Annotated in this window: 83 protein-coding genes; 51 read left to right on the top strand and 32 right to left on the bottom strand. The window is 55.2% G+C overall.

The window, feature by feature from the left end; genetic code table 11:
- Window positions 1-477 precede the first annotated feature (477 nt).
- On the top strand, window positions 478-1,167 hold the full coding sequence (locus tag C8D90_RS09380) for a FadR/GntR family transcriptional regulator (protein WP_115458175.1): 690 nt from the start codon (window positions 478-480) through the stop codon (window positions 1,165-1,167).
- 40 nt (window positions 1,168-1,207) lie between these two features.
- Window positions 1,208-2,602, top strand: coding sequence for a multidrug transporter subunit MdtD (gene mdtD, locus C8D90_RS09375; RefSeq protein WP_230472989.1), 1,395 nt, complete (start codon window positions 1,208-1,210; stop codon window positions 2,600-2,602).
- On the opposite strand, the gene rbsR is transcribed toward mdtD, so the two are convergent.
- The 7 genes from rbsR to kup form a co-directional block, all read right to left on the bottom strand.
- Window positions 2,593-3,600 (bottom strand): ribose operon transcriptional repressor RbsR, encoded by a 1,008-nt coding sequence (gene rbsR, locus C8D90_RS09370; RefSeq protein WP_115458173.1) that lies wholly within the window; start codon window positions 3,598-3,600, stop codon window positions 2,593-2,595. The two genes, mdtD and rbsR, sit on opposite strands and share 10 nt — an antisense overlap.
- 6 nt (window positions 3,601-3,606) lie before the next feature.
- Window positions 3,607-4,533, bottom strand: coding sequence for a ribokinase (rbsK, locus tag C8D90_RS09365; protein WP_115458172.1), 927 nt, complete (start codon window positions 4,531-4,533; stop codon window positions 3,607-3,609).
- A 68-nt stretch (window positions 4,534-4,601) separates the two neighbouring features.
- Complete coding sequence (gene rbsB, locus C8D90_RS09360) at window positions 4,602-5,489, bottom strand: ribose ABC transporter substrate-binding protein RbsB (protein WP_115458171.1); 888 nt, start codon at window positions 5,487-5,489, stop codon at window positions 4,602-4,604.
- Window positions 5,490-5,512: 23 nt separating this feature from the next.
- Window positions 5,513-6,481 carry a ribose ABC transporter permease gene (gene rbsC, locus C8D90_RS09355; RefSeq protein WP_115458170.1) on the bottom strand — a complete coding sequence of 323 codons (969 nt, stop codon included), beginning with the start codon at window positions 6,479-6,481 and terminating at the stop codon, window positions 5,513-5,515.
- Window positions 6,478-7,992, bottom strand: a complete 1,515-nt coding sequence (gene rbsA / locus C8D90_RS09350) for a ribose ABC transporter ATP-binding protein RbsA (protein WP_115458169.1) — start codon at window positions 7,990-7,992, stop codon at window positions 6,478-6,480. The genes rbsC and rbsA overlap by 4 nt, the downstream gene beginning before the upstream one ends.
- A 7-nt stretch (window positions 7,993-7,999) precedes the next feature.
- Window positions 8,000-8,419, bottom strand: a complete 420-nt coding sequence (gene rbsD, locus C8D90_RS09345; protein WP_115458168.1) for a D-ribose pyranase — start codon at window positions 8,417-8,419, stop codon at window positions 8,000-8,002.
- A gap of 211 nt (window positions 8,420-8,630) precedes the next feature.
- On the bottom strand, window positions 8,631-10,499 hold the full coding sequence (gene kup, locus C8D90_RS09340) for a low affinity potassium transporter Kup (protein WP_115458167.1): 1,869 nt from the start codon (window positions 10,497-10,499) through the stop codon (window positions 8,631-8,633).
- A gap of 264 nt (window positions 10,500-10,763) precedes the next feature.
- Between kup and ravA the strand changes: the two genes are divergently transcribed.
- Together ravA and viaA are read left to right on the top strand one after the other, a co-directional pair.
- Entirely contained in the window at window positions 10,764-12,281 is a 1,518-nt protein-coding gene (gene ravA / locus C8D90_RS09335) for an ATPase RavA (protein ID WP_115458166.1), read from the top strand.
- Window positions 12,274-13,728: an ATPase RavA stimulator ViaA gene (viaA, locus tag C8D90_RS09330; protein ID WP_115458165.1), complete on the top strand. Its 1,455-nt coding sequence runs from the start codon at window positions 12,274-12,276 to the stop codon at window positions 13,726-13,728. The genes ravA and viaA overlap by 8 nt, the downstream gene beginning before the upstream one ends.
- Here viaA and asnA read toward each other — a convergent pair whose 3' ends face one another.
- Window positions 13,729-14,721 carry an aspartate--ammonia ligase gene (gene asnA / locus C8D90_RS09325; RefSeq protein WP_115458164.1) on the bottom strand — a complete coding sequence of 331 codons (993 nt, stop codon included), beginning with the start codon at window positions 14,719-14,721 and terminating at the stop codon, window positions 13,729-13,731.
- Window positions 14,722-14,875: 154 nt separating this feature from the next.
- Here asnA and asnC point away from each other — a divergent pair, with 154 nt between their 5' ends.
- The 23 genes from asnC to C8D90_RS09210 all read left to right on the top strand — a co-directional run bounded on the left by asnC (window position 14,876) and on the right by C8D90_RS09210 (window position 37,385).
- Entirely contained in the window at window positions 14,876-15,337 is a 462-nt protein-coding gene (gene asnC / locus C8D90_RS09320; protein ID WP_115458163.1) for a transcriptional regulator AsnC, read from the top strand.
- A gap of 106 nt (window positions 15,338-15,443) precedes the next feature.
- On the top strand, window positions 15,444-15,896 hold the full coding sequence (gene mioC, locus C8D90_RS09315; protein WP_115458162.1) for an FMN-binding protein MioC: 453 nt from the start codon (window positions 15,444-15,446) through the stop codon (window positions 15,894-15,896).
- Window positions 15,897-16,274: 378 nt separating this feature from the next.
- Window positions 16,275-18,164, top strand: a complete 1,890-nt coding sequence (gene mnmG / locus C8D90_RS09310) for a tRNA uridine-5-carboxymethylaminomethyl(34) synthesis enzyme MnmG (protein WP_115458161.1) — start codon at window positions 16,275-16,277, stop codon at window positions 18,162-18,164.
- A gap of 111 nt (window positions 18,165-18,275) precedes the next feature.
- A complete protein-coding gene (gene rsmG, locus C8D90_RS09305; RefSeq protein WP_115458160.1) occupies window positions 18,276-18,902 on the top strand; it encodes a 16S rRNA (guanine(527)-N(7))-methyltransferase RsmG in 627 nt (208 codons plus the stop codon).
- 614 nt (window positions 18,903-19,516) lie between these two features.
- Window positions 19,517-19,894, top strand: a complete 378-nt coding sequence (atpI, locus tag C8D90_RS09300) for a F0F1 ATP synthase subunit I (RefSeq protein WP_115458159.1) — start codon at window positions 19,517-19,519, stop codon at window positions 19,892-19,894.
- Between the two features lie 39 nt (window positions 19,895-19,933).
- On the top strand, window positions 19,934-20,713 hold the full coding sequence (gene atpB / locus C8D90_RS09295; RefSeq protein ID WP_115458158.1) for a F0F1 ATP synthase subunit A: 780 nt from the start codon (window positions 19,934-19,936) through the stop codon (window positions 20,711-20,713).
- 45 nt (window positions 20,714-20,758) lie between these two features.
- Window positions 20,759-20,998, top strand: a complete 240-nt coding sequence (gene atpE, locus C8D90_RS09290; protein WP_000429386.1) for a F0F1 ATP synthase subunit C — start codon at window positions 20,759-20,761, stop codon at window positions 20,996-20,998.
- A 63-nt stretch (window positions 20,999-21,061) separates the two neighbouring features.
- Window positions 21,062-21,532: a F0F1 ATP synthase subunit B gene (gene atpF, locus C8D90_RS09285; RefSeq protein WP_115458157.1), complete on the top strand. Its 471-nt coding sequence runs from the start codon at window positions 21,062-21,064 to the stop codon at window positions 21,530-21,532.
- Between the two features lie 14 nt (window positions 21,533-21,546).
- A complete protein-coding gene (gene atpH, locus C8D90_RS09280; RefSeq protein ID WP_115458156.1) occupies window positions 21,547-22,080 on the top strand; it encodes a F0F1 ATP synthase subunit delta in 534 nt (177 codons plus the stop codon).
- 12 nt (window positions 22,081-22,092) lie between these two features.
- The gene (gene atpA / locus C8D90_RS09275) at window positions 22,093-23,634 is read left to right on the top strand and encodes a F0F1 ATP synthase subunit alpha (RefSeq protein ID WP_115458155.1); all 1,542 of its coding nucleotides are present in this window, start codon (window positions 22,093-22,095) and stop codon (window positions 23,632-23,634) included.
- 57 nt (window positions 23,635-23,691) lie between these two features.
- Window positions 23,692-24,555, top strand: a complete 864-nt coding sequence (atpG, locus tag C8D90_RS09270; protein WP_115458154.1) for a F0F1 ATP synthase subunit gamma — start codon at window positions 23,692-23,694, stop codon at window positions 24,553-24,555.
- 33 nt (window positions 24,556-24,588) lie between these two features.
- Entirely contained in the window at window positions 24,589-25,971 is a 1,383-nt protein-coding gene (atpD, locus tag C8D90_RS09265; protein WP_115458153.1) for a F0F1 ATP synthase subunit beta, read from the top strand.
- A gap of 19 nt (window positions 25,972-25,990) precedes the next feature.
- On the top strand, window positions 25,991-26,410 hold the full coding sequence (locus C8D90_RS09260; protein ID WP_115458152.1) for a F0F1 ATP synthase subunit epsilon: 420 nt from the start codon (window positions 25,991-25,993) through the stop codon (window positions 26,408-26,410).
- Between the two features lie 276 nt (window positions 26,411-26,686).
- Window positions 26,687-28,057, top strand: a complete 1,371-nt coding sequence (glmU, locus tag C8D90_RS09255; protein ID WP_115458151.1) for a bifunctional UDP-N-acetylglucosamine diphosphorylase/glucosamine-1-phosphate N-acetyltransferase GlmU — start codon at window positions 26,687-26,689, stop codon at window positions 28,055-28,057.
- 192 nt (window positions 28,058-28,249) lie between these two features.
- Window positions 28,250-30,079, top strand: coding sequence for a glutamine--fructose-6-phosphate transaminase (isomerizing) (glmS, locus tag C8D90_RS09250; RefSeq protein ID WP_115458150.1), 1,830 nt, complete (start codon window positions 28,250-28,252; stop codon window positions 30,077-30,079).
- Window positions 30,080-30,237: 158 nt separating this feature from the next.
- Window positions 30,238-31,278, top strand: a complete 1,041-nt coding sequence (gene pstS, locus C8D90_RS09245) for a phosphate ABC transporter substrate-binding protein PstS (protein WP_115458149.1) — start codon at window positions 30,238-30,240, stop codon at window positions 31,276-31,278.
- Between the two features lie 75 nt (window positions 31,279-31,353).
- Window positions 31,354-32,325, top strand: a complete 972-nt coding sequence (gene pstC, locus C8D90_RS09240; RefSeq protein ID WP_115458148.1) for a phosphate ABC transporter permease PstC — start codon at window positions 31,354-31,356, stop codon at window positions 32,323-32,325.
- A 1-nt stretch (window position 32,326) separates the two neighbouring features.
- Window positions 32,327-33,214 carry a phosphate ABC transporter permease PstA gene (gene pstA / locus C8D90_RS09235; RefSeq protein WP_115458147.1) on the top strand — a complete coding sequence of 296 codons (888 nt, stop codon included), beginning with the start codon at window positions 32,327-32,329 and terminating at the stop codon, window positions 33,212-33,214.
- 54 nt (window positions 33,215-33,268) lie between these two features.
- Window positions 33,269-34,045 carry a phosphate ABC transporter ATP-binding protein PstB gene (gene pstB / locus C8D90_RS09230; protein ID WP_115458146.1) on the top strand — a complete coding sequence of 259 codons (777 nt, stop codon included), beginning with the start codon at window positions 33,269-33,271 and terminating at the stop codon, window positions 34,043-34,045.
- 13 nt (window positions 34,046-34,058) lie between these two features.
- Window positions 34,059-34,787, top strand: a complete 729-nt coding sequence (gene phoU / locus C8D90_RS09225; RefSeq protein ID WP_115458145.1) for a phosphate signaling complex protein PhoU — start codon at window positions 34,059-34,061, stop codon at window positions 34,785-34,787.
- A 211-nt stretch (window positions 34,788-34,998) separates the two neighbouring features.
- Window positions 34,999-35,832, top strand: coding sequence for an ABC transporter substrate-binding protein (locus C8D90_RS09220; protein WP_115458144.1), 834 nt, complete (start codon window positions 34,999-35,001; stop codon window positions 35,830-35,832).
- Window positions 35,833-35,902: 70 nt separating this feature from the next.
- On the top strand, window positions 35,903-36,643 hold the full coding sequence (locus C8D90_RS09215) for an amino acid ABC transporter permease (protein ID WP_115458143.1): 741 nt from the start codon (window positions 35,903-35,905) through the stop codon (window positions 36,641-36,643).
- A gap of 1 nt (window position 36,644) precedes the next feature.
- On the top strand, window positions 36,645-37,385 hold the full coding sequence (locus C8D90_RS09210) for an amino acid ABC transporter permease (protein WP_115458142.1): 741 nt from the start codon (window positions 36,645-36,647) through the stop codon (window positions 37,383-37,385).
- Here C8D90_RS09210 and yieH read toward each other — a convergent pair whose 3' ends face one another.
- Both yieH and adeD read right to left on the bottom strand, forming a co-directional pair.
- A complete protein-coding gene (yieH, locus tag C8D90_RS09205; RefSeq protein WP_115458141.1) occupies window positions 37,386-38,054 on the bottom strand; it encodes a 6-phosphogluconate phosphatase in 669 nt (222 codons plus the stop codon). It lies immediately after the preceding gene.
- A 65-nt stretch (window positions 38,055-38,119) separates the two neighbouring features.
- A complete protein-coding gene (adeD, locus tag C8D90_RS09200) occupies window positions 38,120-39,880 on the bottom strand; it encodes an adenine deaminase (RefSeq protein ID WP_115458140.1) in 1,761 nt (586 codons plus the stop codon).
- Window positions 39,881-40,102: 222 nt separating this feature from the next.
- On the opposite strand from adeD, the gene C8D90_RS09195 reads away from it, so the two are divergent.
- Window positions 40,103-41,440, top strand: coding sequence for an NCS2 family permease (locus C8D90_RS09195; protein ID WP_115458139.1), 1,338 nt, complete (start codon window positions 40,103-40,105; stop codon window positions 41,438-41,440).
- Window positions 41,441-41,489: 49 nt separating this feature from the next.
- Here the strand turns inward: C8D90_RS09195 and C8D90_RS09190 are convergent, their stop codons facing one another.
- The 3 genes from C8D90_RS09190 to C8D90_RS09180 all read right to left on the bottom strand — a co-directional run bounded on the left by C8D90_RS09190 (window position 41,490) and on the right by C8D90_RS09180 (window position 44,141).
- Complete coding sequence (locus C8D90_RS09190) at window positions 41,490-42,467, bottom strand: hypothetical protein (protein WP_147291345.1); 978 nt, start codon at window positions 42,465-42,467, stop codon at window positions 41,490-41,492.
- Between the two features lie 170 nt (window positions 42,468-42,637).
- Window positions 42,638-43,204, bottom strand: coding sequence for an NADPH-dependent FMN reductase (locus tag C8D90_RS09185; protein WP_115458137.1), 567 nt, complete (start codon window positions 43,202-43,204; stop codon window positions 42,638-42,640).
- 196 nt (window positions 43,205-43,400) lie between these two features.
- On the bottom strand, window positions 43,401-44,141 hold the full coding sequence (locus C8D90_RS09180; protein ID WP_115458136.1) for a 4'-phosphopantetheinyl transferase family protein: 741 nt from the start codon (window positions 44,139-44,141) through the stop codon (window positions 43,401-43,403).
- A gap of 234 nt (window positions 44,142-44,375) precedes the next feature.
- On the opposite strand from C8D90_RS09180, the gene C8D90_RS09175 reads away from it, so the two are divergent.
- Window positions 44,376-45,005, top strand: a complete 630-nt coding sequence (locus tag C8D90_RS09175; RefSeq protein ID WP_376744963.1) for a TVP38/TMEM64 family protein — start codon at window positions 44,376-44,378, stop codon at window positions 45,003-45,005.
- 27 nt (window positions 45,006-45,032) lie between these two features.
- On the opposite strand, the gene mnmE is transcribed toward C8D90_RS09175, so the two are convergent.
- From mnmE to rpmH, 5 genes are all read right to left on the bottom strand, one after another.
- Window positions 45,033-46,397 (bottom strand): tRNA uridine-5-carboxymethylaminomethyl(34) synthesis GTPase MnmE, encoded by a 1,365-nt coding sequence (gene mnmE / locus C8D90_RS09170; protein ID WP_115458134.1) that lies wholly within the window; start codon window positions 46,395-46,397, stop codon window positions 45,033-45,035.
- An 88-nt stretch (window positions 46,398-46,485) separates the two neighbouring features.
- Entirely contained in the window at window positions 46,486-48,117 is a 1,632-nt protein-coding gene (gene yidC / locus C8D90_RS09165; RefSeq protein ID WP_115458133.1) for a membrane protein insertase YidC, read from the bottom strand.
- A gap of 14 nt (window positions 48,118-48,131) precedes the next feature.
- Complete coding sequence (yidD, locus tag C8D90_RS09160) at window positions 48,132-48,377, bottom strand: membrane protein insertion efficiency factor YidD (RefSeq protein ID WP_115458132.1); 246 nt, start codon at window positions 48,375-48,377, stop codon at window positions 48,132-48,134.
- On the bottom strand, window positions 48,341-48,700 hold the full coding sequence (gene rnpA, locus C8D90_RS09155) for a ribonuclease P protein component (protein ID WP_115458197.1): 360 nt from the start codon (window positions 48,698-48,700) through the stop codon (window positions 48,341-48,343). The genes yidD and rnpA overlap by 37 nt, the downstream gene beginning before the upstream one ends.
- A 31-nt stretch (window positions 48,701-48,731) precedes the next feature.
- A complete protein-coding gene (gene rpmH, locus C8D90_RS09150; protein ID WP_115458131.1) occupies window positions 48,732-48,872 on the bottom strand; it encodes a 50S ribosomal protein L34 in 141 nt (46 codons plus the stop codon).
- Window positions 48,873-49,608: 736 nt separating this feature from the next.
- Between rpmH and dnaA the strand changes: the two genes are divergently transcribed.
- The 5 genes from dnaA to yidA all read left to right on the top strand — a co-directional run bounded on the left by dnaA (window position 49,609) and on the right by yidA (window position 56,696).
- Window positions 49,609-51,003 carry a chromosomal replication initiator protein DnaA gene (gene dnaA, locus C8D90_RS09145; protein ID WP_115458130.1) on the top strand — a complete coding sequence of 465 codons (1,395 nt, stop codon included), beginning with the start codon at window positions 49,609-49,611 and terminating at the stop codon, window positions 51,001-51,003.
- 4 nt (window positions 51,004-51,007) lie between these two features.
- Window positions 51,008-52,108 carry a DNA polymerase III subunit beta gene (gene dnaN, locus C8D90_RS09140; RefSeq protein ID WP_115458129.1) on the top strand — a complete coding sequence of 367 codons (1,101 nt, stop codon included), beginning with the start codon at window positions 51,008-51,010 and terminating at the stop codon, window positions 52,106-52,108.
- Window positions 52,109-52,127: 19 nt separating this feature from the next.
- A complete protein-coding gene (gene recF / locus C8D90_RS09135; protein WP_115458128.1) occupies window positions 52,128-53,204 on the top strand; it encodes a DNA replication/repair protein RecF in 1,077 nt (358 codons plus the stop codon).
- A 122-nt stretch (window positions 53,205-53,326) separates the two neighbouring features.
- Window positions 53,327-55,741, top strand: a complete 2,415-nt coding sequence (gyrB, locus tag C8D90_RS09130; RefSeq protein ID WP_115458127.1) for a DNA topoisomerase (ATP-hydrolyzing) subunit B — start codon at window positions 53,327-53,329, stop codon at window positions 55,739-55,741.
- 142 nt (window positions 55,742-55,883) lie between these two features.
- A complete protein-coding gene (gene yidA, locus C8D90_RS09125; RefSeq protein WP_115458126.1) occupies window positions 55,884-56,696 on the top strand; it encodes a sugar-phosphatase in 813 nt (270 codons plus the stop codon).
- Between the two features lie 59 nt (window positions 56,697-56,755).
- Here yidA and C8D90_RS09120 read toward each other — a convergent pair whose 3' ends face one another.
- From C8D90_RS09120 to C8D90_RS09105, 4 genes are all read right to left on the bottom strand, one after another.
- A complete protein-coding gene (locus C8D90_RS09120) occupies window positions 56,756-57,412 on the bottom strand; it encodes a DUF799 domain-containing protein (RefSeq protein WP_115458125.1) in 657 nt (218 codons plus the stop codon).
- The gene (locus C8D90_RS09115) at window positions 57,409-57,771 is read right to left on the bottom strand and encodes a DUF4810 domain-containing protein (protein ID WP_115458124.1); all 363 of its coding nucleotides are present in this window, start codon (window positions 57,769-57,771) and stop codon (window positions 57,409-57,411) included. The genes C8D90_RS09120 and C8D90_RS09115 overlap by 4 nt, the downstream gene beginning before the upstream one ends.
- A gap of 113 nt (window positions 57,772-57,884) precedes the next feature.
- Window positions 57,885-58,556, bottom strand: a complete 672-nt coding sequence (locus C8D90_RS09110; RefSeq protein ID WP_115458123.1) for a CsgG/HfaB family protein — start codon at window positions 58,554-58,556, stop codon at window positions 57,885-57,887.
- A gap of 447 nt (window positions 58,557-59,003) precedes the next feature.
- Window positions 59,004-59,963, bottom strand: coding sequence for a threonine/serine dehydratase (locus C8D90_RS09105; RefSeq protein ID WP_115458122.1), 960 nt, complete (start codon window positions 59,961-59,963; stop codon window positions 59,004-59,006).
- Window positions 59,964-60,247: 284 nt separating this feature from the next.
- On the opposite strand from C8D90_RS09105, the gene C8D90_RS09100 reads away from it, so the two are divergent.
- From C8D90_RS09100 to C8D90_RS09075, 6 genes are all read left to right on the top strand, one after another.
- Window positions 60,248-60,946, top strand: coding sequence for a FadR/GntR family transcriptional regulator (locus tag C8D90_RS09100; RefSeq protein WP_115458121.1), 699 nt, complete (start codon window positions 60,248-60,250; stop codon window positions 60,944-60,946).
- Window positions 60,943-61,845, top strand: coding sequence for a 2-dehydro-3-deoxygalactonokinase (locus C8D90_RS09095; RefSeq protein ID WP_115458120.1), 903 nt, complete (start codon window positions 60,943-60,945; stop codon window positions 61,843-61,845). The genes C8D90_RS09100 and C8D90_RS09095 overlap by 4 nt, the downstream gene beginning before the upstream one ends.
- Complete coding sequence (locus C8D90_RS09090) at window positions 61,829-62,446, top strand: 2-dehydro-3-deoxy-6-phosphogalactonate aldolase (protein ID WP_115458119.1); 618 nt, start codon at window positions 61,829-61,831, stop codon at window positions 62,444-62,446. The genes C8D90_RS09095 and C8D90_RS09090 overlap by 17 nt, the downstream gene beginning before the upstream one ends.
- Window positions 62,443-63,591 (top strand): galactonate dehydratase, encoded by a 1,149-nt coding sequence (gene dgoD, locus C8D90_RS09085; protein WP_115458118.1) that lies wholly within the window; start codon window positions 62,443-62,445, stop codon window positions 63,589-63,591. The genes C8D90_RS09090 and dgoD overlap by 4 nt, the downstream gene beginning before the upstream one ends.
- Before the next feature lie 122 nt (window positions 63,592-63,713).
- A complete protein-coding gene (locus C8D90_RS09080; RefSeq protein WP_115458117.1) occupies window positions 63,714-65,006 on the top strand; it encodes an MFS transporter in 1,293 nt (430 codons plus the stop codon).
- A 58-nt stretch (window positions 65,007-65,064) separates the two neighbouring features.
- Window positions 65,065-66,351 (top strand): DUF3748 domain-containing protein, encoded by a 1,287-nt coding sequence (locus C8D90_RS09075; protein WP_115458116.1) that lies wholly within the window; start codon window positions 65,065-65,067, stop codon window positions 66,349-66,351.
- Here the strand turns inward: C8D90_RS09075 and C8D90_RS09070 are convergent.
- Window positions 66,329-66,673 (bottom strand): YceK/YidQ family lipoprotein, encoded by a 345-nt coding sequence (locus C8D90_RS09070; protein WP_115458115.1) that lies wholly within the window; start codon window positions 66,671-66,673, stop codon window positions 66,329-66,331. The two genes, C8D90_RS09075 and C8D90_RS09070, sit on opposite strands and share 23 nt — an antisense overlap.
- A gap of 327 nt (window positions 66,674-67,000) precedes the next feature.
- On the opposite strand from C8D90_RS09070, the gene ibpA reads away from it, so the two are divergent.
- The 3 genes from ibpA to C8D90_RS09055 all read left to right on the top strand — a co-directional run bounded on the left by ibpA (window position 67,001) and on the right by C8D90_RS09055 (window position 69,418).
- On the top strand, window positions 67,001-67,414 hold the full coding sequence (gene ibpA, locus C8D90_RS09065) for a small heat shock chaperone IbpA (protein ID WP_115458114.1): 414 nt from the start codon (window positions 67,001-67,003) through the stop codon (window positions 67,412-67,414).
- A 109-nt stretch (window positions 67,415-67,523) separates the two neighbouring features.
- Window positions 67,524-67,967, top strand: a complete 444-nt coding sequence (gene ibpB, locus C8D90_RS09060) for a small heat shock chaperone IbpB (protein ID WP_115458113.1) — start codon at window positions 67,524-67,526, stop codon at window positions 67,965-67,967.
- Between the two features lie 191 nt (window positions 67,968-68,158).
- Window positions 68,159-69,418 carry a valine--pyruvate transaminase gene (locus tag C8D90_RS09055; RefSeq protein WP_115458112.1) on the top strand — a complete coding sequence of 420 codons (1,260 nt, stop codon included), beginning with the start codon at window positions 68,159-68,161 and terminating at the stop codon, window positions 69,416-69,418.
- A 46-nt stretch (window positions 69,419-69,464) separates the two neighbouring features.
- Here the strand turns inward: C8D90_RS09055 and C8D90_RS09050 are convergent, their stop codons facing one another.
- The 7 genes from C8D90_RS09050 to C8D90_RS09020 all read right to left on the bottom strand — a co-directional run bounded on the left by C8D90_RS09050 (window position 69,465) and on the right by C8D90_RS09020 (window position 79,628).
- Window positions 69,465-70,001, bottom strand: a complete 537-nt coding sequence (locus C8D90_RS09050; RefSeq protein ID WP_115458111.1) for an MltR family transcriptional regulator — start codon at window positions 69,999-70,001, stop codon at window positions 69,465-69,467.
- Between the two features lie 55 nt (window positions 70,002-70,056).
- Complete coding sequence (locus C8D90_RS09045) at window positions 70,057-71,214, bottom strand: mannitol-1-phosphate 5-dehydrogenase (RefSeq protein WP_115458110.1); 1,158 nt, start codon at window positions 71,212-71,214, stop codon at window positions 70,057-70,059.
- Window positions 71,215-71,285: 71 nt separating this feature from the next.
- Window positions 71,286-73,253, bottom strand: coding sequence for a PTS mannitol transporter subunit IICBA (locus tag C8D90_RS09040; protein WP_115458109.1), 1,968 nt, complete (start codon window positions 73,251-73,253; stop codon window positions 71,286-71,288).
- Between the two features lie 431 nt (window positions 73,254-73,684).
- Entirely contained in the window at window positions 73,685-74,404 is a 720-nt protein-coding gene (locus C8D90_RS09035; protein WP_115458108.1) for a DUF3053 domain-containing protein, read from the bottom strand.
- A 150-nt stretch (window positions 74,405-74,554) separates the two neighbouring features.
- Entirely contained in the window at window positions 74,555-76,624 is a 2,070-nt protein-coding gene (glyS, locus tag C8D90_RS09030; protein ID WP_115458107.1) for a glycine--tRNA ligase subunit beta, read from the bottom strand.
- 12 nt (window positions 76,625-76,636) lie between these two features.
- Window positions 76,637-77,548, bottom strand: a complete 912-nt coding sequence (glyQ, locus tag C8D90_RS09025; protein WP_115458106.1) for a glycine--tRNA ligase subunit alpha — start codon at window positions 77,546-77,548, stop codon at window positions 76,637-76,639.
- A gap of 106 nt (window positions 77,549-77,654) precedes the next feature.
- Window positions 77,655-79,628: an autotransporter outer membrane beta-barrel domain-containing protein gene (locus tag C8D90_RS09020; protein ID WP_115458105.1), complete on the bottom strand. Its 1,974-nt coding sequence runs from the start codon at window positions 79,626-79,628 to the stop codon at window positions 77,655-77,657.
- Window positions 79,629-79,796: 168 nt separating this feature from the next.
- Here C8D90_RS09020 and C8D90_RS09015 point away from each other — a divergent pair, with 168 nt between their 5' ends.
- The 4 genes from C8D90_RS09015 (at window position 79,797) to C8D90_RS09000 (ending at window position 82,608) form a co-directional block, all read left to right on the top strand.
- Entirely contained in the window at window positions 79,797-80,366 is a 570-nt protein-coding gene (locus C8D90_RS09015; protein ID WP_115458104.1) for a DNA-3-methyladenine glycosylase I, read from the top strand.
- Window positions 80,363-80,803 (top strand): N-acetyltransferase, encoded by a 441-nt coding sequence (locus C8D90_RS09010; RefSeq protein ID WP_115458103.1) that lies wholly within the window; start codon window positions 80,363-80,365, stop codon window positions 80,801-80,803. Before C8D90_RS09015 ends, C8D90_RS09010 begins: the two co-directional genes overlap by 4 nt.
- A gap of 113 nt (window positions 80,804-80,916) precedes the next feature.
- Window positions 80,917-82,350 (top strand): non-oxidative hydroxyarylic acid decarboxylases subunit C, encoded by a 1,434-nt coding sequence (locus C8D90_RS09005; protein ID WP_115458102.1) that lies wholly within the window; start codon window positions 80,917-80,919, stop codon window positions 82,348-82,350.
- A gap of 9 nt (window positions 82,351-82,359) precedes the next feature.
- The gene (locus C8D90_RS09000) at window positions 82,360-82,608 is read left to right on the top strand and encodes a non-oxidative hydroxyarylic acid decarboxylases subunit D (protein ID WP_115458101.1); all 249 of its coding nucleotides are present in this window, start codon (window positions 82,360-82,362) and stop codon (window positions 82,606-82,608) included.
- On the opposite strand, the gene C8D90_RS08995 is transcribed toward C8D90_RS09000, so the two are convergent.
- A complete protein-coding gene (locus tag C8D90_RS08995) occupies window positions 82,605-83,495 on the bottom strand; it encodes a LysR family transcriptional regulator (RefSeq protein WP_115458100.1) in 891 nt (296 codons plus the stop codon). The genes C8D90_RS09000 and C8D90_RS08995 overlap by 4 nt on opposite strands.
- A gap of 118 nt (window positions 83,496-83,613) precedes the next feature.
- On the opposite strand from C8D90_RS08995, the gene C8D90_RS08990 reads away from it, so the two are divergent.
- Window positions 83,614-84,633: a LacI family DNA-binding transcriptional regulator gene (locus tag C8D90_RS08990; protein WP_115458099.1), complete on the top strand. Its 1,020-nt coding sequence runs from the start codon at window positions 83,614-83,616 to the stop codon at window positions 84,631-84,633.
- Window positions 84,634-84,640: 7 nt separating this feature from the next.
- Here the strand turns inward: C8D90_RS08990 and tusA are convergent, their stop codons facing one another.
- Window positions 84,641-84,886, bottom strand: coding sequence for a sulfurtransferase TusA (tusA, locus tag C8D90_RS08985; RefSeq protein WP_115458098.1), 246 nt, complete (start codon window positions 84,884-84,886; stop codon window positions 84,641-84,643).
- A 222-nt stretch (window positions 84,887-85,108) separates the two neighbouring features.
- Between tusA and C8D90_RS08980 the strand changes: the two genes are divergently transcribed.
- The 3 genes from C8D90_RS08980 (at window position 85,109) to C8D90_RS08970 (ending at window position 86,925) form a co-directional block, all read left to right on the top strand.
- Window positions 85,109-85,774, top strand: coding sequence for a 7-cyano-7-deazaguanine/7-aminomethyl-7-deazaguanine transporter (locus C8D90_RS08980; RefSeq protein WP_115458097.1), 666 nt, complete (start codon window positions 85,109-85,111; stop codon window positions 85,772-85,774).
- A 46-nt stretch (window positions 85,775-85,820) separates the two neighbouring features.
- Window positions 85,821-86,282 carry a GNAT family N-acetyltransferase gene (locus C8D90_RS08975; RefSeq protein ID WP_115458096.1) on the top strand — a complete coding sequence of 154 codons (462 nt, stop codon included), beginning with the start codon at window positions 85,821-85,823 and terminating at the stop codon, window positions 86,280-86,282.
- A 70-nt stretch (window positions 86,283-86,352) separates the two neighbouring features.
- On the top strand, window positions 86,353-86,925 hold the full coding sequence (locus C8D90_RS08970) for a DcrB family lipoprotein (protein ID WP_115458095.1): 573 nt from the start codon (window positions 86,353-86,355) through the stop codon (window positions 86,923-86,925).
- Window position 86,926 lies beyond the last annotated feature (1 nt).

Raw genomic sequence — 86,926 nt, 5'->3', positions numbered from 1 at the left:
AGCCATGATCAAACTCTTCAATTAAAGTTTGATGCTCAAAGAATCTTACTGTTAGTTCGTAATGAATTAACTGTTGTTCACTCTTCAAGACTTTTGATTTGTTTAATGTCCATTGGACATGGATACAATGTCTTGTGAGTGCCCACACAGATTGTCTGATAAATTGTTAAAGAGCGTGGCCGGAATTCCTTCCGGCGCGGGCTGCGTATACTACGCTTTTTGCCCGTGGAGTCAAGCCTTTATTTGGGCTGCCTCGCTGCTGAGCCGTGCTGTTTGCCGGTCAGTGGAGGCGCATTATAGGGACTTCCTGATGGCTGACAAGTGTTAATTTAAAAAAAAACGCTAAGCGCTTTTTTTTTCATCAAGGAGTTTAAAAAACTGCTGTCATAGCGAGCTCTTACTATTAAACCGCTTACTGGCGGAAATAGTAGGATAAAATTATTGGTGCATTAACCCTCCAGATAGGACCTGAAAATTATGCAATTCAATGCTCAGCAACAGGCAGCGCAAAGGAACCTTTCTTATCTATTGGCAGAGAAGATCGGCCAGCGTATTCTTGCCGGTGAATATGAGGCAGGCAGCATCCTTCCCGGAGAACTCGAACTTGGTGAAATTTTCGGCGTCAGCCGTACCGCGGTGAGAGAAGCAATCAAGATGCTGGCGGCAAAGGGGATGGTGCTTCCCCGCCCGCGCATCGGAACCCGCGTTATGCCTCGTACAAATTGGAACTTTCTCGATCAGGAGTTATTATCCTGGTGGCTTACCCGGGAAAATTTTGAGCAGGTCAGCAATTATTTCCTGGTACTGCGCACATCACTGGAGCCTCAGGCCTGCGCACTGGCCGCAGAGCACGGCAGCGAAGAACAACTGAAGTTGCTGGAAAGCCTGATGGGTGAGATGCGTGATTTGAACACCACGTTTGACCGGGAGCGCTGGATCCGCGTCGATACGCAATTCCACCAGCTGATTTATGAAGCCAGCGATAACCCGTTCCTGACTTCATTCTCAAAACTCTTTAGTTCCGTCTACCAGAGTTATTTTCGTGCCATTACCGACAATGAAGTGTTAAGACTAGAACATCATCAGGCTGTCGTTAATGCCATTTTAGCGAGAAACAGCGCCGCCGCGCGCGAAGCTTGCCAAAACTTACTGAAACAAGAAGATTGAGCTATCAAAAAACATGCCTGTAACGAAAACAGCCCGCAGCATGGCCGGACTACCATGGATCGCCGCAATGGCGTTCTTTATGCAGGCGTTGGATGCCACAATCCTGAATACAGCGCTGCCGTCAATCGCGCGCAGCCTGGATCGTTCACCCCTGGCGATGCAATCCGCCATTATCAGCTACACGCTGACCGTTGCCATGCTGATCCCGGTCAGCGGTTGGCTGGCTGACCGTTTCGGTACCCGCCGGATCTTTATTTTTGCCGTTACCCTGTTCTCCGCCGGCTCGCTCTCTTGCGCCTTGTCCGGCTCACTGAGCATGCTGGTTATTTCCCGCATAATTCAGGGAGTGGGGGGAGCCATGATGATGCCGGTCGCCAGACTGGCTCTGTTGCGCGCTTACCCGCGCAGCGAGTTACTGCCGGTACTGAATTTCGTTACCATGCCGGGCCTCGTCGGCCCGGTCGTCGGCCCGCTGCTTGGCGGATGGCTGGTAACGTATGCCACCTGGCACTGGATTTTCCTGATTAACATCCCCATAGGCATCGCAGGTATTATCTACGCCCGCCGTTATATGCCCGATTTCACCGCGCCGACACGGCGTTTTGATATGTTGGGCTTCCTCTTGTTTGGCCTGAGCCTGGTGTGCATGTCATCCGGTATGGAACTGTTCGGCGAGCGCGTCCTGCCCATTATCTATGCCTGGAGCCTGCTGCTGGGCGGCATCATTCTGCTCTTCGTTTACATCGTCCACGCCCGCCGTCATCCGCAACCGCTGATCGACCTGCCGCTGTTTAAAACGCGAACGTTCTCCATCGGTATTGTGGGCAATGTCGCCTCCCGCTTGGGTACCGGCTGCGTTCCTTTTCTGATGCCGTTAATGCTGCAGGTCGGGTTCGGCTACTCCGCAGTGATTGCCGGATGGATGATGGCGCCGACGGCCATAGGCTCCATTATCGCGAAATCGACCGTCACCCGGGTTTTACGTTGGTTCGGCTACCGTAAAACGCTGGTCGGCGTCACGATGATTATCGGTGTGATGATTGCGCAATTCTCCCTGCAAAGTCCGGGAATGTCGTTGTGGATTCTGGTGCTGCCGCTGTTTGTTTTGGGCATGGTGATGTCAACCCAGTTCACGTCGATGAACACGATCACCCTGGGCGATCTGACGGACAAAACCGCCAGCTCAGGCAACAGCGTGCTGGCCGTCACGCAGCAGCTTTCCCTCAGTTTCGGCGTAGCCATCAGCGCGGCGGTGCTGCGTTTTTACGAATCACTTTCTCTTGGCGATATTGTGGATCACTTCCACTACACGTTTATTACGATGGGCGCGATCACCTTTGTCTCCGCCGGTATTTTCCTGCTGCTGCGTAAAAAAGACGGAGACGGTTTAATCAAAGGGCGTAAAGCGCAATTGCGTAAGAAAGGTCAGCTCTGAATTCTGCCCACGGAGTCCCTGACTACCAGCTCCGGGGTAAGAACCAAAACCTGGGGCGCCAGATCGATGTTGACCAGGCGGTGTAACAAGGTGTCCACCGCCAGCTCCCCCAGCTCATCCTTCGGCTGATGAACGGTTGTCAGCGGCGGCGTCATAAAGCGGGCCATGTCGATGTCGTCATAACCGACAACAGCCACATCACGCGATACCTGCAATCCGGCCTGATACAACGCCTGATAAACCCCAACGGCCATCGCATCATTACAGGTGAATACCGCGTGAGGCGGCTCCGGTAACGCCAGTAATTGCTGCATGGCGTGCAATCCACCGGAAAACTCGAAATCACTGTAAATTTCATAACCGGACGGAATGGGTAATCCCGCCTGTTTCATGGCGCTGCGGTAACCTTCAATACGGTTTTGGGCCGTCGTTTTATCTCTGGGGCCGGCAATACAGGCAATCCGGGTATAGCCTCTTTCAATAAGATGGCGGGTTGCCGTTTCTCCGCCTAAGAAAGAGTTATCCTGAATGACGTCGTTCGGCCCCTCAAATGGCGCCCAATCCATCATCACCGTCGGCAGCGCCGGATAGCGGCTGAACAGCTGTTGTGAAGGACGATAATCTTCGGTGCACATCACCAGCAGCCCGTCCACCCGCTTTTGCAGCAGCGTCTCCAGGCTCTGGTTCATCCGGCGGGCATCCCCCTCCGTGTTGCACAGAATCAGGCTGTACCCGCGCTCATAACAGCTGCGCTCAACGCCGCGCACCACTTCAGCATAGAAAGGGTTGTTACTGGTCGTCACCAACATGCCGATGGTATGGGTCTGGTTCAGCTTGAGGCTGCGGGCCAACGCTGACGGCGCATAGTTGAGCTGCTTAACCGCAGTCAGCACTTTCTCCCGCACGCTCTCGCTGACGAAGCGATTGTTATTGATGACGTGAGAAACCGTCGAGGTAGAAACCCCCGCCAGACGCGCGACATCTTTCATCGTGGCCACGACGCGTCACTCCTGCTGAGACAAAAATGCATCAATCTCACCGCGCCAGGGAACGGAAGGCTGAGCGCCCTCACGCGTTACCGCGATGGCCGCCGCCGCATGCGCGAAACGGAGGGCGGATTGAATATCGGCGCCTTCCAGCAATGCCGTACACATCGCGCCGTTAAAGGTGTCGCCGGCGGCAATGGTATCCACTGCTTTCACCCGGAAGGCCGGGATCAATTCGCCGTGGTTGTCATGGCTTAACCATACTCCGCGGCTGCCCAGGGTAATAATGACCGTCTGGATGCCTTTATCATGCAGCACCGCCGCGGCCCGGCGCGCATCATCATCGCTTTTCACGGCGATGCCGGTCAGGTATTCCGCTTCGGTTTCATTGGGCGTAATCACGTCCAGCAACGCCAGCAGGTCATCAGGCAACTTTTGCGCCGGCGCCGGGTTAAGAATGACCTGCGTACCACTTTGCCGGGCGATTCCGGCCGCGGCCATAATCGTCTCCAGCGGAGATTCCAGCTGCATTAACAGGATATCGGCGTTTTCCACCAAACTGCGGTATCGCGCCAGATAGTCCGGCGTGACGCAGGCATTGGCGCCCGCACTGATGCCGATAACGTTCTCACCGTCCTGATTAACGAAAATCAGTGCTACGCCGGTTGTTTGAGCCTCTACGGCCTCCACGGCGGCGGTTTTAATTTTATCTGCGGAAAGCTGCTGCCGGATACGGTCGCCAATATCATCCTCGCCGACACAGGCGATAAACGCGATGTCTGCGCCGCTGCGCCCGGCTGCGACAGCCTGGTTAGCCCCTTTACCGCCGAAGGCGACCTTATACCGCTGCCCCGTTACCGTTTCACCCGGACGGGGGAATTCGGTGACGTTCAGGATGTGATCGGCATTAATACTGCCCAACACCACTAACTTGGCTTTTTGCATGATATGACTTCCTGAAATACCCCCATCACCCGCTCAGGGCGATGGGGTAATACAACCTCAGACGGGGATTACTTCGTTACCAGCTTCAGATCAACGGGAATGTTGGCCGGCACTTTCTCGCCTTTCAGCACTTTGTCCGCAGTCTCAACGCCGATCACGCCGATTTGTTCCGGCTGCTGGGCGATCGTCGCGCCCAATTTTCCGCTTTCCACCGCTTTCACACCATCGGCGGTGCCATCGAAACCAACGACCAGAACGTCAGCCTTACCTGCGGTTTGCAGCGCGCGCATAGCGCCCAGCGCCATTTCGTCGTTCTGGGCAAAGACGGCCTGAACGGTCGGATGAGCCGTCAGCAGGTTTTGCATAACGTTCAACCCCTTGGTGCGGTCGAAATCTGCCGGCTGGCTCGCCAGCATGTTGAACTTATGCTCATCCATCGCTTTCTTGAAGCCTTCACCGCGCTCACGGGCAGCGGACGTTCCGGCAATGCCTTCCAGCTGGATCACTTTGGCGTCATTACCCAACGTCTTGGCAATGAAGTCGCCCGCCGTTTTACCGCCGGCCACGTTGTCGGAGGCGATATGGCTGACGACTTCACCTTTGCTCGCCGCACGGTCCAGGGTGATTACCGGGATCTTCGCCTGGTTAGCCATGATGATGGCGTTGCCTACGGCATCGGAATCGGTGGGGTTAATCAACATCAGCTTAGTGCCGCGTACGGTCAGGTCCTGCACGTTGGCCAGCTCTTTCGCCGGGTTGTTTTGTGAGTCCAGCACCACCAGCTTATAACCCAGCTTGTCAGCTTCTTTCTGCGCTCCATCCTTCATGGACACGAAGAACGGGTTATTCAGGGTAGATACCACCAGAGCAATGGTATCCTGTGCCAGCGCATTGGCGTTCAGGGTTGCGCTTAACGCCGCTGCGGAAACCAGGGTAGCCAGTTTTTTCATGTTCATATCGAATATTCCTGTAGGAAAGGTTATTTGTTGCTCTTGTTGTCTACCAAAACCGCCAGCAAAATAACGACTGCCTTCACGATCATTTGGTAGTAAGACGAAACACCCAATAAGTTCAGGCCGTTATTCAGAAAACCGAGGATCAGCGCACCGATCAGGGTTCCCATAATACGCCCTTTACCCCCGGCCAGACTGGTGCCGCCAAGCACGACCGCCGCGATGGCATCAAGTTCATAGCCGGTACCCGCCGTCGGCTGCGCGGAAGAGAGACGCGCAACTTCAATCACGCCCGCCAGCGCAGACAACAGACCGCACAGCGCATAAACAATAATTTTTACCCGATCAACGCTGATACCGGACAGGCGGGTCGCCGCTTCATTACCGCCCAGCGCGTAGATATAACGTCCCAGACGGGTGTGGTGCAGCATATACCATGCCAAAGCGAACACGATAATCATCAGCCAGATAGGCGTCGGCACCCCGAGAGGACGACCGATACCGAACCAGCCGAACATGTCCGCGGCATCGGAGAAACCGGTGTTAACCGGGCTGCCGTTGGTGTACACCATGGTCACGCCGCGCAGCAGCAGCATCATGACCAGCGTAGCAATAAACGCCTGAACCCGGCCTTTGGCAACGATAACCCCGGTACAGCCGCCGATGACGGCACCCAGCGCCAGAGCACCGGCCACAGCCACCAGCGCATTAATCTCCAGCCCGACGATAGACGCCGCAACCGCGCCGGTCAGCGCCAGCAGCGATCCCACCGACAAATCGATGCCGGAAGTCAGGATAACCAGCGTCATCCCTACCGCCATAATGGCGTTGACTGAGGTTTGCTGCAGAATATTGAACAGGTTGTTCAGGGTAAAAAAGTTCGGACTCATCAGAGAGACGATGACGATCAGCACCAGCAATGCAATCAACGACTTCTGTTCGAGTAACCATGCCTTACTGAACCAGCGTTTGGATGGAATGGTTTGAGTATTCATACGGTTGACTCCTGCTTAGCGCCGTATTGCTTACCGACGGCCGCGGCCATCAGCGCTTCCTGGGTTGCCTGTTCAATCGGGAACTCGCCGCTGATGCGGCCTTCATGCATAACCAAAATGCGATCGCTCATGCCCAACACTTCGGGCATTTCAGACGACACGAGGATGATGCTCAGCCCTTCCTGCTTGAACTGATTGATAAGCTGATAAATTTCTTTTTTCGCGCCGACGTCGACGCCACGCGTCGGCTCATCGAGGATCAGCACTTTCGGACGCGTCATCAGCCCGCGGGCGATGGCCACTTTTTGTTGGTTTCCGCCGGAAAGCAGACCGATCGGCTGTTCCATAGAAGGCGTTTTAATATTGAAAAGGCGGATAAAATCATCAACGGCCTGTTCTTCATCTTTATGCTTAAGGCCACCGCCTGCCCGGCTGAAATAACGCAGCGCGGTCAGCGACATATTCTCTTTTACCGACATGCCGAGCACCAGCCCGTCACGTTTACGGTCTTCGGAAATATAGACGATGCCGTTTGCCAGACCATCCTGCGGGGAATGGGTCACAACCTCATGGCCGTCGAGGGAAACGTAGCCCTGCGTGCGCGGCAATGCGCCGTAAAGAATTTTCATCAGTTCGGTACGGCCGGCGCCCATCAGCCCTGAAACGCCGAGAATTTCCCCCCGGTGCAGGGTAAAATTGACGTCATGTACGCCCGGACCGCTTACGCCTTTGACCTGCAACCGCACGTCGCCGCGCGGAATATTCAGGCGCGGATACTGTTCTTCCAGCTTACGGCCCACCATCATCTCGATCAGATCATCTTCTTTCAGCCCGCTGACCGGACGCTCGGCGATAAACTGGCCGTCACGCAGAATCGTAACATCATCACAAATTTCAAAAATCTCTTTCAGGCGGTGGGAAATATAGACAATCCCGCAGCCCTGCGCTTTCAGTTCATTGATAACCTTGAACAAGGAGGCCGTTTCCGTGTCCGTCAGCGCATCCGTCGGTTCATCCATAATGATGACTTTGGACTCGAAGCTCAGCACTTTGGCGATTTCCACCATCTGCTGATCGCCGATGGAAAGTTCCCCCACCAGCCGGTGGCTGCTGTACGTCAGGTTCAGACGTTGCAACAGTTTATCGGCTTCGGCGTACATACGTTTCCAGTCAATTTTTCCGAAGCCGTTGACGAACTCGCAGCCCAGAAAAATGTTTTCGGCGATCGTCAGTTGCGGAATCAGGTTAAGTTCCTGATGAATAATACCGATACCCGCTTCTTCTGAGGCTTTGGGGCCGTTAAAGACAACCTCTTTGCCCAAAAAATGCAGAGAACCGGCATCCTTTTGATAGATACCGGTCAGCACTTTCATCATGGTGGATTTACCTGCGCCGTTTTCTCCCACCAGCGCCATTACGCGGCCGGGATAAACAGTGAGCGCGGCACCCGATAATGCCTTCACGCCGGGGAAGGATTTATCAATGCCTTTTAACTGCAATAAGGGTTGCATAGGCGCCTCAGAAGGTAACGCCGGCGCACAGTATCACGTTGGCGAACGGTGAACATTCTCCGCTGCGAATCACGGCGCGGCTGGTCTTACTCAGCGTTTTGAATTGTTCATGACTGATGTATTCAATGCTGATGGTATTTCCCTGGTGCTGTTCAAGCTGTTTCAGCAGCTCGATAAGCTGTTGGTGAAGCGGGGCGTTAATTTTCGGCATCTCATGCGCAATAATCGCTTTCTCTACCTGCATCTCCTGCGTCACGACATCCGCAACCTGTAAAAAACCGGGAACGCCGGCGGTTAACGCCAAATCAATACGCTGCGGCCCTTCAGGAATGGGAAGCCCTGCGTCGCCGATAACCACGGTGTCGGTATGCCCCAGGCGGGAAACAAGGTAAGAGAGTTCAGAATTGAGTAATGCGCCTTTTTTCATAATTCACCCCATGAGCGAAACGTTTCGCTAGTGAGAATTTTAGGTTCCGACCCACAGATGGCAATGAAATATGGCGGGAATTGTGATCAGTATCGAAACGTTTCGCTGACACAGGAAAAAAGAAACGATTCAGCCGGCGCAGCGGCATAAAGAGGAAAATAAATGATCGGGAATAGTAACCGGAGGGCGGTAATCCCCCTCCGGTGATAGATCAGATTTCGACCTGCGTACCCAGCTCAACGACCCGGTTGGGCGGAATTTCAAACTGATCGGCAGCCTGCAGCGCATTACGGCTGAGCGCCATGAACAATTTCCCCCGCGCCTTAAGATACCAGGGCCGGTTGCCCAGAATAAGGGACTCGTGGGACATGAAGAATGACGTCTCCATAATCCGGCACGGCAACCCTTCCAGACCACAACGATGGAAAATTTCCTCGACGTTGGGCGTCTCCTTAAAGCCGTAGCTGGCGACGACGCGCCAAAAGGTTGGCGACAACTGTTCAATTGTGACACGCCGGACGTTATGCACATAAGGCGCATCCTCCGTGCGCAGCGTCAGCAGAATCACGCGCTCATGCAACACTTTGTTATGTTTAAGGTTATGCAACAACGCAAAGGGAATGACGTTAACCGCGCGCGACATATAAACCGCCGTCCCCTGCACCCTGACCGGCGGAGATTTTTCCAATGAGGCAATCATCGCCTCCAGGGAGTTACCGTGCTCATGCAGGCGGCGCAGCAGGCGGAAACGCTCGCTTTTCCAGGTCGTCATAATAATGAACATGACCAAGCCCAGCGTCAGCGGTAGCCAGCCACCGGAGAAAATTTTCACCGCGTTGGCCGAAAACAGGGAAATATCCATAACCAACAGCAGTGCCAGCAGGATATACACGACGTAACGGTTCCAGTGCCAGTTCTTCACCGCCACGGTACAGGAAAGAATGCTGGTCAACACCATGGTGCCGGTCACCGCGATCCCGTAAGCCGCCGCCAGGTTGCTGGAGTGCTCGAAGCTGGCGATCACCAGCACCACGGCAATATAAAGCGTCCAGTTAATCGCCGGAATATAGATCTGCCCCATCTCCATATCCGACGTATGAATAATACGCATCGGCGGCAGATACCCCAGACGAACCGCCTGGCGGGTCAGGGAAAATACGCCGGAGATCACCGCCTGCGAGGCGATAACCGTCGCCAGCGTCGCCAAAATAAGCAACGGGATCAATGCCCAGTCTGGCGCCAGCAGGAAGAACGGGTTTTTAATCGCTTCCGGATTTTTCAGCAGCAGAGCACCCTGGCCGAAGTAATTCAGCATCAGGGAGGGGATCACGACGGTAAACCAGGCCAATCGAATAGGGTATTTACCAAAGTGCCCCATATCCGCATACAACGCCTCAACCCCGGTGATCGACAGCACCACCGCGCCCAGCGCAAAGAAGGAGAGCGAACGATACTCAAGGAAAAAATGAACGGCCCACTTCGGATTCAGCGCCGCCAGCACTTCCGGGTTGCCAATAATGCTGCGCGCGCCCAGCACGGCCAGAGTAAGGAACCACAGCAACATAACCGGCGCGAACAATTTCCCTACGCTTCCCGTACCGTGTTTCTGAATAAAAAACAGTAAGGTAAGTACAATGATGGAAAGCGGAACAATATAAGGATCGAGGGAAGGCGCCGCGATCTCCAGTCCTTCAATCGCCGACATCACCGAAATCGCCGGCGTAATAACCACCTCGCCATAAAAAAAGCTGCCGCCGATCAACCCCAGGATCACCAACGCGGCGGTAACCTTCGGCGCGGTATTTCGCCCCGCCAGCGACATCAGCGTTAACACGCCGCCTTCACCCGCGTTATCGGCACGCATGACAAAGCACAGGTATTTCAGCGATACGATGATGATTTGCATCCAGAAGATCAGGGAGAGGAAGCCAAAAACAATGTCAGGTTTTACGCTGAACCCGTAGTGGCTGGAAAAACATTCCCGCAGTGTATAAAGGGGACTGGTGCCAATATCACCATAGACCACCCCAATGGCGGCCAGCGTGACTGCGGCGATCGGACGTTTTTGTTCTGTACTCATAACTCGTTTCTTTTGATGGAACATCCACAAGCGATGCGTGTGCCTAACATCCTGTTCGCCCACAGAAATCGCACAATTATGTACGAAACAGTCGGGTTTCTAACCATTTAAGCAATGGAAAAACTCACTGAACCTTTAACCGCAACCCCGGAATAAACTTAGAAAAAGTCATTAAATCAGCAAAGTAAAATAAAAAAATATCACTGGTCAACGCCACAGGGAGCAGATAAAACTGTGCAATCCCTGTTAGGAACACATCATATTATGACGCAATCCGCCCAACTTGCTGAACGTATTTCCCGCCTGAGCCATGCCCTGGAAGAAGGGCTGTATGAACGCCAGGAAGCCGTCCGTCTTTGCCTGCTGGCAGCCCTGTGCGGAGAGAGCGTATTTCTCCTCGGCCCGCCGGGCATCGCCAAAAGCCTGATTGCCCGCCGCCTGAAATTCGCTTTCCGTCACGCCAACGCATTTGAATACCTGATGACGCGCTTCTCCACGCCAGAAGAAGTCTTCGGCCCGCTTTCCATCCAGGCGCTGAAGGAAGACGGCCGCTACCTGCGCTTAACCAAAGGCTATTTGCCGGAGGCCGAAATAGTCTTCCTTGATGAAATCTGGAAAGCCGGCCCGGCCATCCTCAACACGCTGCTCACCGCGATTAACGAACGGCGCTTTCGCAACGGCGACAGCGAAGATCCCATTCCGCTGCGTTTACTGGTGACGGCATCCAACGAACTCCCGGAAGCCGAAAGCAGCCTTGAGGCACTATATGACCGCATGCTGATTCGCCTGTGGCTGGATAAAGTCCAGGATAAACAAAGCTTTCGTCAGCTGATTACCAGCAACCAGGATGAAAACGCCAACCCGGTTCCCGAATCCATCAGCATCAGCGATGAGGAATTCTACGCCTGGCAACCCCTGATTGGCAAAGTCAGCCTGCCGACCCACTGTTTTGATATGATTTTCCAGCTACGCCAGCGTATCGGCGTACTGGACAATGCGCCCTATATTTCCGACCGCCGCTGGAAAAAAGCGCTGAAGCTATTGCAGGCCTGCGCGTTCTTCAGCGGACGCCAGGAAATTGCGCCGCTCGATATGATCCTGCTCAAAGAGTGCCTGTGGCACGATCTTTCGTCACGCCAGTTACTCAATCAGCAAATAAAGCAAATGCTGACCGATCAGGCTTATCACCAGCAGTCACTTCTGTTGAAGTTGCAGCAGGCCGAAGGTGCCTGGTTGCAGGCGCAGCGCCAACAAAGCCAACAACAGGCCATTACGCTGGAGACTAAATCAGGCCTGTTTAACCGCAAGCCCCAGCATCTTCTGCCGGAAAACTTCCCCGGCGGAAAAGTTACGCTGATGCTGTTTCAGCCGCTTACCCTGCACGACATGCAGGTCACACACCTGGTGCTGGAGTCTTCAGAGCTTGCCCGCTGGCTGCAAAAAGGCGGTGAAATCAAGGCGAAGCTAAACGGTATCGGGTTTGCCCTGCCGGTTGATTTAACCGTGGATGAAAAACACCAGCTCCAGTTACGGGATATCAGCTATCAAAGCACCCCGCTTTCCCTCCCCGGACAGGCAAACTGCCAGGTTCCGCCGGAAATCAGGGAAAAAATTGACGGTATAGAAAAAATGCTGCTGGAACAAAGGCATTTATTCTCCAGCCACCAGCCCAATTTGTTCGCCAGTAAAAGCTGGTTAGCCGACATAGAAGCCAGTTTGTTAGCAATCGAAGAAAAGCTCCGGGCATTCACCGCCTCGCTGAAAGGCATTGAACATGCTTAGCCTGGAAGCGCTGGAAACGTTTCTGATCATGAACGAGCAGGAGCTGCTGCAAGACTTCATCATTGGTCTTATGGCAGCGCCCCAGTTAGCCGTTTTTTTTGAAAAATTTCCGCGCCTGAAACAGGCCCTGCTTAAGGAGCATCCGCAGTGGCGCCTGCGTTTACAGCAGCGCCTGAAAGACACGGCGGTTCCCGAAGCGCTGGCGAGGGAGTTCACCCTTTTCCAGCACCAACAGCGCCTCACCAACGCCGATTTTTTCCAGCAACTGCCGGAAACCCTCTCGGTGATAAAGCAACAGGAATCGCCTTTTTACCCGGAAGCCGAGGCGCTGTGCCCTCCCGATAACACGCCGCGCAGCGACAGCTTCCAGACGCTCTTCATCCAGCGCTGGCGCATCAGCCTGATCGCCAGAACGCTGACGTTGCACCATCAGGTCATGGAACAGGAACGTCAGCAGTTACAGGCTGAGCTTGAACAGCGCCTGCAACTCAGCGGCGCCCTTGAGCCGGTACTGGTGGAAAATGAAAATGCGGCCGGACGGCTATGGGATCTCAGCCGCAGCAGACTGCATCAGGGAGACAGCAAGCTTCTGGTGCAATACGGGGAGTTTTTATCCCACCAGCCGGAGCTGCAAAAACTGGCGCAACAGCTCGGCCGCAGCCGGATAGCCAGTGCGGAAACGCGGCAGAGTACGCATCAGGAAACCCACCACATCATGATCAGGGAGCCGGCAGCCGTTCCCGAGGAAGTCAGCGGTATCTGGCAAAGCGACGACATTCTGCGCCTGCTGCCGACAGAGCTGGTCACGCTGGGCATCAGCGATCTTGAGTTCGAATTTTACCGCCGCTTGCTGGAAAAACGCCTGCTGACTTATCGCCTTCAGGGAGACGTTTGGCGCGAACATCAGTTTCAGCGCCCGGTGGTTTATAACCAGGACGAACAACAGCCGCGCGGCCCCTTTATCGTCTGCGTGGATACTTCCGGTTCAATGGGCGGATTCAACGAACAGTGCGCCAAAGCATTTTGCCTGGCCTTATTGCGCATCGCCCTGGCGGATAACCGCCGTTGCTACGTCACGTTGTTTTCCAGCGATATCGTCAGTTTTGAGTTAACGGCCGATAACGGCATTGAACAGGCCATACGCTTTCTGGCCCAGCGCTTTCGCGGCGGTACAGATCTGGCCCGTTGCCTGGCGGCAACGGCGGCGTTGATGAGACAGTCGGCATGGCGGCAGGCAGATGCGGTCGTGATATCCGATTTTATCGCCCAACGGTTGCCGGACGACGTTATCAGGCAAATAGGCGCATTACAGGAACAAAACGGCCACCGTTTTCATGCGGTGGCCGTTTCTGAGCACGGGAAACCCGGCATTATGCGTATTTTCGATCACATCTGGCGTTTCGATACCGGCATAAAAGGCCGTCTGCTGCGCCGCTGGAAACGCTGATTACAGGATCGCACTCACCTGGCTGCGAATTTCCGGCGACCATACGCCACACTGAACCTGACCAATATGCTGTTGCTGCAGCAGCAGCATTACCAGACGCGACTGACCGATACCGCCGCCGATGGTCTGCGGCATATCGCCGCGCAGCAGGGCCTGATGCCATTCCAGTTTGATGCGCTCTTCGTCTTTGGTCAGCGCCAACTGACGCTTAAGCGCCTCGGCGTCCACGCGGATCCCCATAGAGGAAAGCTCAAACGCATCTTCCAGCACCGGGTTCCACACCAGAATATCGCCGTTCAGGCCGCCAAAACCTTCTTCGCCCGGGGACGTCCAGTCGTCGTAGTCCGGCGCACGTACGTCATGCGCTTTACCGTCAGACAGTTTGCCACCGATGCCAATCAGGAATACCGCGCCCAGCTCTTTGGCAATAGCGCGCTCACGGCCTTTACCATCCAGATCCGGGAAACGGCGGGCCAGCATTTCAGTGTGCACGAAATGAATGTCGTCCGGCAGGAACGGCGTCAAACCGTATCTTTCCGCGACTTCCGCTTCGGTGGCCTTGATTGCTGCATAGATGGTGCGGACCGTCTTTTTCAGGTAATCCGGCGTACGCTGTCCGTCGCCCATCACTTTTTCCCAGTCCCACTGATCGACATATACGGAGTGAATCGGGCTCAGGCGATCTTCATCCGGACGCAGCGCTTTCATATGCGTATAAAGGCCTTCTCCCGGGCCAAAGTCATGCATTCCCAGCGTCTGACGCTTCCACTTCGCCAGTGAGTGCACCACTTCAAACGTCTCTCCCGGCAGGCTCTTCACCTTTACCTGTACTGCCTTTTCCGTACCGGACAGGTTATCCTGCGTTCCGTCACCCAGACGGCTCAGGATTGGCGCCTGAACTTCAATTAAGCCCAGGCGCTCTTCCAGCTGGCGGGAGAAAGAAGATTTTACGAAGCTGATCTGTTGTTGTTTTTGTATAAATTGCTTTTCCATTGCCGTTCTCACAATTACGCTGTCTCTGTTAAGATGATTAAGCAACAAAACGCCCACAGAATTCAATATTCAACAATAAATATTGCTATTTCACTTTTGATCCTTCATTTTTATCCCATCTGCAATGTATTTTGTGCAAAAGAAGAGGGAAAAAATGGCCGATAATTATCAAATCGACAATCTCGATCGGGGCATCCTGGAAGCATTAATGGAAAATGCACGCACGCCCTACGCCGAATTGGCCAAGCAGTTCAACGTCAGCCCCGGAACGATCCACGTCCGCGTGGAAAAAATGAAACAAGCTGGCATCATTACCGGCGCCTGCGTCAGGATCAGCCCGAAAAAGCTGGGTTACGACGTATGCTGTTTTATCGGCATCATCCTCAAAAGCGCCAAAGACTACCCTTCCGCCCTGAGCAAACTGGAAAGCCTGGAAGAGGTGGTGGAGGCGTATTACACCACCGGCCACTACAGCATCTTTATTAAAGTCATGACCCGCTCGATCGATGCGCTGCAAAACGTACTTATCAACAAGATCCAGACAATTGACGAAATACAGTCCACGGAAACCCTGATCTCCCTGCAAAACCCCATCATGCGCGACATTGCACCATAACGATCGCCAGGTTATCCGTAATCATCCCCCTATTACCCACAGGTAGATCCCAGCGGTTTCACAGCATACAATAGCCACCGGATTTTGAACGAGGTTGGGATCATCTATGGCAGACATTACCCTGATTAGCGGCAGCACGCTGGGCAGTGCGGAATATGTGGCGGAACATCTGGCTGAAAAGCTGGAAGAAGCCGGATACAGCACGGAGACCCTGCACGGCCCGGAAATAGAAGAAGTAACGACGGAAGGGTTATGGCTGGTCATCACCTCTACGCATGGCGCCGGCAACCTGCCGGATAACCTCGAACCACTGTTTGAGCAGATCGAAACCCGCCAGCCGGATCTGACAAATCTGCGCTTTGGCGCGGTAGGGCTTGGCAGCAGCGAATACGACACCTTCTGCGGAGGTATTAAAACCGTGGATCGCATCCTGAGCGCATTCGGCGCCCGCCGGATCGGCGATGTACTGGAAATTGATGTAACCCAACACGAGATTCCGGAAGATCCGGCCGGGGAATGGGTGAAAAATTGGATCACTTTACTGAAAAAAGCACGATAAGCTAACGCCGGTTTGTGGATAAGTTTAGTGATAAACCGCAAATAACCAGTAGTTATCCAAAGAACAACCGAAGCTCATTTTTTGTTCTGTGCATAACCATGATAAATGATCCCAGCTTATCCTGCCTGGGATCACTTCTCGTCCACAGCAAATGATCCTCAATATCACATTGATCCTTCTTGCGAATAATCGGTTATCCACAGAGGATCGCGATCCTAATAGAAGATCTAATAAAGAGATCTTTAAATAAAAAAGATCTTTTTAATACTTAACGGTTCTCCCGCCCAGGTTGGCGCATTGGCTAAACTTGAGTAGAATCCTCACCCCGGCGGATCATCAGACGATCCCCGCATTAAGATCATCACGAGGTACAGTTCCATGTTCTATTCAGATCCTTTTGACGTCATCGTTATCGGTGGCGGTCATGCCGGTACCGAAGCGGCAATGGCGGCGGCCCGTATGGGACGTCAGACCCTGCTGCTGACGCACAATATTGATACGCTGGGACAAATGTCCTGTAATCCGGCGATCGGCGGGATCGGGAAAGGACATCTGGTCAGGGAAGTCGATGCACTCGGCGGGCTGATGGCGACCGCGATTGATCATGCCGGGATCCAGTTCCGGACCCTGAATGTCAGCAAAGGCCCGGCGGTACGTGCAACCCGCGCTCAGGCTGACAGGGTGCTGTATAAACAAGCGGTACGTACTGCGCTGGAGAACCAGCCCAACCTGATGATCTTCCAGCAGGCGGTTGAGGATCTTATCGTTGAGAACGATCGCGTCGTTGGTGCCGTTACCCAAATGGGGCTGAAGTTTCGCGCCCGTGCGGTTGTGCTGACTGTCGGTACCTTTCTGGACGGCAAAATCCATATCGGTCTGGAAAATTACAGCGGCGGCCGGGCCGGCGATCCGCCATCGATCGCGCTGTCACGCCGTCTGCGTGAGCTGCCGTTGCGGGTAAACCGGTTGAAAACCGGCACACCGCCGCGTATCGACGCCCGTACGATCGACTTCAGCGTGCTTGCCGCGCAGCATGGTGACGACCCGGCGCCGGTGTTCTCTTTCCTGGGGAATGCTGCGCAGCATCCGCGTCAAATTCCGTGTTACATCACCCATACCAACGAACGCACCCATGAGGCGATCCGTAATAATCTCGATCGCAGCCCGATGTATGCCGGGATCATCGAAGGGATCGGCCCGCGTTACTGCCCGTCGATCGAAGACAAAGTCATGCGGTTTGCCGACCGTAATGCGCATCAGATCTTCCTCGAACCGGAAGGACTGACCAGCAATGAAATCTATCCCAACGGCATCTCAACCAGCCTGCCGTTTGACGTGCAAATGCAAATCGTCCGTTCGATGGAAGGTATGCAAAATGCCCGCATTGTTCGTCCGGGTTATGCCATTGAGTATGATTTCTTCGATCCGCGCGATCTGAAACAAACGCTGGAAAGCAAATATATTCAGGGGTTGTTTTTTGCCGGACAGATTAACGGCACGACAGGGTATGAAGAAGCGGCGGCTCAGGGGCTGCTGGCCGGTATGAACGCCGGCCGTTTCGCTTCGGACGAAGAAGGTTGGTCGCCGCGTCGCGATCAGGCTTATCTTAGCGTGCTGGTGGATGACCTCTGCACTCTCGGAACCAAAGAACCTTACCGGATGTTTACGTCCCGTGCGGAATATCGCCTGATGCTGCGTGAAGATAACGCCGATCTGCGCCTCACTGAAACCGGGCGGGCATTAGGGCTGGTGGATGACGTTCGCTGGGCGCGCTACAACGAGAAGCTGGAAAACATCGAACGTGAACGCCAGCGCCTGCGTGATATCTGGGTTCACCCCCACTCTGATAATGTAAGTGAAATCAATGCGCTGCTGAAAACACCGTTATCCAAAGAGGCGAACGGCGAAGAGTTGCTGCGCCGGCCGGAAATGGATTACCGTCTGCTGAGCGGGCTGAACAGCTTCGCGCCTGCGCTGGAGGATGAACAGGCGGCGGAACAGGTAGAGATTCAGGTCAAATACGAGGGTTATATCGCCCGTCAGCAGGAAGAGATCGAAAAGCAGCTGCGTAATGAGAACGCCCTGTTGCCGGCCGATCTTGATTACCGCCAGGTTTCCGGGCTGTCTAACGAGGTGATCGCCAAGCTTAACGATCACAAGCCGGGATCGATTGGTCAGGCTTCGCGCATTTCCGGTATTACGCCGGCGGCTATCTCTATTCTACTGGTTTGGCTGAAAAAACAGGGTTTGTTGCGCCGCAGTGCCTGAACCTTGTCACAGAAAACCGCCTGAAACGGCGGTTTTCGTGTCTTAGGCTTTCTTCTGCCGCGAATTCCCTGCATCATAGCGCCTGATATTTTTCATAAACCGAGGTTTTTTGTGCAACAACGACTCGACGTGCTTTTGGACCAGGCCGGCATTACGCTGACCGGTAAGCAGAAACAACAATTGCTGGATTACGTCGGGATGCTGCACAAGTGGAACAAGGCCTATAACCTGACGTCTGTGCGCGATCCTGAGCAAATGCTGGTTCGCCATATTCTGGACAGTATCGTTGTGGCGCCGTTCCTGCGCGGAACACGTTTCATCGACGTGGGAACCGGCCCCGGATTACCGGGTATACCGCTTTCCATCATGATGCCTGACGCGCAGTTCACTCTGCTGGACAGCCTGGGAAAACGCATTCGTTTCCTGCGGCAGGTTCAGCATGAACTCAAATTAAGCAATATTGAGCCGGTGCAGAGCCGGGTTGAAGAGTTTCCGGCACAGCCGCCTTTCGACGGCGTGATCAGCAGGGCATTTGCGTCTTTGCAGGATATGGTTTCCTGGTGCCGCCATCTCCCCGAACCGGAGAAAGGGCGTTTTTACGCACTTAAAGGAACACGTCCGGATGATGAGCTTGCGTCTTTGCCGCAGGGCATTGCGCTGGAGTCGGTTGAAAAATTACACGTACCGGCACTGGACGGTGAGCGCCATCTGGTGGTTTTAAAGCTCAATCAAGTTTGAGTTTCATCAAACAAACACGACATTTTTATCCCCTATAGATGGGGAATCATTATTCGTTAACTGAATTTTTGGCGGTTTTCGTGTTTACCTGTTTTTTACATCGGCAGATGTGAAATGAAGGGAATGCATAATAATTCACCATCACTGCGTGTTAAGGCAGTTTTGTTTTTGAATGACAATTTGACAATAAAAAGCTTTCTTAATTAACGGTAATTGTCAATAAATTGTTTCATTTGGGTGTATGGCGTAAACCAAGTGATATAAAAAGAAACATTATGATTTTTCAAATAATTAAAAAGCCTTTTTGGCTAAAGACAGTTTAAAACCACATGCTGTATAAGTTTTTATGAGTTCATTTTTGTGATCGAACGCACGGCCTAAAATGTAATTTCAATAAGTCATTACATTTCAATACGTAGGTGACAGAAACGGGAAATTTCGGGAATATTGCAAAGTGTGACAATATTTAAATTATTATTCACCTTTTCGCTACTTATGCATTGAATTTGCTGGTGTGGCCCGTATAATTTGCACGTTTTTTGTCGCTTGACTCAGGAACGCAAAGGCAGTGTTATACGTCACTCAATCTGTGGGTTACGGAGAGAGCAAACGTCATGTCTGTAAGGCTCTACAGTGGCAAAGTCGCCGGTAAGTTGCTGGCTTTGCAGCTACTGACTTTTGTTCTGTTTGGCGCAGGTTTTGCTTTAAAAGCGCCGGAGTGGGGATTTTCTGCCCTTCTCGGCGGGTTAGCGGCCTGGTTGCCCAACGTGATGTTCATGTTTTTTGCCTGGTGTCATCAGACCCGCACTCCCGCCGAAGGGAAGGTCGCATGGTCTTTTGCCATCGGAGAGGCGCTGAAGGTGTTTTGCACGATCGCGTTATTGATCGTTGCGTTAGGGATCTTTAAAGCGGCGTTTTTCCCGCTTGGCCTGACGTATGTTACGGTGCTGGTGGTCTCTGTGCTGGCGCCGGCAGTAATAAGAAATCAATAAATCGTTACCGTATTAACTACTTAAAGGGTAAGAGGCATCATGTCTGCAGGAGAAATCTCTACGCCGCAAGAGTATATCGGTCACCATCTGACACAGCTTCAGATCGGAACGGGCTTTTGGTCGATCAACATCGATTCGATGTTTTTCTCCGTAGTCCTGGGCCTGCTCTTTCTGGTGATTTTCCGCAAGGTGGCGAAGAACGCCACCAGCGGCGTTCCGGGTAAGTTACAGTGTGCGGTGGAAATGATCGTCGGTTTCGTCGACAACAGCGTACGTGATATGTACCACGGTAAGAGCAAGCTGATCGCCCCGCTGGGTTTGACGGTGTTCGTCTGGGTGTTCCTGATGAACCTGATGGATTTGCTGCCTATTGACCTGCTGCCGTACATCGGCGAGCACTTCCTGGGCCTGCCGGCGCTGCGCGTGGTACCGACTGCTGACGTTAACGTCACCTTGTCCATGGCGCTGGGCGTATTTATCCTGATTCTGTTCTACAGCATCAAAATGAAAGGCGTGGGCGGGTTCGTCAAAGAGCTGACCCTGCAGCCGTTCAATCATCCCGTATTTATTCCCATTAACCTGATTCTGGAAGGCGTCAGCCTGTTGTCCAAGCCGGTCTCTCTTGGTTTGCGACTGTTCGGTAACATGTATGCCGGCGAGCTGATTTTCATCCTGATTGCCGGTCTGTTGCCGTGGTGGTCACAGTGGTTGCTCAACGTTCCGTGGGCGATCTTCCATATTCTGATCATTACGCTACAAGCCTTTATCTTCATGGTTCTGACGATCGTCTATCTGTCGATGGCGTCTGAAGAGCATTAATTTCAACAACACTTGCGTTTAAACTGAAACAAACTGGAGACTGTCATGGAAAACCTGAATATGGATCTGCTGTACATGGCTGCCGCTGTGATGATGGGTTTGGCGGCAATCGGTGCTGCGATCGGTATCGGCATCCTGGGTGGTAAATTCCTCGAAGGTGCGGCTCGTCAGCCGGATCTGATTCCCCTGCTGCGTACACAGTTCTTTATCGTAATGGGTCTGGTGGATGCTATCCCGATGATCGCGGTTGGTCTGGGCTTGTACGTTATGTTTGCCGTGGCGTAGTCGGGTTTTGTCCCCTGCAACCGGAAACTCAAACTTATTAACTAATTTAAGAGGCATTGTGCTGTGAATCTTAATGCAACAATCCTCGGCCAGGCCATCGCGTTCGTCCTGTTTGTCTGGTTCTGCATGAAGTATGTATGGCCGCCGATTATGGCTGCCATTGAGAAGCGTCAGAAAGAAATTGCTGATGGTCTCTCCAGTGCGGAACGGGCTAAAAAAGACTTGGACTTAGCGCAAGCCAATGCGACCGACCAACTGAAAAAAGCGAAAGCGGAAGCCCAGGTGATCATTGAGCAAGCCAACAAGCGCAAAGCTCAGATCGTTGATGAAGCGAAAGCGGAAGCCGAGCTGGAACGCAATAAAATCGTAGCGCAGGCGCAGGCTGAAATCGACGCGGAGCGTAAGCGCGCCCGTGAAGAACTGCGTAAGCAGGTCGCTATGCTGGCGATTGCTGGCGCCGAGAAAATTATCGAACGTTCCGTGGATGAAGCTGCCAACAGCGACATCGTTGATAAACTGGTCGCTGAACTGTAAGGAGGGAGGGGCTGATGTCTGAATTTATCACGGTAGCTCGCCCCTACGCCAAAGCAGCTTTTGACTTTGCCGTTGAGCACAAGGATATAGCGCGCTGGCAGGATATGCTGGCGTTCTCTGCCGAAGTTACACGCAACGAAAGCGTTGCCGATATGCTGTCCGGGGCTCTGGCGCCGGAAACGCTGGCGAATACGTTCATCGAAGTGTGTGGCGATCAGCTCGACGAATCCGGCCGTAACCTGATTCGGGTCATGGCGGAAAACGGACGTTTGCAGGTTCTTCCTGAAGTGTTGCAGCAATTTATTGCGCTGCGTGATTCGCTGGAGGCCACGGTTGACGTGGAAGTCATTTCCTCGAAAACATTAAGTGACGAACAACTGGCAAAAATCAGCACGGCAATGGAAAAACGTCTGTCACGTAAAGTGAAGCTGAATTGCAAAATTGATAAGTCTGTCATTGCTGGTGTGGTGATCCGCGCGGGTGACATGGTGATCGACGGCAGCGTTCGCGGCCGTCTTGAGCGCCTGACAGACGTCTTGCAGTCTTAAGGGGACTGGAGCATGCAACTGAATTCCACCGAAATCAGCGAACTGATCAAGCAGCGCATTGCTCAGTTCAATGTGGTGAGCGAAGCTCACAACGAAGGTACTATCGTTTCCGTGAGTGACGGTATCATCCGTATTCACGGTCTGGCGGACGTCATGCAGGGCGAGATGATCGCATTGCCGGGCAACCGCTACGCTATCGCACTGAACCTGGAGCGCGACTCCGTAGGTGCGGTGGTCATGGGGCCGTACGCGGACCTGGCCGAAGGCATGAAAGTGAAGTGTACCGGCCGTATTCTGGAAGTGCCGGTCGGTCGTGGCCTGATGGGCCGCGTGGTAAACACCCTGGGTGAGCCGATTGACGGTAAAGGCCAGGTTGAGCACGACGGATTTTCTCCTGTAGAAATGATCGCGCCGGGCGTTATCGAACGTCAGTCCGTCGATCAGCCGGTACAGACCGGCTATAAGTCCGTTGACGCCATGATCCCGATCGGTCGTGGTCAGCGTGAGCTGATCATCGGCGACCGTCAGACCGGTAAAACCGCGCTGGCCGTCGACGCCATCATCAACCAGCGTGATTCCGGCATTAAGTGTATCTACGTCGCCATTGGTCAGAAAGCTTCTACCATTGCGAACGTGGTGCGCAAGCTGGAAGAACATGACGCGCTGGCTAACACCATCGTGGTTGTGGCTTCTGCTTCTGAATCCGCCGCGCTGCAATATCTGGCGCCGTACGCCGGTTGCGCGATGGGCGAATATTTCCGCGATCGCGGTGAAGATGCGCTGATTATTTATGATGACCTGTCCAAGCAGGCCGTCGCTTATCGTCAGATCTCCCTGCTGCTGCGTCGTCCGCCGGGACGTGAAGCATTCCCCGGCGACGTATTCTATCTCCACTCCCGCTTGCTGGAGCGTGCAGCGCGTGTTAACGCGGAATACGTTGAAAACTTCACCAAAGGTGAAGTTAAGGGACAGACCGGTTCTCTGACGGCGCTGCCGATCATTGAAACCCAGGCAGGTGACGTATCGGCGTTCGTTCCGACCAACGTTATCTCCATCACTGACGGTCAGATCTTCCTGGAATCCAACCTGTTTAACGCCGGTATCCGTCCTGCGGTAAACCCGGGTATTTCCGTATCCCGTGTGGGTGGCGCCGCTCAGACCAAGATCATGAAGAAACTGTCCGGCGGTATCCGTACCGCGCTGGCGCAGTACCGTGAACTGGCTGCGTTTTCTCAGTTTGCTTCCGATCTGGATGATGCTACCCGTAAACAGCTGAGCCACGGTCAGAAAGTTACCGAACTGCTGAAGCAGAAGCAGTATGCGCCGATGTCGGTCGCCCAGCAGTCGCTGGTGCTGTTCGCCGCCGAGCGTGGGTATCTGGAAGATGTGGAACTGGCTAAGATTGGCAGCTTCGAAGCCGCGCTGAACGCTTTCGTAGAACGCGAGCACGCCGAGCTGATGCAGCAGATCGACCAGACCGGCGCTTACAATGACGAAATCGAAGGCAAGCTGAAAGGCATCCTCGATTCCTTCAAAGCAACCCAGTCCTGGTAATGCCGCTACGGCCTGACGGGAAACCGGAAGGCCGTAAGGTTTTGAGGAGAAGCTGAGATGGCCGGCGCAAAAGAGATACGAAGCAAGATCGCCAGCGTGCAAAACACGCAAAAGATCACAAAAGCGATGGAGATGGTCGCCGCCTCCAAAATGCGTAAATCGCAGGATCGCATGGCGGCCAGCCGTCCGTATGCAGAGACCATGCGCAAGGTGATCGGTCATCTTGCGTTAGGAAATCTGGAGTATAAACACCCGTACCTGGAAGAGCGCGAAATCAAGCGCGTTGGGTATCTGGTGGTTTCTACCGACCGCGGCCTGTGTGGTGGTTTGAACATTAACCTGTTCAAAAAACTGCTGGTGGATATGAAAAGCTGGAGTGAAAAAAGCGTTCAGGTCGATCTGGCGCTGATTGGCTCCAAAGCAGTCTCTTTCTTCAGTTCTGTTGGCGGCAATGTTGTCGCTCAGGTAACTGGTATGGGGGATACCCCCTCCCTGTCCGAGCTGATCGGGCCGGTGAAAGTGATGCTGCAGGCTTATGACGAAGGGCGCCTGGACAAGCTGTATATCGTGAACAACAAGTTCATCAATACCATGTCCCAGGAGCCGCAGATCCTTCAGTTGTTACCGCTGCCACCGGCAGACGACAGCGAGTTGAAGAAGAAATCATGGGATTACCTGTACGAACCCGATCCTAAGGTGCTACTGGATACCCTGTTGCGCCGCTATGTGGAATCACAGGTTTATCAGGGCGTCGTGGAAAACCTGGCCAGTGAGCAGGCCGCACGTATGGTTGCGATGAAGGCAGCAACCGACAACGGCGGCAACCTGATCAAAGAGCTGCAGTTGGTTTACAACAAAGCTCGTCAGGCCAGCATCACTCAGGAGCTCACCGAGATTGTCTCGGGCGCTTCAGCGGTTTAAGGCTAGGTTTACGAATTACGTAGAGGATTCAAGATGGCTACTGGAAAGATTATCCAGGTTATCGGCGCTGTGGTGGACGTGGAGTTCCCGCAGGATGCCGTGCCGAAAGTGTATAACGCGCTTGAGGTGAAAGGCAGTGCCAGTAAGCTGGTACTGGAAGTTCAGCAGCAGCTGGGCGGCGGCGTTGTGCGCTGCATCGCGATGGGTTCTTCTGACGGCCTGCGCCGTGGTCTGGATGTTGAAGACCTGGATCACCCGATTGAAGTACCGGTGGGTAAAGCGACGCTGGGTCGTATCATGAACGTTCTGGGCGACCCGATCGACATGAAAGGCGACATCGGCGAAGAAGAGCGTTGGGCGATTCACCGCGCGGCGCCGAGCTATGAAGAGCTGTCAAACTCTCAGGAACTGCTGGAAACCGGTATCAAGGTAATGGATCTGATTTGCCCGTTCGCGAAGGGCGGTAAAATCGGTCTGTTCGGTGGTGCAGGTGTAGGTAAAACGGTAAACATGATGGAGCTGATCCGTAACATCGCGATCGAGCACTCCGGTTACTCCGTATTTGCCGGTGTTGGTGAACGTACCCGTGAAGGTAACGACTTCTACCACGAAATGACCGACTCCAACGTTCTGGATAAAGTATCCCTGGTATATGGTCAGATGAACGAGCCGCCGGGAAACCGTCTGCGCGTGGCATTGACCGGCCTGACCATGGCGGAGAAATTCCGTGACGAAGGCCGCGACGTTCTGCTGTTCATCGATAACATCTACCGTTATACCCTGGCCGGTACTGAAGTATCCGCACTGCTGGGCCGTATGCCTTCAGCAGTAGGTTATCAGCCGACGCTGGCGGAAGAGATGGGCGTACTGCAGGAACGTATCACCTCGACCAAAACCGGTTCTATCACCTCCGTACAGGCAGTATACGTACCGGCGGATGACTTGACTGACCCGTCTCCGGCAACCACCTTTGCTCACCTGGACGCAACCGTGGTACTGAGCCGTCAGATCGCATCCCTGGGTATCTACCCGGCCGTTGACCCGCTGGACTCCACCAGCCGTCAGCTGGATCCGCTGATTGTTGGTCAGGAACACTATGACGTAGCCCGTGGCGTACAGTCCATCCTGCAACGTTATCAGGAACTGAAAGACATCATCGCGATTCTGGGTATGGACGAATTGTCAGAAGACGACAAACTGGTCGTAGCCCGTGCGCGTAAGATCCAGCGTTTCCTGTCCCAGCCGTTCTTCGTGGCGGAAGTATTTACCGGTTCTCCGGGCAAGTTCGTATCACTGAAAGACACGATCCGCGGCTTTAAAGGGATTATGGACGGTGATTACGACCACCTGCCGGAGCAGGCGTTTTACATGGTTGGCACCATCGAAGAAGCCGTGGAAAAAGCCAAGAAAATGTAACGCCTGATAGGAGGGTGATATGGCTATGACTTACCATCTGGACGTCGTCAGCGCGGAGCAAAGAATGTTCTCCGGGCTGGTGCAAAAAATCCAGGTGACGGGTAGTGAAGGTGAACTGGGTATTTATCCCGGTCACGCCCCGCTGCTTACTGCCATTAAGCCTGGCATGGTGCGTATCGTTAAGCAGCACGGTGAGGAAGAGTATATCTACCTGTCCGGCGGCATCCTTGAGGTGCAGTCGAGCGCCGTTACCGTGCTGGTGGATACCGCCATCCGTGGTCTTGACCTCGACGAAGCGCGTGCGATGGAGTCTAAGCGTAAAGCGGAAGAACACATTCGCAACTCGCATGGCGATGTTGACTATGCTCAGGCATCGGCTGAACTGGCCAAAGCGATCGCGAAACTGCGCGTTATCGAATTGACCAAGAAAGTGATGTAAGCAGAAAATTGAGTAAAAAAGCGGCCGGAATGGCCGCTTTTTTTTATGCCGGAAATAAGCCTCGCATAACAAGAATACTCTTGTTTAACTCTCCTTAAACCGCGTTAAGATCGTCGTTATTCACCGACAGTTTTTCCCATTTTACTCAGAGTTATTTATTATCTGTGTATCCCGCAGCCGGTGCGGCCTGCGGACATTTTGTGTTGAAAAATATGTAGTAATTCTGTTAGCGAACAGGTTTACTTTGCCCATCAATTTGAATGAATCAGGTTGCTTATGTCGAACAATGCGTTGAGCGTGGTTATTCTTGCCGCTGGCAAGGGTACGCGTATGTATTCCGATCTCCCTAAAGTGTTGCATCCGCTGGCAGGAAAGCCGATGGTGCAGCACGTTATCGATACCGCTCTGGGGCTGGGCGCGCAGCATGTGCATCTGGTATACGGCCACGGCGGCGATCTGCTTAAGGAGAAGCTGGCAACGCAGCCGGTGAATTGGGTGTTGCAGGCCCAGCAATTGGGTACGGGGCACGCTATGCAGCAAGCAGCTCCCTATTTTGCCGACGACGAAGACGTATTGATGCTGTACGGCGACGTGCCGCTGATTTCCTCGGCAACGCTGGATCGCCTTCTGGCCGCCAAGCCGCAGGGCGGTATCGGCCTGTTGACCGTTAAGCTTGACGATCCCAGCGGCTATGGCCGTATCGTACGTGAGAACGGCACGGTAACGGGCATCGTAGAACATAAAGATGCCAGCGATGAGCAGCGCAAAATCAACGAGATCAATACCGGTATCCTGGTTGCGGCCGGGCGTGACTTAAAACGCTGGCTGGCCCTTCTGAACAATAACAACGCGCAGGGTGAGTTCTATATTACCGACATCATCGCGTTGGCGCATCAGGAAGGGAACCGCATTGAAGCTGTGCATCCTGACCGCCTGAGCGAGGTTGAAGGCGTGAATAACCGCCTGCAACTGGCGACGCTGGAGCGTGTATATCAGGCTGAACAAGCAGAGAAACTCCTGCTGGCCGGCGTGATGTTGCTGGATCCGGCCCGTTTTGATCTGCGCGGCGAACTGACTCACGGACGTGATATCACCATCGACAGCAACGTTATCATCGAAGGCAAGGTTACGCTGGGGGATCGCGTACGGATTGCCGCCGGTTGCGTGCTGAAGAACTGCGTGATCGGTGATGACTGTGAAATCAGCCCTTACAGCGTGATTGAAGATTCCACTCTGGCAGCGGAATGCACCGTCGGGCCGTTCGCCCGTCTGCGCCCGGGCGCTGAGCTGGCGCAGGGCGCCCATGTCGGCAACTTTGTCGAAATGAAGAAAGCTTACCTGGGCAAAGGTTCTAAAGCCGGACATCTCTCTTACCTGGGAGACGCCGAGATTGGCGATGACGTTAATATCGGGGCCGGTACCATTACCTGTAACTATGATGGTGCCAATAAATACAAAACCATCATCGGCGATGGCGTGTTTGTCGGCTCGGATACCCAACTGATCGCACCGGTCAGCGTGGGTAAAGGTTCTACCATTGCCGCCGGCACGACGGTGACGGACGACGTTGGTGACGACGAACTGATATTGAGCCGGGTGAAACAGGTTCACATTAAAGGCTGGCAGCGTCCGACCAAGAAAAAATAAGCGTTCAGCTTCCGGGGCTTCTGCGCTCCGGAAGGTTTTGCTTTGCGTCTTATCGTTATCAGGGCGTAAAGCAAAACATAATAACCCCAACTCTCTACAAGGCTCGGGGACCCCGGCAAAGCCGGAATCTGTCAGATCTACAGGCATCGTAAGGGTTTGCATCAACAAACCCCGATCAAGGAAATTAACACCATGTGTGGAATTGTTGGCGCAGTCGCGCAACGAGATATTGCTGAAATTCTGTTAGAAGGGTTACGCCGTCTGGAATACCGCGGTTATGACTCCGCAGGGCTGGCGGTTATCGATCAGCCGGGCCATATGCAGCGCATATGCCGGGTTGGTAAGGTTCAGTCCCTGGCGGACGCGGTAGAGAAAGAACCGATGGTCGGCGGCACCGGTATTGCCCATACCCGTTGGGCAACGCACGGCGAACCGACTGAGCAGAATGCGCATCCGCATATTTCTGAACATATTGCCGTGGTACATAACGGCATCATCGAAAACTATGAAGAGCTTCGTACCCAGCTCATCGAGCGTGGTTACCGTTTTGTGTCGGAAACCGACACCGAGGTAATTGCGCACCTGGTGCACTGGGAACAAAAACAGGGTGGCTCCCTGATTGAAGTGGTTCGCCGTTCTATTCTTCAACTGCGCGGGGCTTATGGCACCGTAGTGATGGACAGCCGCGATCCCAGTGTATTGGTTACCGCCCGCTCAGGCAGCCCGCTGGTGATTGGCTGTGGCGTAGGGGAAAACTTTATTGCTTCGGACCAACTGGCGCTGCTGCCGGTGACCCGTCGCTTTATCTTCCTGGAAGAGGGCGATATCGCGGAAGTTACCCGTCGTTCGGTGACGATTATCGATAAACTGGGTAATGAGGTCATTCGTCCGGAGATCGAGTCCAACGTTCAGTACGACGCTGGTGATAAGGGTGTATACCGCCACTACATGCAAAAAGAGATCTACGAGCAGCCGCAGGCGATAAAAAACACCCTGGAAGGGCGTTTCAGCCACGGTAAGATCGACTTCAGCGAGCTGGGTGAAAAAGCCGATGAGCTGCTGTCTAAAGTAGAGCATGTGCAGATCATCGCCTGTGGTACCTCATACCACTCCGGTATGGTGGCGCGTTACTGGTTTGAAGCGTTGGCCGGCGTGCCTTGTGACGTGGAAATCGCGTCGGAGTTCCGCTACCGCAAATCAGCAGTGCGCAAAAACAGCCTGATTATCACGCTGTCCCAGTCCGGTGAAACAGCAGATACCCTGGCGGCGTTGCGTTTATCCAAAGAGATCGGTTACCTGGGATCGCTGGCGATCTGTAACGTAGCCAGTTCCTCGCTGGTGCGTGAGTCCGATCTGGCGCTGATGACCAAAGCCGGCACGGAAATTGGTGTGGCCTCCACCAAGGCATTCACCACTCAGTTAACCGTATTGCTGATGCTGGTGGCGCGTATCGGTCGCCTGCACAGCATGCCGGAAGAGACGGAGCATGAAATTGTTCATGCGCTGCAGGCGTTGCCGAGCCGCATCGAGCAGCTTCTCTACCTGGACAAGGACATTGAAAGGCTGGCGGAATGCTTCCTGGATAAACATCATGCGTTGTTCCTCGGCCGTGGCGATCAGTACCCGATTGCCATGGAAGGGGCGCTCAAGCTGAAAGAGATTTCCTATATCCACGCGGAAGCTTACGCAGCCGGTGAACTGAAACACGGCCCGCTGGCGCTTATCGATTCCGATATGCCGGTGGTAGTGGTGGCGCCGAATAACGAACTGCTGGAAAAACTCAAATCCAACATTGAGGAAGTCCGCGCCCGCGGCGGCCAGCTTTACGTTTTCGCCGCGCAGGATACCGGTTTTACCAGCGGTGAAGGTATGACGATCATTTCGCTGCCGCACGTGGAAGAAATTGCCGCACCGATTTTCTATACCGTGCCGTTGCAGCTGCTCTCCTACCACGTTGCCCTGATTAAGGGAACGGACGTTGACCAGCCGCGTAACCTGGCGAAGTCGGTAACGGTAGAATAAAGCCTTACTTTACAGGCCCCTGACGGGGCCTGTTTTCTATCTATCAATTGTCATAAAACTGTCATATCCCATACATTTTACTGTCATCAAACTGCCTTATTTTCCCTCCTGCATCCTAATTAACCTGAAATACCAATAACGCTTCCCCAGGAGGGAATATGAAACTGATACGTACCACCGTAGCCGGAATCATGGCCGCGACCTGCTCTCTGACTGCTATGTCTGCATTCGCCGCTGCCAGCCTGACCGGTGCCGGTGCCACGTTTCCCGCGCCGGTTTATGCCAAGTGGGCAGATTCTTACCAAAAAGAAACGGGCAACAAGGTTAACTATCAAGGCATCGGCTCTTCCGGCGGCGTGAAGCAAATCACCGCCAAAACCGTAGACTTCGGCGCTTCCGATGCACCTCTGACTGACGACAAACTGGCGGCTGACGGCCTATTCCAGTTTCCTACCGTGATCGGCGGCGTTGTGCTGGCGGTTAACGTTCCGGGCCTGAAGTCCGGCGAACTGGTGCTGGACGGCCAGACCCTGGGTGATATCTATCTGGGTAATATCAAAAAATGGAATGACCCGGCTATCACCAAACTGAACCCAGGAGTAAAACTGCCGGATCAGAACATCGCCGTAGTACGTCGCGCTGACGGTTCCGGCACCTCATACGTTTTCACCAGCTACCTGGCGAAAGTTAACGCACAGTGGAAAGACAAGATCGGCGCGGGCACCACGGTAAACTGGCCGACCGGTTTGGGCGGCAAGGGGAACGATGGCGTGGCAGCGTTTGTACAGCGTTTGCCGGGCTCCATCGGTTACGTGGAGTACGCCTACGCCAAGCAGAATAAGCTGGCTTACACCAAACTGGTTTCTGCTGACGGCCATGCGGTCAGCCCGGATGAAACCAGCTTCAGCAACGCCGCCAAAGGCGCGGACTGGAGCAAAACGTTCGCTCAGGACCTGACTAACCAGAAGGGCGACAACGTATGGCCGATCACCTCAACCACCTTCATTTTGGTTCACAAAGCGCAAAGCAAACCGGAGCAGGGCGTTGAAGTGCTCAAGTTCTTTGACTGGGCTTACAAAAACGGCGGTAAACAGGCTAATGAACTGGATTACGCCACGCTGCCTGAGTCCGTTATTGAGCAGATCCGCGCCGCCTGGAAAACCAGCGTAAAAGACAGCAGCGGTAAAGCACTTTACTGATGATGTTGTCCGGCGCGCTTCCCGGTGGGAAGGCGCCGGAAAAACCACACCTATCCGTTAAAGAAAGAGAAGCTCATGGCTGATTATCCGCTACCAAAAAAACAGCCGACGATAAAAGCGCCGGGAAAGAATGGCGATGTTATTTTTAGCGCGCTGGTAAGGCTGGCTGCGCTGATTACCCTTTTATTATTGGGCGGTATCATCATTTCGCTGATTTTCGCCTCGGTACCCAGTTTTCAAAAATTCGGGCTGGCTTTCCTCTGGACCAAAGAGTGGGACGCCCCCGCCGAACAATTCGGCGCCCTGGTGCCGATTTACGGCACCCTGATGACCTCGCTTATTGCCCTGATTATCGCCGTGCCGGTGAGTTTCGGTATTGCCCTGTTTCTTACCGAACTGGCGCCGGGATGGCTTAAGCGTCCGCTTGGTGTAGCGATTGAGCTGCTGGCGGCGATCCCCAGCATCGTGTACGGCATGTGGGGGCTGTTTGTTTTCGCGCCGTTGTTTGCCGAATATTTCCAGACCCCGCTGGGCAACGTACTTTCCGGCATTCCCATCGTCGGCGAGCTGTTTTCCGGCCCGGCGTTCGGCATCGGCATTCTCGCCGCCGGGGTCATTTTGGCAATCATGATCATTCCCTACATTGCGGCGGTGATGCGCGATGTGTTCGAACAAACGCCGGTGATGATGAAAGAGTCGGCCTATGGCATCGGCTGTACCACCTGGGAAGTCATCTGGCGCATCGTGCTGCCTTACACCAAGAACGGGGTAATCGGCGGCATCATGCTGGGGCTGGGGCGCGCGCTGGGTGAAACCATGGCGGTGACCTTCGTCATCGGCAATACCTACCAGCTCGACAGCGCCTCGTTGTTTATGCCCGGTAACAGCATCACGTCCGCACTGGCGAATGAATTTGCCGAAGCAGAGTCCGGCCTGCACACTTCCGCACTGATGGAGTTGGGGCTGATTCTGTTCGTGATTACTTTCATCGTGTTGGCTTTATCAAAGCTGATGATCCTGCGTCTGGCAAAGAATGAAGGGCGTTAACATGGCGACGATGGATATGCAAAACGCACAAGTAGTGGACGATTCCCGCCGCAAGATGCAGGCATGGCGGCGCAATAAAAACCGCATTGCCCTGATGATGTCGATGGCGACCATGGCCTTCGGTCTGTTCTGGTTAATCTGGATCCTGGTATCCACCGTGACCCGCGGCATGGACGGTATGTCGCTGGCGCTGTTTACCGAAATGACGCCGCCGCCGAACACAGCGGGCGGCGGGCTGGCGAATGCGCTGGCGGGCAGCGGCCTGTTGATCCTGTGGGCGACCGTATTTGGTACGCCGCTTGGCATCATGGCCGGCATTTATCTGGCGGAGTACGGGCGTAAATCCTGGCTGGCTTCCGTCACCCGGTTTATCAACGATATTTTGCTTTCCGCGCCGTCTATCGTCGTCGGGCTGTTCGTTTACACCATCGTGGTGGCGAAAATGCAGCACTTCTCCGGCTGGGCGGGCGTGATTGCCCTGGCGCTGTTGCAGATCCCGATCGTTATCCGTACGACGGAAAACATGCTCAAACTGGTGCCCGATAGTCTGCGTGAAGCGGCCTATGCGTTAGGTACGCCAAAGTGGAAGATGATTTCCGCCATTACGCTGAAGGCGTCCGTGTCGGGCATTCTCACCGGCGTGTTGCTGGCGATTGCCCGCATCGCCGGGGAAACCGCGCCGCTGTTGTTTACGTCCCTGTCCAATCAGTTCTGGAGCACGGACATGATGCAGCCGCTGGCTAACCTGCCGGTAACGATTTTCAAATTCGCGATGAGTCCGTTCTCCGAATGGCAGCAACTGGCCTGGGCCGGCGTACTGTTGATTACGTTGTGCGTGTTGTTGCTGAACATTCTGGCGCGCGTGCTGTTCGCTAAAAAGAAATACTAAATAAATTTGCGGCGTGGCTGCGGCGGCGCCCGGAAAGAAAAGAGAGACGACGATATGAGCATGGCTATTGACATGACTTCCAGCAAAATTCAGGTGCGCGATCTGAATTTCTATTACGGTAAATTCCACGCGCTGAAGAACATTTCCCTGGATATCGCCCGTAACCAGGTTACGGCATTCATCGGCCCTTCCGGCTGTGGGAAATCAACGCTGCTGCGTACCTTCAACAAGATGTTCCAGCTTTACCCCGAACAGCATGCAGAAGGTGAAATCCTGCTGGACGGCAAAAATATCCTGACCGACAGCCAGGATGTCGCCCTGCTGCGCGCGAAAGTGGGCATGGTGTTCCAAAAGCCGACGCCGTTTCCGATGTCAATTTATGACAACATCGCTTTTGGCGTGCGCCTGTTTGAAAAGCTTTCCCGCGCTGACATGGATGAACGCGTACAGTGGGCGCTGACCAAGGCGGCGCTGTGGAACGAGTCAAAGGATAAGCTGCATCAGAGCGGTTACAGCCTTTCCGGGGGCCAGCAACAGCGCCTGTGCATCGCCCGCGGTATCGCCATTCGTCCGGAAGTGTTGCTGCTGGATGAGCCTTGCTCAGCGCTGGACCCGATTTCTACCGGCAAAATTGAAGAGCTGATTACCGAGCTGAAGCAGGATTACACCGTGGTGATCGTCACCCATAACATGCAGCAGGCGGCGCGTTGCTCCGATCACACCGCGTTTATGTACCTCGGGGAGTTGATTGAGTTTAAAGATACTGACACCCTGTTTACGTCGCCTGCGAAGAAGCAAACTGAAGACTACATCACTGGCCGCTATGGTTGATGAGAGAGATAAGATGGATAACCTGAACTTAAACAAGCATATTTCCGGCCAGTTCAATGCGGAACTGGAGCATATCCGTACCCAGGTGATGCGCATGGGCGGATTGGTGGAGCAACAGCTGACCGACGCCATCACTGCGATGCACAATCAGGACGCCGAGCTGGCTAAGCGCGTTATCGAAGGCGACAGTAAGGTCAACATGATGGAGGTCGCTATTGATGAGGCCTGCGTGAAAATTATCGCCAAGCGGCAGCCTACCGCCAGCGATTTGCGCCTGGTGATGGCGATAATCAAAACGATTTCCGAGCTGGAGCGCATCGGCGACGTGGCGGATAAAATTTGCCGTACCGCGCTGGAAAAGTTTTCCCAGCAGCATCAGCCGCTGCTGGTCAGCCTGGAGTCGCTGGGGCGTCATACCGTTCAGATGCTGCATGATGTACTGGACGCCTTTGCGCGTATGGATTTGGACGAGGCGATCCGTATCTACCGTGAAGACAGGAAGGTTGATCAGGAATATGAAGGCATCGTGCGTCAGCTGATGACCTACATGATGGAAGACTCTCGCACCATTCCCAGCGTACTGACCGCGCTGTTCTGCGCCCGCTCCATTGAGCGCATCGGCGATCGCTGCCAAAATATCTGCGAATTTATTTTTTATTTCGTCAAAGGGCAGGATTTCCGTCATCTTGGCGGCGATGCGCTGGACAGACTCCTGGCTAAGGACAACAACCCGTCCACATAACATTCTGTTTTAAGAATAAGATGGGGCATTAATCATATGTAAAAGCCCCCGGACGCCGCTAATTTGCTGGTTTCCGGGGGCTTTTCTTATTGATGAAACCAAAGGTTATATTCATATCATTTTATATTATTTCCGGCTCTATGCATGCTGAGCGTAAGTTACCTGAACTGTCCGCAGATAATTACTGAACATCAGAGAGTTAGGAGCCTTCATGAAAAGATTCGCATTATCCGTCACCCTGCTGGCCGGGTTGATCGGCGTATCCGGCCTGGCGCAGGCCGACAAGCTTGATGACATTCAAAAAGCGGGCGTGGTTAAAATCGCCGTGTTTGACAGCAATCCGCCGTTCGGCTTTGTTGATCCGCAAACGCACAAGCTGGTGGGTTATGACGTAGATGTGGCGAATGAAATCGGCAAAGCGCTGGGCGTGAAGGTTGAGCTGCGCCCGACGAACCCAGCTAACCGGATTCCGCTGCTGGTGTCTAAAAAGGTGGATCTGATTGCCGCTAACTTCACTATTACCGCTGAACGGGCGAAAGAGGTGAACTTTAGCGAACCCTATTTCCGTACCGGACAGAAATTTATTGCCCGCAAAGGCGTGCTGAAGCAACCCGATGATATCGCCAAGCTGCGTATCGGCGCGGATAAAGGCACGGTACAGGAAATTACCCTGCGTAATAAGTACCCCGACGCGAAGGTGATTTCTTATGACGATACGCCGCTGGCTTTCGCCGCGCTGCGTAACGGTAACGTACAGGCCATAACGCAGGACGACGCCAAACTGGTTGGTTTGCTGGCGAACGTGCCGGAAGCGCAGAAGGCGGATTTTGAAATTTCCCCTTTCAGCATCACCAAAGAGTATCAGGGCATCGGTTTGCCGAAGGGCGAGGATCGGTTGACCGGCAAGGTTAATGAGGTATTGAATGGCCTCGAAAGCTCCGGCGAGCTGGTGAAGATTTACGACCGTTGGTTCGGGCCGGATACCAAGTCAGCCCAGCCGCGTGGTGATTTTAAAGTCGCGCCGGTGGATGTCAGTAAGCTGTAACCGACGCGGTTAGCCGGTTTTCCTCTGTTGCGCAGCGTAAGGCTGCGCATTTTACGTTTCAGGCAACGCCATGAATTGGGACTCGTTTTACGCATGGGTGCTCGCTCCGCAGTATCTGGAGTGGTTGTGGTCCGGCTTTCTTATTACGCTGGTCATTTCCGTCTGCGCCATTTTCTTTTCCACCTTGCTGGGGCTGGCGCTTGCCGCCCTGCGTGACAGCAACCACCGCGGTTTAAGCCTGCCCGTGGTGGCTTACAGTTCGGTATTTCGCAATACGCCGCTGTTGGTACAACTGTTCTTCTGGTATTTCGGCGCAGGTCAGCTGCTGCCGTCCGGGTTAATGCAGTGGCTGAATACGCCCCATGAGCAGATCATCGCCGGGTGGACGCTGGCCTGGCCGTCGTTTGAGTTTCTGGCCGGATTGTTCGGGCTGACGCTTTACTCTGCGGCTTTTGTCGCTGAAGAAATCCGAGCCGGCGTGCGCGGTGTGGCGCGCGGGCAGAAATATGCCGCTCAGGCGCTGGGGTTGAGCGCCTGGCAAAGCATGCGTTACGTGGTGTTGCCGCAGGCAGTTAAAATCGCTTTACCGCCGTTGCTCGGGCAGTACATGAATATCATTAAAAACTCATCGCTGACGATGGCGATCGGCGTAGCTGAGCTGTCATATGCCTCACGCCAGGTGGAAACCGAAACGCTGAAAACTTTCCAGGCTTTTGGCGTGGCAACCCTGTTGTATGTACTGATTATCGCGCTGATGGAAGGTTGGGGAATGTGGCATCAGCAGCGTCGCCGGGTGAGGGGGAATTACTGAGATGGACTTTACCGTTATTCATGACAACCTCGGCTATATGCTGTGGGGGCAATACCCTGACGGTCCGCTGGGCGGCGCGGCGCTGACGCTGGTTATCAGCCTGATTGCCGGCGTTGCGTCGGCGCTGTTGGGCACGTTGCTGGGGATTTTGCTGGCGATGTCGCGCGGCTGGGTGAGTGGTCTGCTGGCGATGGTGCTTGGCTTTTTCCGCGCTATCCCGGTTATCATGCTGATTTTCTGGACTTACTTTCTGCTGCCCATCGTATTTGGCGTGGATATTCCCGAAATCACTACCGTTGTGTGCGCGCTGACGCTGATTGCCTCCGCGTATCTGGCCCATGCGGTCAGCGCCGGCATTACGGCGATCGGTGGCGGCCAGTGGCAGGCCGGGCTTTCCCTGGGTTTTAATCGCTGGCAGGTGCTGTGGTTCGTGGTGTTGCCGCAGGCGCTGCGGATGATGGTGCCTTCTTTTATTAATCAGTGGATTGCGTTAATTAAAGACACGTCGCTGGCCTATATCGTCGGCGTGGGCGAGCTGACCTTCCTTGCTACGCAGGTGAATAACCGCAGCATGGTTTATCCCATGGAAGTTTTCCTGTTTGTTGCCGCCGTTTACTTCGTGATGTGTCTGCTGCTGGACGTGGTGGCAAGCGGATTAAACCGGCGTTTTGCTCCCGCCGGCGTAAAAACGGAAAGCCGGCGGCGCTGGTGGCAGAATAAGCCGGCAATGCCGGCGAGCTGATTAGCCGGTGGTAAGCGACCACCCCTTTTCTTTCCACAATGCCGGCAGTTCGCGCAGATCGTGGAAGGTAGTGACCAGCGGGTGATCGATGGGCGGATTATGCTCGTCGGCGCAGAAATAGAACACCGGCATTCCGGCGGCGATGCCGGCATGTGCGCCGTGTGGCGAGTCATCAACCAGAATGCATTCACTGACGTTGACGCCCATGCCTTTTGCCGCGTAGTACATCAGATCCGGCTCAGGCTTCCAGCTCTGAATGTCGTATCCGCTGTAAAGATGATCGCCGAAGTAGTGCAGCATGCCGGTCATTCCCAGCGAGTGTTGCATTTTGCTTACCGGCCCGTTTGAGGTGATGCACATGGGGACATTTACCTGCGCCAACAGCTCGTCGGCATGTGCAATGGCTTCAAGTTCGGTGTCAAACAAGCGGGCGACTTCCTGACGGTACAGCACTTCCAGCTCATCCTGCGTGGCCGTAAACGGATGGCGGGCGCGCACCCGATCGATGATTTCGTACAGCTTGATGCCTTTGAACTCTTTAAACGTTTGCTCCAGCGGTAAATGTACGCCGTAATGTGCAAACATATGGACATATGCCTTGCTGCACAGTAATTCGCTGTCAACCAGGGTGCCGTCACAGTCGAAGAAAATGCAGTTCACTTGTTTCACGGTATTTCCTTGTCAGTCAGGCGGATCGCCAGAGGGACGATCCGCGGGCTAAACCAAGGTCCATTCTAAACCGTTGTTTCAATAAAATGAAACCGTGTCACATCAAATAACCCTAAACTAGTGAGTTTTAATGACGGAATGACCGGCAGCGACAAAAACGCCATTTGGATAAAGGGTTCGTCCAGTGTTACCCCACATGTGCGGCAGGCGGCTTTGAGTGAATCAATGGCATCCGCAATTTCAGCGGCGGAGCGGTCACTCACCAATCCTGCAATCGGCAGGGGTAAATGGCTTTGCACTTCTCCGTCATAGACGACGCATAGCCCGCCGCCGCCGGATATCAGCCGGTTTACCGCTAACGCCATCTCTGCTGCATTTTGGCCGATAACCACCAGGTTGTGACTGTCGTGGCTGACGCTGGCCGCCATGGCGCCTTTGGTCAGCCCGAACCCCTGCAATAGCCCCAGCGCCGGGGGAAGGTTTTTGCCATAGCGCTCCATGACGGCAATCCGGCTTATATCCGGGCTATCAAAACGTTTACCGTCCCATGCGACGTCCAGATTATGGGTAATCAGCTCATTGGCGACGATTTGAATTGCGTGATAATGTTTGCCCGCCTGCAACGGCAGCGTAAGATCCTGCGCACTGAGCGGATGACGATCGATGGTGTTATGCAGGGGAGGATTGCTTGCTGCCTGGCGGGACGCACAGCCGTCACGCAATTGTTCCGGCTCCACCGTGCGTCCACCAGCAATCACCCGGCGGATTTTCACCTGACGAACGTCGTCCAACAAGACGATATCCGCTTTTTTACCGGGAGCAATCAGCCCCAAACGCCGCAGGCCGAAATGCTGCGCCGGCGACCAACTGGCAACACGATAGGCAACGTGCGGCGCAACGTGGTATTGCTGGATCAGGCGACGGATCATCGAATCAATATGGCCTTCATGGGCAATCTCCCACGGGTTACGGTCATCGGTACACAGCATGCATTGCGGGCTGCTGAATTCGGTAACCAGCGGCGCCAGCGCGTTCAGGTTACGTGCGGCAGAGCCTTCGCGAATCATCAGCGCCATGCCCAGTGAGAGCTTCTCCCTGCCTTCCTCGGCCGCCAGCGTCTCATGGCAGTTTTCGATACCGGCGGCGATATAGGCATTCAGGGATTTACCGCTCAGCATCGGGCAATGGCCGTCCAGCGTCAGATCGCGGAAAGCGTCCAGTTTATCCAGCGTCGCGGCATCGCCGGCAATAACGGCGGGGTAGTCCATCATTTCCGCTAAGCCGAGCACGTGGGGATGGTTACGGTAACGCAGCATCCGCTCCAGGGGAAATTCCGCGCCGTTGACGTCGCTGCCCGCTAAAGCCGGTACGCAGGAACTGATTTGAATAAACTGATTCTGCTGCGCCTGCTCTGCGCAACGCAAAAACCACTCCAGCCCCTCCTCCCCCATAACGTTAATAATTTCATGAGGATCACAGACGATACTGGTGACGCCGAGCGGCAACGTAGCGCTCTCAAACGCCATCGGCGTCATCATACTGGACTCAATATGCAGATGCGCGTCAATGAAACCGGGCACCGCCACGGCGCCGCCGGCGTCAATGCGTTCTATAGCCGGCGCGCCTTCGTAATCCGGACCGATACCGGCGACGGACTCTCCGCTGATAACGATCGGGCCGGGAATATCGCCGCCGTTAATCACATCAAGAATACGGACATTCTCGATAATGACATCCGCAGGTCTTTCTCTGCGGGAAACGGCTAAAAGTGCAATCATGTCTTCGCGCGAAAGCGATTGCGTTCGGCGCGATGTTTTATCATTCATCGTGTTTTTCTCTATTTGATAATAAAATTATCAATTTGATATTTAAGGATATTATCGTTGATTTTGAGTTTAGCGCGTGAAATGAAACTGTCAGTGTGAGGCCGCTCAATTAATTTAGAAACAAACAAACGGTAAAAAAAGATTTGTGACGAGCATCAATATTGACAACTTTTGGTATAGGATACCCTCCCAAAGCCAATATCCACTCGGATTTTAAACAGTATGAATAATTCATCCATTACCCCAGCTCAGGGTCAGGGACTGTTCGAGCGCTTGTTTAAACTACAGGAACACGGTACGACCGTACGTACGGAAGTGATCGCTGGCCTGACGACCTTTTTAACGATGGTTTACATTGTGTTCGTCAACCCGCAGATCCTCGGCGTTGCGGGAATGGACACCCAGGCAGTATTCGTTACTACCTGCATTATCGCTGCTTTCGGCAGTATTTTTATGGGGCTGCTGGCTAACCTGCCGGTTGCGCTGGCGCCGGCGATGGGCCTGAACGCATTCTTTGCTTTTGTGGTCGTGAGCGCCATGGGGTTGTCCTGGCAGGTGGGGATGGGCGCGATTTTCTGGGGCGCCGTCGGCCTGTTTTTGCTGACGCTGTTCCGTATCCGTTACTGGATGATCGCGAATATTCCGCTTAGCCTGCGCGTGGGGATAACCAGCGGTATCGGTTTGTTTATCGCCATGATGGGGCTGAAAAACGCCGGTATCATCATCCCTAACAAAGATACGCTGGTGATGATCGGCAACCTGGCTTCCCACGAAGTGCTGCTGGGGGCGCTGGGCTTCTTTATCATCGTAATTTTAGCTTCGCGCAATATTCATGCGGCGGTGCTGATTTCCATCGTCGTTACTACGCTGATTGGCTGGGCGTTGGGCGATGTGCATTACAGCGGTATTTTCTCCATGCCGCCCAGCGTGAGCAACGTGGTGGGTCAGGTGGATCTGATGGGCGCGTTGGATATCGGGCTGGCCGGGGTGATTTTCTCCTTTATGCTGGTTAACCTGTTCGACTCTTCCGGCACCCTGATCGGCGTGACCGATAAAGCGGGCCTGGCGGACAGCGAAGGGAAATTCCCGCGCATGAAGCAGGCGCTGTTTGTAGACAGCATCAGCTCCGTCGTCGGTTCGTTTATCGGCACCTCCTCCGTAACCGCCTATATTGAAAGCACATCGGGTGTTTCCGTGGGCGGACGTACCGGGCTGATGGCTGTCGTAGTCGGTATTTTGTTCCTGCTGGTGATGTTCCTGTCGCCTTTGGCGGGAATGGTGCCGTCTTATGCCGCCGCCGGGGCGTTGATTTACGTCGGCGTGCTGATGACCTCCAGCCTGGCGCGCGTGAAGTGGAGCGACTTAACGGAATCCGTTCCGGCTTTTATCACCGCGGTGATGATGCCGTTCAGCTTCTCGATTACTGAAGGTATTGCCCTGGGCTTTATTGCTTATTGCATTATGAAGCTGGGAACCGGACGCTGGCGTGAAATTAGTCCGTGCGTGGTTGTGGTAGCGCTGTTGTTTATACTGAAGATTGTATTCGTTGACGCACACTGAGTGCTGCGGGCGGGAATGAGAGGGAAAGATCGCGAGGTCTTTCCTTTTTTTATGAGTCGCGGTGAATATTGGGCGCGGCCGGCATATTACCCGTGCCGGTGAGCCACATCAGCGGGTGATAAAAACGCTCGTTCCAAAGCTTCATGTTATCCGCGTCAGCCGTGTAGCGGCCTTCGTAGACATGGTTGTGAGGCGTAAAAATACGCTTGAAGTTGCTGATGTAATCCCGGGACAGCGATTCCTGCTCGTTGAACGTGACAAAAAACAACCTCTTGTCTTTAGCGTCCGTGTGACTTTCTGACTTTATCTTTCCGTAGGGGGAGATGATCATCCCTCCGGCATAATCCTTGGGATACTTAGCCAACAGATTCGCGGCGTGCAGGGCTCCTTGCCCGCGGCCGATCAAATACACCTGCCGGCGGTTCAGCGGTGTTTTCTGCGCTACCTCCGTCAGGCTGTTCTGCACCGCCTGCTGCGTGCTTTCTGCATTGTACGTTGACCAGCGGAAAGAGTTCTCGGACAGCATTTGCGTGCCGTTGATTTCGATGTAAACGTAACCCATTTGCCGGTAAAACGCTTTTTTATCATCGTTGACGCGCGCCGAGTCGCCGAAGTTATGCAGGTAGATGATAACCGGCCAGCCGTTTGGCGGCGCTTTACCGGACGGTACGGTATCAAACGATTTAGCTTCGTAGCGCTGTGCCTGCTGCTGATAACGCTCTTTGGTTTCTGCCAACACCTGCTGGAATATTGCAGAGTCGCGCATATTGTTGAACGCGGGATCTTCCAGCAGATTGTAGTAATACCATAACCCGCGCTGAGAACTCATTTTCAGGTAACGTTCCGCCATTTCACGTTGGCCTTTTGATGCCAGCGCCGACGCTAACTGGTAAGGCGCCCAACTGTTTTTATCATCTTCACGAATGATCGTGAGGTAGAGCGTAATGGCTTCCAGCTGGTTGTCTTCTTGCTGGGAAATGGTCGGCGGCTTCAGCGTTGAGCGGGATGAATGTAAAGATGGAGGCAAAGGCAAGGGTTGTTCCGGCTCGGGTGCGCCGAAAGCATAGTTGTAGGGTAGGAAAATTCCTAGAAGTCCTACTAAAAGAAAAAAGATCAAAAAATTAAATTTCATGATGAAACCGAACTACACAGTCCCTTGCAATAACGAACGCCCCGAACCGGGGCGTTCGTTAGATCTTAACCGACGCGGCGGATGTAGTCTGCAAAAACTGAAAGTTGTTTGCCAAGGAATTCAATAGTTGCAACATCGGTCAGTTTGCCGCGTTGTTCATCCACTTTGCTTTGTATCACTCCGCCCATAAATTCGGGCTTATTCATAACGTAGGCATCCAGGAATACCAGTATCTGGCGCAGATGATACTGGCAGCGCGCTCCGCCTACCGGCCCCATGGAGCATGTCTGGATTGCCACGGGTTTCCCTGCCAGGGGTTGTTCGGGAAGACGGGAAATCCAGTCAATCGCGTTCTTCAACCCACCAGGCACGGAATAGTTGTACTCCGGCGTAACAATAATAACGCCATCTGCTTCGCGGATCTTCTGCGCAATCTCTTCAATGCGTGTAGGAAAACCGCTCTCTTGCTGCAAATCGGCATCATACAGAGGGATGTCACGGATAGAAGGCAATGCTTCAATGATCACTCCCGCTGGTGCCAGTTCCGGCAATGTGTCAGCGACGATACCATTGTATGAGGCTTTGCGCAGACTACCAAGTAAAGTAACAATTTTCAGTGGAGTCGTAGACATGAAATTTCTCCATTTCTGTAAAAGTACGTGCCGGTGATTTGTTGTTAAATATTTTAAATCAATAACAGCAACCTGAATAGGTTTTTTACGTTATATAAACGTGGAAACTAAAAACTAGCCAGTCAATTATTTTGTATAAATGGAATTAAAGACTAAATTTAAACAGGCAATTAAAGGCAGGTATTGTTAACTAATTTTATATGTTTTCCTGATAATGGGATATTGAATTAGAAAAACGCAAACAAGAAGCTGAATGCTTCAGCTCGCGTTCCGTCTGTTTTTTGACGTTCTCCAGCGTGCCGGAATCACGCATTTTCCAAAAATGGATGTCCCCAAGCGCCGGGGACTGGCTGCAGGCCCATGCAATTCCTCCCGTAACGTGACAAATAGACTGAACGGACGGCGTTACCGACGAGCGGATTTTTCCACTGCTCGGCTGTAATTGCAGAGTATGAAACCCGTTTTTGCCCAGGCCGGAAATTTTTAGCACTGACTCACGTATCGTCCATAACTGTGCAATGGCTTCCGACGGATCATATTGCCCGCGAAGCCAGAGATGCTCGGCGGCCGTCAAAAACTGCAGTTGCAGCTGTGCATACTTACTGTTTTGATTTACCCGCACAAATTCGATATCAACACCAACCCGGCCGGTGTGACTCAGCATAATCGCCACCACATTACCGGCGTAGGAAACGTTAAAGTCCGGCAGTGCCGGATCGGCAAAACATGGGCGCCCGTTGGATGCGATAGCGATGGGCGGCAACCGCTCAAAACCATATAGCTGGTACATCATTTCCGCCAGCAGCAGGCGGCTTTGCAGGTAGCGCCGGCGGCGCGGCAAAGGGTGATTAAGCGCCGCCGAACGCAGATCGTCGGGCAGGCGATCCCGGTTTGCTTGAGGGGCGATGATGTTGCTCCAGGCCAAATGACTTTCCATAAACTCTCCCAGGTTTTACGGGGCAGGATTCTCGCCCGGTTTGTTCTCCGGCTTCTTTTGTTAGTACAGGCGTTTATTCAGGGTGATGTATTGATAGAATGGATATCTGCCGTTACGGCGGCTTATTGTGTAGACCACAGAAATATAATATTCGCGAATGTATTTCGGTAAAATTTTTATCCGCTTTGTGAGGTGGTATGCAAAAGAAGGATTAAGCGCGGTATTGTTTTTGTCTTGTTAATTGCAGGCGCATTTATCGTACATAATACGCCGCTGGCTACTATGTACAGCAACATCGACCAACTGCAATTATGGGTCACCCGGCATGGGTGGGCAGGCATTATCGGTTACATCGCGTTGTTTGTCGCCGCTTCGCTTTTTTTATTTCCGGGCAGCGTGCTGGTGATTGCCGGCGGCGTACTGTTTGGCGTTTGGCAGGGGACCCTGATATCACTCCTGGCGGCGACTCTGGCTTCTTCTCTCTCGTTTTTACTGGCACGCTACCTTGGCCGCGACTGGCTATTGGCCCGCTTCGGACATTCACCGCGCTTTCAAAAAATAGATACGGGAATATCTTTTTATGGCGTTGATTTTCTTATCTTTACCCGCCTGGTGCCGATGTTTCCGTACAACCTGCAAAATTATGTCTATGGGCTTACCGCCATTCCTTTCTGGCGCTATTGCTGGATTTCCGCCGTTACCATGTTGCCGGGAACATGGATGTACAGCTATATGGCGCACCAGTTGGCGGTACAGGGGATAACCTGGGATACGGGAGTGCGGTTGCTGGCGTGCGGTATGGGGATATTTGCCCTGACCTGGTGCGTCCGCCGGATTTATCAGAGAAAATTCGGCGGAGGATGATTTTGCTGGAATGTAAGTGTGTGCTTACTATTTTCCAATACAGAAGCTGGAGAAAATGCGCCCCAGTAAGTCGTCTGAGGTAAACTCCCCGGTGATTTCGCTCAGGGCCTGCTGTGCTAGGCGCAGCTCTTCAGCCAGTAATTCCCCAGCGTAAGCATTCACTAGCTGATCTTTGCCTTGTTCAAGGTGCATAGCCGCTGTTTCCAGGGCTTGCAGATGGCGGCGGCGTGCCAGGAAACCGCCTTCCATGTTGAGATCAAACCCCATGCTTTGCTTCAGGTGTTCGCGCAGTGTTTCTACGCCGGCACCGTTGCGGGCGGACAGTCTAATTAGTGAGTAATTACTTACATTTTCGATGCCGATAGGCTCCCCGGTCATGTCCGCTTTATTGCGGATCACCGTGACCGGCAGATTTTTGGGCAGGCGGGCCATAAACTCCGGCCAAATCCTGGACGGCTCCGTTGCGTCAGTGGTGGTGCCATCGACCATGAACAGAACGCGATCGGCCTGTTCGATCTCATTCCAGGCACGTTCGATGCCGATACGCTCTACTTCGTCACCGGCTTCGCGCAGCCCGGCGGTGTCGATAATATGCAGCGGCATACCGTCAATATGGATATGCTCGCGCAAAACGTCGCGCGTGGTGCCGGCGATATCGGTGACGATGGCCGCCTCGCGCCCGGCCAATGCGTTAAGCAGGCTGGATTTCCCGGCATTTGGCCGGCCGGCGATAACCACCTTCATCCCTTCGCGCAGCAGGCTGCCCTGACGGGCTTCCGCACGTACGCTCTGCAGATCGTCCATAACCTCATTGAGCTGAGCTTCAATTTTACCGTCGGACAGAAAATCAATCTCCTCATCCGGGAAGTCGATAGCGGCCTCCACGTAGATGCGCAGATGGGTCAGTGCTTCCACCAGGCGGTGAACCCGGGAGGAAAATGCGCCCTGCAATGAATTTACCGCAGAACGGGCGGCCTGTTCAGAGCTGGCGTCGATCAGGTCGGCGATAGCCTCGGCCTGTGCCAGGTCCAGCTTATCGTTCAGAAATGCGCGTTCGGAGAATTCACCGGGGCGGGCGATACGCAGGCCCGGAAGCTGCAGAATGCGCCTGAGCAGCAGGTCGAGAATGACCGGCCCGCCGTGCCCCTGCAATTCCAGCACGTCTTCGCCGGTGAATGAATTGGGGCCGGGGAAGTAGAGCGCAATGCCCTGATCCAGCGTGCTGCCATCGGCGTCACGAAAAGGCAGGTAATCGGCATAACGGGCTTTGGGCAGTTTGCCCAGCACGGCCTGCGCCACGCTGGCGGCCTGAGGTCCGGACACGCGCAAAATGCCGACGCCGCCGCGTCCCGGCGGGGTTGCCTGGGCGACGATGGTGTCTGAATGGCTCATGGTTGTCTCCTCCGGTGATGCAGGGCATGAAAGATTGCGATAAAAAAGGGCGGTCAGTTGACCGCCCTGATTACATCATAATTCCTGGTTACTTCTTCTTCTCGCGGCTGTGCAGACCACGTTTTTCCAGGCCGCGGTAGATCAGCTGCTGCTGGATAATGGTCACAAGGTTACTGACGATATAATACAGTACCAGGCCAGACGGGAACCACAGGAAGAACACCGTAAAGATAACCGGCATAAAGGTCATGATCTTCTGCTGCATCGGATCGGTGACCGCGGTCGGCGACATCTTCTGGATGATGAACATCGTAACGCCCATCAGCAACGGCAGGATGTAATACGGGTCCTGAGCGGACAAATCATGGATCCACAGGGCGAACGGCGCATGACGCAGCTCAACGGAACCCATCAGCATGTAATACAACGCCAGGAAGATGGGCATCTGAATCAGCAGCGGGAAGCAGCCGCCCAGCGGGTTTACCTTCTCCGCTTTGTACAGCGCCATCATTTCCTGACTCATGCGCTGCTTGTCATCACCGATACGCTCACGCATCGCCTGCAGTTTGGGTTGCAGCATACGCATCTTGGCCATCGAGGTGTACTGCGCTTTGGTCAGCGGGTACATGATGCCGCGCACGATGAAGGTGATGATGATGATGGAGAAGCCCCAGTTGCCGATAAAGCTGTGGATGAACTTCAGCAGTTTGAACAGCGGCTGGGAAATGAACCACAGCCAGCCGTAGTCAACGGTCAGGTCCAGGTGCGGAGCAACGGCGGCCATTTCGCTTTGCAGCTCAGGGCCGACCCACAGCGTGGCGTTCAGGTTCTGTTCCGTTCCCGGCGCAACGGTAACGGACGGCGATTTGAAGCCGACGGCCGCTAAGCCTTTGCCCAGGTCCGTGGTGTAAAATGTATTGGTGGCGTCAGCCTGCGGAATCCACGCGGTAGCGAAGTATTGTTGCAGCATCGCAACCCAGCCGCCTTTGGTTTCTACCTGCAGGGCTTTCTCTTCGATATCGCTGAAGCTGTACTTCTGGTATTTATCTTCGCTGGAAGAATAGGCGCCGCCGCGGTACGTATGCAGGGCAAAGTTGCTGCTGCCGGTATCACGGTGTTTCGGCAGGTTGACCGACTGTTTTAGCTGACCGAACAGCGTCAGCTCCAGCGGTTCCGCACCGTTGTTTTTCACCTGATAGTCCACCTTGATAGCGTAATCTTTACGCTTCAGGATGAACGTTTTGGTATATACCGCGCCATTTTTGTCGGTATAGGTCAGAGGGATGCGCAACTCATCCTGGCCGTCGGCCAACTGGTAACTGGCCTGGTCAGTGGTGTAAACCGGGCGCGCGCCGTTGGACGGATTATCCGGGCCGCTTTTGCCGGTCAGGCCGCTCTGTGCCTGATAAACAAATTCCGGCGTGCTTTCCAGCAGTTGGAACGGTTTGTCTGAACCCAGCTCAGCCGGATAAGCCAACAGGTTGGCCTGTTCAATATCACCCCCCTGGGTATTGATGGTTAAAGACAGCACATCTGTCTTAACCGTGATCAGTTTCCCCTGATCACTGTCGCCGGTACCCTGGCTGACGGTGCTGTTGATGGTCTGTTCACTGGTTGTCTGGGCGACCGGCTGCGGATTGTTGTCCGTCATCCAGGCCTGCCAGATCATGAAAGACACGAACAGCAGAGCTATGAGGAGAATATTGCGTTGCGAATCCATCTTAATGTTCTCTGTTATCGTCGATTTTTTGGCGGCACGGGGTCTTCACCACCCGGGTTTAAAGGGTGGCATTTTAATACGCGTTTCACCGTCAACCAACTGCCTTTTACCACTCCAAACCTGCGCAATGCCTCAATTCCGTACTGTGAGCACGTGGGCGTGAAGCGGCAATGAGGTCCCAGTAGCGGACTGATGAACACCTGATACGCGCGTATCAGCGCGATCAGGATACGTGAGCCTGGCGACAATGGCGACGCCATAATTTATCCAAAATCTCTGTCAGCGTCCGGTTATCAAGCTCCTGGACCCCTTTCTTGGCGATGATCACAAAATCCATGGCAGGCAGCGTGTGCTGATGTAAGCGAAAGCTTTCGCGGGTTAGGCGTTTAATCCGGTTACGTTCATGCGCGCGTTTGACATATTTTTTTGCGACGGTAAGACCGATACGGGGATGCCCCAACGTATTCATACGGCCGAGAATGGTAATTTGAGGAGTACCGGCTCGTTGCGGCTGCTGGAAGACGAAATTGAAGTGACTGGGAGTTAACAAACGTAACTCCCTGGGAAAACTCAGCTTAACCACCACGTCAATAACAACTGCGGGGTCAGCGGAATTAACCGGCAACGGTCAGACGAGCGCGGCCTTTTGCACGGCGGCGGGCAAGAACCTGACGGCCGTTTTTGGTTGCCATACGGGCGCGAAAACCGTGGCTACGGTTACGTTTCAGTACGGACGGTTGAAAAGTGCGTTTCATAGCGATTTCTACCTAAGCTTTAAATAATAACTGGCAAGTCAAACGCGTTTGGCTGCTCGGCAACGCCACAACTTCTCAGAGTCACAATCGCCGGCGCCTTAATCGCAGAGAGATCAAAGAGGCGGGATTGTAATAATTGTACAGTCCGGAGTCAATTGACATCGCAAAGCCATCCACCCAGATTCCACCTGCATGAATCCGTTGATACCACATCCCGGTCGACGAATCGCCGCGGGAGATGCCTTCAATAACGCATTTCTTTATTAAAGGAGGCACCCGCAAATCACGGAGGACAGCGCGTGGGTGGGAAATTATACGGACTCCCTCTCAAAGCGCAAGGATCTCGCGAAGATCCTGACCATTATTGGGGAAAAAATCAGGATCCAGGCGGTGCAGGTAATCTGAAAAAGCGCATTCTGCGATGCGCGGGGAGGCGTCAGGCGGGAGATCCGGCTAAAATATCTTGTCCGGATAAGCCTGTGGATAAAAAGGATCTAATCTGTGAGGTTAGGGAGGATCTTCTGTGCGGTTTGCGCTATGATCCGCCATCCCGGATATGATCCCGTCCCCGGGATCGTTGGGAGATACACCGTGGAAAAGCGGTGCGCATGGTGTGGCGGGAATGTGGGTAACCTGTTCATGCTTTACAGACGATCCCGATCGTCCGTGCGTATTTAAACATTCAAGCAGTAATCTTGCTCATTTCTTTGTTGATTTTGTTCAAGTGGAGTCCGCCGTGTCACTTTCGCTCTGGCAGCAATGTCTTGCCCGATTGCAGGATGAATTACCTGCCACAGAATTCAGTATGTGGATCCGCCCCCTGCAGGCGGAACTGAGTGACAACACCCTGGCGCTCTATGCCCCCAATCGTTTCGTGCTGGACTGGGTACGCGACAAGTACCTGAATAACATCAATGGATTGTTGAACGATTTTTGCGGCACTGACGCCCCTTTGCTGCGTTTCGAGGTCGGCAGTAAACCGGCCTCCGTGGCGCCTGCCGCCAGCCCGGCGATGAGCGCCGGCGCGCCGGCGGAAAGCGTCGGACGGCCCGTCGCTTCGTCGGTTCGTCCCAGTTGGGAAAGCTCGCCGGCGCAGCCCGAGCTTTCCTACCGTTCCAACGTGAACCCGAAACACACCTTCGATAACTTCGTCGAAGGTAAGTCAAACCAGCTGGCCCGCGCCGCGGCGCGCCAGGTGGCGGATAACCCCGGCGGCGCCTATAACCCGCTGTTTCTTTACGGTGGCACCGGCCTGGGTAAAACCCACCTGCTGCACGCGGTGGGGAACGGCATTATGGCGCGCAAGGCCAACGCCAAAGTGGTGTACATGCACTCTGAGCGTTTCGTGCAGGACATGGTTAAAGCGCTGCAAAACAACGCGATTGAAGAGTTTAAACGTTACTATCGCTCCGTGGATGCCCTGTTGATCGATGACATTCAGTTCTTTGCCAACAAAGAGCGATCGCAGGAAGAATTTTTCCATACGTTTAATGCGCTTCTGGAAGGAAACCAACAGATCATTCTGACGTCGGATCGTTACCCCAAAGAGATCAACGGGGTTGAGGATCGTCTGAAATCCCGCTTCGGCTGGGGGCTGACCGTGGCTATTGAGCCGCCGGAGCTGGAAACCCGCGTGGCGATCCTGATGAAAAAGGCGGATGAAAATGACATCCGTCTGCCGGGCGAAGTCGCGTTTTTCATCGCCAAGCGCCTGCGTTCCAACGTGCGTGAGCTGGAAGGCGCATTGAACCGCGTGATCGCCAACGCCAACTTTACCGGACGGGCGATTACCATCGACTTCGTGCGTGAAGCGCTGCGTGACCTGCTCGCGTTGCAGGAAAAACTGGTTACTATCGACAATATTCAGAAGACGGTGGCCGAATACTATAAAATCAAAGTGGCGGATTTGTTGTCCAAACGCCGCTCCCGTTCCGTAGCCCGTCCGCGCCAGATGGCGATGGCGTTGGCGAAGGAACTGACGAACCACAGCCTGCCGGAAATCGGTGATGCCTTCGGTGGTCGCGACCATACCACGGTGCTGCATGCCTGCCGTAAAATAGAGCAGCTTCGTGAGGAAAGTCACGATATCAAAGAAGATTTTTCCAATTTAATCAGGACATTATCATCGTAGCGCTATGAAATTTATCATCGAACGAGAACACTTATTAAAGCCGCTGCAACAGGTGAGCGGCCCGTTGGGCGGTCGTCCGACGCTGCCGATCCTGGGTAACCTGCTGTTGCAGGTGGAAGAGGGTTCCCTGCTGCTGACCGGTACCGATCTGGAAATGGAAATGGTTGCCCGCGTGCCGCTGTCCCAGCCGCACGAGTCCGGGGCGACGACGGTTCCGGCGCGGAAATTCCTTGATATCTGCCGTGGCCTGCCCGACGGAGCGGAAATTGCGGTAACGCTGGAAGGCGATCGCATTCTGGTGCGCTCCGGCCGCAGCCGTTTCTCGCTTTCCACGCTGCCAGCAGCTGATTTCCCCAATCTGGACGACTGGCAGAGCGAAGTTGAGTTCACTTTGCCGCAGGCGACCTTGAAAAAGCTGATTGAGGCCACACAATTCTCTATGGCCCATCAGGATGTGCGTTACTACCTCAACGGCATGCTGTTCGAAACCGAAGGGGAAGAACTGCGTACCGTATCGACCGACGGCCACCGCCTGGCGGTCTGCGCCATGCCGGTCGGGCAGAATCTGCCGAACCACTCGGTTATCGTGCCGCGTAAGGGCGTGATTGAGCTGGTGCGGTTGCTGGATGGCGGCGACACGCCGCTGCGTCTGCAAATCGGCGGCAACAATATCCGCGCCCATGTAGGCGATTTTATCTTTACTTCCAAGCTGGTTGACGGCCGTTTCCCTGACTATCGCCGCGTATTGCCGAAGAACCCCGACAAAACGCTGGAAGCCGGTTGCGATGAACTAAAGCAGGCTTTTGCCCGCGCGGCGATTCTCTCCAATGAGAAATTCCGCGGCGTGCGTCTGTTCGTCAGCCACAATCAGCTCAAAATTACGGCCAACAACCCGGAGCAGGAAGAGGCGGAAGAGATTCTGGACGTCAGCTACGGCGGCTCCGAGCTGGAAATCGGCTTCAACGTCAGCTACATGCTGGACGTGCTGAATGCGCTGAAATGCGAAACGGTGCGCGTGCTGCTGACGGACTCCGTCTCCAGCGTGCAGATCGAAGACGCCGCCAGCCAGAGCGCGGCCTACGTCGTTATGCCGATGCGTCTCTAGCGTCGTTGTTGCAGACCTTATGGCGTTAACGCGTTTACTGATCCGCGATTTCCGGAATATCGAATCGGCGGATCTTTCTCCCGTGGCGGGATTTAATTTCCTGGTCGGCGCCAACGGCAGCGGTAAAACCAGCGTGCTGGAAGCGATCTATACGCTCGGGCATGGCCGGGCTTTCCGCAGCCTGCAGGCCGGCAGGGTTATCCGTCACGACCAGAATGAATTCGTGCTGCACGGCCGGGTTGATACCGGTGCCGAGCGCGAGCTGTCCGTGGGGCTGAGCAAAGGGCGTGACGGCGACAGCCGGGTGCGTATTGACGGCAGCGACGGCCATAAAGTGGCTGAGCTGGCGCAAATGTTACCGATGCAGCTGATTACGCCGGAAGGTTTCACCCTGCTTAACGGCGGGCCGAAATACCGCCGTGCTTTTCTGGACTGGGGATGTTTTCACAGCGACCCTGGTTTCTTCGTTGCCTGGAGCAATCTTAAACGTCTGCTGAAACAGCGTAACGCCGCGTTGCGCCAGGTGAGCCGTTATGCGCAGTTGCGCCCCTGGGATCAGGAGCTGGTGCCGCTGGCGGAGCGAATCAGCGCATTGCGCGCGCAATACAGCGCGGCAATCGCAGAGGATATCCGTGCGACCTGCGCGCAATTCTTGCCGGAATTTGATTTATCGTTCTCTTTTCTGCGTGGCTGGGATAAAGAGAGCGATTACGGTGAATTGCTGGAACGTCAGTTTGAGCGCGACCGGGCGCTGACGTATACGGCATCCGGGCCGCATAAGGCGGATTTCCGCATTCGCGCCGAAGGCACGCCGGTGGAAGATCTGCTGTCGCGCGGGCAGCTTAAGCTGCTGATGTGCGCGCTGCGGCTGGCGCAGGGAGAGTATCTGACCCATCACAGCGGCCGCCGTTGTTTGTATTTAATTGACGACTTTGCCTCTGAGCTGGACGTTAACCGTCGTCGCCTGCTGGCCGATCGCCTCAAAGCGACGGGCGCACAGGTTTTTGTCAGCGCGGTCAGCGCAGAACAGGTTAACGATATGATTGACGAAAAGGGCAAGATGTTCCGGGTAGAACAGGGTAAAATAACCGTTTAACGGTCAGTTTATGGTTATTGGTGTATAACGACTGGTTTATGCCCTGATTTTTCAGTATTGCGGCCTTTGCGCCGCGATCGGAATTCTTGGGTTTACAGTTTTCAGACGAGTGAGAAAGGCTGATGTCAAACAATTACGACTCCTCAAGTATCAAGGTATTAAAAGGGCTGGACGCCGTGCGTAAACGCCCGGGCATGTACATCGGCGACACCGATGACGGCACCGGTCTGCACCATATGGTATTCGAGGTGGTGGACAATGCGATTGACGAAGCGCTTGCCGGTTACTGTAAAGAGATCGTGGTAACTATCCACAGCGATAACTCCGTCTCGGTACAGGATGATGGTCGTGGCATTCCGACCGGCATCCATCCGGAAGAGGGCGTTTCCGCCGCCGAAGTCATCATGACGGTGCTGCACGCAGGCGGTAAGTTCGACGACAACTCCTATAAAGTGTCCGGCGGTCTGCACGGTGTCGGGGTTTCCGTCGTTAACGCGCTTTCCACCAAGCTGGAGCTGATTATCCGCCGCGACGGCCACGTCCATGAGCAGGTTTACAACCACGGCGTGCCGCAGGCACCGCTGAAGATTGTCGGCGAAACTGACATGACCGGCACGAAGGTGCGTTTCTGGCCGAGCCTGGATACTTTTACCAACCATGTAGAATTCCAGTACGACATTCTGGCCAAGCGCCTGCGTGAGCTGTCGTTCCTGAACTCAGGCGTTTCTATCCGCCTGCGTGACAAGCGCGATGACCGTGAAGACCATTTCCACTATGAAGGCGGCATCAAGGCGTTTGTTGAGTACCTGAACAAAAATAAAACGCCGATCCACCCCAACGTGTTCTACTTCTCCACCATGAAAGATGATATCGGCGTGGAAGTGGCCCTGCAGTGGAACGACGGTTTCCAGGAAAACATTTACTGCTTTACCAACAACATTCCGCAGCGTGACGGCGGTACTCACCTGGCCGGTTTCCGTGCAGCGATGACCCGTACCCTGAACAGCTACATGGACAACGAAGGGTACAGCAAGAAAGCGAAAATCAGCGCCACCGGCGACGATGCGCGCGAAGGGTTGATTGCCGTGGTGTCGGTGAAGGTGCCGGACCCGAAATTCTCCTCGCAGACCAAAGATAAGCTGGTGTCTTCCGAAGTGAAGTCCGCGGTGGAATCGCTGATGAACGAACGCCTGGCGGAATACCTGCTGGAGAACCCGGGCGATGCGAAAATCGTCGTGGGTAAAATCATCGACGCGGCCCGCGCCCGTGAAGCCGCGCGTAAAGCGCGTGAAATGACGCGCCGCAAAGGTGCGCTGGATCTGGCTGGCCTGCCGGGCAAGCTGGCGGACTGTCAGGAACGCGACCCGGCCCACTCTGAACTGTACCTGGTGGAAGGGGACTCGGCGGGCGGCTCTGCCAAGCAGGGGCGTAACCGTAAGAATCAGGCGATTTTGCCGCTGAAGGGTAAAATCCTTAACGTGGAAAAAGCGCGCTTTGACAAAATGCTGTCCTCGCAGGAAGTCGCGACGCTGATCACCGCGCTGGGTTGCGGCATCGGCCGCGACGAGTACAGCCCGGACAAACTGCGTTACCACAGCATTATCATCATGACCGACGCCGACGTCGATGGTTCGCACATCCGTACCCTGCTGCTGACGTTCTTCTACCGTCAGATGCCGGAAATTATCGAGCGCGGCCACGTGTATATCGCTCAGCCGCCGCTGTATAAAGTGAAGAAGGGCAAGCAGGAGCAGTACATCAAAGATGATGAAGCGATGGATCAGTACCAAATCTCCATCGCGCTGGACGGCGCTACGCTGCATACCAACGCCCAGGCGCCCGCTCTGGCTGGCGAACCGCTGGAAAAACTGGTGGCCGAGCATAACCAGGTGCAGAAACTGATTAATCGTATGGAGCGCCGTTATCCCAAAGCGCTGCTGAATACCCTGATTTATCAGCCGACGCTGACCGAAGATAACCTGAGCGATCGCGAGCACGTTCAAACGTGGATTGATTCGCTGGTGGCGACCCTGAACGAAAAAGAGCAGCACGGCAGCGTTTACAGCGCCGTGGTCCGTGAAAACCGCGAGCGGCAGATGTTTGAACCTGTGCTGCGCATACGTACGCACGGCGTCGATACTGACTACGTGCTGGACTTCGACTTCGTTCACGGCGGCGAATATCGCCGCATCTGTGCGCTGGGTGAAAAACTGCGCGGCCTGATCGAAGATGATGCCTACATTGAGCGTGGTGAACGCCGTCAGCCGGTAGCCAGCTTTGAGCAGGCGCTTGACTGGCTGGTGAAAGAGTCACGTCGCGGCCTGGCTATTCAGCGTTATAAAGGTCTGGGTGAAATGAACCCGGAACAGCTGTGGGAAACGACTATGGACCCGGAAAGCCGTCGCATGCTGCGTGTGACCGTTAAGGATGCTGTGGCTGCCGACCAGCTGTTTACCACCCTGATGGGCGATGCGGTTGAGCCGCGCCGTGCCTTTATTGAGGAGAACGCCCTGAGGGCGGTGAACCTGGATTTCTGATCCGGATCGAAGAGTGTGAAAGGCGCCTGTACGGCGCCTTTCTTATTTATACATTCAGCCTGAGAATAGATGGTCGAGCGACGAGGTCTTGTTCTGGTATGCTCTGATCTATCGCTCACTTTTAGTCAGCCATGAGGACGACATGACCATACAGCTTATCGCAATCGATCTCGACGGAACCCTTCTCAACCCGGAACGCAAAATAACGCCGGCCGTTAAACAGGCCATCATGGCTGCCAGAGCGCGCGGTGTTCATATTGTTCTTGCCACCGGCCGGCCGTTTATCGGCGCGCAGGAGTATTTGCGTGAACTGGAGCTGGAGCAGGATGGTTGCTATTGCATCAGCAATAACGGCGGTCTGGTTCATTATGCGCATGACGGGGCGATTCTTTTTGAAACGCTGTTGAGTTATGAGGATTACCGCTTTTTCGAAGCGCTTTCCCACCAGATTGGCTCACATTTCCATGCGCTTGATCGCAACAAGCTCTATACCGCTAACCGTGACGTCAGTCCTTATACGGTACGTGAATCCTTCATCACCGGTATTCCGCTGCATTACTGCCCGGCGGAGGAAATGGATGCGGGCTTACGTTTTCCCAAGGTGATGATGATCGATCATCCGGAGATTCTGGACGCCGCCATCAGCCGTATTCCCGCCGATGTATTCGAGCGCTATACCCTGATGAAAAGCAGCGGTTTCTTCCTCGAAATTTTGCATAAAGACGCGGATAAAGGGAAAGGCGTGGCGAAACTGGCGGAGCATCTGGGCATCGGTCGTGAAAACGTCATGTGCATCGGCGATCACGGCAATGATTTGGCGATGATTCAGTATGCGGGGACGGGCGTAGCGATGGGTAACGCTGAACCGGCAATTAAAGAAGCCGCACAGTTTATTACTGCGACCAACCAGGAAGACGGCGTTGCGGTGGCGATTAATAAATTTGTTTTGGCATAACGGCAGAGCAGGAAAGCGCCCGGTCAGGCTGCGAGCTGACCGGGCATAAGTAAAGTTCTTTACTGCGCATCCTTCCCGTATTTCAGAGAACGTGGCCCGTATAAGATCCCGTTCGGCGTTCCGGCAGACAGCAGGCGAATGCTGGTCACTCCCGCAACGTCATGGCTCTTGTCGGTCATGGTGCTGCTGATCTGGTTCACCAGCGCAGAAAGCAACATGCCGAAAATTCCGTTGGAGTTGGAGTCGTCTTCCGTACTGGAAGCCGTTGCGCTGCCGCTCCACAGGACGCTGCCATTACGCAGATCAACCAGTTTTGCACTGGCGCTCACCCGGGTGTCGCTGGAGATGACCTGATAAGAGGTGCCGTATTGGCTCACCGTCAGATACAACACAGCGTCGGCGCCGAAGATTTGACGCAGTTTGGCGATGCTTACTGCGTGCATATCGTTAGGGCTGCTTACGCCGTTCTGTTTAAACGTTTCTTCGACAACCGCAACAGGGAAAACGTAATAACCGGCTTCGGCCAAAGGCAACGTCGCCTGAGATAAGAAACCGTGGCTGGCTTCGACTTCCGGTGAAGTATTTTGCGGCAGCAAAACAAGGATACTGCGCGGTTTGCTTTGCTTAAATGCTGAATAATCGTATTGGGTCGGTTTGGCGCAGCCGGTTAACAATAATGCTGCGACTAAACTTAACAGAGCAAAAATAGGTTTCATTTAAACTTCTCCTTATCTTTGCTGGTCAGGAAATCTATAAATCCGGCGGACTCAGGGAATGCCGTTTTTTCTGCGTTAAATTCAGCCATTGCCAGCTCCGGGCGGCCCGTATTGATATACAGCATGGCGAGATGCGCATGCAGCCCCGGCGGAACCAGCAGGTTTTTGGCGCGCGATTTTTCAATGCTTTCTTTTAGCGCCGTAATTTGCCGCTCAGTATCGGTGTCACCCACTTTATAATATTGATATACCGACTCTTGATAACTATCCCAGTTATACATGGGTTTGGGCGTATTAACGCACCCGCCCAACAGCGCTGCCGCAAGCAGCAAGCTGGCGTTTCGTAAAGATTTCACCATTGGTTATTATTCCCTTTATACCTGTCAATATTCAGGCGTATAGCTGTGTTTATACACCCCAGTCACCGGATTATCCGATGCCTGGGGTATTTGCTTACTACTTTCTTTTATAATTAATTAGCCGGGCGCCATGCGCCGTTTTCAATTCCGGATACCAGATTATTCACTGCTTCGCGAATAGCGAGATCCAATACTTTACCGTTCAGCGTTGAGTCATAGCTGGCCGTACCGCCGAACCCGATAATCTCACGGTTAGACAGCTCATATTCTCCTGCGCCCTGCGTGGAGAACACCACTTCTGAGGTTTGAACGTTAACCACGTTCAGGTTAACTTTGGCGTAGGCAATCTGGGATTTACCGCGCCCCAAAATGCCGAACAACTGACGATCGCCAACTTCTTTCCGGCCAAACTCGGTCACATCGCCGGTAATCACGTAGTTAGCCCCTTTGAGTTGCTGTGCCTGCCCTTTAATCCCTGACTCTGCTTTCAGTTCATCCATGTTGGTGCGGTCCAACACGTTAAAACGTCCGGTTTGCTGCAGGTGGGTCACCAGAATAGTTTTAGATTGATTACCAAGACGATCCAGGCCATCAGAAAAAACGCCGTTCATATAACTTGAGCGGTTATCGAATTTGCCGACGGAGATCGGGCTGCGGGGGCCCTGATATTGCGTACCGTATGAGGCGACTTTGGCAACGTCGAGAGAACGGGAAGACTCCGTTGCGCATCCGCCAAGCAGGGTAGTAATGATTAATGCTGAACCCAAGGTTAATTTTTTCATCATCAGAAGATATCCCTAATCTCAAGAGTGCACGTTAAACGTGCGTATTTAATCATTTATCACGGCACGCCGTAATAAGTGATATCGCGTTATCGTTATTATCTTAATTAATTGGAAGATAAATATTCATACACTATATCTTTTGATACATGTAACTAATCTAAAGAATAGTAATCTGATTTGAACTGCGCAGGCAAGAGAAGTCCGGTGATGAAAATGTCGGATAAGTGATTGTGTCATGAACAAACTATCTTCATATTATTGAAAACACCAAGCTTAAATTCTGGTTTTTAAGTAAATGTCAATATTTATAGTTGGTGTTTTATTGAAATACGGAATATAAAAAAATACTTATTTAGGAGGAAGCTTGGTTTATCTTCTTTATTTCACGACATTTAAATAGTATTTGGTAAGAAGACTCCCATCGCATTGATGGGAGTGATTAATTGATCAGCCCGAAACCGCCTTCAAATATTTTTCCAGCACAATATTCTTCCCGCACAGCACAACGGCTATTTTCTTTCCCTGATATTCCGGCGCCAGTTTCAGCGCCGAGGCCAGCGCAACGCCCGCCGCACCTTCAATCATCCAGCGGTCGGTGCGCGCCAGCACGCGCATGGCATTACGGATCTCTTCTTCGCTGACCAATACTTTCCGGTCAATCAGACGACGGCATAGTTCAAACGTCACAGCACCCGGCTCTACGCCGCCGGCGGTGCCGTCGGACAATGTTTCTTGCTCCGCCACCTCGAATATATATCCGGCCTCGAGATTGCTGTACATGCTGGTAGCGTTTTCCGGCCAGCAGGCAACAATTTGTGTACGCGGAGAAAGCTGCTTCAGGACGGTGGCGATGCCGGAAATCAGCCCGCCGCCGCCAACGGAAACGAACACGGCATCCAGATCGCCGCATTGCTCTGCCAGCTCCGCGCCGCAGGTGCCCTGACCGGCGATCACCTCCACATCGTTATAAGGCGAAATATACACTTTCCCCTCGCGCCGGGCGGCTTCACCGGCGGCCAGTTCGGCATTCAGCGCATCGCCGCCCACTAAAACCACCTCTCCGCCCAGTGCGCGGATGGTATCCAGCTTCACGGCGGCAGCGGATTCTGGGGCATAAATCGTTGCGCCGACGCCGGCTATTTTTGCCGCCAGCGCCACGCCCTGGCCGTGGTTGCCCGTTGAGGCCGTGATCACGCCCCGTTTACGCTGCTGTTCATCAAGCAAACGCAGCTTATTGCTGGCGCCGCGGAATTTGAATGAGCCGGTATGTTGCAGGTGTTCTCCCTTCAGGTAGACGTCACAGCCCGTGCGCGCGGAAAGCAGCACGCTGTAATCCAGCGGAGTCACCCGCACCTGAGGACGCAACGCCCGGTGAGCCTGCATGATGTTATCGAACAGCGTGTCCATTTTTCCTTACCTCGCCTCGGTATCGGTGAAAGCTGATTCTGGTGAACTTTGGCGGCAAATGAAATAGCCGGTTGCTTTTTGCTCCTCTTATTTCTCCGTAAAGAACATTGATTGTATGTTTTGTGATCCAAATTGTAGTACAGAATATAAAATTAGTACTACAATCCATGTGTGATAACGAATAGCGGATGCAGGGGTTGTACTTCATTAGTGCGGTTCTTTTCATCACTAACGGGGTAGAGTATGCGGATAACCATGACGTTGTGAGTAATAAGGATCCCGCTATGCAAAAACACACACTGAGCAAAACCGACTGGATTATCACGGAGATAGGGCAACAAATCGTCGGTGGAAAATACGTCCCCGGCGCGGCGCTGCCAGCGGAAAACGATTTGTGCGAAGAGTTTCAGACCTCGCGCAACATCATCCGGGAAGTGCTGCGTGCGTTGATGGCCAAGCGTCTGGTGGTGGTGAAACGTTATCGCGGGGCATTCGTCGCCGCGCGTAATCAGTGGAACTATCTGGATACCGACGTATTGCAGTGGGTGTTGGCGCATGATTACGACCCGCGCTTAATCAGCGCCCTGAGTGAGGTACGTAATCTGGTTGAGCCCGCCATTGCCCGCTGGGCGGCTGAACGGGCGACTTCCGGCGATCTGGCGGTGATTGAGGCGGCGCTGAACGACATGCATGCCGGTCATCAGGATTTTGACGCATTTAATGAGGCGGATATCCGTTTTCATGAGGCGGTACTGGCTTCGGTACATAACCCGGTGCTGCAACAACTCAACGTAGCGATCAGTTCGCTGCAACGTGCGGTATTTGAACGGACTTACATGCCGGATGAAGACAACATGCCGCGAACATTGCGCGAGCATCAGGCGCTGTATGACGCAATTCGTCATCAGGACGCGGATGCCGCGGAACATGCCGCGCTGGAGATGATTGCCAGTGCGACCAGGCGGCTAAAGGATGAGACATGAATGAAAGCTTTATTGCCATAGACTGGGGTTCGACAAATCTGCGCGCCTGGCTGTATCAACAAGGCCAATGTATTGATTCTCTTATCTCGGAGTCCGGCGTTACCCGCTTACAGGGCCGGACTCCGCAGCAATGCTTCTCCGATCTGATTTCTCCCTGGTTCAGCCGCTGCGGCACTGTGCCGGTCATTATGGCCGGCATGGTCGGCAGCAACGCCGGCTGGCAAAGCGTGCCTTATCTTCCCTGCCCGGTGGCACTGACCGCTATTCCCCACCACCTGACGCAGGTTGCGTCTCCGCTGCCCGGCGATGTGCGCATTATTCCCGGCCTGTCGGTTAACCGGGCGGATAACGCTAACGTTATGCGCGGCGAGGAAACCCAGCTTATCGGCGCGCAACGGCTGCATGCCGCTTCACTGTGCCTGATGCCGGGCACGCACAGCAAGTGGGTGCGCATGGAAGGCGACACAGTCATGGATTTTCGTACCGTTATCACCGGAGAACTGCACCATTTGTTGCTGAAACACGGCCTGATCGGCGTTGGTATCGGTGAGCAAAAGGCGGATGAAAACGCATTTCGACAGGGAATGGAAACCGGCTTCAATGACGCCGGCGTTGTGAGCCGTTTGTTTGAGGTCCGTGCGGCTCACCTGCTGGGGCAACGGGATAAAAGCAGCGTCAGCGAATGGCTGTCGGGCTTGCTGATCGGCAACGAAGTGGCGCAGATGCGCTATCAGTACCCGCTGAAATCCGGAGAAACGCTGGCGATCATCGGCGGCAGCGGCCTGGCTGAACGTTATTCACGGGCGCTGGCGTATGCGGGAATTAACGGCCATGTAATCGACGGCGACCTGGCTTTTCAAACCGGAATAAGGAGCATCGCGAATGCATTGGATTACTGAGTTACCCCTGATCGCCATCCTGCGCGGTATTCACCCGCATGAAGTTGAAGCGCATATCAACGCGCTGTTGCAGGAGGGTTTTGATGCGGTTGAAATTCCGCTGAATTCACCAGAGTGGGAAAAAAGCATTGATTTAGCGGTAAAAAAATTTGGCGATAAGGCGCTGATCGGTGCCGGTACGGTACTGAAGACCGGGCAGGTGGCGACGCTGCACGCCATGAACAGCAAGCTGGTGGTGACGCCGAATACCGATCCCCGAATCATCAGCGCCGCCGTGAACTGCGGTATGCAGGTGTGCTGCGGTTGCGCCACGGCCTCCGAGGCCTTTACGGCGCTGGAGGCCGGTGCGCAGGCGCTCAAGATATTCCCCTCGTCCGCTTTTGGCCCGGACTACGTGAAAGCGCTGAAAGCCGTGTTGCCGGCTGACGTTCCGTTGTTCGCCGTGGGCGGCATTACGCCGGAAAACCTGCATCAGTACCTGCGGGCCGGCTGTGTCGGCGCCGGATTGGGCGGCGATCTCTATCGTGCCGGTCAGGATGTCGCGCGGACCGCGCATCAGGCCAGAGCATTTGTTCAAGCTTATAAGGATGCTGTGAAATGAAAATTACCAAGCTAACGACTTATCGTTTGCCGCCGCGCTGGATGTTTTTGAAAATCGAAACCGATGAAGGCGTGGTTGGCTGGGGTGAGCCGGTGATCGAAGGGCGCGCGCGCAGCGTAGAGGCCGCGGTGCATGAACTGGGCGAATACCTTATCGGCCAGGACCCGGCGCGGATTAATGACATCTGGCAAACCCTGTATCGCGGCGGATTTTATCGCGGCGGCCCGATCCTGATGAGCGCGATCGCCGGTATCGATCAGGCGTTGTGGGACATCAAAGGCAAGGTGCTGGGCGTACCGGTGTATCAGCTGCTGGGCGGCCTGGTGCGCGATAAAATCAAGGCCTATAGCTGGGTGGGCGGCGATCGGCCCGCTGACGTGATCGACGGCATTCGCAACCTGATGGCGATTGGCTTCGATACCTTCAAGCTCAACGGCTGCGAAGAGATGGGCATCATCGACAATGCGCGCAAGGTAGACGCTGCCGTTGGCGTGGTGGCTGAAATCCGTGAGGCGCTCGGCAACCAGATCGAGTTCGGCCTTGATTTCCACGGCCGCGTTGATGCGCCGATGGCGAAAATCCTGATTAAAGAGCTGGAGCCTTACCGCCCGTTGTTCATTGAAGAACCGGTGCTGGCGGAACAGGCGGAATATTATCCGCGCCTGGCGGCACAAACCCATCTGCCGATTGCCGCCGGCGAGCGTATGTTCTCGCGCTTTGAGTTTAAACGCGTGCTGGCTGATGGCGGGCTGGCGATCGTTCAGCCGGACCTCTCCCACGCCGGTGGCCTGACGGAGTGCTTCAAGATCGCCGCCATGGCGGAGTCTTATGACGTGGCGCTGGCGCCGCACTGCCCGCTCGGCCCGATCGCCCTGGCTTCCTGCCTGCATCTGGATTTCGTGGCGCGCAACGCCGTGCTTCAGGAACAGAGCATGGGGATTCATTACAACAAGGGCGCGGAGTTACTGGACTTTGTGATCAATAAAGACGACTTCAGCATGTCTGACGGCCATTTCTATCCGCTGAATAAGCCGGGCCTGGGCGTGGAAATAAATGAAGAACTGGTGATTGAACGCAGTAAAAATGCGCCGGACTGGCGTAACCCGGTATGGCGTTATCCGGATGGCGCCGTTGCCGAATGGTAATACGATAAAAAATAACTAACTGATCAACTTGGATAAATTTTAATTGGCGAATTTCTCGTCGGGGCACCCCTGTGCCTGAAACGAGGCTCAGCCTATTATCCGATAATAAGTGAGAATAACTCATGGACATGACTCTGCAATCCGCAGCACCAACCAAACGGCGCTATGTGACATTATTAATGATATTTGTCACCGTCGTTATTTGTTATGTCGACCGCGCGAACCTGGCGGTGGCGTCGGCGCATATTCAGGAAGAGTTCGGCATCACCAAGGCCCAGATGGGATACATCTTTTCGGCCTTTGCCTGGACGTATACCCTGTGCCAGATCCCCGGCGGCCGTTTCCTGGACCGCATGGGCTCGAAAGTCACTTACTTTATCGCCATCATGGGATGGTCCGTGGCAACCTTCCTGCAAGGCTTTGCCAACGGCCTGGTTTCATTGATGACCCTGCGTGCGGTAACGGGCCTGTTCGAAGCGCCGGCGTTCCCCACCAACAACCGCATCGTGACCAGCTGGTTCCCGGAGCAGGAGCGTGCATCTGCGGTCGGTTTTTATACTTCCGGCCAGTTCGTCGGCCTGGCTTTTCTGACGCCGTTGCTGATTTGGCTGCAGGAACTGACCAGCTGGCACTGGGTGTTCCTGGCGACCGGCAGCGTCGGCATCGTTTGGGCGCTGGTGTGGCATTTCGTTTATCAGCCGCCGCGTAAGAGCAAGGGCGTTAACGAAGCCGAACTGGCGCATATCGCCAGCGGCGGCGGGATGATCGACGGCGACGCCGTGGCGGAAGCAAAGAAGAACGAGCCGCTGACCAAAGCTGACTGGAAGATGGTTTTTCATCGCAAGCTGATCGGTGTCTACATCGGCCAGTTTGCCATCGCCTCAACGCTGTGGTTCTTCCTGACCTGGTTCCCCAACTACCTGACGCAGGAAAAGCAGATTACCGCGCTGACCGCGGGCTTTATGACCACGGTGCCGTTCCTGGCGGCGTTTTTTGGCGTGATCCTGTCCGGTATTGTGGCGGATCGCCTGCTGCGCAGCGGTAAGTCTATCGGCTTTGCCCGTAAAACGCCGATCATCTGCGGCCTGCTGCTTTCCACCTGCATCATGGGTGCCAACTACACCAATGACCCGATGTGGATCATGATCCTGATGGCGCTGGCGTTTTTCGGCAACGGTTTTGCGTCCATCACCTGGTCGCTGGTTTCTTCACTGGCGCCGCTGCGCCTGATCGGCCTGACCGGCGGGGTATTCAACTTTATCGGTGGTCTGGGCGGCATTACCGTACCGCTGGTGGTGGGATATCTGGCGCAGGATTACGGCTTTGCGCCGTCACTGACTTATATCGCCGTCGTGGCGCTGATTGGCGCGCTGTCTTACATCTTCCTGGTCGGGGAAGTGAAACGCGTAGGATGATGAGTCATCCCCCGGGTTGGTTTATGCTAATAGCATGACCAACCCGCAGGATTGCCTCATGACTCAAAGGGAAAAACAGCTGACGTCCGGCCCGCACGGACATCAGCTGACCAACATCAACGTCTGGACGCCGGACAGCCGCTGGATTACGTACGATGTCCGCCCCGACGGCGCCTCGTTTACCGGTTTAACCATTGAACGGGTTAATGCGGACAACGGGTGGACGGAGGTGATTTATCAGGCCCGCGACGGAGCGCACGTCGGCGTTGTGACCGTCAGCCCGCAGCTTCCCGTACGCTATGTGTTTATTCACGGACCTGAGCATCCCGACGGCGTTTGGCACTATGACTTCCACCACCGGCGCGGCGTGATCGTCAGCGAACCGGATCGCGGGGCGGCGGAAACGCTGGACGCGATGGACATCACCGAACCCTACACGCCCGGCGCCCTGCGCGGCGGCAGCCATGTTCATGTCTTCAGCCCCGAAGGCGATTTCATCAGTTTTACCTACAACGACCATGTGATGCATGCGCTGGATGCGAAGTACGATCAGCGTAACGTCGGCGTCGCCATTCCCCTGAGGGCGGTAGAGGTGCCTGCACGGCACCCGCGCGAGTACGGCGGCAGCCACTTTTGCGTGCTGGTCACACAAACCACGCCGGATCCCTTCCCCGGCAGCGACGACATCACGCGCGCATATGAAGAGGGATGGATCGGCACTCAGGGCTATATCAGGGCTGACGGTTCGCGCCAGCGCCGGGCGCTGGCGTTTATCGGCGATACCCTGTCGGCGGAAGGTCAAAAGGTGGCGGAAATTTTCATCGCTGATTTGCCTGAGCGGGAGGAAGATTACGATCGCGCCGGTGCGTTTCCTTTACAGGGAACGGCAACGCGGCTGCCTGCGCCGCCGGCCGGCGTAACGCAGCGGCGGTTAACCTTCACTCATCAGCGCCGCTATCCGGGGCTGGCATTGTCGCCGCGCCACTGGCTGCGCAGTTCGCCCGACGGCGCGCAAATCGCGTTTCTGATGGCGGACGATGCGGGCGTGATTCAGCTGTGGTGCCTGTCTCCCAATGGCGGAGAACCGCGCCAGGTGACGCACGGAGCGCATGATGTGCAATCGGCGTTCAGTTGGCATCCGGACGGCAAACGTCTGGCTTTCGTGATGGATAACAGCGTGATGTTGTGTGATGTGCATGACGGCCGGTTAACCCGGCTGACGTCGCGAACGGAACAGCCGCCCCGCGCGGAAGCCGTGGTGATTTCACCGGACGGTGCGCGGGTGGCCTACATGCGTGACGTTGACGGCTGGACGCAGATTTTTACTGCGTCGCTTCCGGCTTAGGCCCTTCCGGCTCCCCCTCCACGGGGGCGCCGTGCAGAATGCGTTCACGCGGCGAATCCCGGGTGGTGTCCTTGCCTGAACGATAATAATCGTAAGGAAGCAGCAGGGTATCCACCACGGCTGAGAACGGTAAATCCAGCGCTACCAGGGGGGTCATGGCCCATCCCGTCTCTTCATCTTTCAGCATGCGTACGTCGTTGCGTGCGCCGGGGTAATACCCCTGATGCGGACCGGAGTGCGTCATAATACTGGAACAACCGCTCAGAAGCGCGACCATGCCGGCGAGCCCCGGTACCACGATGCGGCGTATTGCGTATTTCATAATTCCATCCTAAATCCGGCGCAGTACGGCACCCGAGTTAGTGAGTTATAGCACCTGACGGTGAGAGATGAAAAGCGCGCCTGTCAGGCTGTGGCTGCGCTCTCATTTATTTATGAAAATCTATCTTTATTCGCTGGGGGTATTATGACCGGAGCGGAAGGTATTGTAGAGCACATAGTTTCTTATTTTACTCTTGAAAAGCGATTTACCGACCCCATCTTATCATCAGAGCAATGAGGAATATGCCTACGGGGTGTTCAGCTCATTCTTATCCGGCCGCAAGGCGGATTTTATAAACCTCGCTTATTATATTTGGAGGCATTATTTATGCGTAATTTCGATTTAGCACCGTTATACCGTTCCGCCATCGGTTTCGATCGTCTGTTCAATCTGCTTGAATCCGGGCAATCCCAGGGCAACGGAGGATACCCTCCCTACAATGTTGAACTGGTTGATGAGAATCACTATCGGATCGCCATTGCCGTCGCCGGCTTCTCCGAGCCTGAAATTGAGATCACCTCTCACGCCAACGTATTGATTGTTAAAGGCGCACATCAGGCTGCGGATAAAGAACGCACCTATTTATATCAGGGGATCGCCGAACGTAATTTTGAGCGCAAGTTCCAGCTCGCCGAGCATATTCAGGTTCAGGGCGCCAAACTGGAAAACGGGCTGTTATATATCGAACTTGAGCGCGTGGTGCCGGAAACCCTGAAGCCGCGCAAGATTGAAATTAAGTAAGCGCCGGAAATCTCATTTATTGCCTGCCTGCGGGGGGCAAAACTGCGGAGCGGAAATACGCTGTCGGCTCCGTTAATTATCACTCTCGCTTCTCAGAAGGAGTTTTATTATGCGTAACTACGATCTTTCACCCTTACTTCGTCAATGGATCGGCTTTGACAAATTAGCAAATGCTATGCAAAGCAGCCTTGAGCCGCAGGGATTTCCTCCCTACAACATTGAAAAAAGCGACGACAACCATTACCGCATTTCTCTGGCGTTGGCCGGCTTTAAACAAGACGAACTTGATATCGAAGTAGAAGGGCCCCGCCTGACCGTACGCGGCAACCCCGCAAAACCGGAAAAACAGGTGGAATATTTACATCAGGGGCTGGTAATCAAAGCCTTTGACCTGACCTTTACGCTGGCTGAACACCTGACGGTGGAAGGCGCTAAATTCGAAAACGGCCTGTTGAATATCGACCTGGTGCGCCGTGTGCCTGAAGCCCTGCAACCGCAGCATATCAGCATCGGCAGTACGCCGGCGCTTGAGCGCCCGGCATCGGAATCATAATGAGCGACGACCGGGCGGTCACGCCCGGTATTCACCCTTCTCTCTTTGGCGCAGGTAACTGCGCCTTTTTTATGCTTTAAAATTAATCATTGTCAGTGAAAAATAAAATTCTCAGAAATATGGCTGGCTTGTAAGCGGCGCGGGCTGGGGGTATGGTAATTCTTTCTCTCTGAACAACCGCAGTTTGTATCATGACTTTTTCCATATTTGGCGACAAATTTACCCGCTACGCGGGCATAACGCGTTTGATGGACGATCTGAACGACGGATTACGTACACCCGGCGCAATCATGCTGGGCGGCGGCAATCCGGCGCAGATCCCTGAGATGGACGACTACTTTTCCGGGCTCCTGGCGGAGATGCTGGCGCAGGGAAAACTGACCGACGCCTTGTGCAACTATGATGGCCCGCAGGGTAAGAACACGTTATTGCAGGCACTGGCGGAAATGCTGCGGGAGCAGTTTGGCTGGCAAATAACCGCACAAAATATTGCACTGACAAACGGCAGTCAGAGCGCGTTTTTCTACCTGTTCAATCTGTTCGCCGGACGGTTTGCTGATGGTTCGCGTCGCCGGGTGTTATTCCCGCTGGCGCCGGAATATATCGGTTATGCCGATGCCGGGTTGGATGAAGACCTGTTCGTCTCCGCCAAGCCGAATATCGAGCTGCTGCCGGAGGGGATGTTTAAATACCACGTTGATTTTGATCACCTGACCGTCGGGGATGATATCGGGTTGATCTGCGTTTCCCGCCCGACCAACCCCACCGGCAACGTGCTGACCGATGAAGAAATCCGGCGTCTGGATGCCATCGCCCGCCAGCGCGGCGTTCCGCTGCTGATTGATAACGCGTATGGCGTGCCTTTCCCCGGCATTATCTTTACCGACGTCACGCCGTTGTGGAATCCCAATATTATTCTGGGTATGAGTCTGTCTAAGCTCGGGCTGCCCGGCAGCCGCTGCGGAATTGTGGTTGCGAATGAAGAGACGATCAGCGCGCTGAGCAACATGAACGGCATTATCAGCCTGTCGCCCGGCAGCGTTGGGCCGGCGCTGGCGCTGGAGATGATTCAGCGCGGCGATCTGCTGCGCTTGTCGGAAACCGTTATCCGGCCGTTTTATCACCAGCGCGTTGAGCAGACGCTTGCGCTGATCCGCCGTTACCTGCCGGAAGAACGCTGCCTGATCCACAAACCGGAAGGCGCTATTTTTCTCTGGTTATGGTTCCGTGATTTGCCGATCAGTACGGAGGTGCTCTATCAGCGTCTGAAGCAGCGCGGGGTGCTGATGGTGCCCGGTCACTACTTCTTCCCCGGCCTGGAGCAGGAGTGGGCGCATACCCACCAGTGCATGCGGATGAACTACATGCCGAAGCCGGAACTGATTGAGCAGGGCGTGCAGATTCTGGCCGAAGAGGTTGAACGGGCGCACCGCGAGGACGGTAAGGGCTGACGCGTTATTCCAGCCTGCTGTCCGGCAGGCTGGAGCTGAAGGCGGTTCAGAACGCTTTCTTGTGGCACAGGCGGGAAACCAGGTCGGTAATGCATAAGACCAGCGTGGAGCGCACCATCTGCTGGTAGCGCTGTTTCTGCATGTCCACCAACGCATCGTCCACAACATCTTCTGGCAGATGCAGCGTTGGCGCCGGCGGCAGGGCGACGCCGTGCAGCAGGCTCAGCGGCCCGAGGATTTCATCGTCGGTAAACTGATAGTCATGCTCGCCGTGGCTGACTTCGTTGTGCAGAGCCAGCAGCAACTCACTATCCTCATACTCATCGCGGCTGATCACGCCCAACGCATAAATCAGCTTGAGGCGGACCGGCAGGGCGGCCAGCGGGCCTGAACCTTCGAGCAACGGCTCTACCGCATACTTTACGGCATAATCATCTTTACGGAACGCCTGCAAAATCAGCAGGTCCACGGCTTCTGCAAGTAACCCGACAGCGGCATGCAGAAAACCCTGTACGGTCTGCCGCGCATTAAGGCGCTCCAGTATCCGGTTTTCAAATGCCTGTGTTTCTTCCATTGTAGCCATTCGTTAATGCCATCGTTTTTGTCGCACCGGGCCGATGGGCGTCCGGTGCGGCGGTTTATGCCTGATGCTGCATGGCGTTATACACATTCGTCACCTGAGCGACAACCTCTGGTTGATCCGCCAGTGCGGAAATCTGGGTCAGCGCCTGCTCTGTTCCCAGCGTCTCCAACAGGGTCAGCATCTCCTGTGCCTGGGGATCCTGCGGATTACGGTAGCTCAGTGCGGCCGCGATGCCGATCAGCAAATTCGCATTAGGCAAGTTATATTCCAGCGTGCCGCGCAACGGCTTGATGAGCCGGTCGCCTTCGCTCAGCTTGCGTAACGGTTGGCGTCCGACGCGTTCAACCTCATCGTGCAGATAGGGGTTTTCAAACCGGGTCAGAATTTTTTGGATATAGGCGGCGTGCTGGCGTGGGTCGAAACCGTAACGTTTAATCAGTACGGCGCCGCTTTCCTCCATTGCGCCCTTTACCACTTCCCGCACCGCGGGGTCGAGAATTGCCTCGCGGATGGTGCCGTAGCCAGCTAACTGCCCCAGATAAGCGGTAATGGCATGCCCGGTGTTCAGGGTGAACAGTTTGCGCTCCACGTAGGCCATCAGGTTCGTTGTGGCGTCCATCCCTGCGATGGGCGGCAGCTCGCCTTTGAACTGGGTGCTGTCGACAATCCACTCACTGAAGGTTTCCACCGTCACTTCCAGTGGATCATCGTTTGCGGCGGCGGCGGGCGGGACGATACGGTCCACGGCGGAGTCGACGAAGCCCACGTGCTCATCGACCCAAGCGTGCAGCGCTTCAGGCAGCGCCTGCAAAACGTGCTGCTTGAGCTGGCTGGTGCCGCGCACCATATTTTCACAGGCAATGATATTCAGCGGCTGGTTATTTCCGGCGGCGTGGCGGGCGGTTAATCCCTGCGCCAGCGTACCGGCGATTTTGGCCAGCACCTGCGGCCCGACGGCGGTGGTGATGATGTCGGCCTGCGCGATTTGGTTGATGGCGTCCGGGCTGGCGCTGTGCACCGCGCTAACCTTATTAACCCGCTCAACGTGCGCGTTTTCGCCAACCACGTGGACCTGATAACTTTGCTGGTGGGCTAACTGATCGACCAGCGGCTGATTAACGTCGGCGAAAATCAGGTCGGCCCTGGCGTCTGCCAGCAGTTTGCCGATAAAGCCGCGGCCGATGTTGCCCGCGCCAAAGTGAATAGCTTTCATGTTCGTTACCTCACGATTATTCCGTAAAAAGGGGGCCGGGGGAGGCCCCAAACCGGCGTACGCCGGTACGTTCAGGCCGCTTGCTCGCCGGAGAGCAGGTCTAATACTTCCTGCACGCTGGTGGTTTCCGCCAGGCGCTGGATGATGCCCTCTTCGTCAAGCGCGCTGGTCAGGCGGGTGATTACCTGAACGTGCTCGTTATTTCGCGCAGCGATGCCGATGACCAGGCGCGCCACGTCGCCCGGATCGTCGCCGAAAGGCACGCCGGACGGGTATTGGCAGATAACGATGCCGGTGCGCAGCACGCGGTCTTTGGCTTCTACGGTGCCGTGAGGTACGGCGATGGATTCTCCGAGGTAGGTGGAGGTCAGGGCTTCGCGCGCCAGCATGGCGTCAACGTAGTCCGGTTCAACGTAGCCGCCTTCAACCAGCTTTTCGCCGGCGAAGCGGATGGCTTGCTCTTTGGTTTGCGCCTTCAGGGCCAGGAAGATGTTGCCGGCGCCCAGTTCGAACAGGTTCTCTTCCCGTTCGCTCTGGTCGAAGGCGTCATCGTTGGCGGCCACGATGGTCTGCGTGATCAGCCTGCCGTCGTTGGCGGCCTGCGGCATTTTGGCCGCCAGCAGCCGGGTGGTCAGGTCGCTGTAAAGCTGGCCGTCGAGGAAATTGCTCAGCGACAGGTGCATTGCCTGCGGCATCTGACGCATGGCGCGTTCGGTCAGATCCTGATGGGTAATTACCAGGTCCACGTCTTCCGGCAGGCTGTTGATGGCGCAATTGGTCACGGAGATGTGGGTCAGCCCGGCATCTTTGACTTTCTTGCGCAGTACGCCGGCGCCCATGGCGCTGGAACCCATGCCCGCATCGCAGGCAACGATAATTTTACGCACGTGGCTCATGTCTTTGGACAGATCGGCACGCAGGGCCGGCTGCGGTTGACCTTTGCCCGCGCCTTTGGACTGCTGCTTCAGGTTTTGCATGCGGCGGGTGGCTTCCGCCAGGCCGTTGTCCTCTTCATCGCCTACCGGTGAGCGCTTAAGCAGCACGGCGGAAACCAAAAAGGAGACCGTGGTGGAGGTGATGATAGAGAGCACTACGCCAATCATCGACGCTTTCGGCGTCATCAGTAATACGGCGAAGATGGAACCCGGAGATGCCGGGGAAACCAGGCCGGCGTTGAACATCGTCAGGGTAAACACGCCGGTCATGCCGCCAAGGATCACGGCCAGAATCAGGCGCGGGTTCATCAGCACATACGGGAAATAGATTTCATGGATCCCGCCGAAGAAGTGAATAATGGCGGCGCCCGGAGCGGATTGCTTCGCGCTGCCTTTGCCGAAGAACATATAGGCCAGCAGCACGCCCAGGCCCGGGCCGGGGTTGGCTTCAATCAGGAAGAAGATGGACTTACCGGTTTCGGTAGCCTGTTGAATACCGAGCGGTGAGAAGATGCCGTGGTTGATGGCATTGTTGAGGAACAGGATTTTGGCCGGTTCAACAAAGACGGAGGTCAGCGGCAGCAGGTTGTTCTGCACCATGACGTTAACACCCGCCGCCAATATTTTAGACAGCGACTCGACCAGCGGTCCGATAGCCATAAACGCCAGTATCGCCAGCAGCATGCCGATAATGCCGGCGGAGAAGTTATTCACCAGCATTTCGAAGCCGCTTTTGATTTTGCCGTCGACCCAGCGGTCAAAACGCTTGATGGCAACGCCGCCCAGCGGGCCGGCAATCATGGCGCCGAGGAACATCGGCATATCCGCGCCTACTACGACGCCCATGGTGGTGATTGCGCCGACCACGCCGCCGCGCTCGCCGCCGATCAGGCGGCCGCCGGTATAACCGATTAACAGCGGCAGCAGGTAGGTGATCATCGGGCCGACCAGTTTGGCCATCGTGTCGTTCGGCAGCCAGCCTGTCGGGATAAACAATGCGGTGATCAGCCCCCAGGCAATAAACGCACCGATATTCGGCATCACCATATTGCTGAGGAAACGGCCAAAATTCTGTATCTTGACCTTGATATCCGGTGATAACATAAAACACCCCTCGTGGTACGCGCAAAACGGTGCGCGTGATAGTTGTCGAAACGGTTTCGCCAAAAACCGTCAGTCGTTCTGTATGCAAAATCGACTCTATCACGCCGTTTTCATGTTGCGTATCCCGAGGGTTTTTTGTGATAGAAGTCACCTTAATGGTGGGGGTAAGTAAGGGTTAATGGTGATGTTTGTCACATAAATGCGGCGTAATTAAGGCACAATGCAATAAATCGCCCGCTTTTTGTGATGGTGATCACCATGTTTCTTGTTTGGATTGTTTTTGAATTGTGATGTTAATCACAAGATATTTTATGTAGTAGAAAAGTATTCAGGTTTTTGCCTGGAAATTAGCGGGAACAAGTTCACGCGGCGGGGAGATTTGTAATTAAGTTACAAAAAGCCCCGCGCGGTTGCTGCGGGGCGTGAGGAAATCAGTTCAGCACGGCGGCGCTGCGGCTTTGTGCGGCCAGCAACTCTTGGTGCTTAGCGGCGACGTTGCTCATCATCTGGTTATATTGAGCAACCTGCTGTTGGGTTTGCAGCTGAATACCGCTGTTTTCAAAGCGTGCCTGCGGGCCGACATACTGAAGGAAGTCCCCCACCTGCAACAAATCCTGCGCCAGGCTGGCGGCCATCGGGATCATCGGCCCAATGGCGTTGGCCGGATCGCTGACCACTTTGGCATAGGCCTTATCGTAAACCACGCGCAGATCGTCCGGCTGCTTCAGCGCGGCTTTGGCGCTGTCGGCCTGCGCCCTGGCGCTTTGCACCTGCTGACCCAGCATATTCAGCGCGCCGGATGCCTGGCGAAGTTCGTCACGCTTAAGCAGATAGTCTTGCGGGACGCGGATTTGGCTGATGGTATTGTTGAGCGGCGTCAGGCTGGAGTCGGTAGCCCGGCTGAAGTTTTGCGAGAACGTGACCAGAATGGCGTAATCCCCGGTATATTTGCCCAACTTTTGCTTCTGATCTTCGCTGAGCGTCGGCACCTTGCTGCTGCCGCGCATCACCGTGTTTTGCAGATAGTCGATGAAGGCTTTACGCTGATCGGCTTCTTTATCTCCGCAGGCTGCGAGCTGGAAAACCATCATTATTGCCATAACGGGCATCAGCCAACGTTTCAGCGGGGCACGGGTTACCGCAAATACCATGTGAATACTCCTGTCGTCATGCGAAGCGCGCGCCGTCGGGACATCCGGCGGATCGCATAAAAATCATGCCGCCTATCATGCGCTAATCCGTGCGCGACTTCCACTCACACAAACGGCGCAGCCATAAGGCGGCGCCGTTTGTTCAGCGGATTATTGCAGGACGGAAATATCGGCCACCTGCAGGAACAGCTCACGCAACTTGCTCAGCAGCGTCAGACGGTTGATGCGCACCTGCGCGTCTTCGTCCATAACCATCACTTTGTCGAAGAAGTTGTCCACCGGCTCACGCAGGGTCGCCAGCTCCACCAGCGCCTCCTGATAGCGCCCTTCAGCGAACAGCGGCTCCAGCTTGTCACGCAGTACAACGAGGTTTGTCGCCAGATGAATCTCCGCCGGATCTTTCAACTGTGAGGCGTGGACGTGATCATTGAGCGTATCCGTGGCTTTCGCCAGGATGTTGGACACGCGCTTGTTGGCCGCGGCCAGCGAAGCCGCTTCTTCCAGCGTGCGGAAGTGCGAGACGGCTTTGACACGGGCGTCGAAGTCCGCCGGACGGGTCGGACGGCGCGCCAGCACGGCCTGAATGGTGTCCACGCTGTGGCCTTCTTCCTGATACCAGGCGCGGAAACGGCCCAGCATGAATTCCACCACGTCATCCACCACGTTCTTGTTGGTGAGTTTGCTGCCGTACAGGCGAACCGCCTCTTCGGTCAGCGTCACCAGATCCAGCGGCAGCTTCTTCTCCACGATGATACGCAGCACGCCCAGCGCGGCACGGCGCAGGGCGAACGGATCTTTGTCGCCTTTCGGGTGCTGGCCAATGCCGAAGATACCCGCCAGGGTGTCCATCTTGTCGGCGATGGCGACCGAACAGGCAACCAGTGAGGAAGGCAGAGCGTCGCCGGCGAAGCGCGGCTGATATTGCTCGTTCAGCGCCACGGCCACTTCTTCATTCTCGCCGTCGTGACGCGCATAGTGCATGCCCATCACGCCCTGGGTGTCGGTGAACTCAAACACCATGTTGGTCATCAGGTCGCACTTGGAAAGCAGCCCGGCGCGGGTCGCCAGATTAACATCGGCGCCGATCTGGCCGGCAACCCAGCCCGCCAGCGTTTCGATGCGGTCGGTTTTGTCGCGCAGGGTACCCAGCTGCTGTTGGAACAGCACGGTTTCCAGGCGCGGCAGATTATCTTCCAGGCGCTGTTTGCAGTCGGTTTTGAAGAAGAACTCGGCGTCAGCCAGACGCGGGCGCACTACCTTCTCATTACCGGAGATAATCTGCTGCGGATCTTTCGATTCGATATTGGCGACGAAGATGAAGTTCGGCAGCAGCTTGCCCTGTGCGTCGTACACCGGGAAGTATTTCTGGTCGCCCTTCATGGTATGAACCAGCGCTTCAGCCGGTACGTCGAGGAACTTCTCTTCGAATTTCGCGGTCAGCACCACCGGCCATTCCACCAGCGAGGTGACTTCTTCCAGCAGGCTGTCGGCGAGGTCGGCGTTACCGCCGATTTTTTGCGCCGCCAGCTCGGCATCGCGCTTAATGATGGCCTTACGGGCCTCATAGTCGGCGATGACTTTACCGCGCTCCAGCAGGATTTGCGGGTATTGATCGGCATTATCGAGGGTGATTTCCGCCTCGCCCATAAAGCGGTGGCCGCGGATCACGCGGTCGGACGCCACGCCGAGCAGAGTGGCCGGGATCAGCTCATTGCCCAGCAGCAGGGTCACGGTGTGAACCGGACGCACGAACTGGGTGTCTTTGGCGCCCCAGCGCATCAGTTTCGGGATCGGCAGCTTTGTCAGCGCGTTGGCGACCATATCCGGCAGCAACTGCTGGGCGCTCTGGCCTTTTTGATGTGCGCGGAACACCAGCCATTCGCCTTTGTCGGTCGTCAGGCGATCGGCCTGCGCGACGGTGATGCCGCAGCCGCGCGCCCAGCCTTCGGCGGCCTTGGTCGGCGCGCCGCTGGCGTCAAACGCCGCGGAAACGGCAGGGCCGCGTTTTTCGATTTCGCGATCCGGCTGCGCTGCGCTGAGCTGCGCAACCTTCAGCGCCAGACGGCGCGGGGCGGCGAACCAGTTGACGCCGCCGTGGGTCAGGCCGGCGTTGTCCAGCTCGGCGCTAAAATTGGCGGCGAACGCCTCCGCCAGAGAACGGAGGGCTTTCGGCGGCAGCTCTTCCGTGCCGATTTCCACCAGGAAAGTCTGTTGAGTCATGGCTGCTGCCTCTTAATCCTTCGGGTTACACATGGGGAAGCCCAGCGCTTCGCGGGAAGCGTAGTAGGCCTCTGCGACGGCTTTGGTCAGGGTACGGATACGCAGAATGTAACGCTGGCGCTCGGTGACCGAGATCGCTTTGCGCGCGTCCAGCAGGTTGAAGCTGTGGGCGGCTTTCAGAATGCGTTCGTACGCCGGCAGCGGCAGCGGTTTTTCCAGTGCAAGCAGCGTTTGCGCCTCTTTCTCATACTGTTCGAAACAGGTGAACAGGAAATCGACGTCGGCATATTCGAAGTTGTAGGTAGATTGTTCCACCTCGTTTTGATGGAACACGTCGCCGTAGGTGGTCACGCCCAGCGGGCCGTTGCTCCACACCAGGTCATAGACGCTTTCCACGCCCTGGATGTACATCGCCAGGCGCTCAAGGCCGTAGGTGATTTCGCCGGTGACCGGCTTACACTCCAGCCCGCCGACCTGCTGGAAGTAGGTGAACTGGGTCACTTCCATGCCGTTGAGCCACACTTCCCAGCCCAGGCCCCAGGCGCCGAGCGTCGGGTTTTCCCAGTTGTCTTCCACGAAGCGGATGTCATGCACCAACGGGTCCAGGCCCAGCTCTTTCAGCGAGCCGAGGTACAGTTCCTGAATGTTATCCGGCGAAGGCTTGATAACAACCTGAAATTGGTAGTAGTGCTGCAGGCGGTTCGGGTTTTCGCCGTAGCGGCCGTCGGTCGGCCGGCGCGAGGGCTGTACGTAGGCGGCAGCCATTGGCTCGGGCCCCAGCGCCCGCAGGCAGGTCATTGGATGAGAGGTGCCGGCGCCGACTTCCATGTCCAGTGGTTGAACGATGGTGCAGCCCTGGCGTGCCCAATAATCCTGCAATGTCAGGATCAGTCCCTGAAAGGTCTTGGTATCAAACTTTTGCATGTTGAGTTCGCACGCGGTAGCAAGTGGATTTAAACGGAATTCAGCAGTATACCGCCTGCACGTAAGATATACAGCCCGAATCCCCACTCATCCGGGCTTAATTTGCTTAAAATTTCGCGCTGAGGCCGACGTTATACAAAAATTGTTCGCCGCTGCTCAGGCCGCCGGTTTGGGAAACGGAGGCAAAGGCGGCGACGTTGTCGGTGAGCGGCAGGTTCGCGCCTACGGTAACATCCGTCCAGTTGCGGTCCTGCGTTGCGGTTTCGCGGGTGAATGTGGTCTGCGACGTTTTGATGCCGCCGCCGGCGGTATAGACATCGTCGCCGAACTGGTGCTGATAGGTGATCTGCGCGTAGGGATTGATGACGTCAAAGTGCGTATCCAGCCGCCAGCCCAGCGCGCCAACCTGCGAGTGGTAATTTTGATCGCTGAATCGCATGGCGGTGCTGTCGTCGCCGTTTTCTTCATAGCCGTCCACGTGGCTGTAATCCAGGGCAAACTGCACCACCGGGCCGGTTTTAATCGCCGGCGTGACGGGGAAATCCCAGCCGGCGGTGATGCGCGCGCCGTATTGATTTCCTTCTGTATCTCCCTGTTCGGCGCGGTTGGCCGCGCCCAGCGTTATGCTGCGGCTGATATCGTCATAGTTCATCCGCATCAGGTGCAGATCGGCGTTAATCCAGCCGTTATCGAGGACGTTTACCGCGCTGAAGGCGGAAAACATCAGTCCGCGCCCTTTGTAGGTGAAGCCGGGCGTCGGTTGCTGATTGTCATCGGAGGCGGAAATCAGGAAACCGGCCAGCCAGCTGTCGGTAATCTGATGGTCCACGCCGACGGTTAAGTTATGGGTAGTGGCGTTGCCGTCGCCGGCGGCCAGGTTGGCGGCATAGTCGTAATGCTGACCGGCATAGCCGCCGAACACGCCCCAGCTCCCCGGGATATTGCCGTTGTCGCGCAGTTGTTGCAGGCGGCTGTCGAGCATGGCGCGCGCATCACGCGCCATGGCGGCGGTTTCCTGTGTCAGCGCCACCACCTGCGCCGGGGCGTTAAGGACAGACGCCATATAATCGCCGATCAGCGCGTGCGCCGCCGGCGTCGGGTGGAAATCGTCGGCGAACAGGAAAGGTTTACTGCTGTCGAAGCCGCTCATGGCGGAACTGCACCGTGCCGAGGAAACGCCCGTCGGGCAGGCGAATCCGGCGGTATTGGCAAAGCCGTACTGCGCAGGATTGGCGACGACTTCGTTAAACAGGGCGTTGACGTCTACCCGCACGATATTGCCGCCGCGCTGGCTCAGCAACGTTTCTTCCTGCTGATTGTAGAGTTGGGTGAGCGCGGCGGTTTGCGCGCTTAACGTGGTGTAGGCATCAAACATTTGCTGCGCTACTGCGCCGGAAAGCGGGCCTGCCTGTGCGGCCGCGGCCTGGAAAGCCTGCCGGATCACCTGTAGCCGGCCATCGGCGCCGTCAGTGGCCGGAGCGTTCAGCGCGGCGTGCAGCGCCAGCAGGGCGGCGGTTTGATCCGGCAGCGGCGCGGCCTGAATGATGGACTCCGCCAGCGTAGGCGTCAGGCCGATGTTAGGCACCGTTGGAACGATAACGGTGCCGGCTCCGGCGTTCAGTAAGGTATCGACCTGCTGCGCCGCCCCGGCGGCGCTGGTCAGTACGATGGTCTGCGCCTGTGCCGAATTAAGCACGGCGGCGGCCAGGTCGTTACCGCCGATCCAGTGAATATAAAGCCCCTGCCCGTCGGCCTTTCCGCCGACCGTATCCAGATAAGCGGCCACCTGATCCTGCGTGTTGTTCTGCGCATTGAGGGAAGGCGCCGCCACCGCGCCGCCGGCCGCATAGTCGCTGCCGCCCTGCGCGCTGGCGCTCAGGTTAAGCCCGATGGACTGCGCCAGAATATCGTCATAGAGCGGGTGTTGGCTGCCGTCATAGGTAAAACGGCCGACGTTGCCGTTGTCGCTCAGGCTGTCGCCAAAGACGACCACCTGATCAAAAGCCAGCGCAGGGCAAGCGGCTATCGCGAGCATCACCAGCGCGATACGGCGTGGCGAAGGCAGGGTGCAGGTATTCATGTATTGCCACTCCTGAAACACAATTATTATGTTTTATGATTTCAGTGACACGATCTAACTATTGACGGCGCCGGGGTGGCGTCAAGGGCAAGGTGAAGAAATAATAGGTAGCGTAACCAAAGCGACGGGCGCTGGTGAACCTTTTCCCAAAAGAGGGAGTGATACCATATGGATAATAAAACGCGTTGCGGCTGGGTTTCCGCCGATCCTCTGTACATCGCCTACCATGATGAAGAATGGGGGCAGCCGCTCTATGACGGTGCCAGGCTGTTCGAGATGCTCTGTCTGGAAGGACAGCAGGCCGGCCTGTCCTGGATTACCGTACTGAAAAAACGCGAGAACTACCGGCGCGCTTACCATCATTTTGATCCGGAAAAAGTTGCGGCCATGACGGAGGCCGACATTGATGCGCTGATGCAGGACGCCGGGCTGATCCGCCATCGTCTGAAGCTGGACGCCATCGTGATTAACGCGCGCGCTTTGCTTGCCATGCAGCGTCAGGGCGAGGATTTTTCCACTTTCCTGTGGAGCTTCGTTGACGGAAAACCGTTGCACAACCATCCGGCGACCCTGTCGGATATCCCGGCGAAAACCGCGCAGTCAGACGCAATGTCGAAGGCGCTGAAAAAACGCGGCTTCAAGTTCATCGGCTCTACCATTTGCTATGCGTTTATGCAGGCCTGCGGCATGGTGGACGATCACGTTGCCGACTGCTTTCTGGTGGCGAAGGCATCATGATCCGCCCGGCGACGGAGCAGGACACCGACGCGCTGATGGCGCTGTGGCTGACCAGCACCACGCAGGCTCACCCCTTTATTGCGCCCGCTTACTGGCAGGAAAGCGCCTTTCTGGTGCGCAACACCTATCTGCCTTCCGCCCTCACCTGGCTGGAGGAGCAGGACGGGCGCATCGTCGGTTTTATCAGCGTGCTGGAACAGGCGTTTATCGGGGCATTGTTCGTTGATGAGGCGTTCTTCGGCACCGGCGCGGGTTACCGGCTGATGCAGCAGGCGAAGGCCCTCTATCCGCGCCTATGGCTGGAAGTCTACCGGCGCAATCACCGGGCGATGGCGTTTTACCTGCGTCAGGGGTTTTCGATACAGGAAACCGAGTTCAATGAAGAAACCGGCCACCATACGGTTGTTATGATGTGGGAGGCCGAACCGGCACGCTGATCGTCTCTTTCCTTCCTGGCTATACTCAAAAGCTATACCGGCTTGCTTTTTAAGTTATGTCGGCGCTGCATTAGTTTGCGGAAAATAGCGGGAATCGGAAAGAGGAAGATGATATGGCATTTCATGATTTGCGCAGTTTTCTGCAGGCGCTCGAACAGCAACAGCAGTTGCTGAACATTGACGAACCGGTGATGCCGGAGCCGGATATTTCCGCCGCAGCCTGTGCGGCGACCAAGCTGGGCGACAAATCGCCTGCGCTGCTGTTCAACAATATCTTCGGTTATCACGACGCCCGTATTGCCATGAACGTACACGGTTCCTGGCCGAACCTGGCTATCGCCATGGGCATGCCCAAGAACACGCCGCTTAAGCAACAGTTTCTGGAGTTCGTCCGCCGTTATCAAAATTATCCCGGCGAAGTGGAATACCGTGAAACGGCGCTCTGGCAGGAAGTGGTGATCGAGCAGGATATTAACCTGTTCGATATTCTGCCGCTGTTTCGCCTGAACCACGGCGACGGAGGCTTTTACATCGATAAAGCCAGCGTGGTATCGCGCGACCCTTCGGTGGAAGATAACGCCGCCACCCAAAACGTCGGCATCTACCGTATTGAAGTGAAAGGGCGCAACCGTCTGGGATTGCAGCCGGTGCCGGCGCATGACATCGCAATACATCTTCAGCGGGCAGAAGAGCTGGGCGTGGATCTGCCCGTGGCGATCACCATCGGCAACGATCCGATGATTGGCACCGTGGGCGCGATGCCGATTCTGTATGATCAGTCCGAATACGCCATGGCCGGCGCCCTCAATGAAGAACCTTATCCCGTGGTGCGCACCGCGCTGACGGGGCTGGACGTTCCGTGGGGCTCGGAATACGTGCTGGAAGGGCGCATTATCTCCCGTTACCGCGAAGCGGAAGGGCCGTTCGGCGAGTTTACCGGGCACTACTCCGGCGGCCGCCGTATGCCGGTGGTGGAAATCACCAAAGTCTCCCACCGGCGTAACCCGGTTTACGAACATCTCTACCTGGGCATGCCCTGGACCGAAATCGACTACATGATGGGCATCAATACCTGTGCGCCGCTTTATGTGCAGCTCAAGGAGGCCTATCCGGAAATCGAGGCGGTCAACGCGCTCTATACGCATGGCCTGATCGTGATTGTCTCCACCAAAACCCGCTTTGGCGGCTTTGCCAAAGGCGTCGGGATGCGGGTTCTGACCACGCCGCACGGATTGGGCTACGCCAAAATGGTGATCGTGGTGGATGAAACCATCGATCCGTTCAACCTGCCGCAGGTGATGTGGGCCATTTCCACCAAGTTCAACCCGGAGTTTGATCTGGTCACGGTGCCGGGGCTGTCGATTCTGCCGCTGGACCCGGCTTCTGAGCCTGCCGGCATGACTACCAAGGTGATCATCGACGCCACCACGCCGAAAGCGCCGGAAACCCACGGCCATTTTTCGCAGGAACTGCGCGATCCGGTTACCACCGAACAGTGGGTTGAGAAGCTACAGGCGATGATTGATGCCGGAAACGCATCCCGTTAAGGAGAAATGATGAGTGACAATAAACCTTACCCTGAAAAATGCCCGCGCTGTGAATCACCGTCGCCGGAGGTGATGAGCCAGTCGCCGGTTGCCGGCGCCTGGACGGTGTTCCATTGCCCGGTCTGCTTCTTTACCTGGCGCAGCACCGAACCGGACTTTATTACCGATCCGGCCAAATATAATCCGCATTTCAAATTTTCACCGCAGGATATGGAACATTTCGGCGTGATGCCGGCCATTCCTGAGCTGAAACGTTAAGCGGCGGTTTGGCCTAAAAACGCGATCGCCCGGTGTAGCGGTGAGTCCGCAGACAACGGGGCGCGGTAAAGCAGGGCCAGCTCATCGGCAACGTCGTCCAGCTCCGGCACGTCACGGGCGACGATGCCGGGGGGGATGTCGTCCGGCAGGACGGGCAGCAGGGCGACGGCGGCGCGTTGCTTCACCAGGGCGATGAGCGGGGCGATGTCGCTGGTGTCGGCAAGAATGCGGGGCGTCAGCCCGGCGCGGGTGAACGACTGCAATACCCGCTCGTAGACCCCGAAACCGGATTTGCGCCGCAGCAGCGCCAGCGGCACGCCCGCCAGTTGCGCCAGCGTAATCCGGGGCTGGGCCGCCAGCGGTGAGTCAGGGTGGCACAGCGTCTGAAAACGCGAGCGCGCCAGAGGAAGCAGCTTCAGGTCCGGCGCGGCGCTGGTCAGGGGCAGATGAATCAGCGCCGCATCGAGCCGGTACATCTCCAGCAGCTCCGTCAGGTGCTGCGTGTCGCCCTGTTGCAGCGAGAATCCGATGGTGGGGCAGGCATCGCCGAGCGTTTGGATCATGGCCGTGACCCGCGGAATTCCCATCGACACCGTGCCGATGCGCACCACGCCGCGTTGCCCGTCGGCGAACCCCTTCATCTCATCTTCGATTTCCCGTGACTGGCGCAGCAGCGCGCCGGCGCGCTGGTACAGGTGCCTGCCCGCCTCCGTCGGCTGCATTCCCTTGCTGGAGCGAAAAAACAGCTGAACGCCCAGCAGTTCCTCCAGTTGCTGTAATCCTTTACTCAGCGGGGGTTGGGCAATAAACAGTACGCCGGCGGCAGCGGAGACGGAACCTTGCTCCACCACGGTGCAAAAATAGTGCAGCAGTCTGAGTTTCAGCATAGGACGTCTCTTTCACTGGGATCATTATGCAGGCATTATGTCATGCTGTATCGGCATACAACATATTCACCGTCGTTGTGTTAGGCTCAGAACATTGTTGTCGTAAGGGGAATGCGCAGTGAGCAGTCAGGGAAACCGGGCCACCATCAGCGATGTGGCGAAGGCGGCCAAAACCGGAAAAACCAGCATATCACGCTATCTGAACGGCGAGCAGCACCTGCTTTCGGACGACCTCAAGGCGCGTATTGAAAAGGCCATCCGCCAGCTTAACTACCGCCCCAGTCAGATGGCGCGCAGCCTGAAGGGCGGCCAGACCCGGCTGATCGGGCTGATTATCGCCGACATTACCAATCCTTACTCCGTGGACGTGCTGCGCGGCATCGAGGAAGCCTGCCGGGTGCAGGGCTTTACGCTGCTGGTCTGTAACACCAATAACGAGGTGAATCAGGAGCAGCATTACCTGGAACTGTTGAGCAGCTACCGGGTGGAAGGCATCGTGGTGAACGCCGTTGGTATGCGTGAAGAGGCGTTGTCTAAGCTGCAGCAGTCGCTGCTGCCAATGGTGCTGATCGACCGCAAAATTCCTGAGTTCTCCTGCGATATGGTTGGGCTGGACAATGATCGGGCCGCGACGGAGGCGACCCGGCATCTGATTGAACAGGGGTTTGAAGCCGTTCTGTTTCTCAGCGAACCGCTGGGGCTGGTGAATACCCGTCACGAGCGGCGGCACGCTTTCCTGAATACCATGCAGGAGCACCCGCAACTGGTGGCGGAAAGCGCGGAAGTGGCGCTCAGCAACCCGGCGCAGCTGGGGGAGATTTTGAGCCGGTTTTGCCAGCAGCATCGCGGCATGCGCAAAGCGGTGATGTCGGCCAACGGCGCGCTGACATTACAAGTGGCGCGCGCGATGCGGCGTGAAGGCATCAACTGGGGCAGCGACATCGGCCTGCTGGGGTTTGACGAACTGGAGTGGGCGGAGCTGGCCGGCGTCGGCATCACGACCCTGAAACAGCCGACTTATCAGATCGGCTATGCGGCGCTGGAACAGCTGGTGGCGCGCATTCAGGGAGAAAACGGTTCCGCGCGGGAGCAGAAGTTTCCCGGCGAGCTGATCGTCCGCGGGTCAACCACGCGCTGAGCCTGCTTCAGCGCCCTTTTTTCAGCAGATAGCGAAACGGCGCGGCGTCGGTTTCCTGCGCCAGCAGGGTATGGTCCATAAACTGGCAGAAACCGGGAATATCGCGGGTGGTGGCCGGATCGTCAGCGATGATCAGCAGCGTTTGGCCGTCTTCCATCATGCGTACGGTTTTGCGTACCATCATAACGGGTTCGGGGCAACGTAAGCCCTGGGCGTCCAGCGTTTTATCCGGATTAGTGAAGAGGTCGGTCATAATACTCCCGAAGCGGCGTACGACGCGGGAATCGCCGCATGGTGAAAACGAAAACCCGCCTAGTTTACCCCGTCGGGGTGTGACTGCAAGCAACGTTAACGTTTGCGTTAAAATTAACCATTGCAACCTGTTTTGAACAAGGTATCATGCCCGCGCCGCTGTTATGCGGCCGTTCGTTTTTCTTGGGTTCCCTCACCCCAATAACCAAAAAGGCCACAATCTATGTTTACCTTTACACCGCAACAGCGGCTGAAAGCCTTGTTATGGCTTTCGCTGTTTCACATTCTGATCATAACCTCCAGTAACTATCTGGTGCAGTTGCCGATCAGCATTTTCGGGTTTCATACCACCTGGGGTGCGTTTACCTTCCCGTTCATCTTCCTGGCGACGGACTTAACCGTGCGAATTTTCGGCGCGCCGCTGGCACGACGCATTATTCTGGCGGTAATGGTGCCTGCGCTGTTCATCTCTTATGGTTTGTCGGCGCTGTTCTTCCAGGGAGAATGGCAGGGGCTGGCCGCCCTGGGCGAGTTCAACGTGATGGTGGCGCGGATCGCCACGGCCAGCTTCATGGCTTACGTGTTGGGGCAGATCCTCGACGTTCACGTGTTTAACCGCCTGCGCCGTAAGCGTGCCTGGTGGGTGGCGCCCACCGCCTCAACGCTGTTCGGCAATATCAGCGACACCGTTGCATTCTTTTTCATCGCGTTTTACCGCAGCTCAGATCCTTTCATGGCATCGCACTGGGTAGAGATCGCACTGGTGGATTATTGCTTTAAGCTGATGATAAGTCTTATCTTCTTCCTGCCAATGTACGGCGTTATGCTTAACATGGTGCTCAAGCGCCTCGCCGTCCAGCACGATGCGCCAAAACTCCGACTGAGTTAACCGGCCAAATGCGTTATTCTGATGGCCTCATATTACGGAGGCCGTCATGTCATCCCTCTCCCTGCGCGCCGCGACGCCGGCGGAAATCCACGCTTTGTATGCCGGGTTGCCGGAGTTTGCCGCCCTGCATGGCGAGCGGGACATTCAGGCCCGCCTGGCCGGGCGCGTCAGCCACCTGTTGATTGCCTTGTGCGACGGCGTGCCGGCCGGCTTTAAGATCGGCTATGCGTTGGATGACACCGTTTTTTACAGCTGGCTGGGCGGCGTATTACCGCCTTTCCGGCGGCAGGGAATCGCCCAGTTCCTGTTGCAGGCGCAGCAGGCGTGGGCATTAAATCAGGGTTATCACCGCATTGAAGTGAAAACGCGTAACAGTTTCCCTGCTATGCTGATGATGTTGATTAAAAACGGCTATCAGCTCATTGAGTTAGAAAAGGCTGAAAGCGTGGCGGATAACCGGCTGCGCCTGGCGAAGGTGCTGACGGAGCCGCAGGTTTGTCCCGGGTGACGACGTTGTTTGGCGTGTTTTGACGCAATCAGATACTTTAAAACAGTAAAGGACAAGAGAAGGAATACCCATGCGCAACTTAGTAAGATTTATGGGCGTTGGTCTGTTGGTCGCCGGGCTTGCCGCCTGCGACGGGAACTCAACGGACAGCGCGGGTCAGCCGGCTGCGGGGGATACGCCGGTACAGGCCAGCGTGCCTGCGGGTGAAAACATCAGCCTGATGGACGGTAAGGTCAGCTTTACGTTGCCTGCCGGGTTGTCTGACCAAAGCGGCAAGCTGGGAACGCAGTCCAACAACATGTATGTGTACGCTGATAAAAGCGGTCAGCAGGCGATCATCGTGATCACCGCGCCGCTGCCGGCTGAAGGGCTGGACGTACTGAGCGGGCGCCTGGTTGAGCAGCAGAAATCGCGCGACCCCAACCTGAAGGTGCTGGCGAATAAACCGGTAGAGCTGAACGGCGCTACGTTGCAGCAGGTTAACTCGGTGCAAACGCTGAAAGGCGTGACGTCTTACTCCAGCATCGTGCTCGGCAAGACTGGCGATCAGTTGCTGACGATGCAGATTACGCTGCCGGCGACGAACCAGCAGGAAGCCGAGAACATTGCCAACGGCGTGCTGAATACGCTGAAGGTGAAGTGAT

This window comes from Enterobacillus tribolii (assembly GCF_003363015.1).
GTDB classification, from domain to species: Bacteria; Pseudomonadota; Gammaproteobacteria; order Enterobacterales; family Enterobacteriaceae; genus Enterobacillus; species Enterobacillus tribolii.
The sequence above is the reverse complement of the archived record's forward strand: the minus strand, read 5'-3'. Positions and strand labels throughout refer to the sequence as shown.

Bases quoted from the DNA above. Each gene is read 5' to 3' on its own strand.
- C8D90_RS09380 (WP_115458175.1), top strand. From the start codon at position 478: ATGCAATTCAATGCTCAGCAACAGGCAGCGCAAAGGAACCTTTCTTAT.
- mdtD (WP_230472989.1), top strand. From the start codon at position 1,208: ATGGCCGGACTACCATGGATCGCCGCAATGGCGTTCTTTATGCAGGCG.
- rbsK (WP_115458172.1), bottom strand. From the start codon at position 4,533: ATGCAAAAAGCCAAGTTAGTGGTGTTGGGCAGTATTAATGCCGATCAC.
- rbsB (WP_115458171.1), bottom strand. From the start codon at position 5,489: ATGAACATGAAAAAACTGGCTACCCTGGTTTCCGCAGCGGCGTTAAGC.
- rbsC (WP_115458170.1), bottom strand. From the start codon at position 6,481: ATGAATACTCAAACCATTCCATCCAAACGCTGGTTCAGTAAGGCATGG.
- rbsA (WP_115458169.1), bottom strand. From the start codon at position 7,992: ATGCAACCCTTATTGCAGTTAAAAGGCATTGATAAATCCTTCCCCGGC.
- rbsD (WP_115458168.1), bottom strand. From the start codon at position 8,419: ATGAAAAAAGGCGCATTACTCAATTCTGAACTCTCTTACCTTGTTTCC.
- kup (WP_115458167.1), bottom strand. From the start codon at position 10,499: ATGAGTACAGAACAAAAACGTCCGATCGCCGCAGTCACGCTGGCCGCC.
- ravA (WP_115458166.1), top strand. From the start codon at position 10,764: ATGACGCAATCCGCCCAACTTGCTGAACGTATTTCCCGCCTGAGCCAT.
- viaA (WP_115458165.1), top strand. From the start codon at position 12,274: ATGCTTAGCCTGGAAGCGCTGGAAACGTTTCTGATCATGAACGAGCAG.
- asnA (WP_115458164.1), bottom strand. From the start codon at position 14,721: ATGGAAAAGCAATTTATACAAAAACAACAACAGATCAGCTTCGTAAAA.
- asnC (WP_115458163.1), top strand. From the start codon at position 14,876: ATGGCCGATAATTATCAAATCGACAATCTCGATCGGGGCATCCTGGAA.
- mioC (WP_115458162.1), top strand. From the start codon at position 15,444: ATGGCAGACATTACCCTGATTAGCGGCAGCACGCTGGGCAGTGCGGAA.
- mnmG (WP_115458161.1), top strand. From the start codon at position 16,275: ATGTTCTATTCAGATCCTTTTGACGTCATCGTTATCGGTGGCGGTCAT.
- atpI (WP_115458159.1), top strand. From the start codon at position 19,517: ATGTCTGTAAGGCTCTACAGTGGCAAAGTCGCCGGTAAGTTGCTGGCT.
- atpB (WP_115458158.1), top strand. From the start codon at position 19,934: ATGTCTGCAGGAGAAATCTCTACGCCGCAAGAGTATATCGGTCACCAT.
- atpE (WP_000429386.1), top strand. From the start codon at position 20,759: ATGGAAAACCTGAATATGGATCTGCTGTACATGGCTGCCGCTGTGATG.
- atpH (WP_115458156.1), top strand. From the start codon at position 21,547: ATGTCTGAATTTATCACGGTAGCTCGCCCCTACGCCAAAGCAGCTTTT.
- atpA (WP_115458155.1), top strand. From the start codon at position 22,093: ATGCAACTGAATTCCACCGAAATCAGCGAACTGATCAAGCAGCGCATT.
- atpG (WP_115458154.1), top strand. From the start codon at position 23,692: ATGGCCGGCGCAAAAGAGATACGAAGCAAGATCGCCAGCGTGCAAAAC.
- atpD (WP_115458153.1), top strand. From the start codon at position 24,589: ATGGCTACTGGAAAGATTATCCAGGTTATCGGCGCTGTGGTGGACGTG.
- C8D90_RS09260 (WP_115458152.1), top strand. From the start codon at position 25,991: ATGGCTATGACTTACCATCTGGACGTCGTCAGCGCGGAGCAAAGAATG.
- glmU (WP_115458151.1), top strand. From the start codon at position 26,687: ATGTCGAACAATGCGTTGAGCGTGGTTATTCTTGCCGCTGGCAAGGGT.
- glmS (WP_115458150.1), top strand. From the start codon at position 28,250: ATGTGTGGAATTGTTGGCGCAGTCGCGCAACGAGATATTGCTGAAATT.
- pstS (WP_115458149.1), top strand. From the start codon at position 30,238: ATGAAACTGATACGTACCACCGTAGCCGGAATCATGGCCGCGACCTGC.
- pstC (WP_115458148.1), top strand. From the start codon at position 31,354: ATGGCTGATTATCCGCTACCAAAAAAACAGCCGACGATAAAAGCGCCG.
- pstA (WP_115458147.1), top strand. From the start codon at position 32,327: ATGGCGACGATGGATATGCAAAACGCACAAGTAGTGGACGATTCCCGC.
- pstB (WP_115458146.1), top strand. From the start codon at position 33,269: ATGAGCATGGCTATTGACATGACTTCCAGCAAAATTCAGGTGCGCGAT.
- phoU (WP_115458145.1), top strand. From the start codon at position 34,059: ATGGATAACCTGAACTTAAACAAGCATATTTCCGGCCAGTTCAATGCG.
- C8D90_RS09220 (WP_115458144.1), top strand. From the start codon at position 34,999: ATGAAAAGATTCGCATTATCCGTCACCCTGCTGGCCGGGTTGATCGGC.
- C8D90_RS09215 (WP_115458143.1), top strand. From the start codon at position 35,903: ATGAATTGGGACTCGTTTTACGCATGGGTGCTCGCTCCGCAGTATCTG.
- C8D90_RS09210 (WP_115458142.1), top strand. From the start codon at position 36,645: ATGGACTTTACCGTTATTCATGACAACCTCGGCTATATGCTGTGGGGG.
- adeD (WP_115458140.1), bottom strand. From the start codon at position 39,880: ATGAATGATAAAACATCGCGCCGAACGCAATCGCTTTCGCGCGAAGAC.
- C8D90_RS09195 (WP_115458139.1), top strand. From the start codon at position 40,103: ATGAATAATTCATCCATTACCCCAGCTCAGGGTCAGGGACTGTTCGAG.
- C8D90_RS09185 (WP_115458137.1), bottom strand. From the start codon at position 43,204: ATGTCTACGACTCCACTGAAAATTGTTACTTTACTTGGTAGTCTGCGC.
- C8D90_RS09180 (WP_115458136.1), bottom strand. From the start codon at position 44,141: ATGGAAAGTCATTTGGCCTGGAGCAACATCATCGCCCCTCAAGCAAAC.
- mnmE (WP_115458134.1), bottom strand. From the start codon at position 46,397: ATGAGCCATTCAGACACCATCGTCGCCCAGGCAACCCCGCCGGGACGC.
- yidC (WP_115458133.1), bottom strand. From the start codon at position 48,117: ATGGATTCGCAACGCAATATTCTCCTCATAGCTCTGCTGTTCGTGTCT.
- yidD (WP_115458132.1), bottom strand. From the start codon at position 48,377: ATGGCGTCGCCATTGTCGCCAGGCTCACGTATCCTGATCGCGCTGATA.
- rpmH (WP_115458131.1), bottom strand. From the start codon at position 48,872: ATGAAACGCACTTTTCAACCGTCCGTACTGAAACGTAACCGTAGCCAC.
- dnaN (WP_115458129.1), top strand. From the start codon at position 51,008: ATGAAATTTATCATCGAACGAGAACACTTATTAAAGCCGCTGCAACAG.
- recF (WP_115458128.1), top strand. From the start codon at position 52,128: ATGGCGTTAACGCGTTTACTGATCCGCGATTTCCGGAATATCGAATCG.
- gyrB (WP_115458127.1), top strand. From the start codon at position 53,327: ATGTCAAACAATTACGACTCCTCAAGTATCAAGGTATTAAAAGGGCTG.
- yidA (WP_115458126.1), top strand. From the start codon at position 55,884: ATGACCATACAGCTTATCGCAATCGATCTCGACGGAACCCTTCTCAAC.
- C8D90_RS09120 (WP_115458125.1), bottom strand. From the start codon at position 57,412: ATGAAACCTATTTTTGCTCTGTTAAGTTTAGTCGCAGCATTATTGTTA.
- C8D90_RS09115 (WP_115458124.1), bottom strand. From the start codon at position 57,771: ATGGTGAAATCTTTACGAAACGCCAGCTTGCTGCTTGCGGCAGCGCTG.
- C8D90_RS09110 (WP_115458123.1), bottom strand. From the start codon at position 58,556: ATGATGAAAAAATTAACCTTGGGTTCAGCATTAATCATTACTACCCTG.
- C8D90_RS09105 (WP_115458122.1), bottom strand. From the start codon at position 59,963: ATGGACACGCTGTTCGATAACATCATGCAGGCTCACCGGGCGTTGCGT.
- C8D90_RS09100 (WP_115458121.1), top strand. From the start codon at position 60,248: ATGCAAAAACACACACTGAGCAAAACCGACTGGATTATCACGGAGATA.
- C8D90_RS09095 (WP_115458120.1), top strand. From the start codon at position 60,943: ATGAATGAAAGCTTTATTGCCATAGACTGGGGTTCGACAAATCTGCGC.
- C8D90_RS09090 (WP_115458119.1), top strand. From the start codon at position 61,829: ATGCATTGGATTACTGAGTTACCCCTGATCGCCATCCTGCGCGGTATT.
- dgoD (WP_115458118.1), top strand. From the start codon at position 62,443: ATGAAAATTACCAAGCTAACGACTTATCGTTTGCCGCCGCGCTGGATG.
- C8D90_RS09080 (WP_115458117.1), top strand. From the start codon at position 63,714: ATGGACATGACTCTGCAATCCGCAGCACCAACCAAACGGCGCTATGTG.
- C8D90_RS09075 (WP_115458116.1), top strand. From the start codon at position 65,065: ATGACTCAAAGGGAAAAACAGCTGACGTCCGGCCCGCACGGACATCAG.
- C8D90_RS09070 (WP_115458115.1), bottom strand. From the start codon at position 66,673: ATGAAATACGCAATACGCCGCATCGTGGTACCGGGGCTCGCCGGCATG.
- ibpA (WP_115458114.1), top strand. From the start codon at position 67,001: ATGCGTAATTTCGATTTAGCACCGTTATACCGTTCCGCCATCGGTTTC.
- ibpB (WP_115458113.1), top strand. From the start codon at position 67,524: ATGCGTAACTACGATCTTTCACCCTTACTTCGTCAATGGATCGGCTTT.
- C8D90_RS09055 (WP_115458112.1), top strand. From the start codon at position 68,159: ATGACTTTTTCCATATTTGGCGACAAATTTACCCGCTACGCGGGCATA.
- C8D90_RS09050 (WP_115458111.1), bottom strand. From the start codon at position 70,001: ATGGCTACAATGGAAGAAACACAGGCATTTGAAAACCGGATACTGGAG.
- C8D90_RS09045 (WP_115458110.1), bottom strand. From the start codon at position 71,214: ATGAAAGCTATTCACTTTGGCGCGGGCAACATCGGCCGCGGCTTTATC.
- C8D90_RS09040 (WP_115458109.1), bottom strand. From the start codon at position 73,253: ATGTTATCACCGGATATCAAGGTCAAGATACAGAATTTTGGCCGTTTC.
- C8D90_RS09035 (WP_115458108.1), bottom strand. From the start codon at position 74,404: ATGGTATTTGCGGTAACCCGTGCCCCGCTGAAACGTTGGCTGATGCCC.
- glyS (WP_115458107.1), bottom strand. From the start codon at position 76,624: ATGACTCAACAGACTTTCCTGGTGGAAATCGGCACGGAAGAGCTGCCG.
- glyQ (WP_115458106.1), bottom strand. From the start codon at position 77,548: ATGCAAAAGTTTGATACCAAGACCTTTCAGGGACTGATCCTGACATTG.
- C8D90_RS09020 (WP_115458105.1), bottom strand. From the start codon at position 79,628: ATGAATACCTGCACCCTGCCTTCGCCACGCCGTATCGCGCTGGTGATG.
- C8D90_RS09015 (WP_115458104.1), top strand. From the start codon at position 79,797: ATGGATAATAAAACGCGTTGCGGCTGGGTTTCCGCCGATCCTCTGTAC.
- C8D90_RS09010 (WP_115458103.1), top strand. From the start codon at position 80,363: ATGATCCGCCCGGCGACGGAGCAGGACACCGACGCGCTGATGGCGCTG.
- C8D90_RS09005 (WP_115458102.1), top strand. From the start codon at position 80,917: ATGGCATTTCATGATTTGCGCAGTTTTCTGCAGGCGCTCGAACAGCAA.
- C8D90_RS09000 (WP_115458101.1), top strand. From the start codon at position 82,360: ATGAGTGACAATAAACCTTACCCTGAAAAATGCCCGCGCTGTGAATCA.
- C8D90_RS08995 (WP_115458100.1), bottom strand. From the start codon at position 83,495: ATGCTGAAACTCAGACTGCTGCACTATTTTTGCACCGTGGTGGAGCAA.
- tusA (WP_115458098.1), bottom strand. From the start codon at position 84,886: ATGACCGACCTCTTCACTAATCCGGATAAAACGCTGGACGCCCAGGGC.
- C8D90_RS08980 (WP_115458097.1), top strand. From the start codon at position 85,109: ATGTTTACCTTTACACCGCAACAGCGGCTGAAAGCCTTGTTATGGCTT.
- C8D90_RS08975 (WP_115458096.1), top strand. From the start codon at position 85,821: ATGTCATCCCTCTCCCTGCGCGCCGCGACGCCGGCGGAAATCCACGCT.
- C8D90_RS08970 (WP_115458095.1), top strand. From the start codon at position 86,353: ATGCGCAACTTAGTAAGATTTATGGGCGTTGGTCTGTTGGTCGCCGGG.